Annotated in this window: 83 protein-coding genes and 1 pseudogene (1 of these 84 only partly in view); 47 read left to right on the forward strand and 37 right to left on the reverse strand. The window is 67.9% G+C overall.

All coding sequences use genetic code 11. The annotated features are described in order from the left end of the window. The 7 genes from ychF to M8859_RS19170 all read left to right on the forward strand — a co-directional run. Nucleotides 1–844 carry the 3' portion of a redox-regulated ATPase YchF gene (gene ychF / locus M8859_RS19140; RefSeq protein ID WP_159927559.1) on the forward strand. 236 nt of this gene lie to the left of the window's left edge, so 844 of the gene's 1,080 nt are visible here — the last part of the coding sequence; the start codon falls outside the window, past its left edge; it ends in the stop codon at nt 842–844. A gap of 160 nt (nt 845–1,004) precedes the next feature. After that, the gene (locus M8859_RS19145) at nt 1,005–2,690 is read left to right on the forward strand and encodes a DUF262 domain-containing protein (protein ID WP_249644625.1); all 1,686 of its coding nucleotides are present in this window, start codon (nt 1,005–1,007) and stop codon (nt 2,688–2,690) included. Beyond that, nucleotides 2,687–3,913 (forward strand): type II toxin-antitoxin system HipA family toxin, encoded by a 1,227-nt coding sequence (locus M8859_RS19150; RefSeq protein WP_249644626.1) that lies wholly within the window; start codon nt 2,687–2,689, stop codon nt 3,911–3,913. The genes M8859_RS19145 and M8859_RS19150 overlap by 4 nt, the downstream gene beginning before the upstream one ends. Nucleotides 3,914–4,634: 721 nt before the next feature. After that, on the forward strand, nt 4,635–6,194 hold the full coding sequence (locus tag M8859_RS19155) for an FAD-dependent monooxygenase (protein ID WP_159927549.1): 1,560 nt from the start codon (nt 4,635–4,637) through the stop codon (nt 6,192–6,194). A gap of 434 nt (nt 6,195–6,628) precedes the next feature. After that, complete coding sequence (locus M8859_RS19160) at nt 6,629–6,988, forward strand: hypothetical protein (RefSeq protein ID WP_201295303.1); 360 nt, start codon at nt 6,629–6,631, stop codon at nt 6,986–6,988. A 364-nt stretch (nt 6,989–7,352) separates the two neighbouring features. Next, nucleotides 7,353–8,393: a transglycosylase SLT domain-containing protein gene (locus tag M8859_RS19165; protein WP_236565592.1), complete on the forward strand. Its 1,041-nt coding sequence runs from the start codon at nt 7,353–7,355 to the stop codon at nt 8,391–8,393. Nucleotides 8,394–8,603: 210 nt separating this feature from the next. Beyond that, complete coding sequence (locus M8859_RS19170) at nt 8,604–10,253, forward strand: hypothetical protein (RefSeq protein ID WP_195072074.1); 1,650 nt, start codon at nt 8,604–8,606, stop codon at nt 10,251–10,253. Between the two features lie 162 nt (nt 10,254–10,415). Here M8859_RS19170 and M8859_RS19175 read toward each other — a convergent pair whose 3' ends face one another. Together M8859_RS19175 and M8859_RS19180 are read right to left on the reverse strand one after the other, a co-directional pair. After that, a complete protein-coding gene (locus tag M8859_RS19175; RefSeq protein WP_159927545.1) occupies nt 10,416–10,754 on the reverse strand; it encodes a VOC family protein in 339 nt (112 codons plus the stop codon). 13 nt (nt 10,755–10,767) lie between these two features. Further along, a complete protein-coding gene (locus tag M8859_RS19180) occupies nt 10,768–10,929 on the reverse strand; it encodes a ribbon-helix-helix protein, CopG family (protein ID WP_159927543.1) in 162 nt (53 codons plus the stop codon). A gap of 85 nt (nt 10,930–11,014) precedes the next feature. On the opposite strand from M8859_RS19180, the gene M8859_RS19185 reads away from it, so the two are divergent. From M8859_RS19185 to M8859_RS19220, 8 genes are all read left to right on the forward strand, one after another. Further along, nucleotides 11,015–12,409 carry an ATP-binding protein gene (locus tag M8859_RS19185; RefSeq protein ID WP_159927541.1) on the forward strand — a complete coding sequence of 465 codons (1,395 nt, stop codon included), beginning with the start codon at nt 11,015–11,017 and terminating at the stop codon, nt 12,407–12,409. Nucleotides 12,410–12,434: 25 nt separating this feature from the next. Then, entirely contained in the window at nt 12,435–14,384 is a 1,950-nt protein-coding gene (locus M8859_RS19190) for a vWA domain-containing protein (RefSeq protein WP_195072072.1), read from the forward strand. A gap of 80 nt (nt 14,385–14,464) precedes the next feature. Continuing rightward, the gene (locus tag M8859_RS19195) at nt 14,465–14,806 is read left to right on the forward strand and encodes a hypothetical protein (RefSeq protein WP_249644627.1); all 342 of its coding nucleotides are present in this window, start codon (nt 14,465–14,467) and stop codon (nt 14,804–14,806) included. Nucleotides 14,807–15,226: 420 nt separating this feature from the next. Next, the gene (locus M8859_RS19200) at nt 15,227–15,619 is read left to right on the forward strand and encodes a roadblock/LC7 domain-containing protein (protein WP_159927537.1); all 393 of its coding nucleotides are present in this window, start codon (nt 15,227–15,229) and stop codon (nt 15,617–15,619) included. After that, nucleotides 15,609–16,442, forward strand: coding sequence for a hypothetical protein (locus M8859_RS19205; protein WP_159927535.1), 834 nt, complete (start codon nt 15,609–15,611; stop codon nt 16,440–16,442). The genes M8859_RS19200 and M8859_RS19205 overlap by 11 nt, the downstream gene beginning before the upstream one ends. After that, the gene (locus tag M8859_RS19210) at nt 16,439–16,915 is read left to right on the forward strand and encodes a roadblock/LC7 domain-containing protein (protein WP_223520884.1); all 477 of its coding nucleotides are present in this window, start codon (nt 16,439–16,441) and stop codon (nt 16,913–16,915) included. The genes M8859_RS19205 and M8859_RS19210 overlap by 4 nt, the downstream gene beginning before the upstream one ends. An 11-nt stretch (nt 16,916–16,926) precedes the next feature. Next, nucleotides 16,927–17,298, forward strand: a complete 372-nt coding sequence (locus tag M8859_RS19215) for a hypothetical protein (protein WP_159927533.1) — start codon at nt 16,927–16,929, stop codon at nt 17,296–17,298. A gap of 83 nt (nt 17,299–17,381) precedes the next feature. Continuing rightward, complete coding sequence (locus tag M8859_RS19220) at nt 17,382–17,966, forward strand: NADPH-dependent FMN reductase (protein ID WP_159927531.1); 585 nt, start codon at nt 17,382–17,384, stop codon at nt 17,964–17,966. A 34-nt stretch (nt 17,967–18,000) separates the two neighbouring features. Here M8859_RS19220 and M8859_RS19225 read toward each other — a convergent pair whose 3' ends face one another. Next, a complete protein-coding gene (locus tag M8859_RS19225; RefSeq protein ID WP_372492921.1) occupies nt 18,001–19,065 on the reverse strand; it encodes a class I SAM-dependent methyltransferase in 1,065 nt (354 codons plus the stop codon). Between the two features lie 181 nt (nt 19,066–19,246). On the opposite strand from M8859_RS19225, the gene M8859_RS19230 reads away from it, so the two are divergent. Then, nucleotides 19,247–19,465 (forward strand): hypothetical protein, encoded by a 219-nt coding sequence (locus tag M8859_RS19230; RefSeq protein ID WP_195072082.1) that lies wholly within the window; start codon nt 19,247–19,249, stop codon nt 19,463–19,465. A gap of 4 nt (nt 19,466–19,469) precedes the next feature. Here the strand turns inward: M8859_RS19230 and M8859_RS19235 are convergent, their stop codons facing one another. Both M8859_RS19235 and M8859_RS19240 read right to left on the reverse strand, forming a co-directional pair. After that, entirely contained in the window at nt 19,470–19,775 is a 306-nt protein-coding gene (locus M8859_RS19235; RefSeq protein ID WP_159927529.1) for a hypothetical protein, read from the reverse strand. Between the two features lie 128 nt (nt 19,776–19,903). Next, nucleotides 19,904–20,386 carry a MarR family winged helix-turn-helix transcriptional regulator gene (locus M8859_RS19240; RefSeq protein ID WP_159927527.1) on the reverse strand — a complete coding sequence of 161 codons (483 nt, stop codon included), beginning with the start codon at nt 20,384–20,386 and terminating at the stop codon, nt 19,904–19,906. A 72-nt stretch (nt 20,387–20,458) separates the two neighbouring features. On the opposite strand from M8859_RS19240, the gene M8859_RS19245 reads away from it, so the two are divergent. Next, nucleotides 20,459–21,916: an MFS transporter gene (locus tag M8859_RS19245; protein ID WP_223520889.1), complete on the forward strand. Its 1,458-nt coding sequence runs from the start codon at nt 20,459–20,461 to the stop codon at nt 21,914–21,916. 213 nt (nt 21,917–22,129) lie between these two features. Here M8859_RS19245 and M8859_RS19250 read toward each other — a convergent pair whose 3' ends face one another. Beyond that, nucleotides 22,130–23,116, reverse strand: a complete 987-nt coding sequence (locus tag M8859_RS19250; protein WP_249644629.1) for a helix-turn-helix transcriptional regulator — start codon at nt 23,114–23,116, stop codon at nt 22,130–22,132. A gap of 85 nt (nt 23,117–23,201) precedes the next feature. Here M8859_RS19250 and M8859_RS19255 point away from each other — a divergent pair, with 85 nt between their 5' ends. Continuing rightward, nucleotides 23,202–23,846 carry a TIGR03086 family metal-binding protein gene (locus M8859_RS19255; protein ID WP_159927521.1) on the forward strand — a complete coding sequence of 215 codons (645 nt, stop codon included), beginning with the start codon at nt 23,202–23,204 and terminating at the stop codon, nt 23,844–23,846. Nucleotides 23,847–24,041: 195 nt separating this feature from the next. On the opposite strand, the gene M8859_RS19260 is transcribed toward M8859_RS19255, so the two are convergent. Genes M8859_RS19260 through M8859_RS19275 form a run of 4 tightly spaced genes read right to left on the reverse strand, consistent with a single transcriptional unit; the run spans nt 24,042 to nt 27,617 of the window. Beyond that, on the reverse strand, nt 24,042–25,016 hold the full coding sequence (locus M8859_RS19260) for a glycine betaine ABC transporter substrate-binding protein (protein ID WP_159927519.1): 975 nt from the start codon (nt 25,014–25,016) through the stop codon (nt 24,042–24,044). Next, complete coding sequence (locus M8859_RS19265; RefSeq protein ID WP_249644630.1) at nt 25,013–25,777, reverse strand: ABC transporter permease; 765 nt, start codon at nt 25,775–25,777, stop codon at nt 25,013–25,015. Before M8859_RS19265 ends, M8859_RS19260 begins: the two co-directional genes overlap by 4 nt. Beyond that, nucleotides 25,774–26,973 carry an ABC transporter ATP-binding protein gene (locus M8859_RS19270; protein ID WP_249644631.1) on the reverse strand — a complete coding sequence of 400 codons (1,200 nt, stop codon included), beginning with the start codon at nt 26,971–26,973 and terminating at the stop codon, nt 25,774–25,776. The genes M8859_RS19265 and M8859_RS19270 overlap by 4 nt, the downstream gene beginning before the upstream one ends. Next, on the reverse strand, nt 26,970–27,617 hold the full coding sequence (locus tag M8859_RS19275) for an ABC transporter permease (protein ID WP_249644642.1): 648 nt from the start codon (nt 27,615–27,617) through the stop codon (nt 26,970–26,972). Before M8859_RS19275 ends, M8859_RS19270 begins: the two co-directional genes overlap by 4 nt. A gap of 195 nt (nt 27,618–27,812) precedes the next feature. On the opposite strand from M8859_RS19275, the gene M8859_RS19280 reads away from it, so the two are divergent. From M8859_RS19280 to M8859_RS19290, 3 genes are all read left to right on the forward strand, one after another. Then, a complete protein-coding gene (locus M8859_RS19280; RefSeq protein ID WP_249644632.1) occupies nt 27,813–28,406 on the forward strand; it encodes a CHAP domain-containing protein in 594 nt (197 codons plus the stop codon). 230 nt (nt 28,407–28,636) lie between these two features. Continuing rightward, nucleotides 28,637–29,758 carry a hypothetical protein gene (locus M8859_RS19285; protein ID WP_249644633.1) on the forward strand — a complete coding sequence of 374 codons (1,122 nt, stop codon included), beginning with the start codon at nt 28,637–28,639 and terminating at the stop codon, nt 29,756–29,758. A gap of 178 nt (nt 29,759–29,936) precedes the next feature. Next, nucleotides 29,937–30,650: a DUF1906 domain-containing protein gene (locus M8859_RS19290; RefSeq protein WP_159927502.1), complete on the forward strand. Its 714-nt coding sequence runs from the start codon at nt 29,937–29,939 to the stop codon at nt 30,648–30,650. A 98-nt stretch (nt 30,651–30,748) separates the two neighbouring features. Here M8859_RS19290 and M8859_RS19295 read toward each other — a convergent pair whose 3' ends face one another. Together M8859_RS19295 and M8859_RS19300 are read right to left on the reverse strand one after the other, a co-directional pair. After that, a complete protein-coding gene (locus M8859_RS19295) occupies nt 30,749–31,108 on the reverse strand; it encodes a hypothetical protein (protein WP_159927500.1) in 360 nt (119 codons plus the stop codon). 129 nt (nt 31,109–31,237) lie between these two features. Further along, nucleotides 31,238–32,038 (reverse strand): Rv1157c family protein, encoded by an 801-nt coding sequence (locus M8859_RS19300; RefSeq protein WP_159927498.1) that lies wholly within the window; start codon nt 32,036–32,038, stop codon nt 31,238–31,240. Between the two features lie 253 nt (nt 32,039–32,291). On the opposite strand from M8859_RS19300, the gene M8859_RS19305 reads away from it, so the two are divergent. After that, on the forward strand, nt 32,292–33,590 hold the full coding sequence (locus tag M8859_RS19305) for a mannosyltransferase (protein WP_159927695.1): 1,299 nt from the start codon (nt 32,292–32,294) through the stop codon (nt 33,588–33,590). 34 nt (nt 33,591–33,624) lie between these two features. On the opposite strand, the gene M8859_RS19310 is transcribed toward M8859_RS19305, so the two are convergent. Together M8859_RS19310 and M8859_RS19315 are read right to left on the reverse strand one after the other, a co-directional pair. Beyond that, complete coding sequence (locus M8859_RS19310) at nt 33,625–33,924, reverse strand: 4a-hydroxytetrahydrobiopterin dehydratase (protein WP_249644635.1); 300 nt, start codon at nt 33,922–33,924, stop codon at nt 33,625–33,627. A gap of 50 nt (nt 33,925–33,974) precedes the next feature. Next, nucleotides 33,975–34,151, reverse strand: a complete 177-nt coding sequence (locus tag M8859_RS19315; RefSeq protein WP_085997124.1) for a hypothetical protein — start codon at nt 34,149–34,151, stop codon at nt 33,975–33,977. Between the two features lie 231 nt (nt 34,152–34,382). Between M8859_RS19315 and typA the strand changes: the two genes are divergently transcribed. From typA to M8859_RS19340, 5 genes are all read left to right on the forward strand, one after another. Then, entirely contained in the window at nt 34,383–36,281 is a 1,899-nt protein-coding gene (gene typA / locus M8859_RS19320; protein WP_195072065.1) for a translational GTPase TypA, read from the forward strand. Between the two features lie 854 nt (nt 36,282–37,135). Further along, nucleotides 37,136–38,914, forward strand: coding sequence for an ABC transporter family substrate-binding protein (locus M8859_RS19325; protein WP_321212706.1), 1,779 nt, complete (start codon nt 37,136–37,138; stop codon nt 38,912–38,914). Beyond that, nucleotides 38,911–39,798, forward strand: coding sequence for an N-acetyl-1-D-myo-inositol-2-amino-2-deoxy-alpha-D-glucopyranoside deacetylase (gene mshB, locus M8859_RS19330; protein WP_159927490.1), 888 nt, complete (start codon nt 38,911–38,913; stop codon nt 39,796–39,798). The genes M8859_RS19325 and mshB overlap by 4 nt, the downstream gene beginning before the upstream one ends. 167 nt (nt 39,799–39,965) lie before the next feature. After that, nucleotides 39,966–40,124 (forward strand): hypothetical protein, encoded by a 159-nt coding sequence (locus M8859_RS19335; RefSeq protein WP_195072063.1) that lies wholly within the window; start codon nt 39,966–39,968, stop codon nt 40,122–40,124. Next, nucleotides 40,121–40,558: a hypothetical protein gene (locus M8859_RS19340; protein ID WP_195072062.1), complete on the forward strand. Its 438-nt coding sequence runs from the start codon at nt 40,121–40,123 to the stop codon at nt 40,556–40,558. The genes M8859_RS19335 and M8859_RS19340 overlap by 4 nt, the downstream gene beginning before the upstream one ends. Before the next feature lie 44 nt (nt 40,559–40,602). Here the strand turns inward: M8859_RS19340 and M8859_RS19345 are convergent, their stop codons facing one another. Together M8859_RS19345 and M8859_RS19350 are read right to left on the reverse strand one after the other, a co-directional pair. Beyond that, on the reverse strand, nt 40,603–42,129 hold the full coding sequence (locus tag M8859_RS19345; RefSeq protein ID WP_195072079.1) for a PH domain-containing protein: 1,527 nt from the start codon (nt 42,127–42,129) through the stop codon (nt 40,603–40,605). Between the two features lie 83 nt (nt 42,130–42,212). After that, the gene (locus M8859_RS19350) at nt 42,213–42,710 is read right to left on the reverse strand and encodes a PH domain-containing protein (RefSeq protein WP_249644636.1); all 498 of its coding nucleotides are present in this window, start codon (nt 42,708–42,710) and stop codon (nt 42,213–42,215) included. 456 nt (nt 42,711–43,166) lie between these two features. Here M8859_RS19350 and M8859_RS19355 point away from each other — a divergent pair, with 456 nt between their 5' ends. The 4 genes from M8859_RS19355 (at nt 43,167) to pruA (ending at nt 49,347) form a co-directional block, all read left to right on the forward strand. Then, a complete protein-coding gene (locus M8859_RS19355) occupies nt 43,167–45,782 on the forward strand; it encodes a bifunctional FO biosynthesis protein CofGH (RefSeq protein ID WP_159927476.1) in 2,616 nt (871 codons plus the stop codon). A 348-nt stretch (nt 45,783–46,130) separates the two neighbouring features. Next, the gene (gene fdxA / locus M8859_RS19360) at nt 46,131–46,454 is read left to right on the forward strand and encodes a ferredoxin (protein ID WP_159927474.1); all 324 of its coding nucleotides are present in this window, start codon (nt 46,131–46,133) and stop codon (nt 46,452–46,454) included. Nucleotides 46,455–46,462: 8 nt separating this feature from the next. Next, on the forward strand, nt 46,463–47,572 hold the full coding sequence (gene dapC, locus M8859_RS19365; RefSeq protein ID WP_249644644.1) for a succinyldiaminopimelate transaminase: 1,110 nt from the start codon (nt 46,463–46,465) through the stop codon (nt 47,570–47,572). Nucleotides 47,573–47,709: 137 nt separating this feature from the next. After that, nucleotides 47,710–49,347 carry an L-glutamate gamma-semialdehyde dehydrogenase gene (gene pruA, locus M8859_RS19370; RefSeq protein WP_159927472.1) on the forward strand — a complete coding sequence of 546 codons (1,638 nt, stop codon included), beginning with the start codon at nt 47,710–47,712 and terminating at the stop codon, nt 49,345–49,347. Between the two features lie 11 nt (nt 49,348–49,358). Here the strand turns inward: pruA and M8859_RS19375 are convergent, their stop codons facing one another. After that, nucleotides 49,359–50,222, reverse strand: coding sequence for an oxygenase MpaB family protein (locus tag M8859_RS19375; protein ID WP_249644645.1), 864 nt, complete (start codon nt 50,220–50,222; stop codon nt 49,359–49,361). Nucleotides 50,223–50,389: 167 nt separating this feature from the next. On the opposite strand from M8859_RS19375, the gene M8859_RS19380 reads away from it, so the two are divergent. After that, nucleotides 50,390–51,022 carry a TetR/AcrR family transcriptional regulator gene (locus M8859_RS19380; RefSeq protein WP_159927471.1) on the forward strand — a complete coding sequence of 211 codons (633 nt, stop codon included), beginning with the start codon at nt 50,390–50,392 and terminating at the stop codon, nt 51,020–51,022. Nucleotides 51,023–51,027: 5 nt separating this feature from the next. Here M8859_RS19380 and M8859_RS19385 read toward each other — a convergent pair whose 3' ends face one another. After that, nucleotides 51,028–51,744: a serine hydrolase family protein gene (locus M8859_RS19385; RefSeq protein WP_159927469.1), complete on the reverse strand. Its 717-nt coding sequence runs from the start codon at nt 51,742–51,744 to the stop codon at nt 51,028–51,030. A 183-nt stretch (nt 51,745–51,927) separates the two neighbouring features. Next, nucleotides 51,928–52,779, reverse strand: a complete 852-nt coding sequence (locus tag M8859_RS19390) for an oxygenase MpaB family protein (RefSeq protein WP_159927683.1) — start codon at nt 52,777–52,779, stop codon at nt 51,928–51,930. 136 nt (nt 52,780–52,915) lie between these two features. Here M8859_RS19390 and M8859_RS19395 point away from each other — a divergent pair, with 136 nt between their 5' ends. From M8859_RS19395 to M8859_RS19415, 5 genes are all read left to right on the forward strand, one after another. Further along, complete coding sequence (locus M8859_RS19395) at nt 52,916–54,334, forward strand: acyl-CoA synthetase (RefSeq protein WP_159927467.1); 1,419 nt, start codon at nt 52,916–52,918, stop codon at nt 54,332–54,334. A 33-nt stretch (nt 54,335–54,367) separates the two neighbouring features. Then, nucleotides 54,368–54,757, forward strand: coding sequence for a PPOX class F420-dependent oxidoreductase (locus tag M8859_RS19400; protein ID WP_195072060.1), 390 nt, complete (start codon nt 54,368–54,370; stop codon nt 54,755–54,757). 150 nt (nt 54,758–54,907) lie between these two features. Beyond that, nucleotides 54,908–55,222 (forward strand): putative quinol monooxygenase, encoded by a 315-nt coding sequence (locus M8859_RS19405; RefSeq protein WP_159927463.1) that lies wholly within the window; start codon nt 54,908–54,910, stop codon nt 55,220–55,222. Between the two features lie 564 nt (nt 55,223–55,786). Continuing rightward, nucleotides 55,787–56,974 (forward strand): helix-turn-helix domain-containing protein, encoded by a 1,188-nt coding sequence (locus M8859_RS19410; RefSeq protein ID WP_249644637.1) that lies wholly within the window; start codon nt 55,787–55,789, stop codon nt 56,972–56,974. A 157-nt stretch (nt 56,975–57,131) separates the two neighbouring features. Beyond that, complete coding sequence (locus M8859_RS19415) at nt 57,132–57,662, forward strand: class IV adenylate cyclase (protein WP_159927459.1); 531 nt, start codon at nt 57,132–57,134, stop codon at nt 57,660–57,662. Between the two features lie 233 nt (nt 57,663–57,895). On the opposite strand, the gene dapD is transcribed toward M8859_RS19415, so the two are convergent. Next, complete coding sequence (gene dapD, locus M8859_RS19420; protein WP_159927457.1) at nt 57,896–58,843, reverse strand: 2,3,4,5-tetrahydropyridine-2,6-dicarboxylate N-succinyltransferase; 948 nt, start codon at nt 58,841–58,843, stop codon at nt 57,896–57,898. A gap of 95 nt (nt 58,844–58,938) precedes the next feature. On the opposite strand from dapD, the gene dapE reads away from it, so the two are divergent. From dapE to M8859_RS19450, 6 genes are all read left to right on the forward strand, one after another. After that, the gene (gene dapE / locus M8859_RS19425) at nt 58,939–60,042 is read left to right on the forward strand and encodes a succinyl-diaminopimelate desuccinylase (protein WP_223520929.1); all 1,104 of its coding nucleotides are present in this window, start codon (nt 58,939–58,941) and stop codon (nt 60,040–60,042) included. A gap of 126 nt (nt 60,043–60,168) precedes the next feature. Next, nucleotides 60,169–60,978, forward strand: coding sequence for an LOG family protein (locus tag M8859_RS19430; RefSeq protein ID WP_159927453.1), 810 nt, complete (start codon nt 60,169–60,171; stop codon nt 60,976–60,978). Next, nucleotides 60,972–61,544, forward strand: a complete 573-nt coding sequence (locus M8859_RS19435; RefSeq protein WP_159927451.1) for an LOG family protein — start codon at nt 60,972–60,974, stop codon at nt 61,542–61,544. Before M8859_RS19430 ends, M8859_RS19435 begins: the two co-directional genes overlap by 7 nt. 1 nt (nt 61,545) lies before the next feature. Then, a complete protein-coding gene (locus tag M8859_RS19440) occupies nt 61,546–63,315 on the forward strand; it encodes a long-chain-acyl-CoA synthetase (RefSeq protein ID WP_195072058.1) in 1,770 nt (589 codons plus the stop codon). Between the two features lie 246 nt (nt 63,316–63,561). Continuing rightward, nucleotides 63,562–64,446 carry a dihydropteroate synthase gene (gene folP / locus M8859_RS19445; protein ID WP_159927447.1) on the forward strand — a complete coding sequence of 295 codons (885 nt, stop codon included), beginning with the start codon at nt 63,562–63,564 and terminating at the stop codon, nt 64,444–64,446. Next, nucleotides 64,443–65,381, forward strand: a complete 939-nt coding sequence (locus tag M8859_RS19450; protein ID WP_159927445.1) for a glucosyl-3-phosphoglycerate synthase — start codon at nt 64,443–64,445, stop codon at nt 65,379–65,381. The genes folP and M8859_RS19450 overlap by 4 nt, the downstream gene beginning before the upstream one ends. Nucleotides 65,382–65,404: 23 nt before the next feature. On the opposite strand, the gene M8859_RS19455 is transcribed toward M8859_RS19450, so the two are convergent. The 9 genes from M8859_RS19455 to sigE form a co-directional block, all read right to left on the reverse strand. Next, a complete protein-coding gene (locus M8859_RS19455; RefSeq protein ID WP_159927443.1) occupies nt 65,405–65,740 on the reverse strand; it encodes a hypothetical protein in 336 nt (111 codons plus the stop codon). A gap of 217 nt (nt 65,741–65,957) precedes the next feature. Then, nucleotides 65,958–67,034, reverse strand: coding sequence for an XdhC family protein (locus M8859_RS19460; protein WP_159927441.1), 1,077 nt, complete (start codon nt 67,032–67,034; stop codon nt 65,958–65,960). Nucleotides 67,035–67,131: 97 nt separating this feature from the next. Then, nucleotides 67,132–67,485: a hypothetical protein gene (locus M8859_RS19465; protein ID WP_159927439.1), complete on the reverse strand. Its 354-nt coding sequence runs from the start codon at nt 67,483–67,485 to the stop codon at nt 67,132–67,134. A 23-nt stretch (nt 67,486–67,508) separates the two neighbouring features. Further along, nucleotides 67,509–68,036 (reverse strand): hypothetical protein, encoded by a 528-nt coding sequence (locus M8859_RS19470; RefSeq protein WP_159927437.1) that lies wholly within the window; start codon nt 68,034–68,036, stop codon nt 67,509–67,511. A gap of 523 nt (nt 68,037–68,559) precedes the next feature. After that, entirely contained in the window at nt 68,560–69,417 is an 858-nt protein-coding gene (locus tag M8859_RS19475; RefSeq protein WP_159927435.1) for a hypothetical protein, read from the reverse strand. A gap of 52 nt (nt 69,418–69,469) precedes the next feature. Further along, entirely contained in the window at nt 69,470–69,886 is a 417-nt protein-coding gene (gene tatB, locus M8859_RS19480; RefSeq protein WP_159927433.1) for a Sec-independent protein translocase protein TatB, read from the reverse strand. Between the two features lie 33 nt (nt 69,887–69,919). Continuing rightward, entirely contained in the window at nt 69,920–71,452 is a 1,533-nt protein-coding gene (locus M8859_RS19485) for a S1C family serine protease (protein ID WP_195072055.1), read from the reverse strand. A gap of 10 nt (nt 71,453–71,462) precedes the next feature. Then, nucleotides 71,463–71,852, reverse strand: a complete 390-nt coding sequence (locus tag M8859_RS19490; protein ID WP_159927429.1) for a hypothetical protein — start codon at nt 71,850–71,852, stop codon at nt 71,463–71,465. A 61-nt stretch (nt 71,853–71,913) separates the two neighbouring features. Beyond that, on the reverse strand, nt 71,914–72,573 hold the full coding sequence (gene sigE / locus M8859_RS19495; RefSeq protein ID WP_223520937.1) for an RNA polymerase sigma factor SigE: 660 nt from the start codon (nt 72,571–72,573) through the stop codon (nt 71,914–71,916). Between the two features lie 287 nt (nt 72,574–72,860). On the opposite strand from sigE, the gene M8859_RS19500 reads away from it, so the two are divergent. Both M8859_RS19500 and M8859_RS19505 read left to right on the forward strand, forming a co-directional pair. Next, complete coding sequence (locus M8859_RS19500) at nt 72,861–73,493, forward strand: O-methyltransferase (RefSeq protein WP_321210238.1); 633 nt, start codon at nt 72,861–72,863, stop codon at nt 73,491–73,493. Nucleotides 73,494–73,581: 88 nt separating this feature from the next. Then, nucleotides 73,582–73,815 carry a hypothetical protein gene (locus M8859_RS19505; RefSeq protein ID WP_159927427.1) on the forward strand — a complete coding sequence of 78 codons (234 nt, stop codon included), beginning with the start codon at nt 73,582–73,584 and terminating at the stop codon, nt 73,813–73,815. Between the two features lie 515 nt (nt 73,816–74,330). Here the strand turns inward: M8859_RS19505 and glgC are convergent. Further along, complete coding sequence (gene glgC, locus M8859_RS19510) at nt 74,331–75,587, reverse strand: glucose-1-phosphate adenylyltransferase (protein WP_159927423.1); 1,257 nt, start codon at nt 75,585–75,587, stop codon at nt 74,331–74,333. Between the two features lie 125 nt (nt 75,588–75,712). Between glgC and glgA the strand changes: the two genes are divergently transcribed. Continuing rightward, the gene (gene glgA / locus M8859_RS19515; RefSeq protein ID WP_159927680.1) at nt 75,713–76,879 is read left to right on the forward strand and encodes a glycogen synthase; all 1,167 of its coding nucleotides are present in this window, start codon (nt 75,713–75,715) and stop codon (nt 76,877–76,879) included. Nucleotides 76,880–76,888: 9 nt separating this feature from the next. On the opposite strand, the gene M8859_RS19520 is transcribed toward glgA, so the two are convergent. The 7 genes from M8859_RS19520 to M8859_RS19550 all read right to left on the reverse strand — a co-directional run bounded on the left by M8859_RS19520 (nt 76,889) and on the right by M8859_RS19550 (nt 81,671). Then, nucleotides 76,889–77,764, reverse strand: a complete 876-nt coding sequence (locus M8859_RS19520) for a putative RNA methyltransferase (protein WP_372492920.1) — start codon at nt 77,762–77,764, stop codon at nt 76,889–76,891. Next, nucleotides 77,765–77,932 carry a DUF3117 domain-containing protein gene (locus M8859_RS19525; protein WP_011211259.1) on the reverse strand — a complete coding sequence of 56 codons (168 nt, stop codon included), beginning with the start codon at nt 77,930–77,932 and terminating at the stop codon, nt 77,765–77,767. Between the two features lie 141 nt (nt 77,933–78,073). Then, complete coding sequence (locus M8859_RS19530; RefSeq protein ID WP_159927421.1) at nt 78,074–78,667, reverse strand: DNA-3-methyladenine glycosylase I; 594 nt, start codon at nt 78,665–78,667, stop codon at nt 78,074–78,076. After that, entirely contained in the window at nt 78,664–78,984 is a 321-nt protein-coding gene (locus tag M8859_RS19535; RefSeq protein ID WP_159927419.1) for a DivIVA domain-containing protein, read from the reverse strand. Before M8859_RS19535 ends, M8859_RS19530 begins: the two co-directional genes overlap by 4 nt. Before the next feature lie 123 nt (nt 78,985–79,107). Beyond that, nucleotides 79,108–80,247, reverse strand: a complete 1,140-nt coding sequence (locus tag M8859_RS19540) for an Mrp/NBP35 family ATP-binding protein (RefSeq protein WP_159927417.1) — start codon at nt 80,245–80,247, stop codon at nt 79,108–79,110. 19 nt (nt 80,248–80,266) lie between these two features. Then, entirely contained in the window at nt 80,267–81,133 is an 867-nt protein-coding gene (locus M8859_RS19545) for a lytic transglycosylase domain-containing protein (protein ID WP_159927415.1), read from the reverse strand. A 112-nt stretch (nt 81,134–81,245) separates the two neighbouring features. Beyond that, nucleotides 81,246–81,671, reverse strand: a complete 426-nt coding sequence (locus M8859_RS19550) for a hypothetical protein (protein WP_195072052.1) — start codon at nt 81,669–81,671, stop codon at nt 81,246–81,248. Between M8859_RS19550 and M8859_RS19555 the strand changes: the two are divergent. Continuing rightward, nucleotides 81,658–81,944: pseudogene (locus tag M8859_RS19555) on the forward strand (hypothetical protein); the annotation flags it as partial. The gene M8859_RS19550 and the pseudogene M8859_RS19555 sit on opposite strands and share 14 nt — an antisense overlap.

An 81,944-nucleotide genomic window follows, 5' to 3' on the forward strand; every position in this document is an offset into this window, starting at 1 on the left:
CGCCTCCGAGGGCGCGGGCCTGGGCAACAAGTTCCTCGCCAACATCCGCGAGGCCGACGCGATCTGCCAGGTGGTCCGCGTGTTCGCCGACGACGATGTGGTGCATGTCGACGGCCGCGTCGATCCCGGCGCCGATATCGAGGTGATCGAGACCGAACTCATCCTCGCCGACCTGCAGACCCTGGAGAAGGCGGTCGTGCGGCTGGAGAAGGAAGCCAAGGTCAAGAAGGAGCGCAAGCCGGTCGCCGACGCCGCCAAGGCCGCCCAGGAGATCCTCAACAGCGGCACCACCCTGTTCGCCGCGGCCGACAAGGTGGACACCGAACTGCTGAAAGAACTTTCGCTGCTCACCACCAAGCCCTTCCTCTACGTCTTCAACGCCGACGAATCGGTGCTCACCGACGAGGCGAAGGTCGCCGAACTGAAAGCCTCCGTCGCCCCCGCCGATGCGGTCTTCCTCGACGCCAAGGTGGAAGCCGAACTCCTCGAACTCGACGAGGAGTCCGCCACCGAACTCCTCGAATCCATCGGCCAAACAGAACCCGGCCTGCACGCCCTGGCCCGCGCCGGCTTCCACACCCTCGGCCTGCAGACCTACCTCACAGCAGGCCCGAAAGAAGCCCGCGCCTGGACCATCCACCAGGGCGACACCGCCCCGAAGGCAGCGGGCGTCATCCACACCGATTTCGAACGCGGCTTCATCAAGGCCGAAGTCGTCGCCTTCGACGACCTGGTCGAAGCGGGTTCCATGGCCGCCGCCAAAGCCGCGGGCAAGGTGCGCATGGAGGGCAAGGACTACGTCATGGCGGATGGTGACGTGGTCGAGTTCCGCTTCAACGTCTAGTCGCGTCATATGCTCACGCCGTTCCGCGCAACATGCGCCTTCCCCGAAATCTGTTGACTGACGAGAACTGGCTCGTGAGAATATCGACGTAGTGGCGCTCCCAGAGTTCCGGAGTCTGGTATCAATTTGTAGTGTCGAGCGACGGTCGGGGTGTGATGGAGTGAGCGATTCCGGTAACGAAGCGGCGTCTTCGAGTTCGGCAACGAAGTCGCGGAATGAGAACTACAAGATTCAGGAACTGGTGTCGCTGGTCAAGAGCGGCGAGATCAGGGTTCCCGAGTTCCAGAGGTCGTTCCGATGGAACGGCAACGACGTGCTGGCGCTGTTCGACAGCATCCTGCGTGGATATCCCTTCGGTAGTCTTCTGTTGTGGAAGCGTCCCGCTCCGGCGGCAAAGCTGGTGATCGGGGCGATTCGAGTGGATGCTCCTGAAACTTCTGCGGCCCTCTGGGTCGTCGACGGTCAGCAACGGATAGTTAGCCTGGTGAATTCTGTAGATCCGGAGGCGAGTCGATCTGACGAACGATTTGGGATCGCGTACTCACTGGAGAAGCATCGTTTTGTTCCATCCAAAGAATCGGAACGTGATCTCGCAATACCTCTCCCGGATCTTTTCGATCTCAGTCGAGCGTTCGGATGGCTGCAGGAGAACCCGGACGCGGCGCAGTTCGCGGGGGAAATCCAACGCGTAACCGCCCTGCTGCGTGACGTCGGAGTCTCTGCGTCGGTAATCGAGCAAGCTGACGAAGAAGTTTTACGCGATGTTTTTGATCGAATCAATTCGGCGGGCAAGCGACTTCGCGGATCAGAGATTTTCGACGCCATTCATAGCGCGACCTCGATAACGTCAGGGGACACACTCTCCACGGCGGCGATAGCCGACAGACTCGATCAATCGACGGATTTCGGTCGGTTGGATGAGGATATCGTGTACCAGGCGATACTGGTCAGGCGCCATCCGGATATTACACGCGACGGCCATTCAGAGTTCACATCCGACCGTCTTTCTGGCACGCCTTTCAATGCGGAAACGCGCGATCAAGCGTATGAGAGAACCGAAATCGCGCTGGAGGCCGTGATCAGATTCCTACAGGACAGGGTCGGGGTTCCGCATTTCACCTTCGTCCCGTTTCGATTCCACCTATTGGTGCTTGCGCGCTACTTCGCGCTGTACCATGACCCGGGCGCCCGGAATCTTGAGCTACTCAGCCGTTGGGTTTGGAGGTCGACTGCGGCCGCCTCGATTCTCGGCTATACAGGTTCTACGGGGAACGTTCGTTTGCTCGCGGGCCTTGTGGGTTTCGACGGTGCGTCGGCATCGGTGAAACGCTTGCTGGACGCCACGCGGCCAGAATCACTCGTTCCGACGCCCGAGCTGAACGAGTTTCGTACGAATCATTCCTCCGGAAAAATTATCCTTGCTGCACTCTGGGCGAAGCATCCAATCAACCCGGTAACTCACGATCCGCTGAGTCATTCCGAGCTCGCCAGCTTCCTCGTAGGGGAGTCGTCGCCCGCTGCTGTGGCATTGGAGATTCTGCCTCGGAGAAGGCTTGGAGCTTCCAATGCCGCCAATAGGGTGATCACGACAGTAGACCGAGAATCTCTCCTCTCGCATGCCGGGGACGAGAAGGTGCTCGCCAGCCTGCTTCTCGACGATCAGATGATTGCCTACATCGACAATGGGCGGTACGCAGAATTTCTGGAACGTCGAGCCACCGTACTGCGATCTCACCTACGAAACTTCTTGAGCGAGCGCACGGGATACGGCTTCGAGACGACCCCTCCTCTTTCCGACTTTGACTTTGACGACGATACATCCGACGAAATTGGAGGTGATTCGTGACACAAACGGTTTATGCCGTCCTACTCCATGGTAAGGCAGTCGGCAGCATAATCCAGCGTGGTGATGTGTCGCGGTTCGTCTTCTCGGATGACTATTGGGAAGATCCCGAACGTGATGTTCTTGGCTTGTGGTTCGAGGATGATCCCAGACGCTCGCCACAGGCCACGTCACGATTACCGGTATGGTTCTCCAACCTGCTTCCGGATCCCGACAGCCCTTTGAGAAGGATACTAGCGCACTCGGAGGGTGTGCCGACAACGCGAGAGCTGATGCTCTTGGCTAGTATCGGCAATGACCTGCCGGGCGCTGTTCGGGTACTTCCGGGAGGCTCGGATGCAGTCGACCCCACTCTGTTGGGCGACGTCACTTCGGCGCTGTCAGTAGTCGAACCGTCACCGCTTCGCTGGAAGTTCTCGCTTGCCGGAGTACAGCTAAAATTTTCCCTGCTGAAGAGGAACTCTCGACTCACCATTCCGGCTTCCGGCGCTCTCGGGAATTGGATAATCAAGCTACCGAGCGCTCGATACCCGGACGTGCCGAAGGTCGAATACGCTACGATGAGCTTGGCTCGGACTGTGGGTATCGAGGTGCCCGACATCGCTCTCCTGCATCGGGACCAACTGCCTTCATTACCCGGCGCGTCATGGGCGAACGGCGAAGAATGGGCATTCGGTATCTCTCGGTTCGACCGAACCGAGAACGGTGGTCGGGTGCACATCGAGGATCTGGCTCAAGTTCGAGGTTTCTACGACTCCAGAAAGTACGAAGGTACATTCGATACAGTCGCTGGATTGATCTACCGAGGTGTGGACCACCACTCACTGCGCGAGTTTGTTCGCCGGCTGACCTTTAATCTTCTTATCGGTAACGGTGACGCTCATCTGAAGAACTGGTCGCTGATCTACCGGGACCGTCGGACACCCACGCTGAGCCCCGCCTATGACCTCGTATCGACTGCGCCCTATTTCCCGGACGACCAGCCCGACGATTTCGGCCTGCGCCTGGGGGGAACCAAGACGATGGGTCGAGTGCACAGAGGAGGATTCGAAAGGTTGCAGTCGCGCGTGGGGGTGAGTAATCGTGATGTATTAGATGTTGTCGACGAAACCGTTGCGAGGTTCGTTCAGGCATGGTCCAGCGATTCTCGGCTTCCTTTCCCTCCTGCGATCAGTGAGTGGTTGGAACAATACATTCCGGCAGTAATTTCACGGCTTTCTCCCTGACCGCGATCGACAGACCACGTGGAACAGCAAAAATAGGACAGGTTCGTTCAGTTGGTGTCGTCTCGCGTTGCCATGTAGAAGGTTTGCCATGGCGGCGCCGTGGCAGTAATCAAGCCGCTACTCCCACTCCGCTCAGGAAGGCCCGGACCGGCCAAGACCATAGTCTCGCCGAGTACGGAGCGGGTATCCGACCCCGTGAGTTGACGGCTGTACGCCAGTCGTACAGCTGTTGCATATCGGTGGCGCTCGAATAGCTCGAGGGCTGCCTCGGTACCGGCACGTCTGCTCGGATCCTTCCAGCACGGCCGCATCAGCGGGACGGATCGACCAGTGCTTCGCGTCCCCATCATCGGCGGGCTACTGCACCCGCTCCGGAGCCTCCCGCGCTTCGCGGCCCTGCTGGCGAGAATGAGTGTTTCCTTTTGAAGCCAGCAGTCGAACTGGGGAAACCAGTCGAATCACTCAGGTGAGGGTGCGGGCCTCAACGCATTATGCGATGCCACCTCGTCCAGTGCAGCGACGAACCCCCATGAAACGACGGCGTACGACGACGTTCGAGGCCGCCCTGCCGAAGTACGAAGCGCGTGAAGCCGCTGCATTCACGGGTCAATGGAATCTTTCCGTTCTCAACATATAGCGCACCGGGGGGCTTGCTGCAAGGCCCGGGTCATGCCGCAGAATCATCGGCCGAAGCTAGAACCTGCAGAAATTGGAGTAGCGAGTGACGGATACCGATGTGATCATCGTGGGCGCCGGACCGACCGGTCTGATGCTGGCGGGTGAACTGTGCCTTGCCGGAGTGCGACCGCTGGTGCTGGAGCGGCATCCGCAGCCCCGTGACACTCCGAAGGCCAGCGGTCTCGGTGGGCGGATCCTGCACTTGCTGCGCTACCGAGGCCTTCTGGACCGATTCGAGGCGGCCAGCAGCGACCCGCACCTGGCTCCCCGCTTTCCATTCGGCAATATTTATCTGGACTTCACACATCTGGCAGATCCCCCGATGCGGGCGTTGCCGATCCCGCAGCTGGAAATCGAGCGACTGCTGGAAGAACGCGCACGCGAACTCGGCGCCGAGATCCGTCGCGGACACGAGGTGGTCGGGGTGCGCCAGGACGACGCCACGGTGACCGCGGACGTGCGCGGGCCGGACGGAACCCACCAGGTGACCGCCCGGTACCTGGTGGGCTGCGACGGCGGGCGCAGCCGGATCCGTGACATGGCGGGAATCGAGTTCCCCGGCGTCACATATCCAGAGGTCAACAGGCTGGCCCAGGTCGCCGTGCATGATTCGGTGACTGTGCTCGACAACGGCGATATCGACGTCCCCGGGCTGGGCACGATCCATGCGGGTTTCACGCGGACAGACCGCGGTGTGTTCGCGTTCGCGGTCAGCTCCGGGGTTCTGTTCCTCCAAACCACCGAAGACGAGTCCACCGAATACGACGACGACGAGCCGCTGACTCCGACCGAGCTCGGAGACAGCATTCGCCGCGTGCTCGGCGCGGATCTGCCCTTGGGAGAACCGACTCGGCTGACCCGCTACACCTTCAAGGATCGGCAGGCGCAGCGATACCGCGACGGGCGGATCCTGCTGGCCGGCGATGCGGCCCATCTGTTCCCCGCCACAGGCACGGCGCTCAATGTCGGCATGCTCGACACGGTCAACCTCGCTTGGAAGCTGGGCGCCGACATCCACGGCTGGGCGCCGGCCGGTCTGCTGGACACCTATCACGACGAACGCTACTTCGCCGGTGCACGGGCACGGCTCCAGACCCGAGCTCAGGTGGCACTGCGGCGCGGACACGACCCGGCGGCCGAAGCGCTTCGGCAAGTCTTCCAGGAGTTGCTCGTCGACGAGCCGGCCTTGCGTCGTATGGGCGCCCTCGTCGGCCACACCGACATTCGCTATCCGATGCCGGGTTCCCACCACCACGCCTTGGCCGGCACGTTCGCACCCGACCTCACGTTGCACACCGACCAGGGCTTCACCAGTGTCGCGGAACTCATGCAGACCGCACGGCCCGTCCTGCTCGACCTCACCGACCGTCAAGACCTCCGCGAGATCGCCCGAGACTGGCGGCATCGGATAGACATCCACACCGCCAAAGCCGACAACAGAACAGCCGATGCCCTGCTGATCCGTCCCGACGGCCACGTCGCCTGGGCCGCCACCGTCGACGAACCCGCCGACACCGCCGCGCTCGCGCTGCGAGAAGCGCTCTCCTCCTGGTTCGGCGCACCCATGAATTCGACAGAGCCGATCATCGATCGGCCATCCTGAGCGGACAGCCGCCAAGAGAACACACCGCTCGACGCTGTCACTGACGAACAACCCGTGATGCCGACGGTGCGGGCCGGTAGTTTCGCCGCGCCCGCACCGTCCGGTCACGTGACTCGAGGTGTCGGCATCGGCGATGGCGCACCTGAGTTATGTGGGCTACTTCGGATCATGCACTCGTTCAGCGAGATCCGCGAGGGGATCCGCATCGCAGCCCGCGTGGCGTCGAGCCGGTCAGCCGGGCTGTGGAGGGGAACGTGTTCGGCGTCGGTGGGAAGGGATGCCTGTTCGGCCGGTGCGGAAGCGAGCAGTTCGAAGGGCCGTAAGCGAAGGCTCGCCTGGCGAACTCGCTCGCTGATTCGCTATGAGCGGTACACGGGGAAGAGTGCGTCGGCTCGGATTGACCTCAACTGGCCTTGATGTTCGAGGATCGAGGGATGAGCATTCTGTTTCACAACACCATGCGGATCACCGAAGGTCACCTCGAACAGTTCGAGGCGGCTGTGCAGCGGGCGGTGGCATTCGTCGAGGAACATGGCCCGCAGTTGATGGTGCAGGTCTTTCTCGACGAAGAACGCGGCGTGGCCCACAGCTTCCAGCTCTATCGCGACTCCGAAGCCGTGCTCGCGCACTGGAAGATGTCCGATCCCTACATCAAGGACGTCATGGCGCACTGCGAGGTGCAGTCGTTCGAGACCTACGGTGAGATGTCCGACGAGGTGCTCGCCGGCCTGCGTTCCGGCCCGGCCGGCGAGGCGACGGTACGGCCACTGCTCACGGGTTTCACCCGGTTCTGACCTTCGTCGTTCAGGTCGCGCAACGTTCGGCTACGAACCTCTATCTGTGCAGTAGCGGGTTGTGTTCGCCGAGCCAGGACTGCCACCGAACCCCGGGCAACCGTCGATGCACCGCATCGATGAAACACTTCGCCCCGGAATGTCGCGCGCCGCAGAGTGATGTCGAGGGGGATGAACCTCTCGCAGCGCAAGGCCGCTACCTACTCCCATGGGCGGGAAAAGTCCATCCCCTGCTGCGCGATACTCGTGAGTGTCCGAAGTGGCAGGCCGCGCGGGGCCTCATGAGGTTGATCAGGCGTGAGGTGATGATGCCGGTGTTCGCAGAGCCGACCGGGAGCGGCGTTCCCGAGGCCCAGGTGCCTCGATGAGCCCGGAACGCTGGGTGGTGAAGCTCGACCCACCCACTGGCGTGCGCCCCTGGTTCATCGAGTTCCTCGCGGCGGCGCGGGAGGCAATTCAGACTTCCGCGGATCTGCTGGCGACGGGTACGCCTTCGCAGGCCCCGGATATGCTGAAGTTGTTGCGCGATGAGAAGCTCATCACCGGTGACGAGGACAACTCGGCCTTGGCCAAGGGCTACTCCGAACGCGCACGCGAGTTCAGCGACCTCAAAGAGGAAATTCATAAGCAGGACGCCAACGTCGACCTGTCCGCCTACGGCGCATACGACATCTCGAGCGGCACTTTCGTGGCGGTCAAGCAACACGTCAAAGCTTTGCAGGATGCGCTCAGAGATATCACGGGCCCGAGTCCCGGCAAGGAGTTCATCGACCTCGACCTCGAGTTCAGGCTGGCGAACACCGTGCTGCGGACGATCGACAAGGTGCACGACGAGATCGAGAAGGCCAACGACCGGGTGCAGGCTCACGCGAACGACATCAAAGGTTCCGTGCCGACACACACCCCGGCCTACACTCCGGCGTCAGCGCCCCGTAACTACGTGCCGAGCAACTACATGCAGCGCAGTTATACGCCGGATTCGAGCTTCGTGCCCGCCGCGACGGCCGCCGACTACTCCCGCTACCAGGGCAACGTCTCGGTCGACGCCGCCATCGAGGGTGCGCTCGACGCGCTGGGTATCACCGATCCAGTGGCCCGCGAGTACTGGAAGCAGGGTTACCGGGTCCTGATTCAACGGGAATCGGGCAATGACCCCAACGCGGTCAACAACTGGGACAGCAACGCCGCAGCGGGAAGAGCGTCCAGGGGGCTTACGCAGACCATCCCCAGCACCTTCCAGGCCTACCACGTGGCCGGAACGTCCAACAACATCCACGATCCGGTGGCCAATGTCGCCGCCAGCATGAACTACGTCATGGAACGGTACGGCGTCTCCCGAGACGGTCACGACCTCCAAGAGAAGGTCCAGCAAACGAACCCGCGCGCTGCCGCGAAGGGCTACTGAGCCGAGTCCCGTCCCGGCGTCGACCGGCGCTGCCGGGCGGCCGACCCCGACCACCGCGATTGCTCGTCGGGTCGAACGACTTTCGATAACGAGTTATCTTGTCGGTCTCCGGTCCAGGCGATCGACCGGTTTCTCGGAAGAGGTCGACGGCCGAGGAAGCTCTGGCGCGCTGCGTCTGGAACACTCGATCGTCGGAAAGGTTCTTTGCTGATGTTCCGTCGTTTCACGACCCAGGCGTCCCCCGGGGCGCCGCCGGTGGATGACCTGGTGGCAGGCGCGCTGCCGGACCGGGTGCAGATCGCGCACGAACGGTTGGCCCACCAGGACGACCCGGCACTACTGGAAGCACTGTCGGAGCGTGAGCTCGCCGCCTCCCGCGAGTTGGCCGAGCTCGTGCGTGACTACGAACGCCACGAGAAGCGGGCGCGTATCCAGGCGGCCGCCGATGCCGCGGAGCGGGTGCGGCGCACGGCCGCCGAGTTGGCCGAGCGCGAGGCTGCCGACCTGTTACGGGCCGCGCAGGCGATCGGTGAGCAGCGGCACAGCAGCAGTCCGCACGCGAAAGTGGCTCGCCTGCACCAGCGCAAGCCGCGGGTGCTGGGACTGCTGGCCGGGGTGGTCGCGTTCTCGATGCTGTTCTCCGCGGTCACGGTGCAGCAGAACATCGCGCCGACCGGCGGCGCGAGCAATCCCATGTTCTGGCTGTCCTATGGCTTGGAAGCGCTGATCAGCGCGGTACTCGTCGCGTTGATGCTGTCCACCGGGGATACCGCCGAGTGGGGGGTGATCGATCGGTTGTGGCAGGTCTACACCGTCGAGGGCGTCTTGCTGACGGCGAGCATCGCGCTGAACACGTTCCCCTACTTCAGGACAGGCGACCTGGCCGGGATCGGTATCCACGCGATCGCACCGATCATGATCGGCGTCGCGCTCGTCACCCACCGGCTCGTCGCCGAGCGATACGGGCGGGCGATCGAGCAAGCGACCGCCGCCGTGCCCGACCATGAAGATCTCCAGGAACGACTTGCGGCGCTCACTCAGGTCGGAGGGGCCGGGAACCAGATCCTGCCGAGCATCCTCATGGAGCCGCCTGCGACCGCTCGCCGGGCCGGGGAGCCTTCCAGCGCCGAACAAGCTCCGGAGGCCGCGGCTGTGGCCGGGCAGCACCCCGGCGCCGATCCGCAGCAGGACCGGACCACCGCGGCCGAAGCAGGACAGCCGTCTGCCGACGAAGCACGAGCAGCTGCGCTCACCGCTGTTCCCGCGCCCGAACTCACCGAGCTGTGGCTGGCCACCACACCGTTTCCGGCGGTCGAGCGGTCTGCCGCCGGTTCCGAGTCCGGTGCGCACCCGCCCGCCGAGTCCAGTCCGGACGAGGCGGTTCTCGACGCGCGGTTGGCGGCGGCGGTGCGCCAGACGCTCGACCGCATCCGCTTCAGCAGGCAGCCGGAGCCGGCCGAGCGGCCGGTGGAGCATCCGACCGACGCAGCGACCGAGCCGAGTGCCTCTGAAATCGCGGAGACGGCCGACGAGCACGGTGCACGACAGGAGCCTTCCGAGGCCCACTCCGAGTCGATTGCCCGTGACGTGGCGCAGGAGGTCACCGTGCCCGGGGCCGACTCCGAGCATGTCGTGCGCTCGGAGACCGTTGCGCCGAACGGCCGTGCGCTGGAGCCGATCGGTGCGGGCGTGGCTCAGCACTACGCCCCCAGCGGGGACGACAACGGTCGTCCGGCGCGGATGGAGCAGGTAACGCCGGTCGTGGCCGTGGACAAGGCGCCGATTGTGGAGGAAGCTGCCGCAACAGCGGCCGCCACAGCACCGCGCGTGGTCAACGAACGGCAGCTCACCACCCGTTAGCCCGCACGCCGCAGGGATACCGTCTGACTTTCGAAGGCGGTCGGCGACAGCGCTGCTCCGCGGGTTGGCGCTGCATGGTCGGGGTGGTTCTGCATGCGAGACGACTACCCATGCGGAGGCTTGTCCGCTGTGGTGGTCTCTCGTGACCGGCACCGAGCGATCTCAGCCCTGAGCCTGCAAACTCCACTCGCGCCCGTCGGGATCCCGCACCGTCATTTCCTTTGTCCCGTAATGGGTTGCCTCGAACGGTGCGACCACTTCGATGTCGCTGTTCGGCTGGAACGTGTCGGCGTCGGTGACGGTGAGTACGAGTTGTGTCCGGGGGCTCTGATAATTCGGCACTTCGGCGATGAAAACGTAAGGTCCGTCCCCGTTGCGGAACAGGCCGGAGTTGTGGTCGGTGGTGAACTCCGGCTCGTAGCCGAGGGCTTGGAAGAATCTCGCCGTCTTGCCCCAGTTGTGCGTCTCCACGTGCACGCCTTCGATGCCCGTCGTCGTCATCAACGCCTCTCCTTCAGTCCTGATCGTTGTCTTGGGCGTCGTCCAGGTAGGCGCGCAACGCGTCCGCGACCAGTGCCGACAGGGACGTGCCCGACTCGATGGCGCGGAACTTCACCTGCTTGATCAGCCCGACCGGCAAGTACACGTTGAACTGCTTCACTTCCTCGTCGCCCACTCGTCGATGCTAGCATGCTAGTAAGCTAGCGTGCGCGGCACTTTTGCGGTCGACCCGGCGGCGGAATGGCCGTAGCGTCGAATTCGTGAAAGTTCCCGCACACCTGCCCACGACCGCGGGCGAGCTTCGTTCGGCCGGGCACCTGCCGCGTGGCGTGAAAACCGAGATCCGCGAGAACCTGCTGGCGCTGCTGAGTTCCGGCGGCGACCCGTGGCCCGGCATCGTCGGGTTCGACCGGACGGTCGTGCCGCAGCTGGAGCGCGCGCTGCTGGCGGGGCACGATGTCGTGCTGCTCGGTGAGCGCGGTCAGGGCAAGACCCGTCTGCTGCGTTCGCTGGTCGGTCTGCTCGACGAGTGGACGCCCGTGATCGCGGGCGCCGAACTGGGCGAACATCCGCTCGACCCGATCAGCCCGGCCGGTCGTCGGCTGGCCGCCGAACTGGGCGACGACCTGCCCGTCGCGTGGCGCCATCGCTCGGAGCGGTACGCGGAGAAGCTGGCCACGCCCGACACCTCCGTCGGTGACCTGATCGGTGACGTCGACCCGGTCAAGGTGGCCGAGGGCCGCAGCCTCGGCGACCCGGAGACCATCCACTTCGGGCTCGTCCCTCGCGCGCACCGCGGCATCGTGGCGATCAACGAACTGCCCGATCTCGCCGAACGCATCCAGGTCGCGCTGCTGAACGTGATGGAGGAACGCGATATCCAGGTCCGCGGCTACACCCTGCGGCTGCCGCTGGACGTATTGCTCGTCGCCACCGCGAATCCGGAGGATTACACCAACCGCGGCCGGATCATCACCCCGCTGAAGGACCGGTTCGGCGCGGAGATCCGCACGCATTACCCGCTCAGCGTGGCGGCCGAGGTGGCTCTGGTCCGCCAGGAGGCCGAGCTGGTTGCCGAGGTGGGCGATCCGCTGATCGAGGTGCTCGCTCGCTTCGTGCGGCAATTGCGCGAGTCGTCCGCGATCGACCAGCGGTCGGGGGTGTCGGCGCGGTTCGCCGTCGCCGCGGCCGAAACCGTGGCGGCGGCGGCGTTGCGCAGATCCGCGGTGACCGGCGAGGGTCCCGCCGTGGCCCGTCCCGTCGACCTCGAATCCGTCCCGGCGGTGTTGCGCGGCAAGCTGGAGTTCGAGTCCGGCGAGGAGGGCCGGGAGCAGGAACATCTCACCCACCTGCTGCGCCGCTCGTTCTCCGAGACCGCGCGGGCGTTACTCGGTGGTCTGAACCTGCGTCCGCTGGCCGAGGCGGTCGGTGACGGCCATCTGGTGACCACCGGCGAACGCGTGCCGGGCGAGGAGGTCCTGTCGGCGCTGCCCGAACTGCCCGTCCTGCACGAAGTCGCCGCACGGCTCGGTGTCCACGCCGCCGATCCACCGTCCCGGATCGCTTCGGCCGTCGAGTTCGCTTTGGAGGCGCTCTACCTGGCGCGTCAGATCGCGAAAGACTCCGACGACGGTGTGGCGGTGTACGGCCGATGACCGCGGTGGCTTCCGGCGGGGCGTCGTGACCGCTTCCGATCGCTACTCCTACGGGCCCTATCACGACGGACCCGATCCTTTGGCGCCCCCGCTGGACCTGCGAGAGGCGCTGGACCGGATCGGTCGCGACGTGATGGAGGGAAGTTCGCCGCGCAATGCTCTGCAAGAGTTGCTGCGGCGCGGCACCCGCACCATGCCGGGGCTGGAGGAGCTGACGCGCCGGCTGTGGCAGCGCCGTGCGGAGATCTCCCGGAGCCACCGGCTGGACGGTACTTTGCAACAGGTCCGGGAACTGCTGGAAGAGGCGCTGGACGCCGAGCGCCGCGTCCTGTTCCCCGACCCCTCCGACAACGCCAGGTTCGCCGAGGCGCAGTTGGACGCACTGCCGTCGAGCACGGCCGCCGCCGTCACCGAACTCGCCGAGTACGACTGGCGATCCGCGACCGGCCGCGAGAACTACCAGAAGATCCGCGACCTGCTCGGCCGAGAGCTGCTCGAATCGCGCTTCGAGGGCATGAAACAGGCCTTGCAGAACACGACGCCCCAGGACGTCGAGCGGGTCAGGCGGATGATGTCCGACCTGAACGACCTGCTCGCCGCCCACGCGCGGGGCGAGGACACCCAGAAGCGATTCGCCGAGTTCATGGCCGAGCACGGCGAATTCTTTCCGGAGAACCCACGCGACACCGAGGAATTGATCGACGCGCTCGCGGCCCGCGCCGCCGCCGCGCAACGGATGATGAACTCGATGTCCGAGCAGCAGCGCGCGGAATTGTCCGAGCTGATCGGCCAGGCGTTCGGCGACCCGGGCATCGCCCAGCAGGTCGCCGCGTTGGACGCGCATCTGCGGGCGCTGCGCCCGGGCGAGGACTGGACTTCCGGGCGGCGTTTCCGCGGCGAGGACCCGCTCGGTCTCGGCGCGGGCGCGCAAGCCCTACAGGACCTCGCCGAACTCGACGCGCTCGCCGAGCAACTCGGCCAGTCCTACGCCGGCGCCCGGCTGGAGGACATCGACTTGGACGCGCTGGCTCGCCACCTCGGGGCGGATGCGAGCGTGGACGCGGCCCGGCTGGCCGAGCTGGAACGCGAATTGCGCGAGCAAGGCATCTTCGAGCGGGCGCAGGACGGCTCACTGCGATTGACGCCCAAGGCTTTGCGGCGGCTCGGTGAGGTGGCGTTGCGTGATGTCGTCGGGCAGTTGCGGTCTCGGCGCGGTGAGCGCGACACGGCCCTGGCCGGTGCGGCAGGTGAGCCGACCGGTGGCTCCCGGGCTTGGCGCTTCGGTGACACCGAGCCGTGGGACGTGTCGCGGACCGTGCGCAATGCCGTGCTGCGGTCGGCGTCCACGGGCAGCCGCCGGGTGACGCTGGATGTTTCCGATGTCGAGATCATGGAGACCGAGCAGCGGTCCAGGGCCGCCGTGGCGCTGTGCGTCGACACGTCCTGGTCGATGGTGCAGGACGGCAGATGGGTGCCGATGAAGCGCACCGCCCTCGCGCTGCACCACTTGATCGGCACCCGCTTCCGTTCCGACGCGCTGAGCGTGATCACCTTCGGCAGGCACGCCACGACCGTCGACATCGGCGAACTCACCGCGCTGGAAGGCGTCTGGGAGCAGGGCACCAATCTGCACCACGCGCTGCTGCTGGCCGCGGCGCACCTGCGCAGGCACCCGGACGCGGTGCCCGTCGTGCTGGTCGTCACCGACGGCGAACCGACCGCCCATCTGGAACCGGACGGTGAGGCGTACTTCAACTGGCCCCCGGAGCCGCGCACGCTGGCCGTGACGATGGCCCAGGTCGACGCCTTGGCCAGACTAGGCGCGTCGGTGACGGTATTCATGCTCGGCGACGATCTGCGACTGGGCGCGTTCGTCGACTTGGTGGCCCGCCGCAGCGGCGGACGCGTGGTGGCTCCGGACCTCGACGGTCTCGGCGCCGCCGTGGTGAGCGACTATCTGCGGGGCCGGCGCTGACGGTTCGGCTGATCCTCGACGGGAATGGCCTGTGCGGGAAAGGCTCCGGACAGCGAGGTCGTTGGCTCTACACTGAGCGCGTGGCTTTTCGTCGGGTCGTCGCAGTGTCCATGTTCGCCTTGCTGACTTCGCTCGGCGCTGCCGCCTGCACGGCGGAAGGCCCCGGTACGAAGACCGATTGCACCGTCACGGGATGCACGGTGACGTTCGACCGGGGTGTGGACGCGAAAGCCAGCATCCTCGGCATCGAAACGAAACTCGTTGCTGTGAACGGGAATCTGGTCACTCTCTCGGTGGGTGGTCAGGAGGTCACGGTCCCGGCCGGGGAAACCCAATCCGCCGACGGGCGCACCATCACCGTGCAGGAAGTGACCGGCGACAAGGTCGTGGTCAAGATCGCCACGGGCCTCACCGCGAACTGACCTTTCGTCCTACGGCGCCGCGGCCGAGTCGGCGTCGACCCGGACCGGGCGGGTCTTCTGATTGCTGCGTGGTGACTGTCGGGCGGACCGTCCGGCCTTGCCCAGCGAGCAGCGCGCGAGAACTTGTACTCGGTGCGGCGCATGTTCGTGCGTGAACCTGCGCAGTCGTGTCGCGAAAGTGGCACCGGAGCATTCGAGCGGCCGTAGCGAGGACTTATTGTGGTCGGCTCCGGTGCGTCGACGTGGAAAAACCGAAAGGTATTGAATACCAACAGGTATTGAATACCAAAAGGTCTAATTCGACCCTTTCCAGGGCAAATGGTTTTTACCGGAAATTTCTCCCCCGATTTGCTGTACACGCCCACTGCCCGTGTGTAGCGTCTGGAAACCGTAAACCCCTCACATGACAAGTGGTGGCGCGTGATCGGTATCGACGGCTGTCTCAAACGCATCATGGATATTCCCGGTGCGCGCAGTGTGACGCTCGTGGACGGCGCGAGCGGTCTGGCGATCGCCGCGGACGGCAGGCACGATCAGGTGGACGAGCACGAAGATGCCGCGGCCACAACGGATGTGGTGCGGGCGGTGCTCGCCTGCCCGGCATTGTCGACCGGCGGCGACGGTGACGACGTCACCGAGATCATCGTGTGCGGAACTCGCGGATATCACCTGCTGAACCTGGTGAACGGCGACTTCGACGGGCGGCTTTTCGTGCACGTGCTGTTCGACGACGACACCGGGAATCTGGCGATGGCGCGATTCCAGCTCCGTGGAATTCTCGACGAATTGGCCGAGGACGCTCATGAGCCCTGAACTCGCGGTGGAATTACGGCGACTGGAGAAGGAAGGGAGTACGGGCGTGCTGCACGCGGGCGACGGCGCGTTCCATCTCGCCGGAGGCGCGATCGTTTCCGCCGACTGCCGTCGCACCACGGGGCTGGACCGGCTGGTGGTCGAGGCGGGCGTGGCGACCGCCGAGGACTGGCGGCGCGCGAGAGCGGGAGATCCCGGCCGTGTGCTGGGAAGGCCGCGGCTGGAAACCCTGGCGATGCTGTCGGTCTTCGACGCCGCCTACTTTCTGCTGGCCTCACCCGCCGTCCCCGAGTTCCGGCCCGCGCCGCCGCACTGGCTCGCCCCCGTATGCCACATCACGCCCCGGGTTCTCGTGCAGGAGTGCGCGCGACGCGGCGACCCGGAATCCGGGCCGTGGCCCGCGGAGCTGGTCGACCGCGTCCCCGTGGTGCCGGTCCGCAGGGTGCGGCGGCGGCGTGTCGTACTCACCGGGGGCCAAGCGGAGGTGCTGGCCGCCGCCGATGGCCGGCGCAGCGTCGCGGGCATCGGGCGTGAACTCGGCCGGACGACCTATGGATGCCTCGTCGCGGTGCGCGACCTGACGGCAGCGGGGCTGATTCAGCTGCCCGTACCGGCGTCCGCGCCGACGGCGGCCGAGCCGGTCGTGCCCGGGCCGGTGGCCACGGAACCCGAAGCGGCCGCACCCGTGATCGCCCCGCCGGGTCGGCTTCCCCGGCGCCGTGGGCGGCACGCGGCCGCGCCGATCCCCGCCGCCGATCGCCCGGAGCCGCCGGACCGCGACTTGCTGGTCCGCCTGCAAGCGGCTTTGGAGGAACTCGCGTGACCACGCGAAAGAAATTGCTCGGCGATTGGATGGGAAGGTTGACCAAGGTGGCGATGTCCGGACCCGAACCGAACGCGGCGGTGCTCACGGAGCTGAAGGCACTGCGCGATCGTGTCCCTCGGCTGACCGGCGCGCTGGTGGCATCCAACGACGGCTTGCTCGTCGCACACGATCTACCCCCGCAGATCGAGCCCAACGGTATGGCCGCCATGGCCGCCTCCCAGCTGTCGCTGTCGCACCGGCTGGCCAGCACCGCGCACGGCGGCGGGTTCAACGAGGTCGTGGTGCACGGCACCGGCGGGCACGTGGTGATCTACGCGGCCGGCTGGACCTCGCTCACCGTCCTGGCCGCCCCCGAGGTGAACATCGGCCGATTGCATCTGGAATCCCGTCCGGCGGCCCGCGCGATCGCCGACTTGCTGACGCCGGTGGCGACCGACGCACGAAGCGAACAAGCCACGAAAACCAACTGAAAGGAACAACTATGTCCAATATGGATCTGGCGCTCAAAGACATGATGGTGATCGACGGTGCGATCGGCGCCGCCGTGGTCGACTACAACAGCGGCATGGCGCTGGGCATGCTCGGCAGTTCCAAGTCCCTGGATCTCCAGGTGGCAGGCGCGGGCAACACCGAGGTGGTGCGGGCCAAGCTGCGGACCATGGACCAGCTGGGGCTCAAGGAGGAGATCGAGGACATCCTCATCACGCTGTCCGGCCAGTACCACATCATCCGGCCGATGACCGGGCGCAAGTCCAAGGGCCTGTTCCTCTACCTGGCCCTGGACCGGGGCCGGGCGAATCTCGCGTTGGCCCGGCACCGCCTGAAGGGGATCGAGGAGGATCTGGAGGTCTGATCGGCGAGAGAGCCGATTTGACATGAACCTTGGTTCAGGTTCGACGCTGTTCTCGGTATCGCACGCGTCGAAGGGAACCGATCATGTCCGACCATCCGCTCCAACTCGCCGTGATCATCGGCAGCACCCGTGCGGGCCGCTTCGGCCCGACCGTCGCGAAGTGGTTCGCCGAGCATGCCGACCGGCGCGACGACGTCACCGTCGACGTGATCGATCTGGCCGAAACCCCGTTGCCGGAACGGCTTTCCAGCAGTCCCGAGCCGCAGGCGGCGCGGGCGCTGGCAGCGGTGGGCCCCCGACTGGCCGCGGCGGACGCATTTGTCGTGGTGACACCCGAGTACAACCACAGCTATCCGGCGTCGGTCAAGAACGCCATCGACTGGCATTACATCGAATGGCGGGCCAAGCCGGTCGGGTTCGTCTCCTACGGCGGCATCTCCGGCGGCTTGCGTGCCGTGGAGCATCTCAGGCACGTGTTCGCCGAACTGCACGCGGTCACCGTGCGCGACACGGTGAGCTTCCACGACGCGGGCACGCGGTTCGATTCGGCTGGGAAACCGACGGATCCGCAAATGCCGGTCGCCGCGGCCGATCAACTGCTCGAACAGCTGGTCTGGTGGGGGCGGGCGCTCCGGTCGGCGCGGGCAGAACGTCCCTATATCGCGTGACTTCGCGGTTCGGGATGTGCCGACCGGAGCGCGCTCACGGGATCATGCGGTAGAAGCGCCAGAAGCCGAAATCCTCGATCGGCAGCACCTCGATATCGGCGAAGCCCGCTGAGCGTGCGTAACGGCGCAGGGTGTCGTGGCGCATGACGGTGCCGGTGGCAGCCGAGCCGGGATGGGCGCGGCCGTCGGGCAGGCAGATCAGCAGGCTGAATCCGTACATCAGCCGATCGACGTCATCCGCGGGCGCCCGGAACTCCGGCGCCACCGCTTCGTCCATGACGACCACCGCGCCGCCGGGACGCAGTGCACGACGCATCGCGGCCAGCACCGGCACGGGGTGGGGCAGATCGTGCAGGCATTCGAAGGCGAAGATCGCGTCGTAGGCCTGCTCGCCCAAGGCGGTCGCGGCGTCGGCGCGGTGGAACCGCACCCGATCCGAGAGCCCGGCCGCGGCGGCGTTGCGGTTGGCCATGTCCACCGACGGCTCGTCGATGTCGTAGCCGTCGACGGTCAGGTCCGGGTAGGCCCTGGCCAGCGCGATGGTGGACCAGCCGCCGCCGAAGCCCACGTCGGCGGCCCGTGCTCCCGGCCGGGACAGCGTCTCGGCGAGATCCGGTACGCCGGTCAGCGCGGCGGCGAGCCGTCGCTCGAACCAGGGCCGGTTCATATCCGACTGGGCTTCGCGCATGTCCGTGCCGAACTCCGACCATCCAACGCCGCCGCCGTCCCGATAGGCCCGGATCAGCGCCGGTGACTGCACCGCCGCGGCGGCCAGCATGCGCGCCAGCGGCGCCAGATAGTTCAAGCTGGTGGGATCCGTGAGCACCTCCGCGGCGCCGGCGGGCAGTTCGAACCGGCGGTCGGGCGTGACGGTCAGAATCCCGGCGGCGGCCTGTTGTTCCAGCCATTCGCGGGCGTAACGCTCGTCGCCGCCCGCGCGTGCGATCAGCTCCGCGGCATCGGCGGGACCGTGGTCGACCAGCGCTCGATACCAGCCCATCCGGTCACCCAGATGGATCGCCAGCAGGTCGATGGCGCCCAGGGCCGACGCCACCAGACGGTCGGCGAATCGCTCGGCGGTGGCCGCGTCATCGCTCACGTCAACGTCATCGCTCACGTCAACCTTCTTTCTCGTCGATACCACCTGTCGGTCGGGAATCGCCGAGTCGTCCGCGGGTATTAACGGCACGGCGTCCTGGTCCGCTCGGACGCAGGCGCCGCATTCGCCGGTCCGGCCGCGGGATCCGGCGTACGCTGTGCGGCGACGAAAGGACTCCACGATGCGAAAAATGCTCGCGGCGTTGGTGATCGCCGGATCGTTCATGGCAGGGGGCGCGACGATCGCGCACGCGAATCCGCCGTCGCAGCCTCCGACGCCACTGTGCCTGGTAGTCGGCGGAGCCATCTGGGTGGTGCGCAACAGCATCGACCCCTATGGTCTGTCGCAGGATCCGCTCGCTGTCGCATTGCGTAACGCGCACCAGCAGGTCTGCGGCTAGGCGTCTACCTCAGACCGTGCCACCGGTTCTTCCCCCACTCGCGCAACTCAGGACTGACGGTCAGCACCGGCAGGAGCAGAATCAGTCCGATCAGGGTCAGGTAGACCACGAGTTCGCCCACGATCTGCACGACGGTGGGGAGGGCGAAGGGAACGGCCAGCACTCCCAGGGCTATCGCCAATGGGTAGGCGTCGGCTTGGGCTGCGGTGACGGCGGCGAAGGCCAGCCCGCCCGCGAGAAAGAAACCGACCAGTGCGACAAGGTAGTTGTCCCACCACGCGGTTCCCTTCGGCTGAGGTGCTTTTCGCATGCGGGGAGCCTAACGCCGAGCTCGCGGCGACAAGGGCAAATTGTGAGCATCCGGTTCGGCCGGGGACGAAGTGGCCGCACTCGCCGTGTCGTCGAGCCATGCTTCGGCGAACATCAGTCGATCGTGCGTCACTCCATGTGCGGCGGGCGCGGCCAGGGATTGTTCTCCCGGTCCTCGACCGACTGGTTGAATCGCGCGATCAGCTCGCCGAATTGATCGACATCGGCGTCGGTCCAGTCGGCCACCACCGCGCCGATACCTTGACGGCTCTGCTTGCGGTCGGAGGCCAGCAGTTCCAGCCCTTTCGCGCTGGCACGAATCTTGCGAGCGATGCCTCCCTCGGGGTCGGGCACCCGATCGACCAGGCCCTGTTTGAGCATGGCTCCGACTTGACGATTGATCGTGGAGATGTCCAGTTGGAAGGCTTCGGACAGCTCGCGCAGACTCAGCGGCTGGTCCAGTTCCAGTCGCGTCAGGATCAGATACGCGGAGCGGTCGAGTCGGAAACCGGGACGGCGTAGCAGTGCGGCGGGGAAGTGCCTGGACAGCAGGGAGAGTTCGAAGGCCAGGCGGCTCAGCGCCGCGTTGCCGCCGGAACCGGAATCGGACATGACCTCACTATGTCGCGTGCGTCACGCCGATTCCAAATTGTGCACCATACACATGATATGTACCGTGCATATGTGAGTGTAGCTGCCGATGCGACTTCGACCGTCTCAGGTCCGGGGGATCGGCGCCGTCCCGCGCCCGCCCTGCTCATCGCGACGCTGGGCATGGTCGGTGTCGTGGTCTCGCTCATGCAGACCCTCGTCATTCCGATCATTCCGTCGTTGCCCGCCCTGCTGAATACGTCGGCGTCCAACGCGTCCTGGGTAGTGACCGCGGCGCTGCTGGCGGGCGCGGTGGCGACCCCGATCAGCGGCCGCCTCGGCGACATGTTCGGCAAGCGCCGCATCTTGTTCGCGAATCTGCTTCTGATGGTCGCCGGTTCGGTGGTCTGCGCGGTGTTCTCCACGCTGCTGCCCGAGATCGTCGGGCGCTCGCTGCAAGGTGCGGCGGTCGGGGCCATTCCACTCGGCATCAGCATCATGCGGGACGAACTGCCCGCCGAGCGGGTCGGTTCCGCGATGGCGATCATGAGCGCCACGCTCGGCGTCGGCGGCGCGGTCGGCCTGCCGGTCGCGGCGGCCATCGCACAGCACGCGAATTGGCACATGTTGTTCTGGACCTCCGCCGTCCTCGGTGTCGTCTGCGCCGCATCGGTTTTCGCATTCGTCCCGGAGTCGCCGGTGCGCACGCCCGCCCGGTTCGACTTCGGCGGTGCGATCGGGCTGTCGGTGGCGCTGCTCGCGCTGCTCGTCGCGATCACGAAAGGCGCGGATCGGGGTTGGGCCAGCGCGCCGATCCTGATGCTGTTCGCGGTGTCGGTGGTGGTGTTCCTCGGTTGGGGCGCTTTCGAACTGCGGCAGCGTTCGCCGCTGGTGGACCTGCGGGTGTCGGCGCGCCCGAGGGTGCTGTTCACCAACGCCGCGTCGATCGCCATCGGATTCGCGCTCTACGGCATGTCGCTGACCTTCCCGCAGCTGCTGATGGCGCCGGAACAGACCGGATACGGCTTCGGGTTGTCCATGGTCGGCGCCGGGTCGGCGCTCGCGCCCACCGGTTTCGTGATGATGCTGCTCTCGCCGGTGTCGGCGCGGCTGTCGGCGAAACGAGGCCCGAAGGTCACCCTCGCGCTCGGCTCGGCGGTGATCGCCGTCGGTTATCTGTGCGCGGTGGTGTTGATGAACAGCGTCTGGGAGATCGTGCTCGCCTCGGTGATCGTCGCGGGCGGCGTCGGCCTGGCCTATGCGGCGATGCCCGCGCTGATCATGGGCGCGGTGCCGATCACCGAGACGGCGGCGGCCAACGGCTTGAACTCGCTGATGCGCTCGATCGGCACCTCGACCTCGGCCGCGGTGATGAGCGTGGTGCTGGCGCATATGACCATCCAGTACGGTCCGCATCTGCTGCCCTCACGCGACGGGTTCCACACCACCTTCCTCATCGCGATGGCGGCGGCGCTGGTCGCGATCGGCCTGACCGCGTTGATTCCGATGCGGAAGACGGCTGACGCGGCCACCACTATCGGGCATTCCTGATCCGGGACGGGCACCGATCCGGATCTGCCTGTCTCGGCTGCCACATACGCGCCTGCTGATCTGTGAGCGGAGCCCGGCTCCTTTTCGCGCGAGCGGTGACTCCAGCAACAGCCGATGGCCTCCGCGCATGCTGCCGCTCTCCACCGGCGCTAGGCCGAAGGCCTCGCCTCGGGGGCGACGCCGTATGTCCCGCAGCGTGCCCTGGGGTCGTGTTCATCGCTTCGGCGGGTCAGGGGCGGCGACGGCATCGGTATAACGGCGACCGAGGGTGCGAATGTGGGCGACGAGTTCCGGCGGTCCGTCGACGCGGAAGTCCATCATCAGCATGGACAGGTAGATGGCGATCGTCTCCAGCGCGTCCGCGCCGGTGTAGAGCACGCAGGTGTCCGCGTCCACGGCCTCGACCACGCCCACGGCGGGATTGATCCGGGCGATGACGGTCTCGGCGGGCGCGAGCACGGTGACCCGGGCCCGCACCTTCCAGCCGGTGGTGGCGATATGGCGCATGACGAAGGCGACCAGATCGTCGTCGGGCAGCGAGCGCGCGGCGAAACGGCGAGAACTCGCATCGGCGCGCAGGATCCCGGCCACCGCGATCGCGCGCCAGGAGTGGTCTGCCAGGCTGTAGGCGACCAGATACCAGCGGCGCTGCCAGTTGATCAGCCGATACGGTTCGATCTCGACGGAGGATTCGGTCGCGGCTTCGGTGATCCGGACCGTGGCGCCGTCGCGGATGGCGCCGGCCAGCGTGGTGAGCACGGCGGCGGGAACGGGCGCGTCCGGCTCTCGCGATCCGGTCGTGGCCGGACCGATCGCCGTCGCGTTCAGCAGCGCGGATACCTTGCGCTGCAGGCGTTTGGGAAGAATCTGGTCCAGCTTGCCCAGTGCTTTCGTGACGTGCTCGGCGATGTCCGCGATGCCGGTGGAGCCGTCCTCGGCGAGCCCTACCGCGACCGCGACGGCCACCGCTTCGTCGTCGTCGAGCAGCAGCGGCGGCATGGTCGTGCCCCGGCCGAGCCGGTAGCCGCCGATCGCGCCGCGTTCGGCGTGCACCGGGTAGCCGAGCTCGCGCAGGCGCTGAATGTCATGGCGCAGTGTGCGATCGGTGACGCCGAGACGCTCGGCCAGCTCGCGGCCGGTGTGCGCGCGGTCCTGGAGCAGCGTGAGCAACCGCAGCAGGCGCGTAGAGGTAGACGTCACTTTTTCTCCTCAGAAATTAGGAACGAAAATAGCCTAATGCGCGCATAGGCTGATGTCACAGCGAAAAAAACCGAAAGGCTACGACATGAACGCCACCAGCACCGCCGCCGTCACTTTGCGCCCCGTTTGGCGGGACGTGCTCGCCGAGTCCTATCGAGCACTGGAGAACGTGGTCGCGGGGGTGCGGGCGGATCAGTGGCACCTGCCCACCCCCTGCTCGGAATGGGATGTGACGCAGGTGGTCCAGCACGCCGCGGGAGACCAACTGGCCTTCGCGGAACTGCTCGGTATCGGCGACGGTCCGGCCTACAACCCGTTCGAACCCTCCGGTGTCATCGACGGCGCCCCGTCGGAGCTGGTGCGCGCGGCGATCGAGCAGACTTCGACCGCCTGGGCAACGGTCCGCGACGCCGACGAAAGCGTGGCGACCCCACTGCCGCACGGCCCGCTCGCCACCCCCGTCGCCGCCGTGATGTGCGCGCTGGACGCCGCGGTGCACGCGTGGGACATCGCGATCGCGACCGGTCAGCCGTCGCCGCTGACCGACGAGCTCGCCACGCACTTGCTCACCGCGGCGCGGGCCATCCACCCGGCGCCCGGCAGTGGCGAGGCGGCCGAAATCGTCGAGCCGTTGCGTCAGTGGGGCGCGTACGCCGCCATCGTGGACGGCCCCGCCGACAGCGCCGCCGTCGCGAGTCTGCTGCGTTACCTGGGTCGCGACCCGCGCTGAGCGTCGGGGTCGACCGAGCCGGATGCGGGGCTCACCTGGGAGCCCCGCAGGGCGCGGACTGGGACGCGACCTCGGTGTGGTCGGCGAACCGGCGACGGTCAATTCGCCGGCAGGCGGTCGTCCGGCATCGAGCGCCTGTCCCATGTCGTCCGGCTGAGCGGACGCGGGCCCGACGCGCAGACCCGAGGACCCGGCTCAGCGCGCGGTGACGAACCCCTGGGCGATCATCCAGTCCCGCGCCACCTCGGCGGGTTCGCGTCCGTCCACGTCGACTTGGCGGTTGAGCTCGGTGATGGCCTCGTTGGTGAGGCGCTGCGAGATCGGCGTCATGACCGCGGCCACCTGCGGATGCTCGTCGGCGAAGCTTTTGCGCATCACCAGCGCCGCGTTGTACTTCGGGAAGAAGCCGCGATCATCCTGCAACAGCACCAGATTCAGCGCCGGGATGCGTCCGTCGGTGGCTGCGACGGAGCCGAAGCGGCACTGCTTGCCGTCGGCGGTCGCCTGGTAGACCACCGCGTCCTGCACGATCCGCTTGCTCACTTTGCCCGCGTCGATCTCGTATTTGCGGACCAGACCCGGAAACCCGTCCTGGCGGACGTTGAACTCGGTGCCGACGCAGATGGACGCGGCGGCCGGATCGGCGGCGGCCAGTCCCGCGTAGTCCGACAGCGTGCGCACGCCGGTCTCCTGAGCGGTGCGCGCGCTCATGACCAGTGCGTAGGTGTTGTTCATCGGCGCCATCGCCGTCCACACCATGCCGTGCTCGGCGAGGTCGGCCTCGCGCACCGCCTCGAACTGGCCGATCTCGTCGGGCACCGGCGTCTCGTTGCCGAGGTAGTTGATCCAACCGGTGCCGGTGTACTCGTAGGCGAGGTCGATCTGCCCGTGCAGTTGGGCGTCGCGCACGCTGTTGGAGCCTTGGATGTTGGTCAGGTCGCGTACGTCGGCGCCCGCCGCGGTGAGGGCGAATTCGATGAGATACCCCAGGATGTTCTGCTCGGTGAAATCCTTCGAGCCCACGGTGATGCGCACGCCGTCCAGTTCGGGGATCGGGCCGATGCTGCCCGGCCCCACCCGCAGTGGCACCGCGCCGCCGGACTCGAGTCCGCAGGCGGCCACAAGCGCCAACCCGAGCCCGAGCGCGAATACCCGCCACACCCGGGTCATTCGAGCCCACTCGGCCCGAGGAATTCCTCTGCGAGCGCGCCGAGCCAGTCCACCAGCAAGGCCAGTGCCACCGCGAGCACCGCGCCGACCACCAGGGTGACGTTGTCGCGCAGCTTGTAACCGGTGTCGATCAGGATGCCGAGCCCGCCCGCGCTCACCAGGAACGACAGCGTCGCGGTGCCGACCGCGAGTACCAGCGAAGTGCGCAGCCCGGCCAGGATGTAGGGGACCGCCAGCGGGAATTCGATGCGGCGCAGCACCGTCACGGCCGACATCCCCTGTCCGCGACCGGCGTCGACGAGCGTCCGGTCCACCTGCTGGTAGCCGAGGATGGTGTTGCGCAGCACCGGAAGCAGCGAGTAGAACGCGATCGGCGCCACCCCGATCCAGAAGCCCGTGGTGCGGGTGGCCAGATAGAACAGCACGATCAGGCCGATAGCCGGTGCGGCCGCGCCGATGTTCGCGACGCCCACGAAAACCGGGGCCGAGCGGCGGAACCCCGGTCTGGTGAGCAGGGTTCCCAGCGGGACGCCGATCGCGACCACGATCAGCACCACGGTCGCGGTGATCAGTACGTGCTGCCAGGTGACCGTCGCGACGTTGCCCGCGTTCAGACTGGCTTGCTGCGTGACAGTCAGGTCGCGGGCGAAGGCCCACACCAGCACGCCCGCGGTGAGCGCGAGGACGAGCACGGGCTGCACGACCAACCGGATGCGCTCGCCTCTGCGCTGGGTGGCGGGCGCCGCGGTAAGGGCGGTCATGGTGCGCCGTCCGTCGCGGCGGCGTCGGCTCCGTGCTCGGTCCGCAGCGCCGCCAGGTGGCCGACCAGGGTGTCGATGCTGATCAGCCCGGCGTATTCGCCGCGCGTGCCGGTCACCACCGCGGTCGCGCTCCGCTGGGTCAGCAGCGCCTCGAGCGCGTCCTGCAGGGTGGATTTCAGCGACAACGTCTGCGTCACGGGCGATCCGAGGTCGCCCAGCGAGTCGGCGTGCGCGAGCTGCGCGGTCGAGACCCAGCGGCGTGGACGGCGCTGACCGTCCAGCACCAGTGCCCACGGCCGGTCCCGGTCCGCCAGCGCGGCGCGCAGCGCCTCGGCCGGGTCCTGCTCGGTGGCGGTGGGGCAGTCGCCTAGTTCGACGTCCTGGACCCGGGTCAGCGTGAGCTGTTTGAGCGAGGCGTCCGCGCCGACGAAACCGGCGACCGTCTCGTCGGCAGGGTCGGCCAGTATCGCGGCGGGCGTGTCGTACTGCAGGATCCGGGATCGGTCACCGAGCACGGCGATGCGATCACCGAGTTTGACCGCCTCGGTGAAATCGTGGGTGACGAAGACGATCGTCTTGCCGAGTTCGCCTTGCAGGCGCAGCAACTCCTCCTGCAGCAGTGCCCGGGTGATCGGATCCACCGCGCCGAACGGTTCGTCCATCAGCAGCACGGGCGGGTCGGCCGCCAGCGCTCTGGCCACTCCGACGCGCTGCTGCTGGCCGCCGGAGAGCTGGCGCGGATAGCGGTCGCGGAAGGTGTCCGGGTCCAGACCCACCAGCTCCAGCATCTCCTCGACCCGCGCCGAGATACGCCGCCGGTCCCAGCCGATCAGGCCCGGCACCGTCGCGACGTTCTTCGCCACCGTCAGATGCGGGAACAGGCCCGCCTGCTGGATCGAATAGCCGATGCCGCGCCGTAGCCGATCGGGATGGATCGTGGCCGCGTCGCGGCCGTCGATCGTGATGGTGCCCGCGGTCGGCTCGATCAGCCGGTTGATCATCCGCATGGTGGTGGTCTTGCCGCAGCCGGACCGACCGACCAGGACCACGATCTCACCGGCCGGGATGGTCAGCGAGACGCTGTTCACGGCCGGATCACGCTGGCCCGGATAGTGTTTGGTCACCGAGTCGAGCACGATCTCCACACCGGAGACGACGGATCCGGCGAGCTGGCCACGGTTTTCGGTCTCGGTCACGCCAGTCCCCTCGAAGTGGTGAGTCGTCCGATCAGGACGTAGATTCCGTCGAGTACGAGGGCGAGCACGACGACGAGGATCGTGCCGACCAGCGCCTGCGGCAACGCGTTCGGACTGCCGAGGCGGGCGAGCCCGGAGAAGATCAGATTGCCGAGCCCGGGACCTTTGGCGTACGCGGCGAGGGCGAGAATTCCCATGATCAGCTGGGTGCTCACCCGCATTCCGGCCAGGATCGCGGGCCAGGCCAGCGGCAATTCGATCCGGGTGAGGACCCGCAGCCGGTTCATCCCGACTCCCCGAGCCGCGTCGGTCACGGCCGGATCCACCGAAGCGAGTCCGATGATGGTGTTGCGCATGATCGGTAGTAGCGCGTACACCACGAGCGCGGTGATCGTCGGCGCGACACCCAGGCCGAGGACCGGGATCAGGAGACCGAGCAGCGCGAACGACGGAACGGTGAGCACCGCGCCCGCCAGCGCGGAGGCGATCGCGGAGCCGAACGGGCTGCGGTAGACCAGCACTGCGACCAGCACCGAGACGACCGTGGCCAGCAGCACCGATTGCACCACGGCCGAGACGTGCAGATAGGAGTCGACCAGCAACTGGTGTCGCCGGTGCACGAGGAATGTCCACAGCGTGTCCAGGGCGGTACCTCCCCATCGGCCGGCCTATCCGGAGACTAGCGCGGTTTCCCGGCGCCGTAGGCGATTTCGGCTCGCGCGGGCTGCCCTCGCCTCGGTTCTCGCAACCTTACGGGTGTCGCCGGGAACCGTTCGGGGCGCTCGGACGTCGAACATATGAGGTCGGGAACGACATCGCACTGAGGAATCGGGGGAACGATGACACGACAGCTCGGCTCGGCGCGGTGGATCGGGCTCGCGTTGGTGGTGCTCGGTGTGGCCGCCGCCATCGCGGGCGGCCTCTGGTGGCAGGACCGGGCGGACCGCGCGGCCGCCGTGGGGGAGCGCCTCACCGAGTTCCCCGATGTGGACCGTTCGGCTCTGGATGCGGCTCAGGCCGGGATCGTCGCGGTCGCCGAGCGCGAGTTCGCCGATCCGGGCGCGGGCACGAAATACGCGGAGGGAGTCGAGGAGGCGTGGTGTGCCGATTTCGTCAGCTGGGTGCTGCGCGAGGCGGGTGTGCCGCTGGCCAACCCGAATTCGGGCTCTTGGCGGATTCCCGGTGTGTACACGTTGCAGGAGTACTACGAGAGCGTCGGCCGGTTCGTCCCGATCGGGTCGGATTACCGACCGCGTACCGGTGACGTGCTGCTGTACGGGGAATCCAGCCCGTTCGGCCAGCACGTGAACATCGTCCTGCAGGCCGAGGGCGGCCGGGTGACCACGATCGGCGGCAACGAGTACGACGAGATCCGGCTTTCCCGCTTCGCGCTGGAGGACGTGCCCGGTCTGGTCGGTTTCGGACGATTGTGAAGCTCGCCCCACCTAGCGGAATCTGTCCGATATGCGCGTGAAACCGCGCGCCCGATGGTCCTACGATGGAGGCGGCGGCGCCCGGCAGCGCCGTCGCCGGTCCCCGCCCTGCTTCCCCCTCATCGGCAGGACGGGGATCCCGGGCCGAAGGAGCGCGCTCCCGGGTGGGACAAGATCGGTCGCGTAGCGTGTCGGGTGTCCATCGAGAGGTGAGGGTTCCGGGACTACTGATGCATCCGACCGACGAAGCGGCTGGCGCGCCTGTCTGGATCGACTACGCGGAGTTCGGTGAGCGTTTCGTCACGCACGCCGTGAACGCGGCTCGCATAGAGTCCGCAGTCTCCGGCATGACGGGTCGCGGCATGACCATCGGCCCGGTCTCGATCGGCCCGGCCGGACTCGCCGGTTTCGTCGCCGAGGGCAAGGTCGGCGCCCCACGCGTCCTCGACCGCGGTCCACGGGTGACCTTCGAGGTCACGATCCCGGTGTCGCTCACGCTGAAGGTGCTGCTCGGCGGCCGGAAGCTGCGACTGGAGGCCAGGGTCGAGATCGATCTGACGCTGCACGCTCGCACCGCCGAACCCGTGCTCATCGTCATCGACATCCCGCCGATCACCCAGCGCGACATCAGCTTCGTCCTGCGCGCCCAAGCGGTGGAGTCGGCGTGGGAGTGGCTGCTCGACCCGATCGCGGGGGTGGTGCAGCGCGAGGTCGCCTCCCGGGTGAACGCCATGCTGGCCGATCCGCACACCCGCCGCAACCTGGTCTTCGACATCGAGGCCATGGTCGCGGGCAGACGATCGGAGCATCGGCACAAGACCGCGTTCGACTGGATCGGCTACGGCGAGTTCGGTCATCGGTTCTTCTCCCGCATCGTGACGCGCGAACGGGTCTGCGACGTGGTGGAACGGTTGGCGGGCCGGCCGATCGAGGTCGGCCCGCTGCGCACCGGCCCCGGAGCCGTCGTGACCGTCCGGGGAGCGGTGCGGATGCCGCGCCTGGCGGACCGGTCGGCCGACCCGGTCGCATTCGACCTGACTCTGCCGGTGAGCCTGGACATCACGGTGGACGTCCTGAAAGCCAATCGCTACAGCGCAGACCTCGAAGTGCCGTTGGTGCTCACCGCACGAGCCGCCGACCCACTGCGCGTGGTGATCGATGTGCCGCCTCCGGACCCGGCCGACATTCGCATGGAGTTCACCGCCCACGGCGCGCGTGCGGCCGCCCTCGGTGCCCTCGCCCGGATGAAGAAGCAGGTAGTGGCGCAGGTGGCGGCGGTGATCCACAAAGAGTTGGCCGATCCGGCCATGCGCACCATCGACGTCGCCGCGCGCATCGACAGCGTCGCCTGACCGCATCTCCGTGCGCACTGTGTGGCAAATGTGAAACGTGTTTCTCCTGGGTCTAGCGGTTCCAATGTGAATGTGGTGAAATGAGTTCACGTTCGAGGCTCCCGGCGCGCGCTGAGGTTTGGGGAAGGCGCGCCGGGCACGCTGCCATCCAGGTCGGGGGTGCGCGAAGGAGTCCACGATGCGTTCCATCTCGGTATCCCGGCGTGATCTGTTCGTCTACGCGGCCGCCGCGGCCTTCGTCGGCGCGACCGCCGCGGCGGCTCCCGCGTCCGCGCGGCCCTCGCTCGGCACCCTGATCGATTACGCCGGCGGCGTTCCGTCGGCCACGGCGATCCGCGACGCGGGGCATATCGGCGTGATCCGCTACGTGTCCGATCGCAGGCCCGGCGCCGAGTGGATGGCCGGAAAACCGCTGCGCTCGGCCGAAGTCGATGACCTCAAAGCGGCGGGTCTGCACATCGTTTCGTGCTACCAGTTCGGCAAAGGGCCGACCGCGGATTGGCGCGGCGGGCTGGAGGCGGGCAAGCGGCACGCCGAGCGCGGGCTCGCGTTGCACCGCGCCGCCGGCGGCCCCGACAACGTGCCCATCTACGCGTCCATCGACGACAATCCTTCTCCCGTCGATTTCGCCACCATGATCGCGCCGTACCTGCTGGGCTGGCAGGCCGTGCTCGGCAAGGAGAACACCGGCGTCTACGCCAACACCCCGACCATCGAGCTGGCTCGCACCGCGGGATTGTGCTCCTGGTATTGGCAGCACAATTGGGGCACGCCGAAGGGGTTCGTGCACCCGGCCGCGCACCTGCACCAGTTCGAGATCGACAAGCGATCCATCGACGGGGTGGGGATCGATGTGAACAATGTGCTCACACCCGAGTACGGGCAGTGGTGAAGTACGGACAGTGGTGAAGTACGGACAGTGGTGAAGAAGGAACTCGCTGTCTTATAGACGGACTCCGCGACGGTCCGCCACCGTCTTCATCGGCTCACCTATGTCTGGCAGTGGCTCATCGGTGCGACGCGCAAGTCGGGCTCGTCGTCGGGGACGACCCGCAGGGTCGGGCGGCTGTCCGGCGCTTCGTGGTCGCCCAGCCAGGAGAACAGCGACCACCGGGACAGGCCGGAGAATGCGGAACCGAGGCTGGCGAACGAGAACGACGAGATCGCCGACCCGAACGATCCCACGGAACCGATCGACAGCACCGAGCCCACGCTGCCGATGGACAGGATCGAATAGGCCGACCCGATCGACAGGATCGACCCTTCCGAGCGGATCGACAGGATCGAGCGGTGCGAGCGTCGGCTTCGGATCGAATGACCGGTTCGTTTCGAACGATCGATGGTCGCCATAGTTAGCGGTCTACCACAGTCCGGACAGCTCGTGTGGCAGCGCGGCGGATCTGTTCGAGATCGTAGGGCGAAGTCCCGGAACGACCGAGGGCGGCGACCCCGACGGAGTCGCCGCCCTCGACCGAGGACTCAGCCTACGGTGAAGAACCCGAGCGTCGGCAGGAACGAGCAGGTCCGTGCCTCGGCATCGCCGGACTTGGTGGTCAGCGAGCCGGAGACGACCGCGACGACGCGGCCGAAGCCCGTGTCGGCGATCGCGGACAGCGTGGCGGGCCCGTCCGGGTTGATCTTGGCCTCGTCGGTCAGCGGCAGGACGCCGGACTGGCGGGTGTCCAGGTTGAGCCACTGCACCGTCATCGGCGGGTTCTGCACCGGCGTCGGCGCCTTGGTGCCGAGGGCGGTGAAGACGAACCCGGTCTGACCCGCCTGCGGGCCGGGCGGCGGCAACGTGGCCGGGCCGGGCACGGCCAGTGCGGTGCCCACGGAGTCGGCGGTCGGGCTGATGCAGCCCTTGCCGATGGTCGGGTAGAGGAATTGGGCGATCACCGGGCCGTCCTGCGGCACCTCGGGGCCACCGCCACCGCTGCCGTCCAGGAAGGTGATGATCCGTTCCAGCGTGGATTTGATCTGCGGCGGCAGGTTCAACGTGGCCAGCAGTCTGCGCGCCTGGTCCAGGATGGCCGACTGGGGGCCCGCGATGCCGGCCGGGCCCGCGATGTCCGCGGGGCCGGCGATGGCGCCGACGATGGCTGGGGCCAGGGCGGCCAGGGCGTCCACCGGCACGCCTTCGGGGACCATGGGGACGCTGTAGGTGGTCGCCTCGGGGGCGGGCGCGGGGGCCGCGATTGCTGTCGTCGGCGCGGCGAGCGAGGCACTCGCCGCGATGGCGAGTGCGGTCAATGCGATCCGCGATCCTCGGGTGCGAAGCACTGGTCTGGCCGTCCTTACCTCGGGTACATCTGGTTTCGATTGCTAAAAGCCATCGTTTCGGGGGTCACTCTAGGGACATTGCGGCTATGTGTACAGCCGCGCGTCCCGAAAGGGCGCTGTGGACGATCAGTGTTAGCAGAACATACCGCGCCTTGGTGTTACTGGTGTGAAAGTTGATGCAAATGTTATCGGTGGTTCGAGGGTGGAACCGACCGGATTCGCGCTGCGGTTAATCTAATCCGTGCCGTTCGCGTTGTCGCCAGAACACCCAAGTCCGGGCGCGCCGAACCGACGCACCGCACTCGAGCCGAAAGCCAGCGATTTGAATCGTCACCTCCGATGGGCTGTGTCGGCGCTGGGCCTGTCCGTGCTGGCCAGGTTGCTGTGGATGTTACTGTCTCCGAACGGGATGAACCTCGTCGACCTGCACGTCTACGTCGGTGGTTCGGCCGCTCTGTTGACCGATCACCTCTACGACTTCACCTACGCGGAGAAGACGCCGGACTTCCCGTTGCCGTTCACCTATCCGCCGTTCGCGGCGCTGGTGTTCTTCCCGCTGCACTATCTTCCGTTCACCGTGGTCGCGGTGGCCTGGCTGCTGGCCATCGCCGCGGCGCTGTACGCGGTTGTGCACATCAGCTTCGAGCTGCTGTTCGGGGCCGAGCGGCTGCGTACGCCGCAGTGGCGGGCCGCTACCGTCGGCTGGACCGCCTTGGGGTTATGGCTCGAGCCGGTGCGGACCACCATGGACTACGGCCAGGTCAACGTGTTCCTGGTGCTCGGCGGGATGCTCGCGGTGCGCAGTTCGCGATGGTGGGTCTCGGGCGGACTGGTCGGGATCGTCGCGGGGATCAAACTGACACCCGCGATCACCGGCCTCTATTTCGTGGCGCGCGGGCGGTGGGGGACCGTCGCCTGGTCGGCGGTGGTCTTCGGGGCGACGGTGGGCCTGAGCTTCTTGATCGCGCCGGTCGAGGCGCGTCGGTACTTCGGCACGCTGCTCGGGGACGCGGACCGGATCGGCCCGGTGGGCTCGGTGTGGAACCAGTCGCTGCGCGGCGCGCTGAGCCGAATCCTCGGGTACGACGTGGAGTCCGGCCCGTGGTGGATCGCGGCCGTCGCGGTGGTCGCGGCGCTGGCGTTCCTGGCGTGGCGCGAGCTCGGCGCGGACGACCGGCTCGGCACGCTGATCGTGGTGCAACTGTTCGGCCTGATGATCTCGCCGATCTCGTGGTCGCACCACTGGGTGTGGCTGCTGCCGACGGTGCTCTGGCTGGTCTACGGGCCGCTGCGCCGGGCCCCCGGCGCGCGGATCATGGCCGGGTATTGGCTGGTGACCATGCTCGTCGGCGCGCCGTGGGTGCTGTCGTTCTTCCAGGATTCGATCTGGACGATCTCCCGTCCGGGCGTGCTGGCCTGGCTCGGGGCCGTCGACGTCCTCGGCGTGGTGGCGTTCTACCTCTGGGTGATCCGCTTCGGACCCCGGCACGCGCGGTCGGGCCAGGACGAGGGCGCGCGCCTGACCGCGGAGGGCCCGGCGCGCGCCGCATAGGCACCGCCGCGCGTTCGGCTGGGAACTCGAAGGATCAGATATCGCGGTCGACGAGGCGATCTATTTCGTGAGCCAGGGCCACGTCCAGCGCGGTGAGCCCGCCCGCGGAGTGGGTGGACAGGCTGAAGGTGACGTTGCGCCATCGGATGTCGATGTCCGGGTGGTGGTCGGCTTCTTCCGCGGCCTCGGCCACTCGGCGCACGAGTTCGATGCCCGCCGGGAAGGTGGGCGCCTTGACGGTGCGGACCAGGTTGTCCCCTGATCTGGTCCACTCGGGGAGTTCGGTGAGAGCCTCGGCGATCTCGGTATCGGAGAGCAGTGTCTGTTGGGCCATAACGCTCCTTGCTACTCGCCTCGGGGCCGCCCCGGACGGGGCGGCGGGGGTCACGCTGCGCGCGCCTGCTTGAGTGCCTTCTTCAGATCCTTGCCGGTGATCCCGGCGGCTTCGCACTTCTTCATCCGCATGATGACCACGGGGCACTTCAAGCAGCGCGTCTTCTTCCGACAGCACTTCTTCTTCGGTTTCAGGCTGGAAACCTTCTTGGCTTTGACCTTGCCCACGGCGGTTAGCTTACCCTAAGTACAAAGCCTGAAACGCGGTGCGAACCGGACTGCCGGTAGGGTATAGCTGGCCGCGATGCCCGGTGAGTTTCGATTCTCCACCTGTTTGCGGGGAGCCCGGCGTGAGCGTCAGGATCCGGAGGCGGCAGCCCGCGTAACCACGCAGGGTTCCGCTCCCGTCGAACACCGAGCACCGTCAGCACCACCACCGAACAGCAGGAGGATTCAGGCGTGTCGTCTGCACGCGATTTTCGCAACGTCGCCATCGTGGCCCACGTCGACCACGGCAAGACGACGCTGGTCGACGCCATGCTGCGCCAGTCGGGCGCTTTCGCCGAACGGGCCGAGCCCGTCGATCGCGTCATGGACTCCGGCGACTTGGAGCGCGAGAAGGGCATCACCATTCTCGCCAAGAACACAGCGGTGCACCGGCACCACCCCGACGGTTCGGTCACCGTGATCAACGTCATCGATACCCCCGGCCACGCCGACTTCGGTGGCGAGGTCGAGCGCGGCCTGTCCATGGTGGACGGCGTCGTGCTGTTGGTCGACGCGTCCGAGGGACCGCTTCCGCAGACCCGGTTCGTGCTGCGCAAGGCACTGGCCGCTTCGCTGCCGGTGATCCTGGTCGTGAACAAGACCGACCGTCCCGACGCGCGCATCGAAGAGGTCGTCGAGGAAAGTCACGACCTGTTGCTGGATCTGGCTTCCGATCTGGACGACGCCGCCGCCGAGGCCGCCGAACTCGCGCTCGACCTGCCGGTGCTCTACGCCTCCGGGCGAGAGGGCAAGGCGTCCAAACAGCGCCCGGAGAACGGCAACGCGCCGGACGCGGAGAACTTGGACGCGTTGTTCGACGTGTTGCTGGAGCACATCCCCGCGCCGAAGGGCGACCCGTCCGCGCCGCTGCAGGCGCACGTCACCAACCTGGACGCCTCGGCGTTCCTCGGTCGTCTCGCGCTGGTCCGCATCCACAACGGCGAGCTGCGCAAGGGGCAGAACGTCGCGTGGATGCACGCCGACGGCGTCAAGCATGTGAAGATCACCGAACTGCTGCAGACGATCGGCGTGGAGCGCCAGCCCGGCGAGGTCGCGGTGGCGGGCGATATCGTCGCCATCGCGGGCATTCCGGAGATCATGATCGGCGACACCCTCGCCGACATCGACAATCCGGTCGCGCTGCCGCGCATCACCGTCGACGAGCCCGCCATCTCGGTCACCATCGGCACCAACACCTCGCCGCTGGTCGGCCGGGTGCAGGGGCACAAGCTCACCGCCCGCATGGTGAAGGCGCGCCTGGACCAGGAACTGGTCGGCAACGTGTCGCTGCGGGTGCTCGACATCGGCCGCCCGGACGCCTGGGAGGTGCAGGGGCGCGGTGAGCTGGCGCTGGCCATCCTGGTGGAGACCATGCGCCGCGAGGGCTTCGAGCTGACCGTCGGCAAGCCGCAGGTGGTCACCAAGCAGGTCGACGGCAAGGTGCACGAGCCGTACGAAGAGCTGACCATCGACTGCCCGGACGAGTACCTCGGCGCGATCACCCAGCTGCTGGCCGCGCGCAAGGGCAAGATGGTGCAGATGAGCAACCATGCCGCGGGCTGGGTGCGGATGGAGTTCATCGTCCCCTCCCGTGGCCTGATCGGCTTCCGCACCGACTTCCTCACCGAGACCCGCGGCACCGGCATCGCCAATGCCGTGTCGCACGGCTACGCGCCGTGGGCGGGCGAGATCCGGGCCCGGCACACCGGCTCGCTGGTCTCCGACCGGTCTGGCACGGTGACGCCGTTCGCCATGATCCAGCTGGGCGACCGCGGCCAGTTCTTCGTGGAGCCCGGCGCGGACACGTACGAGGGACATGTCGTCGGTGTCAACCCGCGCGCGGAAGATCTCGACATCAACGTCACGCGCGAGAAGAAGCTGACCAACATGCGCAGCTCGACCGCCGACGTAATCGAGACCCTGGCCAAGCCACTGCAACTGGATCTGGAAGGCGCGATGGAGTTCTGCGCCGTCGACGAGTGCGTGGAGGTCACCCCGGAAGTGGTCCGGGTGCGCAAGGTGATCCTCGGGCAGAACGAGCGTGCGCGGGAACTGTCCCGCCGCAAGGCGCGCGACCGCGCGGCACTGTAAACGCTTCCGTGCACGGAATCCGGTGTGGCTGCGGCTACGCCGGATTCCGTGGCTCGTCGCCGCGTGCATCCGTCGGGTCCGCACGATCGCGGTCCGGGAGCCGTGGATCGACGCGAGCAACCGGATGCCTCGGCAATTCGTTCCGATCAGTCGCTGATTTCGGTGTGCATCGATTCGGGAATTCGACTTCTTCGCGTCGGAGTCGTTTTGAAGTCGTAATTGAAGTATTCGATCCTCGGTCGATGCAATAGGAATATTTTCAACTCTTTCATGGCTGTCACGCACAATAGTAATCTGGGAACGATCGGTTCGAGGTGACGAATCGCTCCGCGGGTGGACGTGGTGGCTCGAGAAACCGACGAGGCTTCGCAACGGTATTTCATCTGAGAAAATCGCGGCCCGGCGTCGGATTCCAGTCGCCTCCTGCTCGATGTCGTCCACGCATGAGAGAGTTGTCGGTCCCACAAGCCTGTACAGGCGACGAAAACAGCTGGAAGCGCTGGTCTTACGAGAAGCTGTCCGGTACCTCGACGAAGACGAGTTTCTTTCCCCGGGCCTGTCGGATGCGATTGTCACTTCATGGTCGCTTGCTGCTGCCTCCGGTTTGCTCAGAGGCTATAGCGGCAGGTTCGGATTGTCCGTCACGCTGTTCGCCGATGTGTGGTCGGATATTGCGACGGTGTCGGGTGCGCCCGAATAGTTGCCCGGACTCGTTCCGTTCCGTTCGAGCGCTCGCACGGGCTCCGCGGAGCACTCGGTGTTTTCTCTGTCGATATCCGCTGGTCTGCGGCGTATTCCCCACTCGACTGCATGAATCTGCGAGCGGACTCGACCTTACGGTAGAGTTCCCGAGCGTGAAAGTGGGCGCAGGAAAACGCGCAGCGTGGCGCACGTTGTTGCCGGCCGTGGCAGTGCTGACGGTGATCAGCAGCTGTGCGGCGAACCCGCCGCCGCCCATCGAGAGCACCGACAGCCCGAAGACCACACCGGTCAAGCCCGCGGAGACCACCGTGGTCGTCGCCTTGGACACCATCGGTACCGCCTTCAACCCGCATCTGCGCTCGGATCAGTCCGCGGCCACTTCGGCGATCGCCTCACTGGTGCTGCCGAGCCCGTTCCGGCCGGTGCCGAATCCGGCGACGCCTGGTGCGACGGCCTGGGTGCCGGATTCGTCGTTGCTGGTCTCCGCCGAGGTGACCGCGCAGGAACCGTTCACGATCACCTACAAGCTGCGCAACGAAGCGTCCTGGTCGGACGGGGCGCCGATCGCGGCCGAGGACTTCCGCTACCTGTGGCAGGAGATGATCTCCGAACCCGGCGTCGTCGATCCGGCCGGATACCGGTTGATCTCGGATGTGAACTCCTCGGCGGGCGGCAAGACCGTCACCGTCGTGATGTCGCAGCCCTACCCCGGCTGGCGTGAGTTGTTCACCGATCTGCTGCCGTCGCATCTGCTCAAGGACGCGCCCGGCGGGTTCGCCCGGGGCATGAACGGTCAGGTCAACGGCGTCCGGGTATCCGGCGGGCCGTTCGGAATCCGCTCGGCGGACCCAGGTCGCGACGAGATGCTGCTGGAACGCAACGACCGCTTCTGGGGCACACCGGCGATGCCGGGTCAGATCCTGCTCCGCCGCGGCGGCACCACCGCCCAGCTGGCGGGCTCGCTGCGCACCGGTGACGTCCAGATGGCGCTGGTCCACGGGGGCGTGGCCACCCAGGCGCAACTGGCGGCGATTCCCTCGGTGCGCACCTCGATCATGCCGCAGTCGCGGGTGCTGCAACTGGCGCTCAACGGACGCAAAGGCGATCTGAGCGATCCGCGGGTCCGCTCGGGTGTGCTGGCGCTGCTGGATCCCGCCCTGTTGGCGACGGTGGGCGCGCAGACCGGCAATTGGGTGGAGCCGGCGCGAGCGCAGGTGCTCGCGCCGTCCGACCCCGGTTACACCCCGACCGCTCCGCCGCGACCGTCCGCGGAGGAGGCGTTCGCGCTGCTGGCCGCCGCGGGATACGGCCGGGCGCCGGAGCCGCCGCCCGCGACCTCCCCGACCTCGCCCGCGCCGCAGCCGCGCACCGTCGGGAAGGACGGCAAGCCGCTGGTCGTGCGCATCGGCGCCGTCGACCGGGACGCCACCGCCTTGGCCGTGGCCAACACCGCCGCCGACCAGTTGCGCAGCGCGGGCATCGACGCCACGGTGCGCAGTGCCGCCGCCGACGAGCTGTACGGCAAGGAACTGATCGAGGGCACGGTCGACGCGATCGTCGGCTGGGAGGTGGCCGGTTCCGATCCGGCGACCGTGCTGGCATCCCGATACGGCTGCCCACAGCCCGCGCTGCCGGGAGTCACCGGCCCGGCGCAGGCCATCGCCGAGGCCGCGCAACGTGCTCCGAGCAACCTGTCCGGTGTGTGTGATCCGGCCCTGCAACCCGCGATCGATGAAGCCCTGCGGGGCGGTGACGTGGGACGTGTGCTCGCCGAAGCGGAACCCAAACTGTGGGCGATGGCCACGGTACTGCCGATCGTGCAGGACAACGCGGTCGCCGCGTCCGGTCCCCGAGTGGACGGCGCCTCGCTCAGCGGCGCGATCCAGGTCGGCATCTTCGGTGACGCGTCCATGTGGCGCAGGATTCCGTGACCACGCCGACCGGTGGGCTATTGCTGGTACACGCCCACCCGGACGACGAATCGATCACCACCGGAGGCACGATCGCGCACTACCGGCGTCGTGGCGTGCCGGTCACCGTGGTCACCTGCACCCTCGGTGAGGAGGGCGAGGTGATCGGCGAGGAGTGGGCGCTGCTCGCCGCGGAGCACGCCGACCAGCTCGGTGGTTACCGCGTTCTCGAGCTGACCCGTGCGTTGGAAGCGCTCGGCGCGGGACCGCCGCGTTTCCTCGGCGGCGCCGGACGCTGGCGCGACTCCGGAATGGCGGGCACCCCCGCCGCGAACAAGCCGCGGGTGTTCGTGCGTTCCGGGGACGAAGCGGTGCGGGCTCTCACGGACGTGGTGCTCCGATTGCGGCCGCGTGTGGTGGTCGGCTACGACCCGAACGGCGGCTACGGTCACCCCGACCACATCCGGGCGCACGAGATCACCACGGCCGCGGTGCAGGCCGCCGCGGGCCAGGGCTGGGATACCCCGAAGTTCTATTGGACCGTCACCGACGCCGACATGCTGCGCCTGCACACCGCCGCGCTGGCCCGGCGCACGGCCGCCGGCCTGCCCGGCGCGCTGCCGCCCGGGTGGCGGCTGCCCGCCGAGGGCGAGCTCGCGAGCGTGCCCAGCCACGCGGTCACCACCACGATCGACGTCTCCGATGTGCTGACGGCCAAACGCGCGGCGCTGCGGGCGCACGCCACACAGGTCACCGTCGCGCCGTCCGGCCGGGAATTCGCGCTGTCGAACAATGTTGCCCAGCCGGTGCTGCCCGAAGAGCACTTCATCCTGGTGCGCGGGCGACGCGGCCCGCTCGGCCCGGACGGGCGGGAGCACGATCTGTTCGCCGAAACGGATCGATGAGACCGCGCCGACCGTGATCGAGGTCGCCCGGTCCGCATCCGAGCGAGCGGGTGTGCCGGTCATCGCCGTGCGCGTTGCATTCCCGGTGAATGCCGGGCGTTCGCTGAGCTCACGGTCGACCGGAGAACCGATCGTGCGGCTGGGAGCGCCGGAATAGACTCGGCAGTATGTACAACTGGGAGCTCCAGAACACGATCGCGGCGTTCGTCGACAGCATGAAGCCGCACGCGCAGCAGCAGCACGACCTGTATATGACGGTGCTGTACGCGTTCGCGGATATGCAGAGTCACCTGTTGACCCTCCTCGGTTACCCGCCCGTGCCGTGACGACGAAGGTCGACGACCAGGCAGGTGATCGCGCTCCCGCGGCCTCTGCGGCTCGCTTCCCGTTCGGTGCCGTTCTGGGCTCGGTGATCATCGTGTTGCTCATCCTGGATGCCCTGATCACCTTGGCGCTCGAGGTCTTGTATCTGCCGACTTACCTGGGTTCTCTCGCTTTTCCGGTCTCCGTCGTCGTGGCCGGGGTGGTGAACGTGCTGCTCGTCGCGGGTGTGGGATCGGTGAGCTCGCGCCCGGCGGTCCTGGGGCTCCCGCTCGTCGCGTGGGTGTTCGGCTTCCTGGTCTGCGCGAGCACCGGGCCGGGCGGTGACATCCTGCTCGGCAGTGACTGGCGGACGGCGCTGCTGCTGTTCAGCGGGCTGCTCCCGGCGCTGGCGTATATCTACATCTCGGCGAATGCGCGCGTCGCCGTTCGTCGCTGAGCGTGAATCGGACCGCCAGGGTCGTGACCACGGCGTCGAGGGCGTCAGCGCGCGCCGAGCACCCCGGGGGTGACGGCTTCGACGAGATCCCATGCCGCGTCGGCGGGGAGATCGACCACCGCGTAGCGCTTCTTGCCCGCCGCGGTCGCCGCGACCACCGTGGCGACTCCGGCGCGGCGCTGGAAGACGGTCTGGCGCACCGTCCAGCCGATGACGCCGGGCGCCTCCAGACAGTCACGGTCCCGGTCGAGTGATCCGGCCTGGGTGATCAGCCGAGTCGGGCTGGTAGCCGTGCGGGGGAGCACCGCGTGACCGAGGCCGCGGTAGCGGTCTTCGGCGAGCGCGAGCGCGATCGGCAGCGCCAGACCCGGCACCAGCCACCACCATGGCGAAAAACGCTCGCCCGCGAGCAGCACGTAAGCCATCACCGCGGCGACGAGGACGACCGGCGCGAGCGCTCGGGTATGCCTGCGCCGCCGCGCGGACGGACCATGGGTGAGCAATGGCGCGCTGCCGGGTGCGAGGACAGCGTCCGCGCCGGTGGGCACCGCGCCTGACCGGACGGCGATGTCGTCGTCGCTCACCTCGCCGGGGGCGAGCAGATGGCCGAGAGTGTGCTCGACAGCGCGCCGCGGGGCTTGCGGGAGGATCTTCTGCCTCGGTTTCTCCCCGGTCATGATCGCTTCTAGTTCGGCGCCGCCCGCCAGGCGTAGCAGCAGCGGTTCCTTGACCGTCGCTCCGCGCAGCCGCGCCCGATCGAGGGTGATCTGGCGGGTGGTGAACAGGCCGTGGCGCAGGTGGAGGGTCTTGCCGTCGTCGCGGACGCGCAGCCCGAAATAGGTGGTCAGATAGTGTGCGCACGCGGCGGCGCTGACCACCAGCACGATGGCGCACAGCAGCGCGGCCCCGGCGAGCACGAGGACGAGCGCGCCGCCGTCCTCCACGTCGTGCACCGCGTCCGACCGGAATACGACCTCGCCGAGCCCGTATTGCAATGCGAGACCGACGATCGGAGCGATGATCGCGAACCCGGTCAGCGACAGCGGAGCGTAGCGCACCCACGCGGGACTCCAGTGCCCGATCTCGCGCGCCCGGGTTCGCGTTGTAGCGAATCCACCGGACGTGTTCTGCTGCAACGTCTTTTGAAAGTCGGGCACATCCGCGCGGTCCGCCGTATGGGCGAGCAGCGCGGCGCGCAACGGCGGTACGACCCGGGCGTTCAAGGCGTCGAGCTTGAACCGTTCACCCGAATCCGCTTGCTGGCCGGTCCCGATCGCCAGCACCGCCAGCCCGAGAACCCGGTGCAGCAGGTCCGCTTCGATGTCCACCGAGCGGATCCGCGATCGCGGCACCGAGAGTCTCTTGCGTTCCAGCAGCCCGGTACGCAACTCGACGTGCGTGGGCCCGACCCGGTACGTCGTGGTGAACCAGCGGGTCAGCGCGAACCCGACGATCAGTACGACCGGGATGACGGTCCACACATGGTTGCCGCTGCTGGTGCCGAGGATCACCGAACCGACGAGCACCGGGATGAACTTCACCACCTCGGTGATCGGATGGACCAGCAGCATCCGCTTGTCGAGCCGCTGCCACGGCTGCTCGGCCTGCGCGGCGCCCGGCTCGCGCGTGCCATCGCCCGCCGCCGGCTCGCCGCTCACGTCGCGTCTCCGCGATGCTGGGCGGCGATCCGGGTCAACCGCGTCACGGCTTCCTCGGCGACCGGCAGGTCGAGCGCGCCGATCTGGACCGCGCCCGCGGAGGACGCGGTGGTCACGGTGACGGTCGCCAGGCCGAGCAGGCGCTCGAGCGGTCCGCGCTCGGTGTCGACGGTCTGCACCCGCGAGATCGGCGCGACCCGGCTCTCCTGGGTGAGCCAGCCGACCCGGGTGTAGACCGCCTCGTCGGTGACCTTCCAGCGGTGCACAGCGTAGCGCCACCAGGGCGCCACGCCGATGTTCACCGCCGCAGGCACGAGCGCGACCAGGAAGAACCCGAGCTGCCAACCGCGGTGCCCGGAGTCGAGCGCCACCCAGACCAGCAGCGCCGCGAACGGGATCGCCCAGGCCAGCGCGGCCTGCGCAGTCCACAGGAGCCGGGCCTTCGGACTGGGACGCCAGGCCGGATCGGCCATGATCGTGCGCGGCTGCGACATGCAGCCATGTTTGCACGACGACGTGGCCGCTGTCGCAGGTAATCGTCAGCGGCTCACGTGGATCTCCCGCGACTCCGACGGCGGGTACGAGGCGCCCGACCAGCCATGGGTAGGAATGCAATTCGCCTTGTTCGCAATGGTTTCGGGCTGGTCGAGACTCCCTGGCGCATGCGACGGCACGATCACCGGAGGTATCACACCCCACGGGATCGCAGAACGCACGTCCACCCGAACGAGGACGGTCGACTCGGCGGTGCTCACCGAGGCCGGTGCCGATGGCCGAGCGCGGGCACCGCGCCGTGCCCTGGAATAGGCCCGGGCATCCCGCAGTTGTCAACGCTCAACGGCGCCCGTGTCCATCGCGAGTGCCGTGTGAGCGGAGTGTTCGCCCGCGCGGCTGGTCCGCTTCGCCTCACTGTGGAGCACTGGAGGGAGACAGTTCCGGATGTGTAGCGCATGATCGAGGGCGTGACCGACCTACCGAACCCGAGCGTTCCGTCCGCGCCGCCCAGTCCATCGGCCATGCGCCGGGCGCTGCGCAGGGCCCGCGACGGTGTCACGTTGAACGTGGACGAGGCCGCGGTGCTGCTGCACGCGACCGGTGACGATCTCGCCGACCTCTGTCGCAGCGCCGCCCGGGTGCGCGACGCCGGCCTGGCGTCCGCGGGCCGTCCGAAGACGATCAGTTATTCCCGCAACGTCTTCATCCCGCTGACGCGGCTGTGCCGGGACAAATGCCACTACTGCACCTTCGTCACGGTGCCGGGCAAACTGCGCGCCGAGGGCAAGGGGATGTTCCTCGAACCCGACGAGGTGCTCGACATCGCGCGGCGCGGCGCGGCGCTCGGCTGCAAGGAGGCGCTGTTCACGCTGGGTGACCGGCCCGAGGATCGCTGGCCGGAGGCCGCGCAGTGGCTGGACGAGCGCGGCTACGACTCCACGCTGGACTACCTGCGCGCCGTATCGATCATGGTGCTGGAGGAGACCGGTCTGCTGCCGCACCTGAACCCGGGCGTGATGTCGTGGGAGGAGATCGCGCGGCTCAAGCCGGTGGCGCAGTCCATGGGCATGATGCTGGAGACCACCGCGACCCGGTTGTTCACCGAGAAGGGCAACTGCCACTACGGCAGCCCGGACAAGGACCCCGCGGTGCGGCTGCGCGCCATCACCGACGCGGGCAGGCTCTCGGTGCCCTACACCACCGGCATCCTGGTCGGCATCGGTGAGACGATGGCGGAGCGGGCCGAGTCGATTATGGCGATTCGCAAGCAGCACAAGGCTTTCGGACACATCCAGGAAGTCATCATCCAGAACTTCCGCGCCAAGGACGACACCGCCATGCGGGACGTGCCGGACGCGGGCCTGGAGGAATTCCTCGCCACCATCGCCGTCACCCGCGTCCTGCTCGGACCCGACGTGCCGGTGCAGGCGCCGCCGAACCTGGTCTCGCACGCCGAGTGCCGCGCGCTGATCGAGGCGGGCATCGACGACTGGGGCGGCGTCTCCCCGGTGACGCCCGATCACGTGAACCCGGAACGGCCGTGGCCGAATCTGGACACGCTGCGGGAGATCACCGAGGCGGCGGGCTATCAGCTGGTCGAGCGGACCTCCGCGCACCCGAAGTACGTGCGCGCGGGCAACCCGTGGGTCGATCCGCGGATCGGCGCGCACGTCGCGGCGCTCACCGACCCGGCCACCGGGCTGGCGAAGTCGGACGCTGTGCCGGTCGGCCTGCCCTGGCAGGAACCGGACGAGTCCTGGGAGTCGGCCGGGCGCGTGGACCTCAACACCGCCATCGACACCGAGGGCCGCAACACAGAGCACCGCAGTGACGCGGCGCTCGGGCAGGAGGTCGTCGGCGCCTTCGGCGACTGGGACACCATCCGCGAACAGGCCCGCGATCTCGCCGTCACGACGCCGCAGCGGCTGGACGGCGACGTGCTGGCCGCGTTGCGCTCCGCCGAACGCGATCCGGCCGGGCTCAGCGACGCCGAGTACCTCGCGCTGGCCACCGCCGACGGCGTCGAGCTGGACGCGGTCGCCGCGCTGGCCGATCAGTTGCGCCGCGACACCGTCGGCGACGATGTCACCTACGTGGTCAACCGGAACATCAACTTCACCAACATCTGCTACACCGGGTGCCGGTTCTGCGCGTTCGCCCAGCGCAAGGGCGACGCGGACGCGTTCACGCTCAGCACCGACGAGGTCGCCGACCGAGCCTGGGAGGCGCACGTCGACGGCGCGACCGAGGTGTGCATGCAGGGCGGCATCGACCCCGACCTGCCGGTCACCGGCTACGCGGACCTGGTGCGGGCGGTCAAACAGCGGGTGCCCTCGATGCACGTGCACGCGTTCAGCCCGATGGAGATCGTCAACGGCGCCTCACGCGGCGGCCAGAGCGTCCGGGACTGGCTGGTCGCGCTGAAGGAGGCCGGCCTGGACACCATTCCCGGCACCGCCGCGGAGATCCTGGACGACGAGGTGCGCTGGGTGCTCACCAAGGGCAAACTGCCCACCTCGGCGTGGATCGACGTGATCACCACCGCGCATCAGGTGGGCCTCCGCTCCAGCTCGACGATGATGTACGGCCACGTGGACAACCCCGAGCACTGGGTCGGGCATCTGCGGGTGCTGCGCGGAATCCAGGACGAGACCGGCGGCTTCACCGAATTCGTGCTGTTGCCGTTCGTGCACCAGAGCGCGCCGCTGTACCTGGCGGGCGCGGCTCGGCCGGGGCCGACCAACCGGGACAACCGCGCCGCGCACGCGCTGGCCAGGATCATGCTGCACGGCCGCATCCACAACATCCAGACCAGCTGGGTCAAGCTCGGCACCACCGGCACCCGGGTGATGCTCAACAGCGGCGCCAACGATCTCGGCGGTACGCTGATGGAGGAGACCATCTCCCGGATGGCCGGCTCGCAGCACGGCTCGGCCAAGACCGTCGCCGAACTGGTCGAGATCGCCGCCGGTATCGGGCGACCGGCGCGGGAGCGGACGACGACCTACGGCGTCCCGCAGCACAAGAGCCCGTCCGCCTCTCCGGGTCTCCAGGCAGTCCTGGTCAGGTGACGTTCAGGTCTGGGTGCCGCCCGAGTCACCGATATGTCGGCGGGCCACCCCAGGACTGGTACCGGCGACGACGATAGTTTCCGGCCCGCGGTGCGATCGGGTTTCCGGTCCTCCGCGGGCATCGGGTGACCGGCGCAATGACGGGCCGGCTCTCACCACGCTCCGGGACGACCTCGTACAACGTGGCGACCACCGCGTACGCCAGGTGGCGGAGTGAAAATCGGCCGTCGCGGCGGCGTGCGCGATACCGGAAGTTAGGGCAGGCTGACCAGTAGTAACGTGGGGTGCCGGGATAGGGTTTCGCCGGGCGGACTATCCCGCAGGCGAGGACAGACTAGGAGAGCGGCAGTGCCGTACATCATCGCTGAACCGTGCGTTGACGTGAAGGACAAGGCATGCATCGAGGAATGCCCCGTGGACTGCATCTACGAGGGTGGTCGCATGCTGTACATCCATCCCGACGAATGCGTGGACTGTGGTGCATGTGAGCCGGTGTGCCCGGTGGAGGCGATCTTCTACGAAGACGACACCCCGGACCAGTGGGGCGGATACGTGAACGCCAACGTCGACTTCTTCGACGAGCTGGGCTCGCCCGGCGGCGCCACCAAGGTCGGCAAGGTCGACTACGACCCGCCGTTCATCAAGGAACTGCCCCCGATGGCGAGTGAGTGAGCCCTGACGTGTCACCGCGTGGCCGGGTCAGCAGTCTGCTGCCCGATTTTCCCTGGGACACCATCGCCTCGGTGAAGGCGCGAGCGGCCGCTCACCCCGGCGGAATCGTCGACCTGTCCGTCGGCACTCCGGTCGACCCGGTCGACCCGCTGATCCGGACGGCGCTGAACTCCGTCGCCGCGGTCCCCGGATACCCGACCACGCATGGCACCCCCGAGCTCCGCGCGGCCGCGGTCGACGCGCTGAAGCGGCGCTACGGGATCACCGGACTCGAACCCGCGGCCGTGCTGCCCGCGATCGGCACCAAGGAGCTGATCGCGGGCTTGCCGCGGCTGCTCGGCCTCGGCTCGGCCGACCTGGTCGTCATCCCCGAGGTCGCCTATCCCACTTACGAGGTCGGCGCACTTCTGGCGGGCGCGCAGGTGCTGCGCGCCGACGGATTGACCCGCCTCGGCCCGCAGAATCCCGCGCTGATCTACGTGAACTCGCCCTCCAACCCGACCGGCCGGGTACTCGGCGTCGATCATCTGCGCAAGGTGGTCGCCTTCGCACGGGAGCGCGGCGCGATCGTCGCCTCCGACGAGTGCTACCTGGGATTGACGTGGGAGGGTCGCGCTGTCTCCTTGCTCGACCCGGAGGTGTGCGAAGGCGACCACACCAACCTGCTGGCCGTGCATTCGCTGTCCAAGACCTCCAACCTGGCCAGCTACCGTGCCGGTTTCGTGGCGGGTGACCCGGAGCTGATCGCCGAGCTGCTCGAGGTGCGCAAGCACGCGGGCATGATGGTGCCGTTCCCGATCCAGGCCGCGATGACGGCCGCCCTCAGCGACGACGCGCACGAGGCGCGCCAGCGTGAGCGGTACCGGGCCCGGCGCGAAGTGTTGCGAAACGCGCTGGAGCGAGCCGGTTTCCGGATCGATCACTCCGAGGCGGGCCTGTATCTGTGGTCGACGCGCGGCGAGCCGTGCCGGACCACTTTGGACTGGCTGGCCGACCGCGGCGTCCTCGCCGCTCCCGGCGACTTCTACGGTCCCGGCGCGAGCGAGCACGTACGGATCGCGCTGACCGCAACGGACGAGCGCATCGCTGCGGCGGCCGAGCGACTGGCCGCGGGCTGACCCCCGGGAACGTTTCGCACGAGCGCGGCACCTCGAATAGGGTCGGCCGACGGCACCGGCGACGGGCTGCTCGATTCCACGGCCATCCGGGTGTGTCGGCGTCCGCGCGCGCCCGGCCCGGAGGGCTAGCCTGAGGTATGGACGCTGTCACGGTTGTCCCCACGCCCCGCAACGAACCGGTGCGCACCTACGCGCCCGGAAGTCCCGAACGGGAGCTACTGCTCGGCAGACTTGCCGAGCTGTCCGCCGAGCCCGTCGACGTGCCGCTGGTGATCGGCGGCAAACATCGTCCCGGCATCGGTGCGCGGCACGACATCGTCGCACCGCATCGGCATCGCCAGGTGCTGGGGACCTACACCGACATCACACATTCGGAAGCGCACGGCGCCATCGACGCCGCGATCGCGGCCGCACCGGGTTGGCGGGCCATGCCGTTCGAGGAACGCGCCGCGGTGCTGTTGCGCGCCGCCGACCTGCTGGCCGGTCCGTGGCGGGAGACGGTCGCGGCGGCCACCATGCTCGGGCAGTCGAAGTCGGTCCAGCAGGCGGAGATCGACGCGCCGTGCGAACTGGTCGATTTCTGGCGGTTCAACGTCGCCTTCGCCCGGGAGATCCTGGAGCAACAGCCCCAGTCCAGCGCGGGGGTGTGGAACCGGATGGACTACCGGCCGCTGGAAGGGTTCGTCTACGCCATCACGCCGTTCAACTTCACCGCGATCGCCGGGAATCTGCCGACCGCGCCCGCGCTGATGGGCAACACGGTGGTGTGGAAGCCGTCGCCGACGCAGACGTTGTCGGCGTTCCACACCATGCGGCTGCTCGAGGCGGCGGGCTTGCCGCCCGGCGTGATCAACCTGGTCACCGGCGATGGAGTGCAGCTGTCGGAGGTGGCGCTGGCCGATCCGCGGCTGGCCGGTATCCATTTCACCGGTTCCACCAAGACCTTCCAGTACCTGTGGCAGCAGGTCGGCGCGAATATTGCGCGTTACCACGGCTATCCGCGCCTGGTCGGTGAAACGGGCGGCAAGGACTTCATCGTCGCGCACTCCTCGGCCGATCCGGACGCGCTGCGCACCGCCCTGATTCGCGGGGCCTACGAGTATCAGGGCCAGAAGTGTTCGGCGGCTTCGCGCGCCTACATCGCGCGGTCGGTCTGGCGCGCGATGGGAGATGAGTTCCTGCACGAGACCGGGGAGCTCAGCTACGGTGACGTCGCGGATCTGTCGAATTTCGGTGGCGCGCTCATCGATCGGCGCGCGTTCGACAAGAACGTGGCGGCTATCCGGCGCGCGGTGGACGCGGGCGTCACCATCCCGGTCGGTGGCGCCTACGACGACAGCGAAGGCTGGTTTGTGCGGCCGACCGTGTTGCTGGTGGACAACCCGCACGACGAATCGTTCGCCACCGAATACTTCGGGCCGATCCTGTCGGTGTACGTCTACGACGACGCCGAGCCCGGCGCCTACAGCGCGATTCTCGCCGAAGTCGAGTCGGCGGCGCCCTATGCGCTGACCGGCGCGGTGTTCGCGCAGGACCGGTACGCGGTCGAACAAGCCGACGCCGCACTGCGGTTCGCGGCCGGCAACTTCTACGTCAACGACAAGCCCACCGGCGCGGTGGTCGGTCAGCAGCCCTTCGGCGGGGCGCGCGCCTCCGGCACCGACGACAAGGCCGGTTCACCGTTGAACCTGCTGCGCTGGGTCGCGCCGCGGACGATCAAGGAGACCTTCGTACCGCCCGTGGACCACCGCTACCCGCACATGCGGGGTGAGTAGGGTAAGTAGCTCTACACCAGCGGCTTTCCCCGCCGCAACCGCCTGCGCAGATCGAACAGGTAGGCGTTGAGCGGGAACATCCGTGCCGATCGGGGCAGTCGCCGATGCACCGCCCCGATCGTCCGCAGCAGCCGGTCCACGCGGCGCTGGTCGCGGTCGGTCGAGGTCATGCCCATCTCCTCGCGCAGGTGCTGCGGGAGCAGGCCGGTGACGATGAACCGCTGCAGCCCGGCGAAGACGACCCGCACAGGTCGCGGCATCATCTTCAGGTCGATCAGACCGTTGAAGTAGTCCCGCAACTCCGGCTCGATGCCGCGCTGCTTCAAGTTCTCGTTCCAGTACCGCTGGAATTCCGCGCGATTCGCCGGCCACATCTCCGGCCGCATCTGCAAGGTGGTGCCCAGCCGCGCGGCGTAGCTGTAGAAGGCGTCCGCGGTGGCGGCGTCCATCGGGCCGTGCATCCGGGTGTAGAGATCATCGATGCCCCAGTAGAGGCAGGCGGCGACCCACAGCTGCAGGTTCGGGTCGAAGGCGTTGTACTTCACCGGGCTCGCCGGGGTGGAGCGCACCGAACGGTGCGATCCGTTGACCGCCTCGCGGTATGCGTCGCGTTCGGCATCCGATCCGAGCAGCGCGACGGCGATATAGGTCAGCGTGGTGCGTAACCGTTTGATCGGGTGCAGGGTGACCTTGCCGCTGTCGACGGTGCTTTCCAGGACCCCGCGCCCGACCGGGCGCAGGCTCAGCTGCATGATGACGTTGGCGGCGCCGCCGAGGAATGCGGCGATGCCGTCGACGTACTCGCCGACCGTCTCCGGTGTGAGAGGCCGGCTCGGGTCCGGCTCGTGCTCGGCGGTGCGCAGCGGGGCGGTCATCATCGACCTCGTCTTTCGTTTCCGCCCGATCCAGAGAATCAAGCGATGAGAAGATTATGCATAAACTTTCTCATCGACTCGAAGAGCTGTCAATCAGCGTGAGGGTCTGTGACGATATGCAATGCTGAAAGCGTCATCGTTTCGCTGTCGCGGATAGGGGTTGAAGCATGGCCAGGCTGACCAGACTGCTGCCGCTCGTGCGCAGCGCCGCCCCGGAGGATCGCAACCAGACGCGGGTCCTGGACGCGGCGCTGCTGGCGTTCCTGGACTTCGGTATCAAGCGCACCAGCATGGTCGAGGTCGCGCGGCGCGGCGGATTGTCCCTGGCCACCCTCTATCGCCGCTTCGCGAGCAAGACCGATCTGATCAAGGCCGTCGGGCTGCGGCAGACCCGCGAGTTCATCGAGGAGGTCGACGCCGCGCTCCAGCGCCAGGTCGACCGGGACGCGAGCGCCGAGGAGCAGATCATCGAACTGTTCGCGGCGTTCATCAACGGACTGCGCGGCAATCAGCTGATCCACCGGCTGCTGGCCACCGAACCCGAGCTCGTGCTGCCCTATCTCACCACGCAGGGTGCCCCGGTGATCGAGCTCGGCCGTGATTACCTCGCCGAGTTCATCACCCGCTTGCAGCGCGAAGGCAAGCTGCCGCAATACGATCCGGAGCCCTTGGCCGAGATGATCGCCCGCACCGCGCTCTCACTGGCGCTGACCCCGCAGACCGTCATCCCGCTCGGCGACGACGCGTCGATCCGGCAGTTCGCGCGCGACCACGTGGTGGTGTCGTTCCGGGTGCCTTAGCGGGCTCAGCGCTGCCGCGGGGATCCGGTGATCATCGCCGTGAGGGCGGCCATTACGTCGGCGGTCTGCTCGGCCGCGGTGCCACGGGTGTGCGCGGTCACCGCGAAACCGGGACCGTAGGACGCCGAGGCGACTTCCGGCTCGCCGAAGTCCGACCAACCCCACTTGGTGCCGAGTACGAACGGCAAGCGGGCGGTGCCCCAATCCTGCTCGGTGCCGTCGAGCGCGGTCGAACCCGCGGCGGCCATCCATTCGAAGATCGGCGATCCGGGGTCGGTGCGCAGTTTGGCGGCGAGGAAGTCGGAGACGTCAGCGACGCTGGTCGCCCCCGCGCCCCAGTTGGGGCCGGGGACCGTCGCGGTGAGGCCGTATTCGGCGGCGATGGCGGCGACGGCCTGGGGGTACTTGGCCTCCATCGTGGTCGCCGCGCCGTCATCGGAATAGCGGATCATTTGCTCGGCTAGGACGCGGTCCTCGGGCGAGCCGTCGCCGTGGCGCAGGGCGTAGTCGGCCATGAAAAGCTTGGCCAGTGACAGGCTCGAGCGTGACTCGTGTTCGTTCGCCGTGCCCCAGCCGGGGCCGAGCACCGTCCGAATGGAGATCGCGGTGCGGGGCGGCACTGCGGCCACTTCGCTTTCGCCGTTCTCGGCACAGGCGACCGGCGCGGAGAGTGCGAGGAACGCTCCGGCGAGCAGCGCGGTCGCCATCATTCGAAAGCCCATCTTCTCCTCCTGGCTCGCTGCGGCACGGCATCGGACCGTCGATCGGGACAGCGCCGCGTACGCACGATGGGGCGTACGTGATTCGGTTGCCCTGCGATTGCTCGAATGAAACGGGTTCGTTGCGCTCGTTCCCGTCCGCTGCGGCCGCTCGAGTCGGATTCGACAACGCGCGGAGTCGGCCTCTCACACGAGACGCAGGCCGAGACGACGCCGGACGCGCATATCCAGCAGGTAGGCGTTCAGCGGGAACGCGCGGATCGGTCGCGGGAGGCGGGACTGCGTGGCCCCGACGGCGCGCAGGATGTGGCCGAGCACGCGCTCGTCGTGGTCGGTCCAGGTCATGCCCATCTCGTCGCGCAGGTGCTGCGGCAGCAGGCCGGTCACGAAGAAGCGATGCAGCCGCCCGAACGCCAACTGTGCCGGTCGCGGCAGCATGCGCAGCTCGATGAGGTCGTCGAAATAGGCGCGGACCGCCGGGTCGATGCTGGTCTTGGCGAGATTCGCGGCCCAGTACGCGTCGAAGGCGCGCCGGTCGACGGGCCACATCGCTTCGGGCATCTGGAGGGTGGTGCCCAGCCGGGCGCCCAGGCGGTAGAAGGCGTCGGCGGTCGCCTCGTCCATCGGGCCGTGCATGCGCTCGTACAGATCCAGGGCTCCCCAGTGCAGGCACGCCGCGACCCACAGTTGCAGCGTGGGATCGAAGGCGTTGTAGTGCATCGGGCTGGAGGCCGTCGAGTGGACTTGGCGATGCGCTACGTTGACCGCCTCGCGGTAGGCCGCGCGTTCCTCGTCGGTGCCGAGCATCGCCACGGACAGGTAGGTCAGCGTGGTGCGCAGCCGTTTGATCGGATGCAACATCACATTCCCGCTGTCGACCCTGCTCTCCAGGACGCCATAGCCGACCGGTGGAGTACTCAACTGCATGATGACGTTCGCGACGCCGCCGAAGAGGCCGGCTATGCCGTCGAGATATTGCCCGACGTCGAAGGAGTCCGGCGAGTCGTGGCGATGCGGTGCGCGAAGTGGCTTGGTCATCATCGACCTCGCAGTACTGAGAAGGCTGTGCAACAACTTTCTCACCGCGTCAGCAGGAGTGTCAACCATCACATCGACGGCTCGTCGGCGCGGGACACCGCGAGGCCGCCCGAGCCCGGCGAAGTAGCGTGGTCGAATGCCGTTCGGTCCGCCGCTGCTGCTCAGTTCCCTCAACCCGCTCGCCGTCGCAGGCGGAGCGGACATCCCCGACGCCGTCAGCATCGACGGCACCACCCTGTCTCGCAGCGACCTGCTGGGCGCGGCCACTTCGGTGGCCGAACGCGTCGCGCGCGCGGAGCGGGTGGCGGTGCTGGCCGAGCCGACCGTCCAGACCGTGCTCGCGGTGGTGGGCTGCCTCATCGCGGGCGTCACGGTGGTGCCGGTGCCCCCGGACTCCGGGACCGCGGAACGGGCGCACATCCTGGCCGACTCGGGCGCGCAGGCATGGCTGGGTACGGCGCCGGAGGACGCCGACCTGCCCGTGGTGCCGGTGCGGCGGCACGCGAGGTCATGGCACACCTACCCCGAACCGGACCCGGCCACGACGGCTTTCGTGCTCTACACCTCCGGAACTACCGGCCTGCCCAAGGGCGTGGTGCTCAGTCGGGGCGCGATCGCCGCAGGCCTGGACGCCCTCGCCGAGGCATGGGCATGGACCGCCGGGGACACTCTGGTGCACGGGCTTCCACTGTTCCACGTGCACGGACTGATCCTCGGCGTGCTCGGCCCGCTGCGCGTGGGCAGTCCGCTCGTCCACACCGGCAAGCCGACGCCGCAGGCCTACGCGGCCGCGAAGGGTTCGCTGTACTTCGGCGTGCCGACCGTGTGGTCGCGAGTGGTCGACGACCCCGACTCGGCGAGGCAATTGGCCGACGCGCGGCTTCTGGTCTCCGGCAGCGCGCCGCTGCCCGTACCGGTGTTCGAACGACTGCGCGAGCTGACCGGGCACGCGCCGGTCGAGCGCTACGGCATGAGCGAAACCATGATCACGCTGTCCACCCGGGCCGACGGCGAGCGCAGGCCCGGCTGGGTCGGCACGCCGGTACGCGGCGTGCGCACCCGGATCCGGGACGAGTCCGGCGCCCCCGTCCCGCACGACGGCGAGAGCATCGGCGGCCTCGAGGTCAGCGGGCCCATGCTCTTCGACGGCTACCTGAACCGCCCGGAGGCGACCGCGCAGAGCTGGACCGAGGACGGCTGGTTCCGGACCGGTGACGTCGCCGCCATCGACGCCGACGGCTTCCACCGCATCGTCGGCCGGGAATCGGTGGACCTGATCAAGTCCGGTGGCTACCGGGTCGGGGCGGGGGAGGTCGAGACGGTGCTGCTCGGTCACCCCGCCGTCGCGGAGGTCGCCGTGGTCGGCCTGCCCGACGACGACCTGGGCCAGCGCATCACCGCCTTCGTCGTGCTGCGCGGCAACGCGTCCGAACGCGAACTGATCGACCACGTGGCCGGAGAACTCTCGGTGCACAAGCGCCCGCGCGAGATCCGGATGGTCGACGCACTGCCGCGCAATGCCATGGGCAAGGTGCAGAAGAAGAAGCTGGGTTGACCTCGAGTCAGGTAGAGGTTTTACGGTCGGCGCATGACCGCGACCTTGACACCCGAACAGATCGACTACCTGCACACCCAGCGGCTGGGCCGTCTGGCCACCGTCCGGCCCGACGGCACCCCCCAGAACAACCCGGTCGGCTTTCGCTACAACCCCGAGCTGGGCACCATCGACATCGCGGGCTGGAACATGGGCGCATCATGGAAATTCCGTAACCTCGCCACCAACGACCGCGTCGCCTTCGTGGTCGACGACGTCGCCTCGGTCCAACCCTGGCGCGTCCGCTGCTTGGAGATCCGCGGCTCCGCCGAAGCGCTCACCGACGTCGAGCCCTACATCTCCGGCGTCTCCCGCGAAATGATCCGCATCCATCCCCAACGGGTCATCGCCTTCGGTTTGACCGACCAGACCGATACGCCTTGATCGTCCTCAGCGATTCGCGGCCGCCTGCACCTGTTCGCCGTCGAATTGCTCGGTTGTACCAGCGGGCGGCGAGCCGACGCGACGCCGGTGTTGGAGCGTGCGGCTGCCCCCGCCCTGTACGGTGACCGTATACCGGTGCCGAGGAGGGCTATGTTCGCGCTCGTGGTGAGGTTCGACCTGCAGGATGGCGAGAAGGCTGCCGAGTTCGACCAGTTGGTAGCCGAGACCGTTGGGGCGGTCACTCAATTCGAACCCAGAACGCTGGTGTATGCCACGCATTCCGTCGAGGGAGAGCCCTTGGCGCGGGTGTTCTACGAGGTGTACCGCGACCGCGAGGCATTCCGGGAGCATGAGCGGCAGCCACACACCCGGCACTTCCTGAGCCAGCGGGAGAAGTACGTCGCCTCTTCTCGCGTGGAGTTCCTGTCGCCCGTCGGCGCGAAGGGCTTGCCCGCCCCGAGATGACCGGCTGTCCCGTCATCCCCTGGCCGCGCCGTCGGGCCACACCACATCCACCGGCACACCTGCATCGAGGGCCAGTTCCACCACGGACCCCGTCCCGCTTCGCTCCCTGAAGTCGGCTCCGGTCCTCCCAAGAGGACCAGAGTCTTTTCCTCTTCGAAGGTCCTAGCGCCGTTCAGTACTCACGTGCGGTGTCCGGTCTCATGCGGCCCGCCTCGATCAGTGTTTGCCGTGCTGCTGCCTTGCGCGGGCAGTCCTGTATGCGGTACCCCCTGTGGCGCTGCATGATGGCGTGGGCTTCGGCCACGCTCAGGCGATGGTCGGGAGCTTCGTGCGGCCAACCTCGTGGCCAGAGCCCGGTCCCGAACCCCTGCTTCCTGATCGCGCTTCAGTGGTGAGCACCCGCTGCCGGGGATACCGATGGAGGTCGGATCAACCCGGCGGCGGGGCTACCAGAAGCGGCCTGCGACTGCGGGATTCGCGCTAGCGTTGCACTGTGGCCAAGGTGTTGCCGAATGGTTCGGCAGCGTCGCAACGCTGCTCAGGGGCGTGATGAGAGGGGGCTGGATGCAGAATTGGGAAGCGTTCGGAGCCGAACTGCGGCGGCGGCGATCGCAGGCGGGTCTGTCGGTCAGAGAGCTGGCGCGCAGCCTCAGTTACGACCCTGGTGCGTTGTCGCGTCTGGAAAATGGCCGCCGCAAACCTCCGCTGGATATTGTTCGGAAGCTTGATCGGGTTCTCGAATCCGACGGAGCGCTCGCGATCATCTATGAAAGTCTGATCGCCCCGGTAGACGCCGATGAGCAGTCAACCCTGTTGCATTCGCGTGAGTCGTCTGCCATGGCGGAACGGCGCTACATCGATCGCGGGCTGGCTGCGGAACTTGGAAGGCTGCTGTCGGAAACCAGACGGTTGGAGGATCGGATCGGGTCCGAACTCGTTCTGCCGCTGGCAGTATGTCAAACACGGGTCACGTCAGCGCTCGCCGCCGAGGCCCGGAAGTCGGACCGTGCCGCCATGGTCGGCGTAGCCGCTGGATGGCAGCAATTCACAGGTTGGCTCCATGCGAATCTCGGACATCATGCTGCCGCGGTCCAGCATTATCGCGTCGCGCTCGAACTGGCCACCGAGAGCGGTAACCGAGACATGATCGCCACTGCGCTGTCCATGCGAGGTCATGTCGCATGGATGGCAGGTGAGGTCGGTCCGATGATCGGCCTATCTCGAGCCGCGCAGCGTGATGGCGATGCACTGAGTTCTACTGTCCTTGCGCTGGCAGTCCAGCAGGAGGGCCGTGGACACGCAATCGAAGGTGATCTCAGTGCGATGGAAGCCAAACTGGATGAGGCGGCGGAGTTGATAGCGCGGGGGGACCCGAGTCGACCGGATTCTCAGTACTTCTACTCCGACTCGTTCATCGAAATGCAGCGTGGCTTGGCCTATCGCCTGGCTCGGCAGTGGGACAAGGCCGTCGTGTCGCTCGATCGTGGATTGGCGGGCTTCGATCCCGAGATCCTGGGATCCGAATGGGCTACTTGGTACGTCGCAGAATCGGCCTGCGCATTGGCGGGTATCGGTGAACCCGAAGCCGCATGCCAGCGAGCATCGGAGGCATTGCGGGTCGCGGTAGCGACGCCAAGATCCAGATTGACCGGATTCATTCGCTGCCTCCATCGCGAGATGACTACGAAATGGATGACGAACGAAGCTGTTGGCGCCCTGGGCCAGGAACTGCGTTCGACCCGTGCTGTATAGAGCCAGAATGTCGATGTCGTGGCTACGAGGGCGATAGGTGGTCGTCGGCGGGCGCTCACAGACAGGCTTCCGTCATGTCCCGGGCTGTACACCGGCCGTTGGCGAAAACCGAAACCCGATGCCAGGCGAGTTCGTCACAACTTGAAAGGAGCAAGTAGTGCCAATCGAGCACGAAGCCAAGATCCTCGATATCAACCCCGGCACCATCGAACAGCACATCGTGGACAAGGGCGGGCGACGGCTCGGTGAGCGGTTCATGCGCCGCTACGTCTATGACATCACGCCGGGTGATGCGTCGAAATGGATCAGGCTGCGTGACAATGGAAATGGGACCACGCTCGCCGTCAAGCAGATCACCAGCGACGCCATCGACGGCACTCACGAAGTGGAAGTGAGCGTCGACGACTTCACCGCCACCAACGCGCTGCTCGAGATGCTGGGGTTCACCGCGAAGTCCTACCAGGAGAACAAGCGGATCAGCTTCGCGCTCGACGGCGCACAGCTCGAGGTCGACACCTGGCCAGGGATTCCGCCGTACCTGGAGATCGAAGCCGCGACCAAGGACGAAGTGATCCGGATCGCCGAACTGCTCGGCTACGCCGAAGCCGACCTCACCGGCGAGAACACGATCAAGATCTACGCACGGCACGGCATCGACCTCGACGCCGTCCGCGAACTACGGTTTTGAGCGCGTCCGATCTTGTCGCCAGTGGCGGCAGACGCACGTAGAGGATGGGCGCTGGGTCGCGCCGAGCATGATCATCGGTTCACTCGTCCGAGTGCCACGCGCGGAGCGTGCAACGGATCGCCCCCGATCCCCGCCCAGCGATCTCCGGACTGGCCGGGCGGCCTAGGGCAGCGAGGCCGGTTTCACGCCGGTCTCGAGCCCTTGCCGATATCGGTCCTTGTGCCAGTGGAGAATCAGTCGTTGGCGTGCAGGTCGGCGTTGAGTTCGATGCCGGTGCCTTTACGCGGGACGACCTCGACCGCGCCGGTGGCGGAGTTGCGGCGGAACAGGAGGTTGTCGCGACCGGCCAGCTCGGCGGCCTTGACCAGGGTGCCGTCCGGGGTGGTGACCTTGGTGCCCGCGGTCAGGTAGAGGCCCGCCTCGACCACGCAGTCGTTGCCGAGCGGGATGCCAAGGCCGGAGTTCGCGCCGAGCAGGGATCGCTCGCCGATGGAGATAACCGTGGTGCCGCCGCCGGACAGCGTGCCCATGGTGGACGCGCCGCCGCCGATGTCGGAGCCGTCGCCGACCACGACGCCCGCGGAGATGCGGCCCTCGATCATGGACGCGCCGAGCGTGCCCGCGTTGAAGTTCACGAACCCCTCGTGCATGACGGTGGTGCCGGAGGCCAGGTGCGCGCCGAGACGGACCCGGTCGGCGTCGCCGATGCGGACGCCGGAGGGCAGCACGTAGTCGACCATGCGCGGGAACTTGTCCACGCTGTACACGGTGACCGGGCCGCGGGCGCGCAGCTTGGCGCGGGTGGCCTCGAAGCCCTCCACCGCGGCGGGGCCGTGGTTGGTCCACACCACGTTGGTGAGCAGGCCGAATTGGCCGTCCAGGCTCACTTCGTGCGGCTTGACCAGGCGGTGCGAGAGCAGGTGCAGCCGCAGGTAGACCTCGTGCGCGTCGACCGGGGCGGCGGAGAGGTCGGCGATCGTGGTGTGCACCGCGATCACGTCGACCCCGCGCGCGTCGTCGAAGCCGAGCAGCGCCGCGTACTCGGCGGGCGCCTCGTCCAGGCGCTTGGTGCCGGTCTCGGCGAACTCACCCAGCTGCGGGTTCGGGTACCACGTGTCCAGCACGGTCCCGTCCGCGGTGACATTGGCGATACCGATTGCTGCTGCTCCCTGGATGCTCACGGCCTAGAGGTTACCGACCCGCACGAGGCGGTGGTTCGCCTGCTACTTCCCACGCCACAGCCGCACGGCCGCTCGGCGGCCGTAGGGTGAAGCGCGTGACCATCGACCTGCATGCCGACCCGATCACACTGACCGCCGCGCTCGTCGACATTCCGAGCGTTTCGCGGAACGAGGCCGCCATCACCGACGTGGTGGAGCGGGCGCTGCGGGAGCAGACGACGGGATGGGAGATCCTCCGGCACGGGAACGTGGTGCTGGCGCGCACCCACCGCGGGTTGCCGACCCGGGTGATCCTGGCCGGGCATCTGGACACCGTGCCGATCGCCGACAACGTGCCCGGCCGGTTCGACGTGAACCCGGCGGGTGAGCCGGTCCTCTACGGCTGCGGCTCGGTGGACATGAAATCCGGCGACGCGGTCTTCCTGCACCTGGCCGCGACCGTCGCCGACCCCGTGCACGACCTGACCTTGATCTTCTACGACGGTGAGGAGATCGCCGCCGAGTTCAACGGGCTCGGCCACATCGAGCGCGATCTGCCCGACTGGCTCAGCGGCGACCTCGCCGTGCTCGGCGAACCGTCCGGCGGCTGGATAGAGGCCGGTTGCCAGGGCACCCTGCGCGTTCGGCTGAGCACCTCGGGTGTGCGCGCGCACTCGGCGCGAGCATGGCTGGGTGACAACGCGATCCACCGGTTGGCTCCGATACTGCAGCGGCTCGCCGACTATCGCGCACGGGATGTGGACATCGACGGCTGCGTGTATCGCGAAGGCTTGTCCGCGGTCCGGGTTACGGGCGGCGTGGCGGGCAACGTCGTGCCCGACGCCGCCGAGGTGGACGTCAACTTCCGCTTCGCGCCCGATCGCACCGTCGACCAAGCCGTCGAGCACGTACGCGAGGTCTTCGCGGGACTCGAGCTCTCCTTCGAGGTGACCGACTCGGCTCCGGGCGCACTGCCGGGCCTGACCGCCCCTGCGGCGAAGGACCTCATCGCCTCGGTGCAGCGCCACGGTGGCGGCGGTGTGCGCGCGAAGTATGGCTGGACGGATGTTTCGCGCTTCGCGGCCCGCGGCATTCCGGCCGTCAACTTCGGACCCGGCGACCCCAACCTCGCGCACAAGCGCGACGAGCACGTCCCCGTCGCTCAGATCACCGCCGTCACCGCCATGCTGAGGGGCTATCTGACCGGCACGCCGGCCTGAACGAGACTCCGGCGCCGGACTCCGAGATTGCGACCGCGTCTCGCCCTCCCTTCCCCCGGCTGAACGTCGGACGTCTTCTCCCGTCCAGCCCGTGAGCGGCCCTTGCCGGGCGGTAGCGTGGAACGCATGTCCACCGACGCCGCGGACCGTGAGGTCGCCAACAAACCGAAGTCGACCCCGAAGTTCCGCGGACCGATCATGTTCCGCCGCGATCGTGCCGACGAGATGGGCAACTCCGACCGGAATCTGCTGGACAAGCGCGGCGATACGGACTGGGTGCACACCGACCCCTGGCGCGTGCTGCGCATCCAAGCCGAGTTCGTCGAAGGCTTCGGCGCTCTCGCCGAGGTGCCGCGGGCGGTGACGGTCTTCGGTTCGGCGCGTACGTCCGCCGACCATCCGGAGTACCAGGCGGGCATGGCGATCGGCGCCGCGCTGGCAAGGGCGGGCTTCGCCGTGATCACCGGCGGCGGGCCGGGCGCGATGGAAGCGGCCAACCGGGGCGCCTGCGAGGCGGGCGGTTACTCCATCGGCCTCGGCATCGAGCTGCCGTTCGAGCAGAGCCTCAACGAGTGGGTCGATCTGGGTATCAACTTCCGGTACTTCTTCGTCCGCAAGACGATGTTCGTGAAGTACTCCCAGGCGTTCATCTGCCTGCCAGGGGGTTTCGGCACCCTCGACGAGTTGTTCGAGGCGCTGACGCTGGTGCAGACCCGCAAGATCACCCGGTTCCCGATCATCCTCTTCGGCACCAGGTACTGGGCCGGGCTGGTCGATTGGTTGCGCGATTCGCTGGGCGGTTCCGGCAAGATCTCCCCGGGTGACCTCGACCTGTTGCACGTGACCGACAGCGTCGAGGAACTCGTGCACATCATCCAGGCCGCCGCGGAAGCAGGCGGCGCCGAGGACGCGATCGGGACGGAGGATCAATGGTGAGCGAGCGGCCTTTCGCCGTCTGTGTCTACTGCTCGGCGAGCACGACCGACCAGGACTACCTTTCGCTGGCCGCCCGGGTGGGCACCGAGATAGCCCGCCGCGGTTGGCAATTGGTGTCCGGCGGCGGGCACGTCTCGATGATGGGCGCGGTCGCCACCGCTGCGCGCGCCGGCGGTGCGAACACCATCGGCGTGATCCCGAAGCACCTGGTGCACCGCGAGGTCGCCGATGTCGACGCCGACGAACTGGTGGTCACCGACACCATGCGCCAGCGCAAGCAGGTGATGGAGGACCGCGCCGACGCCTTCCTCACCCTGCCCGGCGGCATCGGCACGCTGGAAGAGTTCTTCGAAACCTGGACCGGCGGCTATCTGGGACAGCATGAGAAGCCGGTTGTTGTGCTGGATCCCAATGGTTTCTTTCGCGGGTTGTTCTCCTGGCTGGATGAGTTGTACGAGCGGAAGTTCGTGCCCCAGACAGCCTTGTCCCGGATTACCGTGGTGACCGATCTTCCGTCCGCCTTCGCGGCACTGGAAGCGCCGAGTACCCGTGCTGAGGAGAGCTGAAGTGAGCAACGACGCCCGCTCGACGGTGAGTCTGGTCGATCTCGCCCGGAATCTTCCCGCGATGGCCCTGGACACGCCCGGCATGCTGCGCAACGCGCTGGGCATGCTGACGACGCCGGATTCCAAGGCCTCGGTGGGGCTGTACTTCCAGCGCAACGCCCACCGTCATCCGGATCGGCTGTTCCTGCGGTTCGAGGGCGCGAGCTACACCTACGGCGAGGCCAACGCGCAGGTGAACCGGTATGCGAGCGTGCTGGCGGCGCGGGGGGTGCGGCGCGGCGACGTGGTCGGCGTGCTGATGACCAACCGGCCGGAGACGCTGTTCGTCGTGCTGGCCACGGTCAAACTCGGGGCCACCGTGGGTCTGCTCAACCATCACCAGCGCGATCGAGTGCTGGCGCACAGCTTCGGACTGCTCGACAGCGTGCTGAACGTGGTGGGCGCGGAGTGCGCCGAGGCGATCGACTCGCTGTCCGAGCCACCCGCCGACATCCTCGCGGCCGACGATCTCGAGCAGGAGGCCCGCGCCGCCGCCGACATCGACCCGCCGAGCTGCGCCGAGGTCACCGCGCGGGAGCGGGCGTTCCTCATCTTCACCTCCGGCACCACCGGACTGCCGAAGGCCAGCGTGATGACCCACCTGCGCTGGACCAAGAGCATGGCCGGACTGGGCGGCCTCGGAATCCGCCTGCGCGGCGACGACACGCTGTACTGCTGCCTGCCGCTCTACCACAACAACGCGCTCACCGTCGCGTTGTCCGCGGTGCTGGCCTCCGGCGGCACGTTGGCCCTCGGCCGGGGTTTCTCCGCGTCCCGGTTCTGGGACGAGGTCATTCGCGAACAGGCGACGGCGTTCATCTACATCGGCGAGCTGTGCCGCTACCTGGTCAACCAGCCGCCCAAGCCGACCGACCGGCAGCACCTGGTCCGGCTCGCGGTCGGCAACGGGCTGCGCCCCGAACTGTGGGACGAGTTCAAGTCCCGGTTCGGCGTCAAGCGGATCGTGGAGTTCTACGGCGCGAGCGAGGCGAACATCGCGTTCGTCAACGCGTTCGGGGTGGACCGCACGGCCGGTTTCGGTCCGCTGCCCTATGCCGTCGTGGAGTACGAGGACGAGACCGGAAAGGCGAAGCGCGACACGAACGGACGGTTGCGCAAGGTCCGTACCGGAGAGGTCGGGCTGCTGCTGGCCAAGGTGACCGATCGCTCCCCGTTCGACGGTTACACCGACAAGGACGCCACCGAGGCCAAACTGGTGCGTGACGCCTTCCAACCCGGCGACGTCTGGTTCGACACCGGCGACCTGGTCCGCGATCAGGGCTGGCATCACATCGCGTTCGTGGACCGGCTCGGTGACACCTTCCGCTGGAAGGGCGAGAACGTGGCGACCACCGAGGTGGAGGGCGGGCTGAGCAAGGCGGAGCCGATCGCCCAAGCGGTGGTCTACGGCGTGGACATCCCCGGCGCCGACGGCAAGGCGGGCATGGCCGCGGTGACACTGCATCCCGGCGCGGAATTCGACGGGGCGGCGGTGGCGAAGCTGGCTTACGAGCAGTTGCCCGGGTACGCCGTGCCGCTGTTCGTCCGCATCGTCCACGAGCTGGAGCAGACCTCCACGTTCAAAAGCCGCAAGGTCGAATTGCGCAAGCAGGGTTATGCCCCGGATTCGGACAGCACGCTGTACGTACTCGCCGGTCGTACCGAGGGCTACGTCCCGGCTTACGACGACTACGCCGCTGAGGTCGCAGCAGGCCGCGCACCCAAGGGCTGACCGTCATCCGCCGACGTGCCTGGTGGTGGTCGCTGTCCACCGCCGCAAGACTGCGCGCCGGTCCGGCGGCGCTCGACTGGTACGGTTCGAGAATCCGGAGATGCGGAGGGACCGACTGGTTTCGCGAGCACATGGGTAACTCGTCGGGTACGCCCGAAACCGTAGCGGCACCCGGCGCACGACCTGAACGCGAATCCCGTCTCCTGACTTGTACGGCCTGAATTCGCGGAGAGGCGGGAGAGCGACATGTACCCCTCGCCCGCCGCGCCGCTTCCCACGCTGTGCGGCCGGCCGGTGGCGACGGATCGAGCGCTGGTGATGGCGATCGTGAATCGCACGCCGGACTCGTTCTACGACCGAGGCGCCACGTTCACCGATGCGGCGGCTATGGACGCCGTGGCGCGCGCCGTGGACGAGGGCGCCGACCTCGTCGACATCGGCGGGGTGAAAGCCGGGCCCGGTGATGTGGTGGACGCGGCCGAGGAAGCGCGTCGCGTGATCCCGTTCGTCGCGGCCATTCGAGGCAAGTACCCGGAGCTACTGATCAGCGTCGACACCTGGCGCGCCGAGGTGGCGCTGGCCGCGGTGGGCGAGGGGGCGGATCTGATCAACGACACCTGGGCGGGCGCCGACCCCGATCTCGTTCCGGTGGCCGCCGCGCACGGCGCGGGTGTGGTGTGCAGCCACACCGGTGGCGCGGTGCCGCGTACCAGACCGCATCGGGTCCGTTACGCCGACGTGGTGGGCGAAGTCACCGAAACCGTGGTGCGATCCGCCGAGAACGCGCTCGCGGCCGGAGTCCGCCGGGATTCGATCCTGATCGATCCGACCCACGATTTCGGCAAGAACACTTATCACGGCCTCGAACTGTTGCGAGGAGTCGACGTTCTTGTAAAAACCGGATGGCCAGTCTTGATGGCGCTGAGCAACAAGGATTTCATCGGAGAGACTTTAGGTGTCGGTCTTTCCGAACGGCTGGAGGGCACATTGGCGGCAACAGCATGGTCGGCAGCGGCCGGCGCCCGAGTCTTCCGTGTCCACGAAGTCGCCGCGACCCGGCGGGTCGTGGACATGATCGCCGCGATCCAGGGCATCCGGCCCCCCGCACGAACCTTGCGAGGTCTGGCATGACATTTCAACACCGTGAGCCCGCCTGGGCGACGACCCATACCTGGGACACTCCGAACTGGCGGGTGGACGATCTCGTCTCCGCGAAAGCCGGGCGCACCGTGTCGGTGGTGCTGCCCGCACTGAACGAAGAACGGACCGTGGCCGATGTCGTGGCCAGCATCCGGCCGTTGCTCGGCACGCTGGTCGACGAGCTGATCGTGCTGGATTCCGGTTCGACCGACGCCACCGCGGAGCGGGCGCGCGCGGCGGGCGCCGAGGTGATCACTCGCGAGCAGGCGGTGCCGGAACTGGATCCGGTCCCCGGCAAGGGGGAGGTTCTGTGGCGTTCCCTGGCGGTGACCAGCGGCGACCTGATCGCTTTCGTAGATTCCGACCTGATCGACCCGGATCCGGCGTTCGTGCCGAAGCTGCTGGGTCCGCTGCTCACGGTCGATGACATGCATCTGGCCAAGGCCTACTACCGCAGGCCGCTGCGACAGGGCGGCGCGGTGGACGCGCACGGCGGCGGCCGCGTCACCGAGCTGGTCGCCCGTCCTCTGCTGGCGGCGCTGCGACCCGAACTCTCGCAGGTGTTGCAGCCGCTCGGCGGCGAATACGCAGGCACCCGCGAACTGCTCACCTCGGTGCCGTTCGCGCCGGGCTACGGCGTGGAGATCGGGTTGCTGCTGGACACCTACGACCGGCTCGGCATGTCCGCGATCGGCCAGGTCAACCTGGGAGTGCGTACTCATCGCAACCGTCCGCTGGCCGACCTCGGGGTGATGAGCCGCCAGATTCTGGGCACCGTGCTCGGTCGCAGCGGCGTCCAGGACTCCGGCGCGGCGCTGACCCAGTTCCCGTTGATCGGCGACGAGTTCACCGCGCACCGCACCGAGGTGCGGCTGGTGGACCGCCCGCCGATGAACACCCTGCGGCCCGCGTGGGCGGCGGCCTGAACCGCGTTGCCGCTCCGATTCGGTCAGGCCCCTTCCGCATGCGGGTCCCGCATGTACCCCGCCTCGATCAGCGTGCGGAAGGCCGCGAGCTTGTAGACGCATTCGGAGGGCTCACAGATCCGGTGGCGCTGCATGAGTTCGTGCGCCTCCGCTACGGTCAACGGCTCGGTGAGCAGCTGCTGCGGCCTGCCGATCGGACAGGTCGGTAGCGCGGGGGCGGGGACCTGCTCGGCGATGCCGTGCTGGGCGATGCCGACCCGGCGCCGCCGGGACGCCGGTCCGTGCAGCAATCCGATGGTGGCGACCAGACTGGCGGCGCCGGCGAGCGAGCAGAGGACGGCGAACTGGGTGGCGGTCACGGCGCTTTCTCCTCTCGGTGGGGCGGGCCGGGTTGAGCGTGGCGGGGCCGAAGCGCACGCACCGTCACCTACTCGTAGTTAACTTTCAGCAAACTTCAGTGTGGGCCGAAAGGGCGCGCTGTGCAAGATGGGAATGAGATGCGCGCCACCGACCGGTATGGGTGGCTCTGCGGCTGGGTATGCCCGGCGATTCGGAGTCCAATCCGTTTTGCGCGGATCAGCGGTGAATGGGACCCTCGGTGCGGTCGAGCGGAAGCGCGGAGGCGCCGCCGCGCTCGGCGAGGATCTGGGCGGCGATGGAGATGGCCGTCTCGTCCGGCGTGCGCGCGTCGAGATCCAGCCCCACCGGACTTCTCAGTCGGCCGAGCTGGTCGTCGGTGACGCCCACGGCCCGCAGGCGCTCGACGCGCTCGGCGTGGGTCCGGCGGGATCCGAGAGCGCCGACGAAGCCGATGCGCGGGCACGACAACGCCGTGGCCAGCATCGGCACGTCGAATTTGGCGTCGTGGGTGAGTACGCAGACCACGGTGCGCCGGTCGATGCGCCCCGCCTCCTGTTCGCCGCGCAGATACCGATGCGGCCAGTCCACGACGACCTCGTGGGCAGCGGGGAACCGGGCGGCGGTGGCGAAAGTCTCGCGGGCGTCCACGACCGTCACCCGGTAGCCGAGCTGGCGGCCGGTGCGGCTGAGCGCGCGCACGAAATCGTTGGCGCCCGCCAGGATCATGCGCGCCGGAGCCGCGAAGACCTGCACGAACGTCCGGGGTCGCGGTGAGCCGCCTGCCGCGCGCTCGTCGGTGCCCACCACGCCGCAGCGCCCCGCGGCCAGCAGCGCCCGGGCGTCGTGATCCACGCCGTGCCACGGTTGCGTCTGCTCGGGTGTCAGCAGCTTCCATTCCGGTGTTGCGTCCATGGTGGTCGCTACGGCGACGGGACGGCCGTGGTCGATCCGCTGCCGCAACGCCGAGAGCAGCGGCAGCCGCGCGGGGGTGACCCGCTCGACGAACACTTCGATTTCCCCGCCGCAGGTCAAGCCCACTGCGGGCCCGTCGGCGTCGGCATAGCCGAACCTGTCGGTCACCGCGTGGCCGCTTGCCAGCACCTCTCGCGCCGAGGCGACGACGGCGGCCTCGACGCATCCGCCCGACAGTGAGCCGTGCACGTCACCGGAGCCGGTGACGAGCATCGCGGCGCCCGGTTCGCGCGGCACGGGGCCGGTCGTGTCCACCACGCGTGCCAGCGCGACCGGCCCGTGCGACAGCAGGCCGATCAATTCCTCGAGTATCGCGCGCACAGCAACCGGTCCTTTCCGAGTGGGTCCGGCCGCGGCGCATCGGGCCCGGAAACGAACGGCGAATCTCCGCCGTACCGCCAGCCTAGTTACTGGGAGGCTATTGGGCGCGGCGGCGATGATCCGGTAGCAGCACGTGCTCGGCCCGCGCTTCGGTTCCGTCCCGGCCGGTGGGCGCGGCCTCGTCACGGGTGCCGGTATCCGTGGGGGGTTGCTCGCGCTCCCGGCGGGCGGGATCGACCGTGTCGGCGGTGTGCGGCTGGTCGGCTGCCGTTTCATCGTCCTGCGAGCCCTCCGGCCCGGGTGTGGCCGACTGCTCGTCCGCGAGCCGGGCCTGGAGGTCGGCGACGGTCAGGTGGGCTTTCGACCCCTTCGGCCGCAGCAGCATGCTGAGGATCAGGCCGAGCAGGCCCACCGCCACGACGGCGCCGCCGATGAGCAATAGCGGGTTCACGATTTTCCTCCTTGCCGGACGCCTCACGCGTCCGTTGAGCGGAGCTGGAGATGGGACGGGACGGCGTCGGTCTCGAAGTACGCCGTGAAGATCTCGGCCGCCTGCTCGGCGGTGAAGAGCTCGTCCGGATACACGCGGGGAGCGGGCACGCCGACGGGGACCGGCACGTCGACATCTGGTGGACCGATCCGCTCGCCGGACAGGCCCAAGGCGAAGCGTTGCGGCGTGCCGCCGACCGCGGTGCGCATCTCGAGGGTCAGCGCGTCCGCCGAGCCGGTGCACTGGAGGTACTCCTGGCCGGGCGCGGAGCTGATCGCCGGGTCGATGTCGGCGGGGCGCATCGGCTCGGCGAGCCGGGTCATGTTCACCGAGTAGCGGTGGAAGCCGTCCAGCCTGCGCAGCGGGCGCAGAAAGCTGTCGATGGTCTCGCCGGGGCCGACGAAGACTTTCAACCGGTCGCTGTAGGTGACTCGGTGGGTGGTCACCGTGGGATCGCCGGTCCGGGCCGGAGTCGCAAGGCCGTGCGGCCGCAGCACGGAGAGAAGGGTCACGGAACTCGCAGATATCGACTTTCGATCACGCATCAGCGTTCACCTATCACATGCGGTTATCGTCTAGCTATTCAATCATCCGTGAATGAACTCGCTCGCGGCAGGTCTGGTGACCTGTACCACACGGCAGGATGGCGGTTCGGATGACGCCACAGAGTGCTCTCGAACAGCTGAGCAGCGGGTACTTCGTTGCCCGTCCGAAGCCGTCTCGACCATCCACCGTTTCGCTGCAACCACGAAGCGCCGATGACCTGTAGTGGCCAACTATTTGCTGAATCTTGTTGTGCGAGTGCACCCTCGGCTTCGAACTCGCGGGAACGCTCTAATCCCGCTCGCCGCTAACGGGCGTGGGGTCGCCCAAGTCGAGGTGAACGAGCGACGGGTGGGGCGGCCTGAGTGATTACACACACGGACTCGTGTGGCTACCGGGGCCCAAGGGGATTCGGCGGCGCCATGGGACAGCGCACGCGGAGGACTCGTGCAGCCGAGCGCGGGCCGGCCGCGTCTTCGGGTGCATGGTGGTTCAGCGGCGCAGACCCGTTGCGGGCGATCGGTTCTCCGGGTCGTGGCGGTAGACCGGCGTGAGCAGTTCGGCCTCCAAGGGCTCGCCGGTGGCGCGGTCGAAGCGACAGGCGATCAGCACCGAGAACAGGTGATTGCTCGCCCGCTCGTGCAGGGTGGCCAGCCGGGTGGCGAGCAGCCGGATGGCGCCGAGTGAGCCGGGCGGATGCATACCGTCGATCATCAGCACGCTGCCGCGCCCGTCTGGCCTGGGAAGCCTGCCGAGATACGCGATGTCGTGCGGTTCGGGTCCGCCCGGCCGATACACCCGGCGGGCCGCCCGGTCCTCGATACCCCGGCGCGCGTCACCCATTCTGGCCACCGCGCGACGCAATCGCGGATCGGCGGCGACCAATTGACGCAGACTCGGGGACAGTTCCGGGCCGCCCAACACGATCAGGCCGTTGCGGCGCAGATCGATCGGGCGGCCCGGTAGGAAATGCTCGACCGCCACGCTGAAGCCGAGTTCGCGTAGGAGCTCGGCCAATCGCTGCGGCGCTGCCGGATCCGGCGCGCCGATCACGCGCCCGGCGCGCACCTCCGGAACGAGCACGGTGAGCGAACCGTGCCCGAAGAACAATCCTTCCGGCGCGGGTCCTTGCGTACTCACCTGATGGATGCGGGCGCGGGAAAGGCCCGCGGCGGCACCGATTCTGGCGAACGTCCAGCCCTCGGCATGGAGTTCCCGGATCACGGCACGCCGAATCCTGGTCAGTTCGTTGATGGTCTGCTGCGCCGCCGCCACCCCGTCGGTGGCCGCCTTCAGTCGCTCGACCTTGTCCTCGATCGCGAACACGCGCGCCACGTCATCGGCCGACATGTGCGAAGTCTAGACAGCTGAACAGCGCATTGCGTCTAGTCTTCTTGACGGTTCAGGTGGCGTCGGTGTCGATCGGGGGACGTTCGTTGCGCTCCAACGGCTTATCCAACTTGGGCATCGGATAGTCCGGCATCCCGCTGTTCGTGCTGTACAGGTCCTTCGGATCGGGCAATGCGCTGCCGAAATCCTTCAACAGCGAATCGTCGCCGTTGAGAAGATGTTTGGTCACCATCGCCCGCGGCGTCATACCGCGCAGTTCGTTCAGGTCGGCCAGCGGCTTGCGTAGATCCTCGAACTCCGGCCCGAGTTCCTGCTTCAGCTGAGAGGTTGCGCCACTCGCGTAGTCGCGGACCTGACGCAGGCTGCGCGTGGTCCAGCGCACGGCGCCGGGCAAACGCTCCGGGCCGAGGATCACGAGGGCGGCGACGAGCAGGATGACCATCTCGCTCCAGCCGATGTTGCTGAACACGTAACCAGGCTACCCGGCGATCCGACCAGCGGATCAGTCGGATTCCAGCGTCACGGGCACGTCCACCTGCCTGCCATCGCGGATCAACTGCACGTTCACCGTTTCGCCGATCTCGCGGGACTGCACCGCGACGACCAACTCGTCCGGATTCGTGACCTCGCGGTCGCCGACCTTCACGATCACGTCACCCTCCACGATCCCGGCCTTCGCCGCGGGACCGCCGGGAACGACGTCCGCCACCGCCGCGCCGCTCATGACCTCGTTGGCCACCTGTTTGGTGCGCGCGCTCAGGCCGATCGTCGCGTGGTGCACGACGCCGTCGCGGATCAAGGTCTGTGCGACCTCGGTCATCTTGTCCACCGGGATGGCGAAGCCCAGACCGACCGAGCCGCCGGTCTCGCTGCGGATGGCGGTGTTGATGCCGACGACCCGGCCGTCCATGTCCACCAGCGCGCCGCCGGAGTTACCCGGGTTGATCGAGGCGTCGGTCTGCACGGCGTCGATCACGGCCTTCGTGTCGCTGCCCTCGCCCTCCAGCTTCACCGGACGGTGCAGGGCGCTGACGATGCCGGAGGTGACCGTCTTGCTCAGGCCCAGCGGCGAACCGATGGCCAGCACGTCGTCACCGACCTGGACGTTGCCGGACTTGCCCAGCTGGGCGACGGTGAGATTCTTCACGTCGACCTTCAGGACGGCCAGGTCGGTCTTCGGGTCGCGGCCGACGATCTGGGCGGGAACGCGGGTGCCGTCGGAGAACTGCACCTGGATCGCGGCGCGATTGCTCTTGTCCTGCGCCGCCATGGAGATGACGTGGTTGTTGGTGACGATGTAGCCGCCGCCGTCGATCACCACGCCCGAACCGGTGGCGCCGTTGTCGCCGACGGTCACCCGGATGGAGACGACCGAGGGCAGCACGGCGTTGGCGACCTCGGCGATCACACCGTGGGGGCGGGCGCCGTCGCCGGTCTGCTCCAGGGTCACCTTGCGGGAGGTGAGCGTCGAGGCGGTTTCCGCGGTCAGCCGCCCGACCAGCCCGCCGAGCAGGCCGATGACGAGCGCGACGAGTGCGAGCAGGGCCAGCGCCTTGGGCGCGACCCGGGAGCCGAACAGCACTTCGCGGGCACTGAGCTTCTCGGCCTGCGGCAGCGGCTGCGGCTTGGGTGTTGGCACGGCGGGGGAGCCCAGGCGCGCGACCGCCTCGGGGTCACGCCACGGATCGGCCGGTTCGGTGACGGAGGCGGGGCCGCCGGTCGCGTCGGGGTCGCGTTGCAGGACCTCGGTGGAGCCCTCGGGGCGGCCGAACGCCTCGGCCAGCACCGCGTCGGGCGGGCGGTTCTGCAGTTCGGGGCCGAATTGCGGCGCGGAGCCCGCCTTGCGCAGCGGCACGGCGAACGAACCGGATAGGCCGGCAGGCCTGCGGAAGGCGCGCGCGGTATGCGTGTCGACATGGGGCCGATAGACCGGGCGCGGGCCGAGCACGGGTGCGTCCGGCGGACGGAGATTCCCGCGGTTGGCCGCCGAATCCGAGGTGTCGGCCGATCCGGAATTCGTCGATTCGGTGGTCACTCGGAAAACTCTACTTGCGCCACCAGGTTGTCCACCGGGTCGCGGTGAACGAATCGGTCAGAAAGCCGAAAACGGCCTCGTTCCGTGGGGGCCTGCCGGACGGGGAAGACGTTGTGCTGGACGCGCCACCCGGCAATTCGGCCAGCGGAATCCTGGTCAGGCTGTCGTGCAGGCCGGTCGGAATCGCGACCTGCCCGGCGTGCCGCAACGCGATGCGCGCCTGCTGCTGGGCATCGACCTCCGCCGCGCATTCGGGGCACAGCGACAGATGTTGAGCGGCGCGCAGATATGCGTTCATCCGCAGCTCGCCGTCCACGTAGGCCGCGATCGCCTCACTCGCCAGATGTTCCGTGGGGCGAAAACGCGGCGGACGACCGGACGTACTGAAGTCGCCACTCATTCGGTGCTCACCCTTCCAACCGACATCGACCGATGTTCGGGCGATGCCGGTTTCCGACGAATCACCCTATGTTCGCGTCAACGGCGAACCGCTGCTCACTTCCATTATGCGCAAGGTAGTCGCGCAGGGCCTGGCGTCCACGGTGGATCCGACTGCGCACAGTGCCCAGTTTCACGCCGAGCGTAGCGCCGATCTCCTCGTAGGACAGTCCCTCGATGTCACAGAGCACCACGGCCGCGCGGAACTCCGGGGCGAGGGAATCCAGGGCGGTTTGCAGGTCGGGATCCAGCCGGGCGTCGTGGTAGGCCTGCTCCGGTCCGGGGCCATCGGCGGGCACCCGGTCGTAGTCCTCGGGCAGCGCCTCCATCCTGATCCGGTTACGGCGGCGCACCATGTCCAGGAACAGGTTGGTGGTGATGCGGTGCAACCACCCCTCGAACGTGCCGGGTTGGTAATTCGACAGCGAACGGAACACCCGGATGAACGTCTCCTGGGTGAGATCTTCGGCGTCCTGAGCGTCGCCGGAGAGGCGGTAGGCCAAGCGGTAAACCCGGTCGGCGTGCTCGCGGACCAGTTCGTCCCACGTCGGCATCGCCGACCGATCACCGGTGGCATCGAAGGCAGCAGTGCCGGACAGCTCGACCGCGTCCTCGACGGGGTCGGCTTCGACCGGCAGGATCTGCTCGGGCAGGGTGGCGTATTCGCGCGCCGCATCGACCATGTGGATGGGGCTACCTCCTACTAGGGACCGTAAACGTCGGAACTCGCTCGGGGCCGGGTCTACGGACCGTCACGTACGGATACAACAGACAACCGGTATGTCGTTGTTCCCGCGTCCCGTGTCGAAACACGGTCGGTGGTCTTGCGTTGCCCATACTCTTTCTGGTCCTGATATGGCCGGGTTATGGAGATCCTGAGGGTCGCCTGAGAAAACCGGCGGCGGAAATGGCGGGCGGCGCGTGTTGTCCGGAACGCCGAGATCACCCGCCCGGCGTTAGCCTCATACCCGTGGCATCGAATCTGGAGCGGAATCTCGCCTACGTGGAGGAATCCGTCGTGGAAGACGAAATCCTCGTCAGCGCGCGGGAACGGGCCACCGAACTCGGCGCGGTTCCCGTGCCGCCGTCGGTGGGCGCGCTGCTGAGCATGTACGCGCAGTTGCTCGGAGCGCGCGCGGTGGTCGAGGTCGGCACCGGCGCGGGCATCAGCGGGCTGTGGCTGCTCGACGGCATGCGCGAGGACGGCACGCTGACCACCATCGATTCGGAGCCGGAACACCAGCGCGCGGCCAAGGAGGCGTTCCGCGCCGCCGACATCCCGCCCGCGCGCACCCGGCTGATCAACGGACGGGCGCTGGACGTGCTGCCCCGGCTGGCCGACGGCGCCTACGATCTCGTCTTCATCGACGCCGCACCGCTGGAGCATCCGGAGTACGTGGCCCAGGCGGTGCGTCTGTTGCGCCAGGGCGGCGCCATCCTGCTGCACAACGCGCTGCTGGGCGGGCGGGTACCCGATCCGGCCCAACGCGATCCGGCCACCCAGGCGGTGCGCGCCGCGACCCGCGCCATCGCGGAGAACCCGGAACTCACCTGTGTGCTGATTCCGGTGGGCGACGGATTGCTCTGCGCCTCGCGCGGTTGACGATTCGCGCTACGGATACGTGGCGGCCTGATTCCATCGCCGAATTCGGGGTATGCGCTGAGTAACTACTCAGTGAGGAAATTCGGTTATGCGTGAACTAACTCCCATCGAGATGGCCGCCATGGGGGACGTCGTGACGGAACGACGATCGAGTTGGTTGCGGCCCACGATGTTGGCCCTGCTGCTCGTACTCCTGGGGGCTGTGCTGGTGATGGTGGTGGTGAGCAACACCGATTTCGATACCGGGCCCGAAAAGACCACCCCCACACCTGGACCCTGCGAGCCGTTCTGCACCCAGAACGTCGCCCCGCCTGGACAGTGATCTCCGGGGTAGAGCCGCTGTGGGCGACCTGGCTTGCCCGAATATGTCTGGTGTCGAGTAACTTTCCGCCGGACGCGCGCTCGTAGCGCTTCCTGACTCGGCTGTGTCCCTTTCGGATGAACAGTGGAGTTCGCGAAACAACCACCATCGACGCACAGTTCGGCGCATGCTGCAACGGAACGCCGATGCTCGGATACTGGTGAGGTCATGCTCCGAGCGGTCCGGAAGAGGGGTGCGGTGTGGTGATGATGATGTTCCTCTGGGACGAGGACGAGCGCAGGCCCCGGCCGCTCCACTGGGGGCGGACCATGATGGCTTTCGCCGCCGTCATGCTGTTCGCTCTGATGGCGGTCTATCTGGTGAGCACGGCAGATTTCGGCGAGGCTGCCGAATCGAAGGTGCCGCGTACACCAGGCCCCTGTGCGCCATTCTGCATCGGGCCGCCCGCGCCTGAGCCAGGCGGGCCGTAATCCAGCTCGCCGATCGCGATTTCAGGGAAATAACGCGCTGCTCGACTAGTACAGCCTGGATACCCGCAGCGGCGGATCGGCCTCGCCTTGGACCCAGACGCCCTTGCCTACCGTGACGACACCGCCGTTGCTCACCGCGAAGCGGCTGCGGTCGCGCGCCAGATCCACCCCGATGATCTCGCCTTCGCCGACGACCACGTTCTTGTCGAGAATGGCGTGCCGCACTACCGCGCCGCGCCCGATCCGCACGCCGGGCATGAGCACGCAGCCTTCGACGGTGGCGCCGTCGTCGACCATGACGTTGGCGCTGAGCACCGAATTGCGGACGGTGGCGGCGGACAGGATGCTGCCCGCGCCCACGATGCACTCCTGCGCCAGCCCGCCCTGGGCGAACTTGGCCGGCGGCAGGTTCTCGGCCGCGCCGCGGATCGGCCAGTGCCGGTTGTAGAGGTTGAACACCGGGTGCACCGAGACCAGATCCATGTGGGCGTCGTAGAACGCGTCGATGGTTCCGACATCGCGCCAGTAGCCGCGGTCGCGGTCGGTGGCGCCGGGCACGTCGTTGTCGGCGAAGTCGTAGACGCTCGCCTGCCCCGCCGCGACGAGCGAGGGAATGATGTCGCCGCCCATGTCGTGGTCGGAGTCGGCGTTGTCCGCGTCCGCCCGGATCGAGTCCACCAGCACCTTGGTCGTGAAGACGTAGTTGCCCATGGACGCGAACGTGACGTTCGGATCGTCCGGGGTGCCGGGCGGATGCGGGGGCTTCTCCAAGAACTGCGTGATGCGACCGGAGTCGTCGCTGTCGATGCAGCCGAACGCGCTCGCCTCGCTGCGCGGCACCCGGATACCGGCCACGGTCACGCCGGCGCCGGAGTCGATGTGGTGGCGCACCATCTGCTCCGGGTCCATGCGGTAGACGTGGTCGGCGCCGAAAACCACGATGTAATCCGGATCCTCGTCGTAGATCAGGTTCAGCGATTGCATGATCGCGTCCGCGCTGCCGGTGTACCACCGCGGACCGAGCCGCTGCTGCGCGGGCACCGGGGTGATGTACTCGCCCGCGAAACCGGACAGCCGCCAGGTCTGCGAGATGTGCCGGTCCAGCGAGTGCGACTTGTACTGCGTGAGTACGCACAGCCGCAGGAAACCCGCGTTGACCAGATTGCTGAGCACGAAGTCGATGAGGCGGTAGGCGCCGCCGAACGGGACGGCGGGCTTGGCGCGGTCGGCCGTGAGTGGAAAGAGTCGCTTGCCCTCGCCACCGGCGAGCACGATCCCGAGTACGTGCGGCTGGCTCCTCACACCTGCCAAACTACCGGGTCCAGCGCCCGGGAGTGGCCGCCGCGGACTCGAACGTCTACTTTGAACCGGTGAGTTTCGGCACGGATGGCGGGCGTTCGGCGGTGGATTCCGGCGAGCGGAGTCGGCTGAGCGTCGCGATGCTGACCCGCGAATACCCGCCGGAAGTGTACGGCGGGGCGGGGGTGCACGTCACGCAACTGACGGCGCATTTGCGTCATCTGTGCGAGGTGACCGTGCACTGCATGGGCGTGGATCGCGCGGACGCCGTGGTGCATCAACCGGACCCGTCGCTCTACGGCGCCAACGCCGCGCTGCAGATGATGTCCGCCCAGCTTCGGATGGCCGACGCCGTCGGCGAAGTGGACGTGGTGCACTCGCACACCTGGTACAGCGGTTTGGCCGGGCATCTGGCCGCGGCCCTCTACGGCGTCCCGCATGTGCTGACCGCGCACTCGCTGGAGCCGCGCAGGCCGTGGAAAGCCGAGCAGCTCGGCGGCGGCTACCGGCTCTCCTCGTGGTCGGAACGCAACGCCGTCGAGCACGCCGACGCGGTCATCGCCGTGAGCGAAGGCATGCGCCGCGACGTGCTCGACGCCTATCCGGCGGTCGATCCGGACCGGGTCCACGTGGTTCACAACGGCATCGACGGGTCGATCTGGCATCCGGGTCCGGTAGCCGCCGGCGAGCCGTCGGTGCTCGCCGAGCTCGGCGTGCGGACCGACCTTCCGATCGCCGCCTTCGTCGGTCGCATCACGCGCCAGAAGGGGGTCGGTCACCTGCTGGCCGCCGCCCGCGGCTTCGACCCCGACATCCAGCTCGTGTTGTGCGCGGGCGCGCCGGACACGCCCGAATTGGCGCAGGAGGTCACCGCGGCGGTCCAGGAACTGCGGCAGCGGCGCGGCAACGTGTTCTGGATACGGGAGATGCTGCCGACCGAGCGGATCCGGCAGATCCTCGCCGCCGCGTCGGTGTTCGTGTGCCCGTCGGTGTACGAGCCGCTGGGCATCGTGAACCTGGAGGCGATGGCCTGCGCGACCGCGGTCGTCGCCTCCGACGTGGGCGGCATCCCCGAGGTGGTCGACAGCCGCAACGGACGCCTGGTGCACTACGACGCGGGCGCCGCCGAGGACTACGAGCGGGCGCTGGCGGCCGCCGTGAACGAGGTGGCCGGCGACCAGGCACTGGCCGCGCGATTGGGCGCGGCGGGCCGGGAACGAGCCATCTCCGAATTCGACTGGTCCCGGATAGCGGCCCGCACGGTCGCGGTCTACGACGCGGTCAGGAAAGGCTGAGCCGGGCCGTCAGGCCACCCGGCGGTAGGTGCCGACGACGACCGACGCGGTGACCTCGACGGACTCCGGCAACCGCGCCAGACGCGCCTCCCCGGCGGCGGCGTGGTGTGCGGACGGCCCCATGCCCACCACGTGCGCGACGTCGGTCCTGGCGAGCGTCATCGGATACTCGATGAGCGTCTGTTCGACCGGCTCGAAATGCCCCGCCATCGCGGCGTCGAGCCTGCGGTCCTTGTCGGGGTCCACTCGGACCATGTCCAGCGGTCCGATCAGCTCGCCGAGATGGCGTTCGGTGGGTGTGGCGACGACGAAGCGGCCCTCGTCGGCGAGCACCCTGGCGATCTCGCCGGGATTACGCGGTGCGAAAACCGAGAGCACGCCGGTGAGCGCGCCGTCGCGGATCGGCAACCCACGCCAGGCGTCGGCCAGTATCGCCGCGGCGCGCGGGTGGGCGCGCGCGCACCGCCGGACGGCCGGCTTGGCCACGTCCAGCCCGATGCCGAGGGCAGGGGGAGACGCGTCGAGCGCCTTGGCCAGGTAGTAACCGGTGCCCGCGCCGACTTCGAGCACCGCGCCGCCGCTCCGGCGCGTCGTGACGGCTCGTGTGACCGCGTCGGCGATCGGCGCGAAGTGTCCCTCGCTTTGGAAGGCGGCACGCGCGTCGAGCATGGCGGCGGTGTCCCCGGTCATCTTGGTCGAAGCACCGGTCAGCAGGCTGACGTAGCCCTGCCTGGCGATGTCGAAGCTGTGCCCGCGACCGCAGCGCAGCGCCTTGTCGGTGGGTTCGAGCGCGAGCGACGCGGCGTCCTGGTGCGCCCGTACACATTCGGGGCATGCCAGGACGCCGGCCGCGACGGCGAGAGTCTTATGCTCAGCCGGGACCACTCAGCTCGTGACGCTCTTCAGTTCGTCACCGAGCGCCGCTGCCTCGTCCGGCGTGAGCTCGACGACCAGACGCCCGCCACCCTCGAGTGGAACCCGCATAACGATTCCACGCCCTTCTTTGGTTGCCTCGAGGGGACCATCCCCGGTGCGGGGCTTCATGGCCGCCATCCTCTGCTCCCTCCAGATCTGCGCGGTCTGCTGCGCACTTTCTTGGAACTCCAGTTGTCACCAACCAGTGAGCTCGCCGGCGTTTGGCGAGCTACACCCGTCCCATTCTTCCCTATCGCGGATGTGGACGGATAGCTGAGTTCAAAAAGTGACCGGTCGGCCTGTGCCGGACCGGTCGCTGCCCACCCAGCAATCGGCCACGTGGTCATCGACCATTCCGGTCGCCTGCATCAAGGCATACGCGGTGGTGGGTCCGACGAATCGGAATCCGCGCCGTTTCAATTCTTTTGCCAGGGCTGTGGATTCGGGTGTGGTCGCGGGCACATCGGCGCCGGAGCGCGGGCGCGGGCGCGGCGGCGGGGCGAACGACCAGAGCAGCTCGTCCAGGCTCACCTCGAGATCCCTGGCAACCCGGGCGTTGGCGATGGCCGCGTCGATCTTGAGACGGTTGCGGACTATGCCGGCGTCGGCCATCAGCCTGGCGACGTCGTCGTCACCGAACTCCGCGACGCGCTCGATCGAGAAATCGGCGAACGCGGCGCGGAAGGCCGGGCGTTTCCGCAGGATGGTCAGCCAGGACAGACCGGATTGGAACGCCTCCAAGCAGAGCCGCTCGAACAAGGCGTCGTCACCGTGCAGCGGCTTGCCCCATTCGTAGTCGTGGTAGTCCCGATAGAGCGGAGATTCCAGCGGCCAAGCGCAGCGAATCAGCCCGTCGTCGGCGAGGGCGGTCATTTCGTCTCCGGCGCGATCGGCGTCTGCCACCGCGCGGCCTGCGCCTCGGCCAGCTGATGCTGGAGCTCATCGATCCGCGCGGCCAGCCTGGCCAGCGCCCAATCCACCTCCGCGGCCTTGTAGCCGCGCACCACCTGCTGGAAGCGCAACGCGCGCACGTCCGCCCCGGTGATCCCTTCCACCGGCAACACCGTGGCCGTCGTCTCCTCCGGCAGCGGGCCCAGCTCCTCGGACCGCCCGAACACCGCACTGGCGAGCAGGAACAGCACCGCCGCGACCAAGCCGACGATCAGCACGTACAACAGCATGGTGAGCATGAGATGAGTTTATTTGCAGCGCGTGGCCCGACCGAACAGCCACCGACAGATTCCCCCGTCGGGTGCGAGGCCTACGAGCGCCGCTCGCGGCCCGCGAACACGCCGCACCGCGGGCGCGGCGAATCAACCACCGTGTCGGGTGGTGTCGATGCCCAGGGACATCCCCGCGAGACCGCGGCGACGGACAGCGAGTTTGTCGGCGACCTCCAGCAGAGCCTTGGCGGCCGGGTTCTCCGGATCACGCAGCACGATGGGGGTGCCTTCGTCGCCTGACTCGCGCAGTGCCTGTTCGATGGGAATCTGACCGAGCAGCGGCACCGTCGCGCCCACGGCGCGGGTGAGCCGATCGGCGACGGCCTGCCCGCCACCGGAGCCGTACAGGTCCATCCGGGTTCCGTCCGGCAGGTCGAGCCAGGACATGTTCTCCACCACGCCCGCGATGCGCTGCCTGGTCTGCAACGCGATCGCGCCGGCCCGCTCGGCCACCTCCGCGGCGGCCGGCTGCGGGGTGGTGACGACCAGGATCTCCGCCCCCGGAATCAGCTGGGCGATGGAGATGGCGACGTCGCCGGTGCCCGGGGGCAGATCGAGCAGCAGGATGTCGAGGTCGCCCCAGAAGACGTCGGCGAGGAACTGTTGCAGCGCCCGGTGCAGCATCGGACCGCGCCACACCACCGGCGTGTTGCCCTGGGTGAATTGCGCGATCGAGATCATCTTCACGTCGTGCGCGATCGGCGGCATGATCATCCGCTCGACCTGGGTGGGGCGGGCGTCGGTGCCGAGCATGCGCGGGATTGAATGCCCGTAGATGTCCGCGTCCAGCACGCCGACCGAGAGGCCGCGCGAGGCCATGGCGGCGGCCAGGTTCACCGTGACGCTGGACTTGCCGACGCCGCCCTTTCCGGAGGCGACCGCGTAGACGCGGGTCAGCGAGCCGGGCTGGGCGAACGGGATGACCGGATCGGCCGCGTCACCGCGCAACTGCTTGCGCAGTGCGGTGCGCTGCTCGTCGTTCATCACGTCGAGGTCGACGCTGATCGCGCCCACGCCCGGGACATCCGCGACGGCCTTGCTGACCCGCTGCGTGATCTCGGTGCGCAGGGGGCAACCCGCCGTCGTCAAGTAGATCTCCACGTGGACATCGCTGGCGGCGCCGATCACGACGCTCTTCACCATGCCCAGCTCGGTGATCGGCTTGCGGATCTCCGGGTCGTCGACCTTCGCGAGGGCTCCCCGCACATCCGATTCCGTAACCACTGGCATGGCAGAAATTTTAGGCGTGTCAAATTTTGGGCAGGTCACGGGGCCGGGGTGCGACCCCCGTGTTGTAGGAAGTTTCCCACGCCATGACGTTCGCGACGTACGCCATGGAGTGGTTGTAGCGCAGGATCGCCTTGGTCTGCTGGGCCATGTCACGCATGTTCAAGCCGCCGTCGCACAGGTACTTCCCGGCGGTCAGGGCGGCGTCGAAGAGGTTCTGCGGGTCGGCGATGCCGTCGCCGCTGCCGTCGGCCGCGTAGCGCTTCCAGGTTTCGGGCAGGAACTGCATGGGGCCGATGGCGCGGTCGTATCCGTCCAGGCCGTCCAACGCGCCGTCGTCGGTGTCGCGGATGACGTGGTTGCCGTAGAGCGAACCATCCAGCACCGGGCCGTAGACGGGGCTCAGCGGGTTGCCCTCGGCGTCGGCCTTGCCGCCGAACGCGTGGGTGGACTCGACCCGGCCGATACCGGCCAGCAGCGACCACGGCATGCCGCACACCGGATTCTCGGCCGCCAGGACCCGTTCCGCGTTCTGATAGGCCGCGACGGCCACACCGGGGACGCCCAGCGGCCCGGTCGCCATCGCGGCGGGTTGCCGACCGGCCGGCAGCGCAACGGTTTTCACCACGGGCGTGGCGGTAGGCGCGGCCTTCGCCATGGCGTGAGCGGCGAATTCAGCCCCGGCCATCAAGTCCGCGGCCGCCTGCGGGCCGGCGCTCAGAGTCTCCGGTTCGCTTTCGGGTGTATGCACCGCCGCCGCGACGGGTGCGGCGTCGCCGACCTCGGAGGCGGCCGTGACGGATACGAGCCCGGCGGGAACCAGACCGGTCAGTGCGATGACGGAACTCCGTCTGACGGTGGCAGGCGATTGTTTGCGATGACGCCCCACGGTGCGGTGACCCTCCCATGGCTCGCTGTGAGCCCTTTGTGATGAACCAAGGGGAGATTACCGCATCCGAGATCTGTTTGTTACTGCTTCGTGATCTGATACCTGGTTTGAATCACTGCTGGGGTGCAGCGGGTGGTACGGGAAGGGGGATGACGATTCCGAAGGGGAGAGTGATCCCCGGTGGCGGCGGGGGAACAGGGGCGGCCTCGGGCGCCGGTTCCGGTTCGGGTTCCGCAGCGGGCGGCGTGGTGACGGCAGGTTCGGGATCGCCGCGGTGTGCGTCGTCCGGAGCGGGCAGGCCTCCGGGTGCGGGCGTGGGTTCGGCGGTGGCCAGCGTGGTCTCGGGCTGTGCGCATCCGGCGGCCTGCTGGTCCGGGGCGCCCGGCTGGCCGGGGATCCCGGCATCGGCGGGCCTGCCCATCCCGGCCGGATCGCCGGGGTCGCGGGGAGCGGCCGGTACGCCGCCGTAGGGTTGCCCCGGTGCGAGCGGGACGCGGGCGGTGCCCGGTAGGTCCGGGAACGGCATGGGTGCGGGCATCGGTTGCGCCGCGCACGGATTCACCGGCGGCGCGGGCGGGCAGAAGATCCCACACGGAATCGGCGGCAAACCCGGAATCGTGATCATCACCTGCATCGGCACCGGCGGCCGCGGAACCGGAACCACCGCCCGCGGCGACTCACCCACCCGCGGCGACTCACCCACCCGCGGCGCCGTCGTCGTCACCGCCGCCATCTCCGACCCCGGCCCCACCGAAGGCAACGTCCCCGGCGCCACCACATCCGGCGAAATCCGCACCTGCTGCGGCGAACC

Source organism: Nocardia sputi (assembly GCF_023501985.1).

Excerpts from the sequence above, each read along its gene's own strand:
- M8859_RS19160 (WP_201295303.1), top strand. The coding sequence starts at position 6,629 with ATGAGCATTCTGTTTCACAACACCATGCGGATCACCGAAGGTCACCTC.
- M8859_RS19165 (WP_236565592.1), top strand. The coding sequence starts at position 7,353 with ATGAGCCCGGAACGCTGGGTGGTGAAGCTCGACCCACCCACTGGCGTG.
- M8859_RS19170 (WP_195072074.1), top strand. The coding sequence starts at position 8,604 with ATGTTCCGTCGTTTCACGACCCAGGCGTCCCCCGGGGCGCCGCCGGTG.
- M8859_RS19175 (WP_159927545.1), bottom strand. The coding sequence starts at position 10,754 with ATGACGACGACGGGCATCGAAGGCGTGCACGTGGAGACGCACAACTGG.
- M8859_RS19205 (WP_159927535.1), top strand. The coding sequence starts at position 15,609 with ATGAGCCCTGAACTCGCGGTGGAATTACGGCGACTGGAGAAGGAAGGG.
- M8859_RS19215 (WP_159927533.1), top strand. The coding sequence starts at position 16,927 with ATGTCCAATATGGATCTGGCGCTCAAAGACATGATGGTGATCGACGGT.
- M8859_RS19220 (WP_159927531.1), top strand. The coding sequence starts at position 17,382 with ATGTCCGACCATCCGCTCCAACTCGCCGTGATCATCGGCAGCACCCGT.
- M8859_RS19230 (WP_195072082.1), top strand. The coding sequence starts at position 19,247 with ATGCGAAAAATGCTCGCGGCGTTGGTGATCGCCGGATCGTTCATGGCA.
- M8859_RS19235 (WP_159927529.1), bottom strand. The coding sequence starts at position 19,775 with ATGCGAAAAGCACCTCAGCCGAAGGGAACCGCGTGGTGGGACAACTAC.
- M8859_RS19240 (WP_159927527.1), bottom strand. The coding sequence starts at position 20,386 with ATGTCCGATTCCGGTTCCGGCGGCAACGCGGCGCTGAGCCGCCTGGCC.
- M8859_RS19255 (WP_159927521.1), top strand. The coding sequence starts at position 23,202 with ATGAACGCCACCAGCACCGCCGCCGTCACTTTGCGCCCCGTTTGGCGG.
- M8859_RS19260 (WP_159927519.1), bottom strand. The coding sequence starts at position 25,016 with ATGACCCGGGTGTGGCGGGTATTCGCGCTCGGGCTCGGGTTGGCGCTT.
- M8859_RS19265 (WP_249644630.1), bottom strand. The coding sequence starts at position 25,777 with ATGACCGCCCTTACCGCGGCGCCCGCCACCCAGCGCAGAGGCGAGCGC.
- M8859_RS19280 (WP_249644632.1), top strand. The coding sequence starts at position 27,813 with ATGACACGACAGCTCGGCTCGGCGCGGTGGATCGGGCTCGCGTTGGTG.
- M8859_RS19285 (WP_249644633.1), top strand. The coding sequence starts at position 28,637 with ATGCATCCGACCGACGAAGCGGCTGGCGCGCCTGTCTGGATCGACTAC.
- M8859_RS19290 (WP_159927502.1), top strand. The coding sequence starts at position 29,937 with ATGCGTTCCATCTCGGTATCCCGGCGTGATCTGTTCGTCTACGCGGCC.
- M8859_RS19295 (WP_159927500.1), bottom strand. The coding sequence starts at position 31,108 with ATGGCGACCATCGATCGTTCGAAACGAACCGGTCATTCGATCCGAAGC.
- M8859_RS19310 (WP_249644635.1), bottom strand. The coding sequence starts at position 33,924 with ATGGCCCAACAGACACTGCTCTCCGATACCGAGATCGCCGAGGCTCTC.
- M8859_RS19335 (WP_195072063.1), top strand. The coding sequence starts at position 39,966 with ATGTACAACTGGGAGCTCCAGAACACGATCGCGGCGTTCGTCGACAGC.
- M8859_RS19345 (WP_195072079.1), bottom strand. The coding sequence starts at position 42,129 with ATGCTGCTGGTCCATCCGATCACCGAGGTGGTGAAGTTCATCCCGGTG.
- M8859_RS19350 (WP_249644636.1), bottom strand. The coding sequence starts at position 42,710 with ATGTCGCAGCCGCGCACGATCATGGCCGATCCGGCCTGGCGTCCCAGT.
- M8859_RS19355 (WP_159927476.1), top strand. The coding sequence starts at position 43,167 with ATGATCGAGGGCGTGACCGACCTACCGAACCCGAGCGTTCCGTCCGCG.
- pruA (WP_159927472.1), top strand. The coding sequence starts at position 47,710 with ATGGACGCTGTCACGGTTGTCCCCACGCCCCGCAACGAACCGGTGCGC.
- M8859_RS19375 (WP_249644645.1), bottom strand. The coding sequence starts at position 50,222 with ATGACCGCCCCGCTGCGCACCGCCGAGCACGAGCCGGACCCGAGCCGG.
- M8859_RS19380 (WP_159927471.1), top strand. The coding sequence starts at position 50,390 with ATGGCCAGGCTGACCAGACTGCTGCCGCTCGTGCGCAGCGCCGCCCCG.
- M8859_RS19385 (WP_159927469.1), bottom strand. The coding sequence starts at position 51,744 with ATGGGCTTTCGAATGATGGCGACCGCGCTGCTCGCCGGAGCGTTCCTC.
- M8859_RS19390 (WP_159927683.1), bottom strand. The coding sequence starts at position 52,779 with ATGACCAAGCCACTTCGCGCACCGCATCGCCACGACTCGCCGGACTCC.
- M8859_RS19395 (WP_159927467.1), top strand. The coding sequence starts at position 52,916 with ATGCCGTTCGGTCCGCCGCTGCTGCTCAGTTCCCTCAACCCGCTCGCC.
- M8859_RS19400 (WP_195072060.1), top strand. The coding sequence starts at position 54,368 with ATGACCGCGACCTTGACACCCGAACAGATCGACTACCTGCACACCCAG.
- M8859_RS19405 (WP_159927463.1), top strand. The coding sequence starts at position 54,908 with ATGTTCGCGCTCGTGGTGAGGTTCGACCTGCAGGATGGCGAGAAGGCT.
- M8859_RS19410 (WP_249644637.1), top strand. The coding sequence starts at position 55,787 with ATGCAGAATTGGGAAGCGTTCGGAGCCGAACTGCGGCGGCGGCGATCG.
- M8859_RS19430 (WP_159927453.1), top strand. The coding sequence starts at position 60,169 with ATGTCCACCGACGCCGCGGACCGTGAGGTCGCCAACAAACCGAAGTCG.
- M8859_RS19435 (WP_159927451.1), top strand. The coding sequence starts at position 60,972 with ATGGTGAGCGAGCGGCCTTTCGCCGTCTGTGTCTACTGCTCGGCGAGC.
- folP (WP_159927447.1), top strand. The coding sequence starts at position 63,562 with ATGTACCCCTCGCCCGCCGCGCCGCTTCCCACGCTGTGCGGCCGGCCG.
- M8859_RS19450 (WP_159927445.1), top strand. The coding sequence starts at position 64,443 with ATGACATTTCAACACCGTGAGCCCGCCTGGGCGACGACCCATACCTGG.
- M8859_RS19475 (WP_159927435.1), bottom strand. The coding sequence starts at position 69,417 with ATGTCGGCCGATGACGTGGCGCGCGTGTTCGCGATCGAGGACAAGGTC.
- M8859_RS19490 (WP_159927429.1), bottom strand. The coding sequence starts at position 71,852 with ATGAGTGGCGACTTCAGTACGTCCGGTCGTCCGCCGCGTTTTCGCCCC.
- sigE (WP_223520937.1), bottom strand. The coding sequence starts at position 72,573 with ATGGTCGATGCGGCGCGCGAATACGCCACCCTGCCCGAGCAGATCCTG.
- M8859_RS19505 (WP_159927427.1), top strand. The coding sequence starts at position 73,582 with ATGCGTGAACTAACTCCCATCGAGATGGCCGCCATGGGGGACGTCGTG.
- M8859_RS19525 (WP_011211259.1), bottom strand. The coding sequence starts at position 77,932 with ATGGCGGCCATGAAGCCCCGCACCGGGGATGGTCCCCTCGAGGCAACC.
- M8859_RS19530 (WP_159927421.1), bottom strand. The coding sequence starts at position 78,667 with ATGACCGCCCTCGCCGACGACGGGCTGATTCGCTGCGCTTGGCCGCTG.
- M8859_RS19535 (WP_159927419.1), bottom strand. The coding sequence starts at position 78,984 with ATGCTCACCATGCTGTTGTACGTGCTGATCGTCGGCTTGGTCGCGGCG.
- M8859_RS19540 (WP_159927417.1), bottom strand. The coding sequence starts at position 80,247 with ATGCCAGTGGTTACGGAATCGGATGTGCGGGGAGCCCTCGCGAAGGTC.
- M8859_RS19550 (WP_195072052.1), bottom strand. The coding sequence starts at position 81,671 with ATGCCCGCACCCATGCCGTTCCCGGACCTACCGGGCACCGCCCGCGTC.